This window comes from Polaribacter sp. Q13 (assembly GCF_016858305.2).
GTDB lineage: Bacteria > Bacteroidota > Bacteroidia > Flavobacteriales > Flavobacteriaceae > Polaribacter.
This window is the reverse complement of record NZ_CP074436.1, coordinates 1000418-1115760: the sequence shown is the minus strand read 5'-3', so window position 1 is coordinate 1115760 and position 115343 is coordinate 1000418. Positions and strand designations below refer to the sequence as shown.

The following is a 115343-nucleotide window of genomic DNA, read 5'->3' as shown; positions in this document are numbered from 1 at the left end:
AGATCCTTCTAGTGTTATTAAAGTCGATAGTTTGTACTATGTTTGGTATACAAGGCCACCATCAGGTATTCCTGTAGTAGGTATAAAAGCTGCGAATGATACATTAAGAGCATATCATTGGGATTTAGCTGAGGTTTGGTATGCTACTTCTCCAGATGGATATAAATGGACAGAAAAAGGTGTCGCAATTAAAAGAGGAAAAAAAGGAGAGTACGACCACAGAAGTGTTTTTACAACTGATATTTTGGTTGCAAAAGGAAAATATTACTTGTTCTATCAAGCAGCAGGAAGTCTAAAACAAGGACATAAAGGAGGAAAGGACCCCATTTTTGGAGGGGATTTTAATCCAAATGTTTTAGGAATGTCTTGGGCAGATTCTCCTGATGGACCATGGCATCGTATGGAAAAACCAGTATTATATCCAGGAAATCAGGATGATTGGGATGGTAATGTAGTTCACGACCCATCATTAATTGTACGTGGTGGGAAATATTGGCTGTATTATAAATCGTCTCCCCGAACTCCGTGGGATAACAATGAAAGAGGAAATGTATTGTCTAGAAAATATGCAGATATTAATAGAGCAGCAGTAGGTTTGGCAATAGCAGATAAACCAGAAGGACCTTATATCAAATCAAAATACAATCCTGTAATTGTTGGTGGACATGAAGTAATTGTATGGCCTTATAAAAAGGGAGTTTGTGCTATTTTAACTGAAGGACCAGAAGCCAATAGTATTCAATTTGCAGAAGATGGTATTAATTTTCATCCGGTAAAACATGGTTTAGAAAAACCTGAGGCAGGAGGAATGTATAGAGTTAGTAACTTTGTAGACACAGATAGTATTCCTGGAAAAGGTGTTACTTGGGGAATAATGCATCGACTTGGTAAATGGAATTACCTAGAACGTTTTGATTGTAATTTAAGTTTAGAGAAAGGGTTGAAGGTAGAAGAAGAGTACAATAAGATGCAAGAATGGATGCATACGGATAAAAAATGGGAAGACATTAATAACAAAAAGGATTAAATTATTTTGAAGAAGTAATTAGGCACGAACGTAATGGTGGGATATAGTTGTCATATGAATCGATGAGAGCTTTGTTCTACTGCCAACCTCATGGTGACAAGAAGCATAAATTGATTGTTTTTTTTGGAATGAATGCCTTAACTAATATTACAGCTATTGGAATAGCAAATATCTTAAGGGCGGTAATCTAAAATTTAAAAGGATTTTAAGAAAACAGGATTAAACTATAAATAATTTAACCCTGAGTTTTGTTACTTACACAGATTTTAGGATAGTGTCTCTATATAATCTCTACAGCACTAACACCGTTGCTTTTTTTAGTAATTCTAATTTGAGTAGGAATTCGTTCCTTTAAGTTTTCTACGTGAGAGATAATTCCGATTATTTTTCCTTGAGATTGCAATGTTTCTAAAGTCGATATTACGGTTTCTAATGTATTGCTGTCTAGCGTCCCAAAACCTTCATCAATAAAAAGAGAATCTATTTTTACGTTTTTGCTCGCCAAATCAGACAATCCTAAGGCCAAAGCCAAACTAATGATAAACTTTTCTCCACCACTAGAAGTATCTACCAAACGAGCTTGATCGGTTTGATAATGGTCTATCAGATTAAAATTCAGCTCTTCTTTTGGTTTGTAAGAATCTTCCATTTTTAAAGAATAACGTTTGTTTAATTTATACAAATGCACATTGGCAATATCCAATAAATGTTTTAGCGTTAAACGCTGTACATAGACGTTAAAGGCATCTTTAGAATTCCCAATAATTTTAAAAAGTTCTTTCCAAACGGTGCAAATTTCTGATTGCTTCTCTATTTTTTTATAAACTTCTTGATTACGATCACGTATTTCTTTGTCTTTTCTAAACGCTTCTACAATTTTTCCTTTTTCGGATAAGAAAGTTTTGTTTTTAGCATGTAAAGTTTCTAAAAGCAACTTACTTTCTGCTTCAGATATTTCAAAAGTTTTAGATTTTTGTAAACCTGCGATTGCTTTTGTATTAACCTCTTTAAGGGTTTTTATTTTGAGTTCATTCTCTTTTATACGTTCTTTATTAGTGGTGAATTTTAACTGATCTTCAGTTGATAATAAAGCACTTTCAACAGTTTCTTTTGAAGTAAATACGCTCTCTTTTAATTGTGATGCTAGTGATACATTTAAAACATTTAATTTTTCTTTGAGCTCTTTTTGAGTCGCAATGTGATCTACTTTTAACGTTTCTTGTTTGTTTTTTGCATCTACCAATTTTTGCAAACGAATGGTATTTAATTTGGCGTTTTCAACTACTTTGTTTTTTGAACTTTGTAAACTATTTCTTTTACTTTCTACAGAAAATTCAATAGGCAAAATAGCAGTTCGTTGTGTTTTTAATTCGTTGTATTTAACATCTGAAGCAGTACTGGTTTTTAGTGTTTCTGCTTCGGTTTTAGAAAGGGTTTCTAGTTGCTTATTATGATTTTCAATCTTGATTTCAAGTACTTTTTCTGAAGCTTTTAAAGTATCTAAATTCTTTTGTGTTCTATTAAAGACTGTAATTTTTTCTTCAATTTCTTTAATAAAGAGAGTTGTATTTTCAGTTGATGGTAATTGGTAGTTGTATTTAGAAAGTTGTGTTTTAAAATCAGCTTCTAAGTCTGTACAAGTTTTAGATAAACGATCTATTGTTTTCTGACTTTCATCAATATCAACTTTGGCATTTTTATTTTTTTCTTCTAGCGTGGCAACCGTTGTTTTTAGTGTTTGAACTGCTTGGTTTTGTGCTTCAAACTCTTTTGAAAATTTATCCTTATCAACTTGTAATTGTTGAGCGACCGCTAAATTTTTATTTAAATCTTTTAGTTGTGAGGTGAGCTGATTTAACTCAATATCAATTTGAGGAAGATTACTTAGTTCACAAGAAATAGGGATTTGTTTTACACTCGCTTCAATTGTATTTAATTCTGTAGTAAGTGTCTTTATTTGCGTTATTAAACTTTCTACGCTGGTATTTAGTTGTACCTCATTTTTATCTAAAACGTTTTTAGAGTGGGTGAGTGTTTGTAGTTTTTCCTTTCTTTTATTGAATTCTAATTCGGCTTTAGAAATATTAATGGTTATTAAATGTTCCGTAAACGGATGCTCTTTAGAACCACATAAACCACAAGGTTGTCCGTCAATTAAATACTGACGATCATCTTCATACTTGGCAACACTTTTTTCTAAATCTAAAATTTTTGATGCATCAGTAACCGCTTTTTCTTGAACTTCTATATCCTTATGTAAGCTTGCTATTTGTGTATGAATTCCTTTTAAATCAGTTGTATATTTTTTTTCACTCTCTACTAAAGTAATCTTGGTTGCTTTTGTTTTAGTATGCTGTTCTGCAAGTGTTTTAAATTGTTTCCAATGAGATTCAGTAACAAGAAGTTTGTCTTTTTTAGCTAATAAATCAGTTGAATTCTTTTGTTTGATGGCTGTGTTAATTGTAGAAATTTCTTTCTCAATTTTGGTAACCTCAGCTACTTTTTTTAGTAATAATTCACTATTTTCTTTTAACGTTTCTGTCGTTTTAGAAATGGCAGATTTCTTTTCAATAAGAGATAAAACAGTTGCATTTAGTGTTTCTTTATGTCCTTTTAAGGTGGTTAAACCGGTGGTCCAATCAGAAATTTCTAAGGCAACTTCTTTTAAAAATTTGTTTTCAGAAATAAAAGCGGCATCAATTTTAATATGAGCAACGGTATCATTTAATTCTTTGCTTAGCTTTTGCTGATCTAAAGTTAAAGTAGCTATTTGTTGCTTTAATTCGGCTATTTTTTCTTTACATTTTTGCTGAGTAGTAATTTCATTTTTTAACTCGCTATCTAATTTTGTTACGGTATCTAGTTTTGGCAACCAAGTAGAAAATTCTTTCTCAGAAGCAGCTATTTCTATAGCTTCTTTTTTTGTAATAGTTTCTAGTTGTTCAATCTGTGGTTTTAGTGTAACTAATTCCTTTTCAATTAAACTTAATTGATTTTCCTTTAAAAGAGCCTCTTTTTCAATTCTATTTAAATTCTGAATCAATTCTTTAAAAGGCGCTGCTTTTTCATTTAAAGCTAATAAATCTAATTCTGGTTTATGCTTTTCAATAAAAGAATGTAACGTTTTTGTGTTTTGGTCTAAAGTTTCGGCAGCGGCAACCAATTCTTTATATTGCACATACCAATCTGCAATAACCTGAGTGGCTTTTATTTCTTTTTCAGTTGTAAGAATGTCGGAATCTAAGACTTTGTCATGTTGTTTTAAATCGGTTTTTGCATCTTCCGATAAAATATCATCGGCGTTAATTTTAGCTTCAATTTCTCTTAGTATTTTTTCCTCTTCAGATTTTCTATCTAAAATACCTTGACCAATTTTTTTATAAATCTGTTCGCCAGTAATTTGCTCTAATAATTTTCCTTTTTCTGGTCCTTTTGCTGTTAAAAACGAAGCAAATTCTCCTTGTGCCAACATTACAGATCTTAAAAACTGATTGTAATCTAATTGAGTAGCGCTCACTACTTCGGTAATTAAATTTCGTTTTTGAGTCGCTAAAATTTTATCTGTTCTTAAGTTTTTTAAACTGACTTCTTCCTTCGGATTTTTATAGGGTTTGCCATTTTTATCAGCAATTCTAATTCCCCAAAACGCCTCATAAACGGTGGTGTCATTTTTAAAAGTAACCCGACTAAAAGCATCATGTGCACCATGACTTACAACATCTAACAAAGTACCTTTTGATCCGTTAAAACGGGGTACACTGTGATACAAGGCAATAGTGATAGCATCTAAAATTGTTGTTTTTCCTGCACCTGTAGATCCTGTAATGGCATACAAACCAACATCTCTAAATTGTTCGTTTTCAAAATCGATAACAATAGGAGTGTTTGATTTTAAGGAGTTTATGTTTTGTAATTCTATCTTTAAAATTTTCATAGAAAGCTGCCTTATTGTTTTTTAACGGATTGTAAAATTTCATTAAAAGCATCCCAAACCTCAGGTCTTTTTTCTAAATCATAATCCATTTCTGCACATTTTAGTTTAAAAACTTCTGTAGGTAATAATTCTTTGATTGATTTTGTGTTTTCTAACAACTCTTCAATTCCTTTAATTTTACGCTGATTTTTTAATCCTATTTTTAAGATTTCAAAAGGGTATTTCTCCGCTTCAGACTTTAAATCGTCTGTATTAACAGTGTTGTCTTCTTTTAAAGCAATTTCTACCCAAGGCGTTAAATTGTACGAATTAGAAGTAAGGCTAGAAAAAGAACTCATACATTCTTGTAAATTACCTATAAGCTTGTAAAATTCTCTAAAATTAGGAATTACATCATCTTTAATGTCCGTAATTTTATTATTTTCTACCGATAAAATAATCACTTTTTTGTCGTAATTAATTTCACTAAAACTTAAAACATTTGGCGATCCAGAATACCGAACTTTGTCGTTTCCGCCAATGATTTGCGGTCTGTGTAAATGCCCCAAAGCGATATAATCAAAATACGTAGGAAAATCTTCTGCACCAATATGTCCCAGCGTTCCTACATAAATATTTTGTTCACTATCAGAAATCGTTCCGCCAGTGGCAAACAAATGACCCATGGCAATTACAGGCGCATTGCTTGTGTTTATCTCTTTACACTGTGTTGCAGCAGACACATAATGGTTTATCAATGCCGTTTTGTATTTGTCTGTTAATTCATCAAAAGTTTCACCAGCCACAGCACGTCTAATATCTCCATCACGCAAATAAGGAACTGCAGCAATAATTACTTTTTCGTTATTTATTTCAATTTCAAAAACTTCATCGTTAATATCTTCCGTTGCCTTACCCACCACCTTTATAGATAATGCGCCTAAGATGTGTTTTGGCGCATTTAAAGTTCCTGGAGAATCATGGTTTCCACCTGTAATAATGATCGATTTACAAGTGGTTCCGTTTAGTTTTACTAAAAAACTGTAATACATTTCTAAACTCTGGTTAGACGGAGAACCGGTGTCAAAAACATCACCAGAAATTAAAAGTACATCAATCTTTTGGTCTATAATGTAGGTTTCAATCCAACTTAAAAATAAAGATTGTTCTTCAAACTGTGATTGTTCGTGCAAGCGATGTCCTAAATGCCAATCGGCAGTGTGCAGTATTTTCATTTTCTTAAACTTAATATTTTAGCAACTATTTTTTCTAGTTCGAGTTGTTTAAAATCAAACCAATCTTGTCTAAAATTAGATTGTTCTATTTGATGTTTAAAATTCTGAAATGGTTTTTTTCTTTGTAAAACAGCTTCCAATTCCAATTTAAAATTTTGGTCAGTTAATTGTGCTACAAAATGTTCCATTATTTTAAAAGAGTCGAAACTTTCTAAGGGTTCAATTTTTAGGAAATCGGCTTTATGTTGTTTAACTTTTTTCAAAGTTTCACCAAAAGCCTCTTTAAATTCTTCTTCGTCAAAAACTTGTGAAAAATCTGGAATAGCTATAATTTCATGCGTTTTAAAGTTATAATAGCATTCATATCCACAATCTAAATCTTGTGCAATTTCTTTAATTATGTGTTGTTTTGTTTTATCCATAAAAGCAACCGTGTTTATCTTCTTTTATAATCTCTATGATTTTCCCTATATGTGTAGATTCTGGAAACGGTTCATAAAGTTCCCATTTTCCGCTTGCTCGCATCCAATAGAGTTTCCATGTTTTTTTGGTCTTATAATGTCTAATTCTTGCAAATTCTATTTTTTGTTTTTCTTCTGGGTTTTGCCAATTTGGTCTTATTTCAAATAAACATACAACATTTGCCTTATAAAGGTATCCAATATCTACTTGTTTTCTAATTTCTAAATCTTCCGGTCTTAATGATTCTACATAACTTTTTATAGTAGCTTCGTTAATGTCTATGATTTTTGTTGGCATTTTGGGTGGTGGTTTTGCTTTTCAAACGTTGTTGTGTAAGCTTTGTTGCGTTGTTTAAGCAGTGAATTTAGTAAATAAAACAAGAACTGCGAAATTCCGCAGGAATTTCCCAAGTGAGCTAAAACCAGCAATAAAGTTTATACGGTGTTAGCAGAAGTTATTTATGTTCCACTTTTAATAATCCCCATAACAAATCCCGGTATCATAAAGAAGATCATATATGAAAAGATAACACCTAAACTTCTAATTATTAAAGATTTTTTTGAATATCCATAATCTGAAAAGAATTGTTTATAATACCAAAATGAATAAATTATTGAAAAAAGTGAAACAAGACTATAAGCTGTTATTAACCCTTTTTGACTTGTATAAAAAACAGTTAATATTGTAAAAGCCAATCCAATTATTAATTCCGCAACAGTTTTGTATGAATTTAAAACAAAATGTTCTGTTAGATTTAGTTTTGATTTTCTGAACCAAAGAAAACTAAAAATAGAATAAAAAGGGATAGTTAATAACAACGTGGATTTAGGATGTTCTTTTGTAAATTCTTCAATAACGTTCATTGACTCCTTAGTACTTTCAGGCATTAAATCCGAAAGTCTTACTTGAGAATATTCACTAACAAAATGTGAGACTGCAAGAATAATTAGTAGTAGTGTTATTACACTAAAGTACTTAACTCTCTTTCCATTTATAAACTCTCTTATACTATGACCTGGTCTTATAAATAGTTCTCTAATTGTAAAAAAAACGCCATTGTTAACGTTCCAAATTCCATTAATTAAATCGTGTTCTATAAAATGTATGAATGAATATCTATGAACACTTGTTTTTTGTCCACAATTAGCACAAAAGTTACCTTTAATGATTTCATTACAATTTTGGCAATTAGCATCCATTTTTATTTTCGATATTTTATTTCTTTCAGAATTTCTTTCTCTAAAACTTTATTGTTTTTAGAACTTTTAATTATTAGGTATCCAATTATTAAGGGGAAAAAAGTAGAGAATCCAAAACCATTATTCACAACGCTATAGATGAAAATTCCAATTGTTAAACCAATAAGAGTTGCATCAATTATTTTACTTGATTTTAGATTTTTTATTTTCTGTAAAAGTTCTTCGTCACTCCATTCTAATAAAATTTTGTGTTCCATATATCTAATTTTTTTTTAATTTCTGCTAACGTTTTTATATATGATTTGTTGCGTGTTTTAAGCAACTAATTTAGTAAATAATTACCGACCAAGAAAGTCCGCGAGGATTTTCGTAAGTGTGCTAAAACCAAGCTATAAAATATACCAGTTGTTAGCTATAGTTTTATTTGTCTTTTAATCAATCTATCGATTCGTCTTTTGTTTTCCTGTTGTAATAATGAAGGATATAAATTCATTAAAATATTCGGAATCATTATTGTTAATCCAAATAAATAGTTATTTGAAATCCCTTGGTAAAGGGCGATAGCAGTCACGAATATAAATCCGATTAAATGACCTATTTCGGCAATTGTCATTTCTTTTCGTATATCTCTTAAATCCGTTTTTTTATCTTTTAAAGCTATTTTCTGATTGAAAAATTTGAAAAAGGAATTTTTCAAAATCCACTTAAAGTATTCAATTCCAATATTTTTATTCAGAGTTTTACTCTCAATAAAATTCAGGTTTGATATTTTTTTGTAGTATTCAGTTTTCATAAGAATAATATTTAGAATCATTCCGACTATCCAAGATATGAATGATATTGATATTCCAAATGTCAGATATTTAATCATCATAATCTTTTTTTTTAATTGTAGCTAACGTTTTTATATATGATTTGTTGCGTGTTTTAAGCAACTAATTTAGTAAATAATTACCGACCAAGAAAGTCCGCGAGGACTTTCGTAAGTAAGCGAGAAGCCAGCAATAAATTATATACGGTGGTTACAAACAGTTTTATATTAGAGTTTATAAGATAGCCCAAAATATAAAATAGAACTATTCAAGTGATGTCTTTCTGTAAATCCATAAGAATATCGAATGTCAATCTGATATAATTCAGATATTCTATAACCAAAACCAATTGCTCCAGCAAATTCAAAATTTTCAGAGTTAGAGTTTTTTAAAATCAGTTGAGAATTAATTGGTCCATCTTTATAAGATATATTCCTACTAAAAGCATATCCAAATTGTGGTCCAATTTCAAAAAAATATTTATTCAGATTAAGGTTTAATAAAATTGGAATTAACACATTATATTCATCTATTATCGCTTTTGTTTCTCGATAAACTACTATGTCTTGATCTGTATAAATAGTACGTAAATCTTTAAATTCAATAGTTGCTTTACTACCAGTTTTGGAAATTAATAATTCAGGTTTTATTGAGATTATTTCATTGATTCCAATATTAGAGTACGCACCAATATAGAAACCTATTTTTCCATTATAGTCAGCAGGTATATGAGTAAATAAATTTGAATCAATATTATCAATGTAATTTGAGTAATTTATTCCACCTTTTATTCCAAAAGCGATATTTTTATTTTGAGAAAATGATATTAATGGAAAAATAGTTAATAATCCAATAAATAAAGTTTTTTTCATTGCTATATTTGTATTATATTGATATAGGTTGACCTTTTTTTAGGTTAATTTCTACCGTTCAAAAGCTTTTTTTAGCCGTTTAGAAGGCAAAAAATAATTTGAACTAGATTTGTTTTTAAATTGTTAGTTCAGTCAAATTTACATTATTTCTTCGATATGATTTGTATTTGATGTTTGGATTTAAATGTACTTCAGCTGGTTTTCTTAAATCTAGGCTATAATGCGTTCTTAAATTGTTGTATATATACACTGCTTGTTTTGTTACTTCTTGAGCAATGGCAGTGTTTTTAATGTAATTTCTAAGTCCGTATTCATATTTTAAAGTTCTATTAATTCGCTCTGCAATTGCGTTTTCATAAGGATCATATTGTTCTGTCATGCTCATCATTATGCCATTTTCTTCTGCAAAGGCTGTGTATTTCGGGTTACAGTATTGAAAACCTCTGTCAGAATGATGTATTAATTTTTTATCAGGATATTTTCTATTTTTTATAGCCATTTCCAGCGCTTCTGTACAAAGTGATGTCTTCATATGCTTATCGAGATTATACCCCATAATTTGCTTAGAATATGCATCTGTAACGATTGCTAGGTAATTGTGTCCATTGTCCGTTTTAATGTATGTTATATCGCTTACCCATAGTTGTTCTGGTCGAGTAGGAACTTGGTCTTTAATTAGGTTTTTATATTTTCTAAATTGATGATTAGAATTTGTTGTTGTTACATAGTTTTTAAGCTTAGGAACAAGTAAATTATGAAGCCTTAATACATCGTACAACTTGTCTCTACCGATTTTAATACCTTGTTTTATAAAGTCTTGTTTAAGTTCATCATATAACTTAATTCCGCCAGTTCTCATGCCAACTAGTTTTCGATATTCCTGTATCATTTCGATGACTTTTTCATCGTTTAGTCGTTTGTTTTCTTGGGTTTTGAGTCTTTTGTAGAAAGCTTGTTTACTAATCCCAAAACACTCATAGAACCATTTTCTTTTAAACGGTTTTTCTTTTTTAGTTCTATCTCTTTCGCTAATGTTTTGGGCAACGACTTTTTTGACAAATCGACTCCAGTAATGATTTCCATGTCAGCAATGATATCTTGTTGAAATTCCTTTACAAACTCCAATTCTTCAATACGTTCCTTTAGTTTTTTAATCTCATCTAATTTACTCATACCAGTATTTTGTTGGACTAAAGTACTATATTTTTTGATCCAATACCCAATTGTAGTTCTAGGAACATCATATTTTTTGGAAGCAAAGTTTGTGGAAATCTGTCCATTCTGAATTTGGTCAACGACGAATAATTTGAGTTCTAAAGTTGCTTTTTCGTACGTTTTTTTTCGCCAGGGTTGTTTTTGAGTTTTCATAAGCGACTATAATTAAATGTTTAATTTTTAGTCAACCTATTTCAGGAAAGTACATGAGTGGAATTGTACACAACGTTGTTGTATAAGCTTTGTTGCGTTGTTTAAGCAGTGAATTTAGTAAATAAAACACGAACGGCGAAATTCCGGAGGAATTTCCCAAGTGAGCCAAAACTAGCAATAAAGTTTATACGGTGTTGGGCTTAGTTTTATAAATTCTCAATATAAAATTCATAATCTTCATTAATGTCATTTTCAATAATATTCAAAAGTCTTTCTATTACTTTGAAGTCTTTTCTTTTTGGTTCAACATCTAATTCATCTTTCTCATCTTTAAAAGTTAGAAAGGCAAAGTTTTTTAGAAATAAGTTATTAAACCTATACTTATTAGAATTAACATCATAAGTAAAAAACTCTCCTCTTTTTAAAGTACATAATTCATTAATAATTTTTTCGGATTTAACTGAATTTTCTCTTATTAATTTAGAGATTGTTAAATCATCGAAGCTGAAAAAATCTTTCTTTAAGTTTAAAGCTTGTTTAATTATTTCTTTAGGCAAATTTAAAGTTGAACCATTTGAAGTTTTTACTGCTTTATCAAATGTTGAAGTTAATGTATCTGTCTTTTCTTCTAAATACTTTTCTAAGGCTAAATCTAAATGAGTAGTATCAAAGAAAATTTTCTTATTTGATGTTTGATAAACTAATTCATTAAAGCAAATGTTAAGGCATATTTGATGACAAATTGTAGGTGAACCACAAGAATATTTAATTATTTTTTCTTTTGTATCTTTTGAAAAATGAATATTTAAAAGTTTTTCACCTTTATTTATTATTTTCTCAATTTCATCATTATCCATAATCGGAACCTTTATCTCACTTACTCTTCCAGATAGTTCATTATCATATTCTACAACTTGTCTTGCTGTTGAAACTGCACCAATTGCGATTATTTTTAACTCATCATAATTTATGGACATATCCATAAAAACTTTCATTAATTGAGCGATTTTTGTTTTATTTTCTCCTATTATTTTATGAAAATCTTCTAAAACCCAACAAGAATTAGATTCTCCAAAAAAATGACCTAATCTTTGTGGTGTTAATTGAGGTGGTAATACTGATATGTTGTTCTTTGTTTTAGATTTATTTATTTCGAATAAAGAAATTGAAGATTTTAACTCGTTATATTGGAGAGTAATTTTAGGATTTATTTTTAAACCTTTTGAAGAAGAAGATTCCTCATAAAAATTATCTAATTGATCAAAGCCGTCTAAAATTACATTTTCAAATGTCATTCCTTTCATACATCGAGTTATGATATAGTTTTCATAAGTTTGATTCAATTTATTAAGAACTAAAGTAGTTTTTCCACAACCTGAATGACCAAAAACCACAATTTGTTTTCCAGGTGTATTTAGTGCGTCAACGAGTTGGTTGTTTATTTTCCTATCTCTTTCAACGAAAATTAATGTTGAAGGTTTGGATGGTGTAAATACTTGATTAGTTTTTCTTATTTTCATTTTTTTAATTAAGCCCAACTTGTTTATATCCTTACCTTAACTCCTCATATCCTAATTTTTCAGGGTAATATGAGTAGTTATTTCGTTTTTCAGTTTGAAATTCTTTCATAGCAAATGAGGGAAGAATTGTTCATGATAAAAGTACAATTTATATGAGGTGTATAGAGATTAACTTATTAACAGTAATTTGTTAATTATCAACCTAAAAAACACCTCAGTTTTATCATCCGATTTTAAGAGAAATCACATAACAGTGAAAACATAGAATGGTTCATCCTTATGTGATTTCTCCCTTTGGTCAAAATGACAAGCAGTGCGAGAAGTATTGCGTAAAATGTAAAATAAACTCACCAACTTTATCATCCGACGTAAGGAGAAAACCCATCACCGAGATAACATATACCTAAGTAACTTTATAAGGTTTCTCCCTTTAATCAAAAAGAAAAGCTTCTTTAAAGCACAAACTTGTCATAAAAATTGCTAAATTTCTAACAAAGACTGACAAAGTTGCGGTTTCAATAATACACGTTCATTTCAAATATTAAAAAGGTAGAAACCTTGTTGTGGGTTACTATAAGAGAGATAGCGCTTTATTTCTTGTTTTTAAATGTGGTTAATTAAAAAAAATGACATTAAAATTCCTGATTTTGGCTTGGTTATGGCAACGAAGCGTTTGTAAGTTTAAATTAAAATGGTTTTTGTGTAAGAATTATACAACGGCTATTTTTTCAAATTAATTATAGTATGAGTCAAGTAAAAGCGAATAACAAAGTAAAAGTACATTATACAGGTAAATTAGCAGACGGACAAATTTTTGACACGTCTGAAGGGAAAGAGCCAGTTGAATTTGTTTTAGGAGAAGGAAGATTAATTCCTGGTTTTGAACAAGGTTTAATTGACATGAAAGTGAATGAAAAGAAAACCATTACTATTGCTAAAGAAGAAGCGTATGGTGAAGTAAATGAACAATTAATTCAAGAAGTTGCTAAAGCGAATCTTCCACAAGATATGGAGCCAAAAGTTGGTATGGGATTGGTTTCTAAGTCTCCAGAAGGACAAGAAATGAACTTAATGATTGTTGAAGTAAAAGATGATAGCGTTGTGATTGATGGTAACCATCCTTTAGCAGGTAGAGATCTTGTTTTTGACCTTGAAGTAGTAGAAATTACAGCATAAAGTAATTTTTTTTAAATATATTAAAACAGCCTTTGTTTATTTAACAAAGGCTGTTTTTGTTTGTAAAATAATAATTTTTTAAAATTAAAAAACCCCAGACGAATCTGAGGTTTTATTAAATAATTGAATGTGGTTTCTTACTTAAAAGAAGCCCATTGGTTTCTTGTCATAAGAGATTAACATGTTTTTTACAACACGGTAATGATCTAAAGCCATTTTGTGGTTTTCACGTCCGAAACCAGATTCTTTAACACCACCAAAAGGTGCGTGAGCAGGGTAAGTATTGTATTGGTTTACCCAAACTCTACCTGCTTGTATAGCACGTGGTACTTGATATAATTCGTGCGCATCTCTAGACCAAACACCGGCACCTAATCCGTAAGGAGTGTCGTTCGCAATAGCAATCGCTTCTTCTGTAGTTTTAAAGGTTGTTAAGGCTACAACAGGTCCAAAAATTTCTTCTTGAAACACTCTCATTTTATTATCACCTTTTAAAACCGTTGGTTGTACGTAGTAACCTTCGGCCAATTCACCTTCATAGTTACCAGCTTCACCACCTGCTAAAACAGCAGCACCCTCTTCAATACCAATTTTAATATAATTTAGTATTTTTTCGTATTGCGCTTTAGATACCTGAGAACCAATCATGGTTTCTGGATCTAATGGGTTTCCTGGTTTTACTAGTTTTAAGCGCTCTTGCATTTTTTCTACAAAACGATCTGCAATATCTTCGTGTACTAAAATACGAGACGGAGATGTACAAATTTCACCTTGGTTTAAAGCGAACATTAATGCACCTTCTATAGCTTTGCTAAAAAACTCATCGTCTTGAGCTGCTACAGATGGAAAGAAAATGTTAGGAGATTTACCACCTAATTCCATAGTTACAGGAATAATATTTTCTGCTGCATTATGCAATACTGTACGACCTGTTGCTGTAGAACCTGTAAAAGATAATTTTGCAATACGTTTAGAGGTTGCTAAAGCTGCACCTGCTTCATTACCAAAACCAGTTACAATGTTTAAAACACCTGCTGGTAAAATATCACCAATTAATTCCATTAACATAATAACACTTGTTGGTGTTTGTTCTGCTGGTTTAACTACTGCTGTACAACCTGCTGCTAAAGCCGGCGCAATTTTCCAAGCTAACATTAACATTGGGAAGTTCCAAGGGATAATTTCCCCAACAACACCAATAGCTTCATGTAAAACGATACTTACCGTGTCTTTATCGTGTTCAGAGATACTTCCTTCATCAGCACGAATAACACCTGCAAAATAACGGAAATGATCTATACAGTAAGGAATATCTGCTGCAAGAGATTCACGAATTGGTTTCCCGTTATCAATGGTTTCTAAAGTTGCTAAATACTCTAAGTTATCTTCCATAACCTGAGCCATCTTTAATAACGCATTACTACGTTCTGTAGCAGATGTGTTACTCCATGTAGGGAAAGCTTCGTGTGCTGCATCTAAAGCAAGATTAATATCTTCTTCTGTAGAGCGTGCTGCTTGTGTAAATACTTTTCCGTCTACTGGAGATCTGTTTTCGAAATATTGACCTTTAACGGGTGCTACAAATTTACCGCCAATAAAGTTCCCGTACTTTTCTTTAAATACAGGTTTTGTTACATTTGCCATAATTATATATTTTTATTTATGTTTAATAATTTCTTACAAAATCTCTTGTTTGTAAGCATGGTGCAAATGTATGTTGGTATCTAAAGGTTTTATTTATTGATTTGGTTCAATAGCTTATGAAAAAGGTTCAATGTTGTGTTTTGGGTGAAGTAAATAAGTTGAAATTTAATTAATTAACTTAAAGTCAATAACTTATGTTTATTTTAATTAATTTGAAACATCTGTTGGACTTATTCCGAACTTGTTTTTAAAAGCTATACTAAAGTTAGACAGGTTGTTATAGCCAATATCTAGGTAAATATCAGATGGAGTTAAGGTACCTTCTTGTAAGAGTGTTTTTGCTTTTTGAAGACGTTTGTCTTGAAACCATTTTCCAGGAGGTTCGTTATAAGCGGCTGTAAAATGACGTTTAAAAGTTGATAAACTCATGTTGCACAAAAAAGCAATTTCTTCTATTTTTAAATTAGAATTTACATTGCTTTCTATGGTCTTTTTAAATGGAGATATTTCTTTAGAGATTAAAGAATGTAAATAATACTCGAATTTAGTATCATATTTGTCTAATAAATACAGCATTATTTCATCAAACTTTAGAGAGAGTAGGGCATTGCTATAGCTGTTTTTGGCAAATGTTTTAGAAGATAAAGAGCTGATAAAAGAAGCTAAGTAATCGTCGTTTTCTATCACAAAATAAGCAGATTCTTCTTTATATGGCTTTACATTGTTGGTGTATTTGCTTAAAAAATCGGTCAATTTTTTTTCAGAAAAAAAGAAAAGTTTGCAGTAATAAATAGCTTCTGTGTCTAGTAATTCTGTCCAAAGCCAATTTCCTTTTTTTAATAACAAAGACTGTTCTTTATTTACAGCAATAGCAGTATCTGCAAAATGCACTTGCTTTTTACCAACTTGTAAAAAACTAAACATATTCATCCCTAAATTAACCTTGCTTTTAACAACGTCACTGGTCATTTTAAAATCGTACACAAATAAATCTAAACTCTCTTTAGTGTTATCTATGTATATTTCTGGGATGTTTTCAATTGCCATTCAGTCTTTGTTTTTGCGGGTGAAAGATTGTAAAATTAGTATTTTTAAACAAAAAAAGGGGCATAGAAAAATACTTTTGATTGTTTTCTAATCAAAATGAACCTTTAGTTTTCTAAATAAATGGATGATATTTAATCCATTACAAACTTAAATCCTGCGGTAATTATACTAGAGCTAAACGAAGTATCTCTATCATACTGATAAAACTTTAAATCGATACTTTTTAAACCAAAATTACGAATGTGTGCTTTTGCAAAAATATCGGTGTAAGAAACCCCAAAACCAAATTGATTGGCAGTAAATTTAGAGAGATCATAATCAGATGTATAATATTCATCCGTAGAAAGTGCCGTTTGGTACGGTTTAAAATAATCTGCAGCCGTTTGGTTGTAATAGCGGTATGACGGATATAAGGTAAATTTATCTGTAATTTTTACAGGTATTTCTATACTTGCTGTGTTAGAAGAAATTCCCCAATCATCAGAATAATAACGGTAAAAAGTTCTAAGCGTAACAATTTCATTTAAATACCAATTTAAACGACCACCAACAGCTACTTTAAATCTAGTATCTGGCAAACGTTCTATATCATCTGCAAGCTGAAAATTCTCTACAAAAGAATCTGCTACATCACTAAAATAAACTCTTTGAAAGGGAGTGGATAGCAAACCATCCTGTTTTACAAAATCTAAAGCCAAAGAACCTTGTACATTTTTATGCAGTATTTGAGAAAATCCAAAACCTACGGAATACGAGTTTCTAGCGGTGCCATCTAAAGGAACAAAAGTAGGCGTGTAATTTGTATTACCAGTTATTGTATAATTGTTGATGTTAAAATCATTTTTATCTCCGTTAGCTTCTCTCAATTCTATAGGATAGAGCAACTCCCAAGAATCGATATATACATTACCATGCACACTTACTTCTGTGTTTTTCTGATTGAAAAGTTTGGTATAGCTACCGCCAAGACCAAAAGAAAAATAATCATATTCTGAAGAAATGGCTAGTTTGGTAGACCAAATATCATTTCTATCGTCTGAACTATGTGTATAGCTACCAGTTATGTTTGCCCAAAGATCACTTTTAGAAGCACCAGAAGAAGCCTGAAAAGGATCTGCGTTATCACCATCAAAAGGGTTAATATTACTAGATGATGCAGATGTGTATGCAGAGATACCGGCATCAATAGTTAGTATATCGTCATCGTTTAAAGGCATAGAAACCACAAAAGTTCCGGTTACATCGGTTAACGATTCCGAGCCAATACCACCACTTACGGCAGCGTTATCACCATCTTGAGAGTAGTAACTTGTTAAGAAATCTACTTCGGTAGTTTCTAGCACGCGTTTTTTATAGACTTTGGGTGCGTCTTGTTTAGTTTGTGAATTCACTTTTACAAAAGCAAATAAACACATAAATAGGATTATATTTTTCAATTTATTTGAGAATAATTTATTATTAAAATCCGCTTTTAAGCGGGATAATTTAAATGTTGATTTTAGCTTTGTTTTCTAAAAAAGGGTTTCCTTAATTACAACCACAGCCTCCACCAGTTTTACCTCCATTTGCACCAACGGCAGCTTCTCTGTATGCTTGTGCTGTGGCAACATTACGGTCTGCTTTTTTTTCAGAAAGCACCATATCTGGGTCGTTTATATTTACTTTCTCGTATTCTTTAAGCACCACACAACTACTAAAACTAATTGTTATCAATGCAGCGATTATACACTTTTTAATCATAATTTATCTATTTCTATATTCTTTGATGTTGTAATATTTCCTTTATCATCTATGATGATGCATTCTATTTTTGGTAATTGATTAATTCTATCTAAACCTACTTGTTTCCCCATTACAAATACAGAGGTTGCTAGTGCGTCTGCTAATTCTGCTTTGGGTGCAAAAACGGTAACACTTATAATTCCGGTAGAAGGATATCCTGTTCTTGGATCTATAATATGTGTGTATCTTTTGCCATTAAAGTTAACGTATTTTTCGTAATTTCCAGAAGTAACCACAGCACCATTATTAAGCGGGAATAAAGCAAATACTTTATTCTTATTCATTGGGTTTGTTATGGCTACTTTCCATTCTTTTCCGTCAGGTTGTTTTCCCCAAGTATTCATATCGCCAGAGGCGTTGATAATTCCAGAAATTGCACCTTTAGAAATAAGGAGTGCTTTTGCTTTATCTGCTGCATATCCTTTACCAATGGCACCAAAACCAATTTTCATTCCTTTCAGTTTTAAATAAACAGTACTATGTACTTTATCTAAAACAATGTTTTGAAACCCTACTTTTACAACCGATGTTTTTATTGTTTCTTCTGCAGGCATTTTTTTCATACTGCCGTCGAATTTCCATATTTTATCCATGGATGCATAGCTAATATCAAAAGCACCATCGGTAAGTTTTGAAATTCGGATAGCTCTTTCTATCAAATTAAAAAGTTCTGGGGCAACTTTTACAGGTTTAATACCTGCATTTTTATTGATGGAAAAAGTTTGTGAATGCGCATCCCAAGAAGAAATAAGTTTTTCAATTCTTGTAATTTCGGCAACCGCCAAATCAATGTATGCATCTCCCTGAATTTTATTGTTGGCAACAACCGTAATATCAAAACGACTTCCCATTAATTTGAGTACTCGTTTATAGGGTGTTTGTGCTGCACAAACAATAGATATTAGCAATAAAAAGGAGGTAAGTACTTTTTTCACTTTATTTTGTAAACATATTAAGTTCTTTAATGTAATTTTCTGGTGTAATTTTCTTGTAACCTGTTTCACCAAGAACCTTACCATTTGCATTGAGTACTACTACGTAAGGAAAAATACCTCTCTTGTTATACATTTCAGCCAATTTGGCATTTGCGGCAGTCTGAGCATCTGACAATGCATTTTTCTTTCGCTTCGGAAAATCTGCTTGCAGCATTACATAGTTGTCTTTTGCATATTGTTTAAAAGTAGGAGTACTCCAAATTTGGCGATCTAATTTAATACAAGGTGCACACCAATCTGAACCTTGAAAAACCAATATGATAGGTTTACTTTCTGTTGATGCAATTTGTTTTGCTTCCTTAAAATTAGTATGCCATTCTTGTGCATTTATAGTGCTTACAGTGGTAAGTATTAATACTACTATTGCTATTATTTTTTTCATGAAGTTATTTCCTTTTATTCTTTAGTGTATGAACATAAATGATGCCAAAACCTTAAAACGAATAGACGCTTTTTATGTTGTACAAAAGTGGACTTTATTTGTTTAATTTTTAAGGAATATTCTTTTTTATTTGAATCGTTTTAAATGAAAGAACCCTTCAGGTTTCTGAAAACCTGAAGGATCTATATAAAATGGTTTAAATTAATTACTACAAGTATTTTAATTATTTTTTAAACATCGCTTTTTGTAAGCCGTTATTAAATTTAATATTGGTCCAGTTTACAAGAATCCAAGGAGCATCTGTAACTTCTGCATCCCAATTAGAGGCTTTGTATTTACGTTGTGTAGGGATTAAGATTCCGTCTATATTTTCATACTTCATTTGCATTAAAAGAGGATCTGTTTTTCCAAAATCCATTACCGTAAAAAGAAACTGATCTATCAATTTAGTTTCCTTATTAATGTACACTTGGTAAATATCTTGCGGTTTATTTGGGTTTGCCTCAAAAGTTATTTTCACAACATCATACGCAGTTCCTTCAATTGTTTGCTCTTTTATATATTGATATTGTACACTAGGATCTAATAATTTTTGAATCATACAGAACCAATAAAAATTTGTAGGTCTGTTAAAAGCAACTTTTTTTAAGGCTGCCGAATCTGTTATGATTTCGCCATTATTTTTTAACCAATATTCGTTTCCGTCATAGCCTTGTTCTACTTTACCTTCTAAGTCTGTTAACGTTCTTTCGTGCTTTGTATAGGCACCGTAAGAAAACTCTCCGTCAAAAATATATTTTTCTGTAGAGATGTCTGTTTTTCCATCTGGCGTTTGGTAAGAGTAGGAGTAGACCACATCTTTTTTAGCGGCAAGCATTTGATAATTTCCCGTTTTTTGAACCGTGTTGTAAACCAATTCATGGCCTTTGTTTTTAAAGGTAATTGGAGTTTCTTTTTCTGAATTTGTTTTTTTATTTCCACAAGAAAAGAAGAAGAAACTAAAAGCGATGAAGAGGAGTTTGGTAGTTTGCATATTTGTTTAAATTGGTTAATTTGTAATTGAACTGTTGTTGTTGCTTAGAAAATTAGAAGAATCAGTTATTTGGGTTCTATTGTTATTTCAGCTTGTTTAAAGCAGCTAAAATAGCGGATGGTTCTGCTCTTTCTCTATAATCTGCATCTAAAAAAGCGTACTGAATAATTCCGTTAGTATCTATAACGTACGTAGCAGCTAAAGGCAATTCGTTGCTGGTCTCTCCGTTTACTTTACTTAAACCAAAACCTGCTTCATAAATTTCGGCAACTTCATCAGTTAGTTTAAAAACAACACCATATTCTTTTCCGATAGTATTGCCAACATCACTTAAAACATTGAACTCTAAATTGTTTTTTTCGGATGTATTTAAAGAATTATCTGGTAATTCAGGAGTTAAAGCCATAAGTGTTGCACCTGCTTGTTGAAATTCTGGTAATTTTTCTTGTAAATAATGCAATGTAATGTTGCAATACGGACACCAGCCACCTCTGTACCATGTTAAAACTACAGGTCCGTTTTTTAATTCATCGTATAAAGTTACTGATTTGTTTAAAGCATTTTTTAGTGTAAAATTAGGGGCTTTATCATCCACATTTAAAGCACTTTCAAGTATACCAGAATCTGCTACACTTGCAATTCCGTCTGCATAAATTTTATTCTTTTCCTTGGTGAATTTTGCTGCACCTTCGTTACGTTTTGCAGTTAATAATGCGTCTAATGTTCCTTTATTGTTTGTTGCTTCCATTTTTTTATTTTTAAGTAATTATTGGCAGTTTTAAACGGTTTGTTCCTCTTTCATTAATTCTGAAAGTACTTGTTTAAAAGTATCTACAGGTTGTGCACCAGTTACCGCACTTTTTCTATTAAAGACAATAGTTGGTACAGAATTGACACCCAAATTTTTCCAATAATTTTGTTTGAATCTTACTTCGTTTTGTGCATCTTCATTGTCTAATTTAGCAAGTCCTTCTTCTGCATTTAAACCAACTTCTAATAAGGCTTGTTTTAAGATGTCTCTTTTAGAAACGTCTTTACGTTCGCTAAAAAAAGAAGCTGTTAAGCGCATTTTTAATTCAGTTTGTTTGCCGAAATTTTTCGCATATTCTAATAAAACGTGTGCATCAAAGGTATTCACCATGCGCATGTCATCAAAATAATCGAATTTAAAACCAAGTTCTTCTCCAGCTTCCGTCATCATTTGTTTCGATTGATTTTGTTGCTCGGTTGTAGAACCATATTTTTCTGTAATATGTTCGTTTACATTCTGACCTTCAGCTGGCATATTAGGGTTCAACTCAAAAGGTTGCCATTCTATGTCTACTTTATCTTGAAGATCCAATTCTATAATTGCTTTTTCTAAACGTTTGTATCCGATGGTACACCACGGACAAACAACATCAGAAACGATGTCTATTTTTAATTTTTGTGTCATAATTTTATATATAAGTTATAAGTAGGTCAGTTACTTTTTTTAAGTCGGTTTCTACAATTTCTGGTTTGGGCGCTAACGGAAATAATTGTTGACCAGGTCTTGCTACAAAAGCAGCTCTTAAACCGGCACTCATTGCTCCGTATACATCCCAACCATGTGCTGCAATTAACATGCATTCTTCTGGATGTACACCCATTTTTGATGCTCCCCAAAGGTAAGTCTCCGTAAAAGGTTTAAACTTACCAGTTTCTTCAACACTTAACATTTCATCAAAATAATCAGTTAACCCTGCATTTTCAAATTGATTTTTTAAACCTTTGATAGATGAATTTGTAAACGCAACTAATTTGTAACCCGCTTTTTTTAATAGCAATAATGCTTCTTTTACTTCTGGGTGAGGAGGTAAGTTTTGCATAGCAGTTACAGTTACTTTGCGCGCATTTTCTTCGGATAATTTAATGCCATTATTAGCAGCCACCATTTGCAAAGCTGCAGCACCAATATGTCCAAAAGGTTTATAATCTCCGCTTGCGGATGTTACTAAAGAATAGTGCAACATCGTCGTAAACCATAAAGGCAGTAATTCTTCTTTTCCGCCCAGAGCATCACCAACCTGTTTTTTCATTTTGGTAAGATCTAATAGAGTTTCGTTTACATCAAAAAAAAGTACTTTCGGTTTTATGTTACGGTTGTTTTTCATCTTTAAAAAGTTATCAATTCACTAATTTGAAGTTTTCCTTGTACATTGCTGTAATTTTTTATGTCGGCAGCAAATTCAGCAGCATGCGGACCAAACGATTCTTTAAAAGAAGCAACATCATCAAACAATAAATGTGCAATTGCTACATAAGGAGCAGGTTCTCCTGGAATTCTACTTCCAATTCCTAAATCTAATTCCAACCCTTTTAACGCACTACCAACTGCTTTAGAAATCATAGGTAAATGACTTGTTTTATAGTATTCTACATCAAACTTTACATCTTTAGAGTTTGGGTACATTACAGATACTTTTATCATGTTTTTTATTTTAAATATAGTTTTTAATACTGAATAAACCTTCCGAATGAAGCGGAAGGTTTAAATTATTTTCAATTTATATTCTTAAGAATATTATACTTTTTCTTTACTCCAAGAAAAAGCTTTAAAAGCTGCATCTACCGGTGTATTAGCAATGTGGTTTGTATAGTTACTAATTACTTTCTGAGACAAACCTAAAATAATTTCTAAAACTTGTTTCTCACCATAACCAGCAGCATAAAAAGCATCCAATTCTTCTTGAGAAACATGTCCTCTATTACGCGTAATTATTAAAGTTAACGTACGTAAAGCTTCTAATTTAGGGTTTGCTAAAGGAGTTTCATTACGTAAAGCTTCTGTTATAGCATCATCTACTTTCATCATTTTTGCAATACCTGTATGTGCAGGAACACAGTAATGACATTCATGTTCTACGTTGATGGTTTGCCATACTACCGTTAATTCTTCTGCATTAAAAGAAGTATCTGTAAATAATTGGTGTAACGTTTGGTAAGCTTCAAAGATTTGTGGAGATTCAGCTAATACACCATGTAATCCAGGAATCATACCATAGGCTTTTTTAGATGTTTCTAATAATGCTTTGCTTGCTTCTGGTGCAGTTTCAATGTTGTGAATTTTTAATGTGGTCATAATTTCTATTTTAATTTATTATTTATGTTAATTTTAACTAAACTATCGTTTAGTTTTAGGGTGAAAAAATGTTTATATGTTTTTAAAGGTCATTTCTATGTAATCTTCAATTTCTTTTTTACTATTTACTCTTGCTGCTGCTGCTAAACCATGTTTGGCTAAAAGGAGAAAATTGGCTTGTTTTTCTATGGTTTCTATATCCTTTGATTCGTCTAACTTAAGTTTCTCTATGATTAACGCTTTTAAGTTATTCATAAAAGAATTCATTTCTTCTTTAATTAATGCATCTTCAGATTCTGAAAACTCATTATAGGTATTTGTTACCAAACAACCTTTTATATCGTCGCCTTTAAAATTGGAACTTACAGAATCGTAGAAAAATTGTTTAATGTCTTCAACTCCGTTGGAAGCATTTTTAAATTTATCTAAAACAGCATTTACTTTTCCTTTGTAGCATTTTAAGCTTTTTAGAAAAAGACCATGTTTGTTACCAAAACTAGAGTAGATTGAGAATTTGTTGATGCCCATTTCTTTTTCTAGCATTTGCATAGAAGTAGCCTCGTACCCTTTTTTCCAAAAAAGATTCATTGCTTTTTCAACGACTACATCTTCATTATATTCTTTTTTTCTTGCCATGATATCCTAACTACGATGCAAATCTAAACAATCGGTTAGTAATGAAAAAATATTTTGATGTTTTCTTTTGAATTTTAAGATAATATTAAGAAAAACAGTATGGTTTAGTGGGGTTAATAGAGATGTGAGACTGGTTGTAGGTTGTGTTACGAAAACATTTTTTATAATATTTTCGTAAATAATTTATTCTATACGCTGAAAATCATGCAATTATACGTATGTTTGCGTAAACAATTAACTAGCAGTTATGAAATATTTATATTTAAATTACTTAAAAAAAAGGTTATCTCCTTTGTTTAGTGAGGTTTTGTGGTGTGTTGGTCAATCTAGCGCATCCCTTTTCCGAGTAGGAGAAAGAACTTTATTGTCTGTTTTTGTATTATTTATGTTTGCGATAACATTTAATATGAAAGCACAAACAATTTTTGAAAAAGGAAATCATAAGTTTAAAACTTCTGGTTATTTAAGGACAGGTGTTGGGCGAAGTGAAGGTGGAGAAACGCAGGCACATTTTCAGATGCCAGGTGCTCAAAATAAATATAGTTTGGGAAATCAGGCCGATACTTATGGAGAGTTAGAGTTTGACTATTCGTATTATTTTGATGAAGAGAAATCGAAATCTTTAGATGTTATTTGGATGAGTTCTATTTATGAAGACTTTGGAACGGATACTCAAATGAGTTTTAATAAAGCGGAACAATTATATGTGCGTGCAAATAATTTTTTGGGAAACGGAGAAGTTATTTGGGCAGGTAAACGATTTTATGATCGTAGAGCAGAACATATGTTAGATAGACAGTGGGTAAACCCAGGACAAAGAGGTTGGGGATTTGGTATGGAAAAACTAATTCAGAAAGGAACTGATGAAGATATTAAATTCGGTATTTGGGCTTTTCAAGAGAAAGGTAAAGATGTTTCTTTTATAAATGATGAAGAAGATCACTTAAGAGCGTATACGGCAGATGTGCGTTATGTGCATTTACCAATTAGTGAAACGCTTAAAATGAATGTCTCTTTAAATTATAGTTATCGGGCAGAAAATGAAATCATGGAATATGATGCTAAACACGGTTTTGCGGTTATTTCCTGGTTAGATTATGAAAAGAAATATATTACCAATACAACGGCACTTATATTTAGACAAGGGGCTTCAATACCAATACACCACTGGTCTGGAATGTCTGAAAAAGAAAATCCAGGAAATGATAACATCGTTTTAAATGATATTGCAAGTTCTTACTTTTTAGAAATCAACAATAACTTTTTATATGATGATAAAGAAACTTTTGCTGTAAATGGTATTCTGTCTGCTGTAATGAGAGATTACGGAACAAAGCCTTATGAATACAATAGTGCTAATCCTACTAATAAAGCCTATTTGCAAGGGAGGGATAAAAAACTGTATTGGTTAACAGCGGGAGCAAGAGGAATGTATTATATGAGCGATCATTTTAAATTACACTTAGAATTGACGCATGAGTATATTAAAAATGAACAATTAAATGTTTCTGGTAATCTTGATAAAATAACGTTTACGCCAGAGCTTTCGTTAGAAAAAGGTTTTTACGCGCGCCCAGTATTGCGTCCGTTTGTTACCTACGCTTTTTGGAGCGATGATTTAAAAGGACTGATTGGTAATACGCCTAATGGCGCTCCTTTTGGTAATAATACTTCCGGATTTACTTATGGATTACAATTTGAAATCTGGTGGTAAATCAATTTAAAAAATAAAATAAACAACAATTAACTTAAAATTTATAATCATGAAAAATACATTTTCAATAATGGCAGCAGCATTATTAATTCTTTTTGGCGCGTCTGTTATGTCTGCAGCAGATAAAAAAATAATCGTAAAATCTCCTGATGGAAAAACACAGGCGCAGGTAACGGTAGGTAAATCTATCTATTACACTATTTCACAAGACGGAGTGCAGGTATTAGAGCCTTCTCAACTTTCTATGACCTTGTCTGATGGAACTATCTGGGGACTTGGTTCTAAAATAAAGAACATTAAAACAGCGAAAGTAAATGACGTAATCAATGCTCATTTTTACAAATCTAAAACGGTAAAAGATGAATACAATACTGTAACTATAACGTTTAATGATCATTGGAGTTTAGAGTTTAGAGCTTATAATGATGGTGTTGCGTATCGTTTTGCTTCAACAAAAAAAGGAAGTTATGAAGTGGTGAGTGAGCAGGCACAATATAAGTTTGCGCACGATGTAGAAACTACAGTACCGTATGTGTATTCTCCGGGAACTATGGAACATCAACTTTTTCAATCTTTTGAAAATCAATACACACGTTCTAAAATTTCTGATTTAGATAAAAATAGGTTAATGTTTTTGCCTTTAAGTATCGAATCTAAAAATCAAAAACGTATTACCATTACAGAAAGTGATTTAAGAAATTATCCAGGAATGTACTTAACCACAAGTATTGGTAAAAATACAATGAATGCTTTTTTTGCGCCTTTAAGAGATGATGTAGAAGAACACGCAGGGTATAATAATCTTCAGGTAATTGTAAAAAGTAGACATCCTTTTATTGCGAAAGTAAATGCACCACGTAGTTTTCCTTGGAGAGCGGCAATTGTAACAAGAAATGATGTGGAATTGGCAAATACAACGATGTCTTACAAATTAGCTGCTAAAAATGTAATTGGTGATACAAGTTGGATTAAACCAGGAAAAGTTGCTTGGGATTGGTGGAATAACTGGAATTTAGAAGGTGTAGATTTTAAAGCGGGTATAGATAATAGAACGTATAAATATTATATCGATTTTGCTTCAAAAAATGGCATTGAATATGTAATTTTAGATGAAGGTTGGTCGGTTAATAAAGTATACGATTTAATGCAGGTTGTTCCTGAAATTGATATCAAAGAACTAGTTGAATATGGAAAAGAACGTAATGTAGATATTATTCTTTGGGCTGGTTATTATGCTTTTGACAAAGATATGGAAGAGGTTTGTAAGCATTATAGTGAAATGGGCGTAAAAGGTTTTAAGGTCGATTTTATGAATGGTGATGATCAGGAATTGGTGTATTTTAACGAGCGTTCTGCGCAAATGTGTGCAAAATATAAATTGATTGTAGATCTTCATGGAACTTATAAACCAGCAGGTTTACAACGTACCTATCCAAATATTTTAAATTTTGAAGGAGTGCATGGTTTAGAGCAAATGAAATGGCAACCAAAAGAATGTGATCAGGTTACCTATGATGTTACGTTTCCGTTTATCAGAATGATTTCTGGACCTGTAGATTATACGCAAGGTGCTATGAATAATGCGGTAAAGGCTTTAAATACTATTACCAATGAAGTAGAAACTCAATATGCTCCTAACTTCTCAAAACCAATGAGTCAAGGTACACGTACGCATCAATTTGCAGAGTATGTAATATTCTTTTCTCCTTTAAACATGCTTTGTGATACCCCAACGAATTATGAGAAAAATCCTGTTAGTACAGAATTTATTGCTTCTATTCCAACTACGTGGGATGAAACTATTACTGTTGATGGAAAAATAGGAGAGTACATTATTACGGCTCGTAGAAAAGGAAATGACTGGTATATTGGTGGTTTAAATAACTGGGACGCTCGTGAAATAACAATCAATATAAAAGAAATTACAGGGAAATCTGGAAGTGCTACTGTGCTTAAAGATGGACCGAATGCAGATATGAATGGAATTGATTTTGTAAAAAAAACAGAGAATATAAAAGATACGTTTACAGTGCGTATGGCTCCAGGAGGAGGTTTTGTAGTGAAAATATAATAAGTTATTTTTTTTTTAGTCCCCCGATAGTTTAAAATCTATACTTGTTGTAATTCTATGCAGGTATAGATTTTTCTATGAATAAGACATTGTAATTTTAAACAATTATATTTGTTGTAATTAAGGTTTGTTTATGAATAAAAAGGTGACATTTAAGGAAGTTGCAGAATTAGCAGGGGTTTCTACTCAAACAGTCTCTAGAGTTACTAACGGAGGAAAAGGAGTGAATTTAGATACCTTAAAAAAAGTTCAGGAAGCAATTGATCAATTAGGGTATGTACCAAATAAAGGAGCGCAACTATTGGTGCGTAAAAAAGCAAAAATTTTTGGGATCATAACACTAGAAATGACCATGGAAGGTGCTTCTAGTATTGTAAACGGAATTCGATTAGAAAGTGAAAAGGCAGGCTATGCGGTATCTATTGCTGTTTCAAATTCTGAAGAGAAAAACTTAGAAAAAGCCATACGAGAGTTAAAGTCTCAACAAGTAGACGTTGTATTTGTAAATTTACCCGTGCAAAAAGATTTGGCGGAAATCTTAGTAGCGAAACATGAGCATTTACCTTTTTTGTTTATTGATGTTTCTCCTGAAGCAAACGTGAGTCAGGTTGCTGCAGATCATTACAAAGGCGCTGCGTTAATTGCAGAGTTAATGTTGAAACAAGGAAGAAAAAGATTTGCGCTTTTAAATGGACCCGCTCATTCGCACGCTGCAAATTTAAGAAAACAAGCATGGTTAGATGTTTTACAAGCCTCTGAGGTAGAAATTGTAACTGTAGAAACAGGAGATTGGAGTGCTAAAAGTGGGTATGATGAAGCCACAAAAGTACTCTTGCAGCCTCAAGAAATAGATACTTTATTAGTAGGGAATGATCAAATGGCATTGGGTGCTTTAAGGGCTTGTGCAGAGCAAAAATATGCCGTACCAGAGCAAATAGCAGTAACGGGTTTTGATGATACTATAAATAGTGCGTATTACAATCCGCCGTTAACAACCGTTCATCAAAATTTTTTAGAAATAGGGAAACAAGCTGTAAAGCAAATTTTGATACAGTTAAAAAATGAAAGTAATATTTCTAAAATGGTAATTCCAGTTCAGTTAATAGAAAGACAAAGTACGATGTCTGTAAAAGAAAATTTAAATTCTGTAAAAGAAATTAAAGATTTACTTCAAAAAATACAAACACTTTTACCGAATAGTTAGTTTTTTATCAATATGTATATTGTCTATGCTCTAGTGATTATAGATTCTTAGTAGGGTGAGGTGTATAAAAAAATCTATCACAGGTTTAGTTCTTTTTTTACGTAATTTTAATGACATCAATTTAGTTGCTGTAAAAACTGTTATTAAAGCTTAAAAAGGGCTCTCTCTATTGCATGAAAACCTAAATGTAACACAACAGCTTCAATTTCTTTAATAGCTAATAATTTTGTTGTATGCACAGTAAACTCTTTTGGAAATTTTTGTGCATCAATAAGTACATCTTTAATTCCGTCTACAAGCAATAAATCATTTTTTATTCTTTGTAAATCGTAATTATCTACTACGTTTGTTTCGAATACTTTTCCGTGATTTCCAGGAATCACATTGTTTGATAGAAGGCTCATATCTCGTGATTTTAGTTCATAATAAATTGCCGTGTTCTTTAATTGAGGTTAAAGAAATAGCACTAAGCTAAGTTACTAATTTTAAGGTAAAAATCAAAGAAAATAAGTCTATATTTTTAGAAAAAAAGAGTTGTTTGAAGCTTAATCGGTTAAAGAATTTTTGGGTATTTTAGATTCCAAATTTTCAAAATCATATAAGTTTTTATCTAGAAGGTGAGAAGGAAATACGTTTTGCAAGGCATTCATCATAATAGCATTTCTATTTGGGAATTCAGTTTCCCAATCGGCTATCATTTGTTTTACATTTTGGCGTTGTAAATTCTCTTGAGATCCACATAAGTTACAAGGAATAATAGGGAAGTCCATAAAGTTCGCATATTCTTCTATGTCACTTTCTTTACAAAAAGCCAATGGTCTTAAAACAACAATGTCACCAGCGTCATTTTTAAATTTAGGAGGCATGGTTTCCATTTTTCCTGCAAAAAAGAAGTTTAAGAAAAAGGTTTCTATAATATCATTTCTATGATGTCCTAAAGCCAATTTATTACAACCTAAGTCTTTGGCAGCTTCATATAAAGTTCCTCTTCGCAAACGAGAACATAAACTACAAGTTGTTTTACCTTCGGGCGTTTTATCCATTACAATTTTATAGGTGTTTTTTTCTATAATTTTATAATCAACCTTTAGATTACTTAAATAAGTAGGTAATACTTCCTCTGGAAAACCAGGTTGTTTCTGGTCTAAATTAACCGCTACAATATCAAAAGAAATAGGCGCTACTTTCTGAAAATACAATAACATATTCAGCATGGCATAACTATCTTTTCCGCCAGAAAGACAAACCATAATTTTATCTCCTTCAGCAATCATCGTAAATTGTTGAATAGCTTCTGCAACTGCACGCTGTAGTTTTTTTGTAACCTGTTTAATGTTTTCCATGGCTGCAAAAATAGGTATTTGTATGTAAAAGTTAAAAAGGAATTATAAATTAAAAGGAATATAAATTTTAAACAAATATTTAAAAATTGATAAATATTTTATTTTCATGATTTTTTTATCAGATTATTTGTGTAATTAGAAATAAAATTTTGATATTTGCATAGAAATAAACAAGACATGACTTTTATTCAAAACCATCATCATCATTTTTACAATTGCAGTCAAGCGATTTAAAAGTGTATTGAATAAAATCAAGATATTTATAAACCCGTTTGAGCAAATCAAACGGGTTTTTTAATTTTAAACCGTATTTGCTCAGGCATCAAACAAAAACAAAAATGAGTAATTTAAGAATTGCAGTACAAAAATCAGGAAGATTAAATGAAGATTCAATGAGAATCTTAAAAGACATTGGTATTTCTATAGACAATGGTAAAGATCAATTAAAAGCAGCTGCAAGAAATTTTCCTGTTGAGGTTTTCTATTTAAGAAACGGAGATATTCCTCAATATTTAAAAGATGGAGTAGTAGATGCAGCCATTATTGGAGAGAATGTTTTAATAGAAAAAGGAGCAGATATTGAGTTTGTAGAACGTTTAGGTTTTTCTAAATGTAAGGTTTCTATTGCAGTACCTAAAGATTCTGATGCAAATTCGTTAAAAGATTTAGACGGAAAAAGAATTGCAACTTCGTATCCAGAAACAGTAAAGAAATTTTTAAAAGAAAAAAATATTAAAGCAGACATACACGTTATTAATGGTTCTGTAGAAATTGCCCCAAATATAGGATTGGCAGACGGAATTTGTGATATTGTTTCTAGTGGAAGTACTCTATTTAAAAATGGTTTAAAAGAGGTTGAGGTTTTACTAAAATCAGAAGCTGTTTTGGCGGTTTCTTCTAAAATATCAGCAGAAAGAAGAGCTATTTTAGAGAAAATTCAATTTAGAATTCAGTCAGTTTTAAAAGGACAAAATTCTAAATATGTGTTGTTAAATGCACCTAATGATAAATTAGAAAATATTTTAAAATTATTACCAGGTATGAGAAGTCCTACCGTTTTGCCATTGGCAGAAAAAGGTTGGAGTTCTGTGCACACTGTAATTAGCAAAAACGAATTTTGGGAAATAATCGATGAGTTAAAAGCCAACGGAGCAGAAGGTATTTTAGTGTGCCCTATAGAAAAAATGGTGCTTTAATTTAGCCTTTTATCCTGCAAGGTTTTCAGAACCTTGTAGGTATATAATTTTTATTTGGGCGTTTTAACGGGCTTTTCGCACTCGCTTTTTTTCTGAAAAAGAAAAAAGAGCTCAAACAAATGCTACAATCCCTAACGCAAATTGCAAGTTTGTAAACATACTGCAAGGTTTAAAGCACTTTGTAAGTATAAATTAAAAAGTAAAATACCTACAAGGTTTTAGAAACCTTGCAGGAGAAAAATAGATCATGAATACAATAATAAATCCATCAAAAAAAGATTGGTCTCAAATTTTAGAGAGACCAACAAAAACAGTTGATGATATTGAAGGAGTCGTAAATGAGGTTTTTGCAGATATCAAAGCAAATGGAGATGCTGCAATTCATAAATACACTGCAAAGTTTGATGGTGTTTCTTTAGAAAATAATATTGTTTCTCTTAATGAAATAGAAGAAGCAATTTCATTAGTTTCTAACGAATTAAAAGACGCAATTATTCTTGCAAAAGAAAATATTACCAAGTTTCATACAGCACAAAAAACGGAAAAAGTTTTTGTAGAAACGGCAAACGGAGTACAATGTTGGCAAGAAAAAAGACCAATTCAAAAAGTTGGTTTGTATATTCCTGGCGGAACAGCACCTTTGTTTTCTACAGTTTTAATGTTGGCTATACCTGCTCAAATTGCAGGTTGTAAAGAAATTGTGTTATGTTCTCCTCCAAATAAGGAAGGAAAAATTCATCCAGCAATTTTGTTTGCTGCAAATCTTTGTGGAGTTACAAAAATTATAAAAGTTGGCGGAATTCAGGCAATTGCAGGGTATACATTTGGTACAGAAACAGTGCCGAAAGTGTACAAAATATTCGGACCAGGAAATCAGTTTGTAACAGTTGCTAAACAATTGTCTACCAAACACGGTGTTGCTATTGATATGCCAGCAGGTCCAAGTGAATTATTAGTAGTTGCAGATGATTCTGCAAATGCTAGTTACGTAGCTTCAGATTTATTAAGTCAGGCAGAACACGGTGCAGACAGTCAGGTAATTTTGGTGTCAACATCAAAAGAACTAATAAAAGAAGTTTCTTTAGAAATAGAAAAACAACTTTTAGATCTATCTAGAAAAGAAATTGCTCAAAAAGCAATTGATAATTCGAAGTCTATTTTTGTTGCCAATGATGAAATTGCGCTAGAGTTGATAAACGAATATGGCCCAGAGCACTTTATTGTATGTACAAATAATAACGATTTTTATATAGATAATATAGAAAATGCAGGTTCTGTTTTTATTGGTAATTATACGCCAGAAAGTGCAGGAGATTATGCATCTGGAACCAATCATACATTACCTACAAACGGATTTTCAAAATCATATTCTGGTGTAAATTTAGATAGTTTTACTAAAAGTATTACGTTTCAGAAAATATCTAAAGAAGGGATACAAACTATTGGTAAATCAATAGAATTAATGGCAGCTGCAGAAGGATTGGATGCGCATAAAAATGCAGTTTCAATTCGCTTAAAGGATTTAAATTAGGTTAAACCTGTGAGGTTTAGAAAAGAACACGTATGAAAACAAACTTTAACATCAACAACTTAGTTAGAGAAAACATTAAATCTCTAAAACCATATTCCTCTGCAAGAGATGAGTATAAAGATGCCAATACTACCGAAATGATTTTCTTAGACGCTAATGAAAATCCTTTCGAAAATGGTGTCAATAGGTATCCAGATCCACAACAAAATAAAGTGAAAGATTTGTTGTCAGAAATTAAAGGAATCGATAAAGAAAATATTCTTTTAGGAAATGGAAGTGATGAGGTTTTAGATCTAATTTATAGAGCATTTTGCGAGCCTAATAAAGACAATGTAATTACATTGCCTCCTACTTATGGTATGTATGCTGTGTTGGCAAACATTAATGCAATAGAAAATAGAACGGTGTTGTTAAGTGATGGTGATTTTCAACCAAAAGTGAGTCAGATTTTAAAGGAAGCAGATGCAAATAGTAAAATTTTGTTTTTGTGTTCTCCAAACAATCCTACGGGAAATAGCTTTTCTGTTGAATCGGTTAGAGAATTGCTAACTAAGTTTAATGGTTTAGTGGTTATAGATGAAGCGTATATCGATTTTTCTGAGCAAAAAAGCTGGTTAGAAAAGTTGGCGCAATTTCCTAATTTAATCATTACACAAACTTTATCTAAAGCCTTTGGTTTGGCGGGAATTCGTTTAGGAGTTTGTTATGCATCCAAAGAAATTATTAAAATTTTAAATAACATAAAGCCGCCTTATAATGTAAATGAATTAACCCAACAAAGAGCAATTGTGCGATTGCAAAAAATAGATGAAGTTGAAAATGAAATTTCGCAGTTGATAAGTGAGAGAAAAAGACTTAAAAAAGAATTGGAAGGTTGTGATAGTTATATTGAAAAGGTATATCCATCAGATGGTAATTTTTTGTTGTTAAAGGTAGATGACGCTAATAAACGTTACCAACAATTAATTGAATATGGTGTAGTAATAAGAAATAGAACAACTCAACCTTTATGTGAAAATACGTTGCGTATAAGTGTTGGGATTTGTGAAGAAAATCAAAGATTATTAAGAGCTTTAAAGGCAATAAAATAAATATAGCTGTTGGTTATTCGCTTTTAGCATTTTGCTAAAAACTTAAACCCAAAAGCGAAAAGCTACAATATGAAAAAAGTATTATTTATAGACAGAGATGGAACTTTAGTATTAGAACCGCCTGTAGATTATCAATTAGATAGTTTAGAAAAGTTAGAGTTTTATCCGAAGGTTTTTCGTTACATGGCAAGAATTGCCGAAGAATTAGATTACGAATTGGTGATGGTAACCAATCAAGATGGATTGGGTACAGACTCTTTTCCAGAAGATACTTTTTGGCCAGCACAAAATAAAGTTCTATCTGCTTTTGAAAAAGAAGGTGTTGTTTTTTCTGATGTTTGTATCGATAAAACGTTTCCACATGAAAATGCAGAAACACGCAAGCCAAGAACAGGTTTGTTAACCAAGTATTTTTCTGAGGAATATGATTTGGCAAACTCTTTTGTTTTAGGTGATCGAATTACCGACATGGAATTGGCTAAGAATTTAGGAGCAAAAGGAATCTTTTTATCTGAAGATCCAGAATTAGGTGCAGACGAAATTGAAACTTCTAAACAAAAAATTTTAGATTGTATCGCTTTAACTTCCACAGATTGGAAAACCATTTATGAGTTTTTAAAATTAGAAGATAGAGTATCCGAAATTACTAGAAATACCAATGAAACTAAGATTTACATCAAACTAAATTTAGACGGTTCTGGTAAAAATGATATTTCTACAGGAGTTAAGTTTTTCGACCACATGTTAGATCAAATTGGTCGTCATGGTGCTATGGATTTAACAGTAAAAGTGGATGGAGATTTAGAGGTTGATGAGCATCACACTATAGAAGATACCATGATTGCTTTGGGTGAGTTGTTCAACAAAGCATTAGGAAATAAATTAGGTATTGAGCGTTACGGATTCTGTTTGCCAATGGACGATTGTTTAGCGCAAGCAGCTGTTGACTTCGGTGGAAGACCTTGGTTGGTTTGGGAAGCTGATTTTAAACGTGAAATGATTGGAGATATGCCAACAGAAATGTTTTTACATTTGTTTAAATCGTTTACAGACGGTGCAAGATGTAACTTAAATATTAAGGCAGAAGGAGCAAACGAGCATCATAAAATAGAAGGAATTTTTAAAGCTTTTGCAAAAGCAATGAAAATGGCGGTTAAAAGAGATGCAAACAAGATGTTTTTACCATCAACAAAAGGTGTGTTATAAAATTGCTTTTAGCTGTTAGCCATTTGCTAATAGCCAAAAGCTAAAAGATAAAGAATGAAATTAGTCATTATAGATTACGGAGCAGGAAACATAAAAAGTATTCAGTTTGCGTTTAAACGTTTAGGAGTAGATGCTGTTTTATCAGATAATATTGATGAAATAAGAGCTGCGGATAAAGTGATTTTCCCTGGAGTTGGAGAAGCAAGTTCTGCTATGAAAATGTTGCAAGAGAGCGGATTAGACAAAGTGATTCCTTCTTTAAAACAACCTGTTTTAGGGATTTGTTTAGGAATGCAATTAATGTGCAGATCTTCGTCTGAAGGAGATACAAAAGGATTGGGGATTTTTGATGTAGTTGTAAAGAAGTTTTCTAAAGCAGTAAAAGTTCCGCAAATGGGGTGGAATGTTGTTTATGATTTAAAATCTGATTTATTTAAAGGCATTAAAGAAAAAGAATTTATGTACTTAGTGCATAGTTTTTATGCAGAAAATTGTGATGAAGCGATTGCAACAACCGATTATGAATTTGAATATGCATCTGCATTGCAAAAAGATAATTTTTACGGTACACAATTTCACCCAGAAAAGAGTGGTGTAGAAGGAAGTAAGATTTTACAAAACTTCTTAAATTTATAAAATAGAATTAATATGGCAAGAAAATTAATAAGTTCGGGTTCTCCTTTTGAGGATGTAATGGGCTATTCAAGAGCAGTAGTAGAAGGAGATTGGGTTTTTGTATCTGGAACAACAGGTTTTAATTATGAAAATATGACCATTGCAGATGATGTTGTCAATCAAACTGAGCAATGTTTTAAAAATATTAAGGCTGTTTTAGAGCAAGCGGGTTCTAGTTTAGATAAAATTGTACGAATTACTTATATTTTACCAACAGCGTCTGATTTTGAATTAACATTACCGGTTTTAAAAAAATATATGGGAAATGTGAAACCAGCAGCTACCGTTTTTTCTGCAGCTTTAATTGATGAAAAAATGAAAATTGAAATTCAAGTTACTGCTTTAAATAAATAAAAAAAAGCCTTTCGCTTTTAGCTTTTAGCTATTAGCCAAAAGGTAAAAGCCAAAAAAATGAGAATAATACCAGCAATAGATATTATAGACGGAAAATGTGTTCGTTTAACAAAAGGAGATTATAACACAAAGAAAATTTATAACGAAAATCCGTTAGAAGTTGCCAAAGAATTTGAAGCTGCGGGAATCGAATATTTGCATGTGGTAGATTTAGATGGTGCAAAAGCAAGTGAAATTATCAACTATAAAGTATTAGAGCAAATTGCTTCTAAAACGAATTTGAAAATTGATTTTGGTGGTGGTTTAAAATCTGATAAAGATTTAGAAATTGCTTTTAATTCTGGAGCGAATCAAATTACTGGAGGAAGTATTGCTGTTAAAAATGCAGAAATTTTTGAAAGTTGGATTAAAAAATATGGTTCAGAAAAAATTATTTTAGGTGCCGATTTTTATCCTGATACAACAGGAGGAAAGATTGCTACGAATGGATGGCAAGAAGAAAGTTCTTTAGAGTTGATTCCTTTTATTGCCGATTATCAAAAAAAAGGAATTCAGTATATTATTTGTACAGATATTTCTAAAGACGGCATGCTACAAGGACCAAGTTTCGATATCTATCAACAGATTTTATCCGAAGTAAAAAACGTAAAACTAATTGCTTCTGGTGGAATTTCTGCTTTTGATGAATTGCCTAAATTGGCAGAAAATGGTTGTGAAGGTGTTATTATTGGAAAAGCAATTTATGAGAATAAAATCAGCTTAAAACAGTTGGAGCAATTTATATTAAAAAAATAGCAATTAGCTTTCAGCAGTTTGCTATTTGCGAACAGCCAAAAGCCAAGAGCCAAAAGCTATAAAAAATGTTAACAAAAAGAATAATACCTTGCTTAGATATTAAAAACGGAAGAACTGTAAAAGGTGTTAATTTCGTGAATTTAATAGATGCAGGAGATCCTGTAGTTTTAGCAAAACAATATGCAGATTTAGGTGCAGACGAATTGGTTTTTTTAGATATTTCTGCAACATTAGAAGGTAGAAAAACCATGATAGAAATGGTGCATCAAGTGGCGGAACAAGTAAATATTCCGTTTACAGTTGGTGGTGGAATTTCTTCTGTAGAAAACGTAAATGAGTTGTTAAAATGGGGGGCAGATAAGGTTTCTATCAATTCATCCGCGGTAAAAAGACCTGAATTGGTTAATGAATTGGCAGAAAAATTCGGGAGTCAGTGTGTGGTGGTTGCTATTGATGCCAAACAAATTGACGGAGAATGGTTTGTGCATTTGGCAGGAGGAACCATACCAACAGATATTAAATTATTTGAATGGGCAAAAGAAGTAGAAAATCGTGGCGCAGGAGAAATTTTGTTTACGTCTATGAATCATGATGGTACAAAAGCAGGTTTTGCAAACGAAGCTTTGGCACATTTATCAGAAATATTAAACATACCTATTATTGCTTCTGGAGGAGCAGGAACAATTCAGCATTTTGCAGATACGTTTAAAGAAGGAAAAGCAGATGCTGCATTAGCTGCAAGTGTTTTTCATTTTGGAGAAATCCCTATTTTAGAGTTAAAAAAGGAGTTGAAAAAGCAAAATATACCAGTTAGAATATAAAATGTAAAGAATGTCATTCCGAAGAAGAAGGAATCTAAATCTCTGTGAAAGCTCATTTTGAAATGACAATATAGTATAAAAATAAAATTATGAATATCGATTTTAGTAAAAACAACGACGGATTAGTACCCGCAATCATTCAAGATGTAACCACAAAAAAGGTGTTGATGTTAGGGTATATGAATGAAGAAGCGTTTGCAAAAACGCAAGAAACAAAATTAGTTACTTTCTTTTCTAGAACTAAAAATAGACTTTGGACAAAAGGTGAAGAAAGCGGAAATGTATTGAATTTAGTAGATATAAAACTAGATTGCGACAATGATACTTTGTTGGTTTCTGTAAATCCGAATGGGCCAACATGTCATAAAGGAACAGATACTTGTTGGGGAGAAGAAAACAAATCTAATTATGGTTTCTTTTCTACTTTAGAAGACGTTATTACAGAAAGAGTAGCTAATAAAGACACTAAAAAATCTTATGTAGCAAGTTTATTTGCTAAAGGAATTAACAAAGTTGCTCAGAAAGTAGGAGAGGAAGCAGTGGAGACTGTTATTGAGGCAATGGACAATAACGATGAATTATTTATCTATGAGTCAGCAGATTTAATGTTCCATTATTTAATGTTGTTACAAGCAAAAGGGTTTACGTTAAAAGATATTGAAAAAGAATTAATAGGAAGACATAAATAACGCTTTTTGAAAGATTTATGGTACAGATGTGAAAACTATAGTTTTTCCATAATAAGGATTTTCTCCTGCTGTAAAAACCATTCTAGTTTCACTAAGTTCTGTTAAACCAAGAATAGTAAGTTCAGTTCTAAAATTTTCATCAAGACTTTCTCCTTTAGAAATATTGATGAAAATTTCACCTATATCTTCGTAGAAATTATAAGTTAAACGCCCGTCTTGTTCTGTAGGATTATCGTAGTAACAAGAATTATTACCAAGCGTTACCTGAGCTTCGTTTTTATCGTAGAAAAAAGTATACGTATCATCGGTATAACAGTCGTTAAATTCGCTGAGTAAATCATTTTCATAGGTTTTGTAAAAGCCCTCAACTTTCCATGTTTTAGAACCGTTTCCATGAATTTTTTGTAAATCATCTACGTTATATCTAACATCTATTTCTTTGTCGTCTTTGCTGCAGTTGTATAATAATAAACTGGTAAGAATTAAAAGTAATAAATAGATGTGTTTCATAGTGTAGGTTTTTTTGTTTAAAATTATAAGAAGCAATTAGTATGCCAAATGATTTATTTTTATTGAAATAAGAAAAGTATTATTGTTTAACTATTTATCAAATTTAAAGTGACTAAATAAATATCTTGCTTGGTCATTTTTGCTTTTAACCATGCAAAGAAACTCATCATAAAAATATCTTCTTTCTCGTTGTTTATCCAACTAAAAGAAGTTGCTACTTTCTCTTTAAATTCGGTTGTGGTAGCAATCTCTGGATTTTTATAGTAGATTTCTACTAACTTTAAATAAGTAATTACCCTTTCTTGATTAATTTCTGACAGATTCGTAAAATAGTTTCTTTTAAAGCTTTTTAACCTAGAATCTACCAAGTCTATATTTCCTAAATCTATTTGTAATAAAATTTCAATTAAGTTTTTTTTGATGGTCCAAATAATACCTGCTTTTTCAATATACCATTTATCGGTATGGTAAAATTTAGACACTAATTTTTGAGCTTTTTCTAAGGATTTATGCTGGTAATAAAAAACGATTAATGAAAGAGAGAAGTCTAATTGAGCAACAAGATCCGTGTTTTTTTTATCGATATAAGGTTCTAATAAAGCAATAGCTTGTTCTTGTTTATTTGTGTAATTTAAGTTTAGAGCATGCAGTAAATCATATTTCAGAATAAAATCACTATAATATTTTTTCTTTTCAGCATTCATATAGAAAAGCATCAGTTTTAAGTATTTTTGAGATTTATTAAACTTCTTATTTCTAAAAAGTACGTTGGCAATTAAATACAAAACCTCTAAGTGATAATTAAGTTGTTTGTCTTTGGATGTATGATTTTGAATAATTTGATAGGTTTCAATAACGAATTCTTCAATATTATAATAATCGAATTTTTGAGCAGAAGATATGCTGGTTATCTGAATAATTTGATACAAGGACTTGAACGATAAGGTATCTGAAATTGTAATATTTTGTTCTTTTAAAATAATGGATATCAATTCTTTAATGTCAATATTAGACTTGTTTTTGTGATAATTGGCTAATGATGTCCTAATTTTAGCATAGGCAATATTTAGTTGATCTTCTAAAATAAGTCGATTTTGGTTCTCTTTAAAAGTACTAATTAATTGATCTAAATTTAAGTTTGGGTTTAAATGAGCATATTGAATTTTAGTATGATAAACTTCATTTAAAATTGCAAATAATTGATACTCATTTGCAATTATGATGGTTTTGTCTAAAATTTGATACCCAACTTTTATTTGTTCTTTCTTTAGGAAGTGTCTGGCAGAAAGAATGTTTTTTATTAAAAGAATATCTATAGAGTTTTCTTCTTTCATACTTGTGTTTGCTGTAAAATCTATAAGAGATTGAAACAAACGTTTTCTAAGTGCGTGTAAAGCTACTTTATTCTGTTTACCGTATAATTTATCAGAAATTTCAGCAGAAGATGCATTGTCTTCTAGTAAAAGTGTAACCAATTGGCCGTTTTTAGCATCTTTTCTTTTGTTCTTTTTATGGAGAAAAGAAAGAAATTCTTGTTGTTGTTCCTTTGTAAAAGTACTTAATACTTCTTTTAAATTTATCATTATATCGTCAGTAAATGTCTTGTAAATATAATTAAATAATAGAATATAAATAATTTTTTATATTTTATATCGTCAGTAATTGTTTAAAATTGAATTCTCAGAACTTTAAAAGAGTCGCAAATTTGTATCATAATTATTAAACTAAATATTATGAATTATCAAACAACATCTTCTATTAATGAAGAAACTAAAAAAGTAAGTAAAAAGAATAAAGTAAAGAATGAGTTAAATCCAAAACCAACTTCTGCTTATATTGGCGCTTCGTGGGGAGTTTTAATGATTGGTCTGGTTTCTTACTGTATCGGTTTATGGAATGCTTCTATGGAATTGAATGAAAAAGGGTATTATTTTTCTATTCTTTTAATGGGTATTTATGCAGTAATTTCTTTGCAAAAAGCGGTAAGAGACAAAGCAGAAGAAATTAAAGTAAGTGAAATGTATTACGGAATAAGTTGGGTGGTAGTTATAGCGGCCATTCTTTTGTTAATTATAGGGCTTAGAAATGCAGATTTGCTTTTAAGTGAAAAAGGTTTCTACGGAATTTCATTCCTATTAAGTTTATTTGGAGCCATTACAGTACAAAAGAATACGAGAGATATCGATTTTATCAACAACAAAACAGAAGAAGAGAAAAGTTAGTTTAGTAATGGTTTTAGAGAGCCAAAACCTCACAAGTTTCGACTTGTGGGGTTTAAAATTAGTATTTTTAATAAAAATTAAAATGAAATGGATTCAAAATTTATAAAAGAACTTCCAGAATTGATACAGAATGGAGTTATTTCTAAAGAAATAGCATCAAAAATTGAAAACTATTACAATTCAAGATCAGCTTCAAAATCCTCTTCAAACAACTTATTCACCATTTTTGGTGTTTTGGGTAGTTTATTAGTAGGGTTAGGAATTATATTAATATTAGCCCATAATTGGGACGATTTTTCTAAAACGGTAAAATCTATTTTAGCTTTTTTACCACTTGTAGTTGGTCAGTTTATTGTAGGATATTCAATACTAAAAGAAAAATCTAAAACATGGTTAGAGTCTTCTGGAGTGTTTTTGTTTTTTGCAGTAGGTTCTAGTATTTCGCTAATTAGTCAAATTTATAACATTCCAGGTAATTTAAGTTCCTTTTTACTTTCTTGGATATTGTTGTGTTTGCCCTTAATTTATTTATTAAAATTTAAAGGAGTTTTTTTATTAACCTTAATTTTTGCAACGGTCTATGCTTGCAGTTTAGGGTATAGCTTTTCTAGTGAAACTAAAGTGCCATGGTTTTATATATTGCTATTTGCTTTATTGCTGCCACAATATTTTTACCATTTAAAAAACAATTTAACTACTAATTTTACAGCTATTTTAAATTGGTTGTTTCCTTTGAGTTTAATTATTGTTTTTGGAGCTTTCTTAAATACTGTTTACCGATTAGATGTAATTTTATACTCATTTTTATTAGGTTTTATTTACAATGTAGGGCAATTAAAAAGCTTTAGAAGTTTACGTGTTTCTAAGAATGGATTTTTAGTAATTGGTTCTTTAGGTTTAGTAATAACAATGCTTATGGTTAGTTTTGAAAGTTTTTGGAACATAGATTTTGAAATTTCATTTTTAGGTAATAAGGAACTGTTAATTGGGGGCTTTTTAATGTTAAGTACACTTTATATGTTGATAAAAAACAACTCATTTTCAAAATTTAATTTTAATAATATTTTTCAATTCATTCCTTTTTTAATGATTTTATTTTATGCCACTCAGTCATTAGATACTAGAATTACCGTTGCACTGGTTAATATTACAGTGCTGGTATTAGGAGTTAGTATTGTAAAAAAAGGTGTGGATAAAGCTAGTTTTGTTATTCTAAATTATGGTTTACTAATTATTACTGCATTAATTACTTGTCGTTTTTTAGATACAGAAATGACATTTATAATTAGAGGTTTATTATTTATAATTGTTGGGGCAGGTTTTTTTGTAACCAATTATTTAATGCTAAAGAAACAAAGTAAAACGCTAAAAAAATAAAAAATGAAATCAAAAAAAATAATATTTATACTTTTTTTATTGGTGGTTCTTATGCAATTAGCGGTACCAACAAAAATGATGTATGATCAAGAAGAAACTTTAAAAGCAGGCAAGTTTTATAAGTTTATAACACAGCCAATAGATCCTAATGATCCATTTAGGGGTAAGTTTATTAGAATGAATTATGAGATAAATTCGTTTAAAACAGAGGATTCTATTTGGAAAAGAAAACAAGAAGTTTATGTTTATTTTAAGGACAGTATTGGTTTTGCTAAATTAAAAACGGTTAGTAAGGTAAAACTATCGATACCGAACGATTATGTAATTGCTAAAACAAATTGGTATAATAAAAGAAGAAAGGTTGTTAGTTTTAATTTACCTTTTGATCGTTTTTATATGGAAGAATTTAAAGCGAAACCTGCTGAAGATTTAGTGAGAATGAATAGGAGAGATACGGTAAAAGAGAATACAACTTATGGGATGGTTTATATACATAATGGGAATTTTGTTCTTAAAGATGTTTTTATAAATGATATTTCTATAAAAGATTTGGTAGGTTCAGAGAAAGCAGAGTAGATTTTTTATCAATTAAAACACTTTAGAAGTAAGTACTTATAAGGTGTTTTCGTTTTTACTAAAATTAAATTTTGTTCTAGTGTGATATTCTAATTTTTTGCTTCCTATTTTTTTAGTTTGTTTAAGATGAGTACCATAAACTTCGGAATTTAAACCATCAATTTTAATTTTATTTTGCAGTGTTTAACGGCTAATAGATTTGCTTAATTAATTATTGGTGCTGATTGTATTTAAAAATTTAGTAACATGATAAAAACAATTAGAACTATTCATTTAAAATGACTTTAGGTTTTAAATATCAATTATCTTTGTTGGCTTAAATTAGCTTTAATCGAAAAGAATTCCTCGAGGCTCTGCCTCGAGGTTTCCATTGAAACTGTCATTCTCGCGAAGGCGGGAATCTAAAATACAGATTTTTTGGTTTTTGATTCTAAAATCAAAATGAAACCAGCGAAATATTTCTATGGCTCGGCCTTGAGGATCGTTGGTTTTAAAAATAATATTTATTTGAAAAAGTCAAAATTATTAATCGTTTTAGCATTTATCTCCATTTATGTAATTTGGGGATCTACTTATTTGTTTAATAAAGTAGCTGTTACAGAGCTTCCTCCATTTTTTTTAGCTTCAGTTCGTTTTTTAACAGCAGGAGCATTAATGATGTTTTTTGCAATTCTTTTAAAGCATAATTTATCCATTTCTAGAAAGCAACTTTTAAATGTGGGTATTGCATCTTTTTTCTTTTTAGTTTATGGAAACGGTGTTTTTGTTTGGGCTTTAAAATATGTAGATAGTGGCTTTGGTGCTTTATTAGCATCTACGCAACCTTTATTTGTACTGTTTTTATTACGATTGATTGATAGAAAACCATTTCAAAAGAAATCGATGATTGGTGTTGGTTTGGGTGTTTTTGGAATGTATTTATTAGTGAGTCAGCAAGAATTAACAACTTCTGAAGGAAGTTTGCTTGGAACTTTTATGATTTTAACTTGTGTGTTAAGTTGGAGTTATGGTAGTGTTTTTGTTTCTAAAGCAAATTTGCCAAAAAGTTTTATGGTAAGTACAGGCTATCAAATGTTAGTGGCAGGTACTATTTTAATGTTTATGAGTTTAAGTTTTAATGAAACATGGAGCTCTCCTCTAAGTTGGAGTACAGATGTTCAGGTTTCTATGCTAATGCTTATTGTTTTTGGTGGAGTTATTGCTTTTACAGCCTTTAATTATTTGCTAAAAGAAGTAGCTACAGAAAAAGTATCAACTTCTGCTTATGTAAATCCTGTAATAGCGTTATTTATGGGGTGGTTTTTTTTAGATGAACACCTAACAACGCAGTCTGTATTTGCTTCGGCTATTTTATTAACAGGTGTTTATTTTATCACGTCAAGAAAAAGAAAGTAGTGTAAATTAAATGATAAATTCTAATAAATATTCTTTTATCAATCCTAAAAAGTGGCCATTTTTCTACGGATATGTGGTTTTAATTTTTGGTAGTATAGGTATATTATTCAGCATACCTGGTCAAACTGTGGGCGTTTCTGTTTTTACAGATCCTGTTAAAGATGCCTTAGGTTTAACTAGAAATCAATTTAGCAATGCGTATTTAATTGGTACTTTGCTAAGTGCTTTTTTTGTAACAAAAGCAGGACGATTATTTGATAAATTCGGAGCACGTTATGTTGCTTTTTTTGCAACATCCTTTTTAGCAATCTCGTTAATTATTTTTTCATATTCAGAAGGGATTAGTGATACTCTTAAACTTTTTTTGAATATAAAATCTTGGGTAATTCCTTTTGTATTGCTAAGTTTCTTATTTTTTCTAGTACGTTTTTGCGGACAAGGAGTGCTTACTATGGCTTCTAGAAATATGGTAATGATGTGGTTTGATAAAAATCGAGGTAAAGTAAATTCTATAAGTAGTATTGCTGTTTCTTTAGGTTTTTCGAGTTCTCCAATTTTGTTTAATTATTTAATTGATGAAAACGGATGGGAGGTAAGTTGGCAAATTTTAGCAGTTAGCTTATTTGTTTTTAGTTTTTTAATACTTCAGTTTTATAGAAATAAACCAGAAGACTTTGGTTTAATTCCGGATGGTTTTCTTTCTAAAAAGAAAAGTAAAAAAAAGAAAGTTGAAATTCTAGAAGTTAATTTTACGTTGGAGGAAGCAAAGCAAACAAGAGCTTTCTGGATGTTTGGTTTGTCTTTAGCTTTTTTTAGCTTTTTTAGTACAGGTTTTACGTTTCATGTAATTTCAATTTTTAATACACAAGGCTATGATAAAACAGAAGCAATTGCTGTTTTTTTGCCAATTTCAATCATAGCTATTTCTGTTTCTACATTAGCTAATATTCTAAGTGATTATATTGAACATAAAATTTATCTTTTTATCATGATTTTTAGCGGAATTATAGCTGCTGTTGGTCTTTTATTATTAGATGACTCCATAGGAATTTATTTGTTAATTATAGGTTTAGGTGTTTGTAGTGGGCTTTTTGCAGTTGTGAATGCTGTAACTTGGCCTCGTTATTTTGGAAGAAAGTATTTAGGAGCTATAACAGGTAAAATAATGAGTTTTTTGGTTATAGCAAGTGCATTGGCTCCTAGTTTCTTTAGCTATTGTTTTACGAGTTTAGGGAGTTATCGTTATGTAAGTTATGTGTTAATTCCTTTTTTAGGTTTTTTATTTATAGGTTCTTTAACTTTAAAAAAGCCACATAAAATAACAGATAAATAAAGATTAGTTTTGGAAGTAAAAAGAGCTATAAAATACATGTTGATAAGCACCTTAGCTTTTGCCTGCATGAATTCTACTGTAAAATATTTAAAAGGTATTCATACTTTTGAAATTGTTTTTTTTAGGTCTTTAGGATCGCTTTGTTTTACGATTGTTTTTTTATTAAAATATAAAATACCAATGATTGGTAAAAATAATAAATTACTAATTTTAAGAGCGATAGCAGGTACCACTTCAATGAGTCTTTTTTTTATGTCTATAAAGTATTTATCTATTGGTACTGCCGTTTCTATAAGGTATATTGCTCCAGTTTTTTCAGCTATTTTTGCGGTGTTTTTGTTGAAGGAAAAAATTAAACCTTTACAATGGTTCTTTTTTGTAATTTCACTTGTAGGTGTTTTTGTGTTAAAAGGATTTGATCATCAATTAAATACAACGGGTTTAATTTTGGTTTTACTAGCTTCGGTACTTAGTGGGTTGGTATATGTACTTATCAGTAAAATAGGGAAGAGTGAGCATCCACTTGTAGTTGTATATTATTTTATGATGTTTGCCACTGTTTTAGGAGGCTTGCTTTCTATAAATAATTGGATAACCCCTAAAGGAATTGAATGGCTGTTTTTATTGCTTTTAGGTGTTTTTGGTTATGTAGGACAGGTTTTTATGACCAAAGCTTTTCAGACAGCTTCTACAAATATAGTGGCACCAATTAAATATTTTGAGGTTATTTATACAGCTACTTTTGGCGTTTTCTTATTTGGAGAAATTTATACTTTTTACAGTTTTTTAGGAATCGCGTTAATTATTGGTGGTTTAATTTTAAATATTTGGTACAAGTCTAAAATTGATAATTCATATAAAGACTCTAAAAAATAGCATTCGTTTTTAAATAGTTATTTATATCTTTCAGCTTAAAAATAAATCATTGCAAACAGAACTCATTTTATATATAATTCTTGCCTTGTTACTGAGTATTTCAGTAGCCTATTTTCAGTATTTTTTTAAGAATAAAAAGAAGGCAAAAATTAATCTCCTATTATTTTTTTTGAAGGCGGTTAGTCTTTTTTTATTGCTTTTATTATTGATAAACCCTACGATAAAGAAAACGAAAAATCAAAATACAAAGCCTGTGTTAGCTGTTCTTGTTGATAATTCTAAATCTATCCCCTTTTTTAAGGAAACGAAGAGTATGACAACATTTTTAGCAGAAATTAAAAATGATAAAAGCATTAACGAGAAATTTGATGTTAATAGTTTTAGTTTTGGGGGTGATGTAAAGTCTCTAGATTCGCTTTCTTTTATAGAGAACGAAACCAATGTATCTAAAGCAATAACGGCTGTAAATGAATTGTATGAGGATAAAATTGCACCAATAATCTTATTATCAGACGGAAACCAAACGATTGGTAATGATTATGAGTTTATCAATTCGAAACAAAAAATATATCCTATTGTTTTTGGTGATACTGTTCAGTATAAAGATTTAAAAATAAGTCAGTTAAATGTTAATAAATACAGTTATATAAAAAATAAATTCCCCATTGAGGTATTGTTGAATTACGAAGGAAAAGAAGATGTTACTTCACAATTTTCAATATATAAAAACGGAAAAACCATTTTTACTAAAAAAATACAATTTTCAACAAAAGAAAACTCTAAAACGATTGCTGCGAATTTAACATCAAACAAAGAGGGATTGCAATATTACACCGCATCAATTAGAAAGATAGAGGGGGAGAAAAACACAAAGAATAATACCAAAAATTTCTCTGTAGAAGTAATCGATGAACAAACAAAAGTACTTGTTTTAACATCTGTTTTACATCCTGACTTAGGAGTTTTGAAAAAATCAATAGAAAGTAATAAACAACGTTCTGTAGATGTTTTTTTAGTTGGTGATTTTAAAAATCAAACAAATGATTATCAATTAATTATATTAAATCAACCAAACAGTAAGTTTAATAAAATTATAAATGAAATTAAAACGAATAATAGCAATTATTTTTTAATTTCTGGGGTAAATACAGATTGGAGTTTTATCAATAAACAACAATTAGGTTTTTCAAAAAAAACAATCAATCAAACAGAAAATTATGGTGCATTTTTTAATGATTCTTTTTTAACGTTTTTACAAAAAGATATTGGCTTTAATCAATTTCCTCCGCTTAAAGATCAATTTGGAGAGGTTGCAATTTCTAAAGAGCATCAGACATTATTATATCAAAATATAAACGGATTAGAAACTAAACAACCTTTATTGGCAACTTTAGAAGAGAACAATCATAAATTTGGGGCGTTATTCGGAGAAGGTTTATGGAAATGGAGAGCAGCTAGTTTTTTAAACTCAAGTTCCTTTCAAGATTTTGATGCATTTATAGGAAATATAGTACAATATTTAGCATCCAATAAAAAGAGAAATCGATTAGAGGTAAATGCAGAATCTTTATATCCTGCTAATTCAACTATTGATATATCGGCATTTTATACGGATAAAAATTATTTATTTGATGCAAGGGCTGCGTTAGAAATTACAATAACTAATAAGGAAACTAAAAAGGTAATAAAAAGACCTTTTTCATTGATGCATAATTCTTATCAAACAGAAATTGAAAATCTTGCTTCTGGGAATTATAGTTATAAAGTTACTGTTATTGGTCAGAATATTAATAAATACGGTCAATTTAAAATTACAGAAACTCAAATAGAAGAACAATTTACCAATGCAAATTCTAAGAAACTCTTAAAGTTAGCAGATAAAACAAACGGAAAATTATTTTTTAAAAATGAAGTAGCTCAATTAAAATTGGCCCTTTTAGAGGATAAAACATTTTATACAACTCAGAAATCTATTGTTAAAGAACAAAATTTAATAGATTGGAAATGGATTTTATTCATTGTAATTGGTTTATTTACGGTAGAATGGTTTGTTAGAAAATATTATGGAAAAATTTAAAACTAAAAATTAATATGAGATTTCACACAAGAAAATGGGTAAAACCAGAAGATTTAAATCCGAATGGAACATTATTTGGTGGTAAGTTATTACAGTTTATTGATGAAGAAGTAGCTATTTATGCTATTATTCAATTAGAAAACACAAGAACGGTTACAAAATACATGTCTGAAATAGATTTTGTGAGTTCTGCAAAACAAGGAGATATTATTGAAATAGGTATAGATGTTTTAAAGTTTGGAAACAGTTCTATTACATTAACTTGTAGCGTTAGAAATAAATTGACTAGGAAAACAATTATTGAAGTTGAGAAGATTGTTATGGTTTCTTTGGATGAAAATGGACATCCTAAAAAGCATGGAAAGACAGAGATAGAATATGTAAAAGATAGGTTAGATTAATATTTTTTAGATGGATTTGTTTTTATTGAATTACGCCCCATTTATTAACCTTTTTCAACGAAGATATAAATTATATATATTGTGTTTCACAAAGTTAAATTGTAAATTTGTTGTTAATCAAAAACAATAAGTATGGCGAATAATCAAGTAGATATAAAGTTTCCTAAGGGAGGTGTTTTTTTTATCATATTAGCAGTAGTAGTAATTATTTTATTTTCTAAATCTACAGTGACTATTGGGCCTGGAGAAGGTGGAGTTGTCTTTGAAGCTTTAGGAGATGGTATTAATACAGAAAAAACATACGGAGAAGGTTTTCAGATTGTAGCTCCTTGGAATCGTATGATTGTAAGAAAAGTGCGTCAGCAAGCTATTTCTACAGAAATGAATGTGCTTTCTGTTAATGGGTTAGAAGTTAAAGTAAATGGTACTATTTGGTACGAACCTGAATTTTCTAATTTAGGAAAATTGATAAAAACAAAGGGAGAGGATTATGAACGTGAATTGTTAGATCCTGCAATTAATGCAGCTGCAAGAAGCGTTGTTGGGCGTTATACTCCAGAGCAATTATATTCTAGTAAAAGAGATGTTATTGAGCAAGAGATTTTAGATGAAATTCAAATCGTTTTAAAAGATCAATTTTTAGCAGTGAAAAGAGTTTTGGTTGAAGATGTTAAGTTACCAACCACTATTAGAACTGCAATTGAAACGAAGTTAAAGCAAGAGCAAGAATCTTTAGAATATGAATTTAGATTAGCAAAAGCGAAGAAAGAGGCAGAAAGACAAAAAATTGATGCAGAAGGTAAAGCTGTTGCAAATAAAATTTTAAGTGCTTCTTTAACAGATAAAATTTTACAAGAAAAAGGAATCGGTGCTACTTTAGAATTATCTAAATCACCTAACAGTAAGGTAATTGTTATAGGTTCTGGTAAAGATGGTTTACCTATTATTTTAGGAAATCAATAGTGATGTAAAAATGTAACATAAGATAGTTTATGATATTATTAAAAAATCCAGCGGAAGCTGGATTTTTTTTTATCATTTTTAAAAATCTTAAAGTTCTGTTAAAGTCAATTTTAGCATGTAACTTTTATGTCTTTTCTAAGTCTTACAGATGTAGTTTATACTTGAAAAATAAAATAGGTAGTAATAATAAGTGCATTTAAAAGGTGCTTATAAAGAAATAGAGCGTATACTTATAAATATAGTATAACTATATTTAGTTTAGTATTTAGTTAGTTTTTAATAGTTGATTAGAGCCGAAAGCAATATTGTTTTCGGCTTTTTTCAATTAAAAAACCTTGAAGCAATGCCTCAAGGTTTTCTTTAATATGACCAAGCTATTACGGTTAGGTTCTTTAATTGAATGTTTTTAATATTAATCCTTTACAGGAATTTTATCTCGCTCAATCTTTCCTTTTTTTAGTGCTTTGTAGTTTTCATAACAATCTAATACCGCTTCTATCATTTGTAAATCTGAAGCTTTTTTAATAAAATATTCAGAGTAATTACAGTCTGTTAAGAGTTCTGTAAGTTCTTGTCTGTCCATTTGCAGGTATTCCATCATTACTTCCCTGTCAAATTTACCAGATAACATTTTACGTAAATTATCTTCTTTCTTTAGTTTTTGTAATTTTTTTAATTGCTTCGGTTTTTTTCCGAAGAGATTGTATAAGAAATCAACGGGTTGAAATAAAGCATCAATAGGAGAGGAGAAGTCTTTTCCTTTAGGTTTACCAACTTCATAAGTTTGTGGTAATCCGTTAATTTTAATTCTTGTAAATCGATCTTTAGGCACTTGTTTTACATCAATTTCTAAAACACCAATTAATTGGGTAGATTTAATAACAACTTCTCTAACTTCTTCTGGTTTTTCATATAGCGCAATTAATAATTCGTTTCCTTTTAATAAATCGTTTGTAATTTTTAGCTTTATTGATGCGTATCCTAAATACGAAACTAGAATGGTGTCATTCGCTTTTGTATGTATTTCAAAAAAACCTCTATCGTTTGTAATTGTACCTTGTACGCTGTTTAAATTTAATATATGAGCAGCGCTTAAAGCTTTTTTAGTTTCGGCATGTATAATTTGCCCTTTTAAAGTTTTAACACGAATAGAGTCGTTCTGAGAGAATGTGCTTAAAGAAGCGAATAAGCACAAAATATATAATAGTCTTTGCATTCTGCAATAATAGGAATAAATGCTTTTAGAAAGGTTAATTTTTTGTAAAACCATATTGTTTTTTAAAATAGATTGCCAAATAGGTATAATATTAACTATTTATTTTCTTTTACAGTCAGTTTTTATAAAGATACTAAGAAATTAGTCAACCTAGAAGTGTTTTTAATACATAATGGAAGTTTTTGTATTTAAGTATTGCAAAAAAAAACAAGCTCTTTTCATAGAAAAGAGCTTGTTTTTTAATATTTATGTGTTTTTAATTATCTGTATCGTCTTTTTAAATTCCAGACTGTAGAAATTGTGTTACTTAAATTTTTTGCTGGAACTCCAACTTTGCTTTTTATTTTTTGATTACTTGTTTTCATAAATGATTTAATTTGCGGGTGCAAAAGTAGTTTGTTTATAAGTGTCTGAAAACAATAGGTTTAATGAGATTGTGTGGTAAATTATCTTTTACAATCATAATTTGGTGTTTTTTTTAGTAACACCTTGTTTTTAAGTAATGTATATGTTTTGTATTGAGGTTTTTACACTTTTGTAAAGCAATCTATTTAGACTTGAGGTTTTAAACTCATTAACTCTTTATAGAGTTTCTGAACCGGTAAACCTACAACATTAAAATAGCTGCCTTCTAGGTTCTCAATAGCTATAAAGCCAATCCATTCTTGAATTCCATAAGCTCCAGCTTTATCAAAAGGTTGGTAGTTTTTAATGTAGTAATTTATTTCTTCGTCAGATAGTTCTTTAAATGTAACCGTAGTTATATCATTAAATATTTTTTGAAAATGGTTGCTCTTTATACTAATTGAGGTGATTACTTCGTGTTTTTTTCCAGATAGGGCCCGTAACATATTAAAGGCATCTTCTTCATCTTTTGGTTTTCCTAAGGCTTCCTCATTTAACCAAACGATGGTATCAGAGGTAATTAACAAATCATTGTCTGCTAAATTAACAAATGCTTTCGATTTTAAATCAGCTAAGAAATCTGTTATTGCTGTTCCTTTTAATTCTGGTGGATATATTTCTTCTACTTCTTTCAATTGAATTGTAAAATTAATATCTAAGTCTTTAAAGAATTGTTGCCTTCTTGGAGATTTTGAAGCTAATATTACGTTGTGTTCTTTTAATTTTTCTCTTAACATATAAATTGTGTAATTGTTGAACTGCGTATTTGTGTAATTGTATTTAAAGTTACTTTCTAAAATTCCTTTAATTTATGAGTCTATGAATCTAAATAAAAGCATTGATACAATACCAAAAAGCATAATTATCTTCATTAAGGTACTTAGTTTAGAAAATTCTTTTTTTGTTTCTGCTATCCATAATTTATACATAAAATAGAGTAGAGGAAGTAGAATACATACAATTCCGTAAATTAAAAGTACAAACTCGTTCGTTAATGATTGAAGTACAATCAATAAAAACACCAATAAACCGGCACTAAAGAAAAAAGCGACTTTAGAAGCTCTTTTTCTTCCGAATAGAATAGGTAAAGTCTTTGCTTTTATTTTTAAATCTCCATTTATATCTTCGATATCTTTTATGATTTCTCTAATAAGATTGGTTAATATAGAGAAAACGATGTAAGTAATCATTATTAAAAGTAATCGAACGCCTGTGCCAAGGTTGCTAAATACTTCTAGAAGATTACTACTATTTGCTTTAGGTTCATTAAATAATACTGTTATAAATATCACTAAACCTAATAGTACAGAAACTATTAGATTGCCAATAAGTAGTGTTTTTTTTAAGTATTTGGAATATAAAAAAAGCGATAAAATAGTCCCTAAAAAAAAGAAACTGTATGCACTGTTTTCTGTTGTAAAAGATACATAACTCCCTAAAAGTAAACCTAAAATACTCGTAGCATAGTAAAGAATCCAGGCTTTCTTTTTAGAAATAGACGCTCCTATAATAACCTTTAAAGGCTTGTTTATTTTATCAGCATCAATATCAAAAATATCGTTAATAATATATCCGCCAGCGGTAATCAATAAAATGCTAAATGCAAGTAGTGTAAATTGATAATGCGTTAAAGTAATTCCTAAATATTTGGTGTGAATTAAAGTGTAGTTTTTTATACTAATGTGACTAAAGAAAATAGAATTTATCAACGCGTATTTGGTTAAAACCATTGTCAATAAAACCATAAAAAGGTTTTTATAACGAATTAGCTTTAAAAAGTCCATTATCCGTTAAAACTCTTTTTTATTCGTGCTAAATCTCGTTTGTTGTCCCTATCTTTAAGAACCTCACGTTTATCATGCGTTTGTTTTCCTTTGGCTAAAGCAATTTCTAACTTAGCAAAACCTCTATCATTAATAAACAAACGTAACGGAACAATAGTATTTCCTTTAGCTTCAACGTCTTTTCTTAAAGAACGTAATTCGCGTTTATTCATTAATAATCTGCGCTCACTTTTTGGTTTGTGGTTAAAGTGATGACCAAACATGTATTCTTGAATATACATATTTACAATAAACAATTCTCCACCGTCATTAAACTCACAAAAACTCTCTGTAATTCTAGCCTGACTTAGACGAATAGATTTTATTTCTGTTCCGGTTAATTGAATTCCAGCCACATATTTGTCTAGAATTTCAAATTCGAAACGAGCTTTTTTGTTCTTTATGTTTATCTTTTTCTGAACAGCCATAGACTGATTTTAATTTTAATAATTTTAACAAAGATACATTTTTACTTCGGTCAAAGAAATGTAATTTTGAAATCTATTATCCACCCAATAAAACAACAACCCATGAAATATTTACCAATTCTTTTTTTAGCTTTTTTAATTTCTTGTAAACCTTCTGAAAACAAGTTAACTGCACAGCAAGTTGTAGATAAAGCTATTATTTCATCAGGGGCAGATAAAGTAGGTAATTCCGAAATTAATTTTGAATTTAGAGACAAAAAATATATTGCAAATAGAAAACCTAATGGAAGTTTTAAGCTTACCAGAAAGTATAAAGATGAAAAATTAGGATTTATTTCTGATATTTTAAGTAATGACGGATTTAGAAGATTAGTGAATGGGGTTCCATATCAAGTAAACGATTCAATCTCTAATATTTTATCCAATTCAGTAAATTCTGTTCATTATTTTTCTGTTTTACCATTTGGTTTAAATGATAAAGCGGTTATAAAAAAGTTATTGCCATCAGCAACTGTAAAAGGAAAAGAATATTATAAAGTACAAGTTACTTTCTCTGAAAATGGAGGAGGAGAAGACTTTGAAGATGTTTTTATTTATTGGATTGGAAAACAAGATTTTTTAGTTGATTACTTGGCATATTCTTACCACACAAACGATGGAGGAAAACGTTTTAGAGCGATAAACAAAGAAGTCTTAAAAAACGGAATTCGTTTTGTGAATTATGATAATTATAAGCCTTTAAACAAAGAAATTTCTTTAACTGATATTGATAAATCTTTTGAAAAAAATGAGCTTAAAAAGTTGTCAGAAATTAATTTAGAAAATATTGAAGTACAGATTCTAAAGTAATCTAGTTAGTCTTACCGTTTTTTTTTGAAGCGATTTCCTCCTTGGAGTTTATCTTGATCGCAGTCGAAAGGCACTCGCTTTTTTTATTCAGAAAAAGAATAAAAAAGAGCTCAAACAAATGTTGTAATCAGGGCTAAGTGTGTTTGTTAACTAATTCTATTTAATCGTTTTTTCAAATTTAAAAAAGGTTATTCTACAGTTTCTAAAACACTTGTTTTTTTATCACCCAAAATGGTAACAATGTATAGATTAGCATTGTTATGATCGTCTATATCTTCATACTTTTTTTCTTCTATTATTTTGTTTACAAAAGCAGGAGTAGTATTGCTATGTCCAACCACTAAAACCGTTTTTCCTTTTGTTTCTTGTTGAAAAATAGAATCGTACATTTTATTAGGATTGTACTTTAATATTTCTAAATTTTTACTTTTAGCAGTAGGTGTTGCTGTTTGTAAGGTTCTGTTGTAATTGGTAGAATATATAGCATCAAAATGTATATTTTTAAAACGATTTGCCCATTTTTTTGCTCTTTCTAGTCCTTTATCATTCAAATAAGGGTTCTTGTTTGTTTTATCTGTTCTGTCTTTTTCTGCATGACGAATTAAATAATAGGTGGTTGTTTCATCTGAAGAACAAGAACAAAAGAGGCTAAGAGCAAAAACAAAAAGGAATAAAAACTTTTTCATAAGAGTAGATTTGAAAAACGAATATAATTAAAAAAGAAAAAGCGGTGTTTTTTAAAACACCGCTTTTTTTAAATGACCTAAAATTATTCGTTATCAATCTGAACTTGCTTCAGGTTCTTGCTTTTAAATGCCGAAATAAATTCAGTATGACAAAAATTATGCATTCTCAACCAAATCAGACTGATTTCTAAACACCAACTGATCATCAAAAGCATCAATTAAAATAATACTATCTGTAGTTATTTTGCCTGATAAAATTTCTTTAGAAAGCTGGTTCAATACCTCTTTCTGAATAACTCTTTTTACAGGTCTTGCTCCAAATTCTGGCTGATATCCTTTTTCAGACAAATATGTAATAGCTTCATCGGTTGCGTCTAACGTAATTTCTTGTTTACCAATCATTTTCTTTAAATGATCTATTTGTAATTTTACAATTTCAAATATGTTTTCCTTGTTTAAAGGGGTAAACATAATTACATCATCTATTCTGTTTAAAAACTCTGGTCTTACAGATTGTTTTAACAACGCTAAAACTTCAATTTTTGCTAACTCAGTAACAGCGTCTAAATCTGCTTTTGGATCGCTAAATTTCTCTTGAATTATATGACTTCCCATGTTAGAAGTCATAATTATAATCGTGTTTTTAAAATCAGCTACACGTCCTTTATTGTCCGTTAATCTACCTTCGTCTAAAACTTGCAACAATACATTAAAAGTATCTGGATGCGCTTTTTCAATTTCATCTAAAAGCACTACAGAATATGGTCTTCTTCTAACAGCTTCTGTTAATTGACCACCTTCATCATACCCAACATATCCCGGAGGCGCTCCTACCAATCTACTTACAGAATGTTTTTCTTGATATTCACTCATATCAATACGCGTCATGGCGTTTTCATCATCAAAAAGATATTCTGCCAAGGCTTTTGCTAACTCAGTTTTACCAACTCCGGTGGTTCCTAAAAACAAGAAACTACCAATAGGTTTGTTCGGATTTTGCAAACCAGCTCTAGAACGTCTAACAGCATCAGAAACCGCAATAATTGCTTCTTCTTGTCCAACCACTCTTTTATGTAATTGACCTTCTAATCGTAACAATTTTTCACGCTCAGACTGTATCATTTTTGTTACCGGAACACCTGTCCATTTAGCAACTACTTCTGCAATATCATCATATGTTACTTCCTCTTTTATTAAAGATTTTTCAGATTGATTTTCAGACAAAACTTTTTGGAAAACTTCTAAATCTTCTTGGGCTTTTTGCATTTTCCCGTATCTAATTTCGGCAACTTTACCGTAATCTCCATCACGTTCTGCTCTTTCCGCTTCCATTTTTAAATCTTCTATGGTAGCTTTTGCATTCTGAATATTATCTACAACCTCTTTTTCAGATTTCCACTTTGCATTCATTTCATTGCGTTCTTCTTTTAGGTTTGCTAAATCAGAACGTAAAGATTTTAACTTCGTTTCATCTTTTTCACGTTTAATGGCTTCTATTTCAATTTCTAACTGCATCACTTTTCTGTCTAAAACATCTAAGTCTTCTGGTTTAGAATTGATTTCCATACGCAATTTTGCCATGGCTTCATCCATTAAATCAATCGCTTTATCGGGTAAAAATCGATTGGTAATATAACGTTGCGATAATTCTACAGCACCAATAATCGCTTCATCTTTAATACGCACTTTATGGTGTGTTTCATATTTATCTTTAATACCTCTTAAAATAGAAATAGCACTTTCCGTATCTGGTTCATTTACTTGTACTTTTTGAAAACGTCTTTCTAATGCTTTGTCTTTTTCAAAGTATTTCTGATATTCATCCAACGTAGTTGCACCAATTGCACGCAACTCTCCACGCGCTAAAGCTGGTTTTAAAATATTTGCAGCATCCATAGCTCCTTGTCCTCCACCAGCACCCACTAACGTATGAATTTCATCAATAAAAAGTACAATATCTCCATCTGCACTTGTTACTTCTTTAATTACCGATTTTAAACGCTCTTCAAATTCACCTTTATATTTTGCTCCTGCAATTAATGCACCCATATCTAAAGAAAAAATAAGTTTTCCTTTTAGGTTTTCTGGTACATCACCATCTACAATTCGGTGTGCTAAACCTTCTGCAATCGCTGTTTTACCAGTTCCAGGTTCCCCAACTAAAATTGGATTGTTTTTGGTTCTACGAGATAATATCTGTAACAATCTACGGATTTCTTCATCTCTACCAATTACAGGATCTAACTTGCCATCTTGTGCTAATTGATTTAAGTTTTTAGCAAATTTGTTTAAAGAATTATAAGTTTCTTCTTGACTTTGAGAAGTTACGTTTTCTCCTTTTCTCAATTCATCAATGGCTGCTTGTAAATGCTTTTCTGTTACACCTTGGTCTTTTAAAACCTGTGCTATATTGCTTTTAGACTTAAAAATAGCCAGAATTAAATGCTCTATAGAAACATAATCATCTTTCATTTTTTTAGCAATAACTGCTGCTTCTGTTAAGGTTTTACTAGCTTCTCTAGAAAGCATTAATTCTGCACCAGAAACTTTAGGCAAACTTTCTAATTGCTTGTCTAAAATTTGGGTTACAATATTTATATTGATGTTCAGTTTTTTCAAAAGAAAAGGTAAAACATTTTCATCTACTTGTGTTAATGCTTTAAAAATGTGCTCATTTTCAATTTGATTATGACCAAAACCTTGCGCAATCTGTTGCGCCATTTGTATGGTCTCTTGCGATTTTGTGGTATAATTGTTAAAGTTCATTTTCTAAATTTTATTTTTTTTACTAGAGAGCAAACTCCTTAGTATGATTAAATTCTTATTTTCATTTAACAAAAAGCAATTACAATACCAATACGATATCTTTCTCAAGATGAGTCAAATTGTCGGTATTAATCGTTTGTTAACTGACTATTTGACACTTTAAAGTTTCTTATATTTGCCAAAACAAACAATAGAAAACATAGAATGGGTATATTTAGTGGTCTTTTTGGTGGAAAAGAAGATAAAACAACTTCTCAATCAAATTTAAAAATAAATTGGATTCCTTTAACTGATATAGGTCAGTTAGAAGAAATTAAAAATCAATCTAAAACAGAAGCTGTTTTAATTTTTAAACATTCTACTAGATGTGGAATTAGTAGTATGGTAATTAAGCAATTTGAAAAACTTTTTACAGAAGAACATCAAAATTTAAAAGTTTATTATTTAGATTTATTAAATTACAGAGATATTTCTGATGAAGTAGGTTATACGTTTCAAGTAATGCATCAATCTCCTCAACTAATTGTGGTTAGAAATGGTGTTTCTATAGAGAATGTATCACATTATGACATCACAATTACAAATTTATCGAGATTTATATAGCATAAACTTGCATTAAACCTTATTTAAGTCTTATTTTTGTAGCCTAAATTCATATTCCTTTGGCAGAAATAGACAGTTCAGTAAAGAAAGTAGGTAAAGAATTATACGGATATCAACAAGATGCACTTCAAGAGATTTTTAGAAGATTTAAAGATGCACCCAAAGATTACCATTTATTATATCAATTACCTACAGGAGGAGGGAAAACTGTAATTTTTTCTGAAATTGTAAGACGTTATTTAGAGACTTTTAAAAAGAAAGTTTTAGTCTTAACGCACAGAATTGAGTTGAGTAAGCAAACATCTAAGATGTTAAAAGAATTTGGTGTTTCTAACAAAATCATTAACTCTACAGCTGTTTTAGATGATCAAGACGATTTTAATTGTTTTGTAGCCATGGTGGAGACCTTAAAAAATAGGTTGAATGATGACAAGCTAGATATTTCTGATATCGGTTTGGTAATTGTGGATGAGGCGCATTACAATTCTTTTACAAAAATATTTAAATTTTTCGATGAATCTTTTATCCTTGGTGTAACAGCAACTCCTTTAAGTTCTAACATTAAGTTGCCAATGTATGAGAATTATCAAGAGTTATTTGTTGGAGAAACAATTCAGCATTTAATTGATCATGAATACTTAGCTAGCGCAAACTTATATTCTTATAATGTTGGTTTAACATCATTAGAAGTAGGAGCAAATGGAGATTATACGGTAAAATCTTCTGAAGATTTATATACCAACTCAGACATGCTTTCTAAATTGGTTTCTGCATACGAAGAAACTGCAAAAGGAAAGAAAACCTTAATATTTAATAACGGTATTAACACCTCTATACAAGTATATCACGCGTTTAAAAAAGCGGGATACCCAATTGCGCATTTAGACAATACCAATACAAGAGCAGAACGAGAGCTTATTTTAAAATGGTTTAAGAAAACTCCGGGAGCAATTATTACTTCTGTAAGTATTTTAACAACAGGTTTTGATGAGCCAACCATTGAAGCAATTATATTAAATAGAGCAACAAAATCGTTGACTTTATACTACCAAATGATTGGTCGTGGTTCTAGGGTTTTAAACAATAAGAGCACTTTTGATGTTATCGATTTAGGTAACAACTTTCATAGATTTGGTCCTTGGGGAGCAGATTTAGATTGGGAAAAAATGTTTAGAGCACCAGACTATTATTTAAATGCAATTCTTTCTGATGAAGATATAGAAAGTACTTTTAGATATGAGTTAACTGCGGATGTAAAAAAAGAATTTGAAAAATCTACAGATACTTATTTCGATATGAAAAAAGTATATATAGATACTATTAGACAAGGAGAGTCTTCTAAAAGGGTGTTAGAGAAATCTATTGTGCATCATGCAAAAATGTGTATAGAAAACAGTGAAGATGTTTTTGATGCATTAATTTTAGCAAAATTGCTAGGTGAAGAAATTGATGATAGAATTAATAGATATGCAAAATGTATTTCTAAAAGTACACACAATTTTGTAACCTGGTTAAAAGATGATTATAGAAAGAAATTAAATGCTTATTTAAGAACTAATTTCGATGAAGATTACGAAGAAATTCATGGTCATCCACCAATTGAAGAATAAAATATAAAACAAAAAAAGCTTGAATATTATTCAAGCTTTTTTTTTGCTTATTACTGAAGTAGTTTTTTTGCTTATTATGAGATTGAAAGATTAAATATACTTATTGTTTTACGGTTTTTAAAAATGATTTGGTTAATAAGTAGTAAATACTAAAATAACCATTATAAAAACCCAGATAGCTTTATAACTATCGGGGTTTTTGTATTTATGTTGTAGTCTATAATTTATAAACCAGGAGTAGTTGTTGTTGGTATTGCTCCATATGCATTACCAGTACAAGCTTCTGGAGTGTTGTGTAATATATTTCTTTGGTTAGATCCAAAACCTGTAGCATTACCGTTTACTGTAATTACATAGTTGCCGTTAGACGTACTTCCGTCAGTATTATCAGATCTTAATCCCATAGAAGGACCATAATATTCGAAACCATTAGGCATTGCTATATCCGTTGGTCTTTTAACTTTTGTGTTCCATTCTGCACAAGGAATAAATGGTAAAAACGATTGCTTTAATTTCGCATTGGTAGGCTTATATATAGCAGTTACACCTGTAAAAGTAGAGTTAGAAAACTTTCCGTTTTTTAAACTACCAATTTGATCTGTTATATAGGTTTTTAAATTACCATTAACAGCCGCATCAGATAATCTTATAGCCCATTGAGTTCCGTTAGCTCTTTTGTATTGTACACCTACAAATTTATTATTACTTCCGGTTCCTGTAATTTTACCTGCTATAAAGTTCTTAAATTGATTTCCTCCACTAGTAGTTAAAGCATACGTTTTATTTGTATCAAATACTTCTACAAAACCATGTTCTATTCTAACTGCAAAAGCACATCCTGTAGCGGTAATATTTTTTGCATTTATTTTTCCATTTTGTGTAAAGTGAGGAGAAAGCATTATAGGACATATTCCTGCAGTACATTTAATTCCGTCTGCATAAATATTACTAAGTCCATATGCTTTTCCGCCACCTTTAACAGCATCTTTCATTGTTTTATCATCCGTTTCAAATCTAAGAGTAACACCACCTATGCAGTTTAAGTTTTTAAACAAAACATTTTTTGCAGAATAACCTTGTATTAAACCATAACCAGTATGAGAAATACCTGTTTGGTTAATTTTTTCGATAACGCCATCTTCAGGAAAAGGCTCATTATCTGAATTAGACTTAATATAGTTTAATAAGATAGAGGCTAAAGAGGTTCTTCTATCTTTTATATTAAAATTAGAAATTTTAAAATTAGATACACGTCCCATTTTTATAGCTGCAATATTCTTGTTTAAATTTGCATTTGCAGATAAGTCTATGGTAAATTTACCTCCAACACCAACAATACTTACACCTGTTACTCTAGCTCCATTACCAGAAGTACCAATACTAAAAATTCGTTTAACATTATTGTTTAAAGGTTTAATTGTAGTACCTTTTTCTATTTCTAATTGTATTTTAGATTTTAAAGTTATCTCACTCCAATTATACGTTTTTTTAGGAATCTTAATAATAGCACCATTTGTTTGATTGTTGTTAATTAGGGTTTGTAATTGTGAACTTGTAGTACCTGTAAAGTTTTTTACTGGTAGCCCTGTGGGTTTGTTAAAATAGCTTGAAGAATCGTAGGTGGATCCGGAACGTCGTTCTTGCGCTATTTCTGTTTTTGTATCAGAAGATACGTTAGACTCTAATTCTTGTTCTATTTCATTAGAACAACTAAAAGCTAAAGCTACTGTTAATAATAAACTAATTTTTCTTAAGGGGGTAATCATCATTTTGAATTATTTTTAGTTAAAATTAATATTAGTTATTTTTCAATTATAAAGAATTTTACTAGTATTTCTTTAAAATTTTATACTTAAAAGGAACTAAATAAAACGAAAGAAACTTAATTAAAATAAGCTTAAGTCTTTTTATATATTAAGTTATTCACTTTTATAACCACAAATTAAATACAACATGTAACCACATTTTTATAGAATATTATCTTAAATGTATTCTATATTATCTTAAAAGTATTCTATATTGTTTTATTAGTTTTCTTTCGGATGTTAAAAACTATAGAGGATCTGTTTCTGTAGAAAAAGAATATATAAAACAATTAAATAAAAAGAGTTTACAATAAATTGATTATATACCGTGTAAAAATGTGTGTTTACAATAGTGAAAACGTTTTAAAAGCTATTTTAGTAAATGCTTATTTATGCGGAGATGATTTAGTTTTTTTTAAGTAAATTAAATTTATCCTTTTGACCATTATAAGGTGATTTTAGACAACTTTATTTTTATATTTTTTTACTATTGTATAAAAATAAAAACTATTTTTTGATGTAAACAACTCTAAGACCAATGTTTATAAGGGTGGTTTAAATGAAAAAATAATTTCTTTTTTTTTTGATTTTTGTTTTTCATATTCAAAAAAAATATACATTTGCTTAACTTATTTAAGTAAAATGTTTAGTTTTTCTTATTTCGGAAATAACGTTCTATCGGAGAATGATCGTTATATCGCATTTTGGAAATGCAACGAAAAAATTAAGGTATCTCCATTTTCAATTCTTCAAGAATTGCAGCTTTTCTCAAAGTTGCATGTGGTTTACTTGCAAATATTACAGTGATAACATCCTTTTTTTTAAGGTTATAATTTCTATTCTAAAAGATTCATTTTTTTAGTTCAGACGGATTTATCATACAATTAATTTAAAAACACAAGTGAACACAAAATACATAGATTTAATCGAGCAAACGTTCGATTTCCCACAGGAAGAATTTAAAACTGAAAATAACAAATTGTTTTGGCACGGAATTAACTTAATGGAATTAATAGAACAATATGGTTCTCCATTAAAATTTACGTATTTGCCAAAAATCTCAGAAAACATCAACAAGGCAAAGGGGTGGTTTCAAAAGAGTATTGAAAAACATGACTATAAAGGGAAATACTTTTATAGCTACTGTACCAAAAGTTCTCATTTTAAACATATTTTACATGAAGCTTTAAAAAATGATATCCACATAGAAACATCTTCTGCTTTTGATATAGATATTGTAAACAACCTTAAAAAAGAAGGGAAAATAAAAGACAATACGTATGTTATTTGTAACGGATTTAAACGCGATCAATACATTAAAAATATTGCTGGTTTAATAAATTCTGGTCATAAAAATGTAATACCTATTATAGATAATTACGAGGAGATTAATCTTTTATTAGATGAAACTGACAAACAAATAAATGTTGGTATTAGAATTGCTTCTGAGGAAGAGCCAAAGTTTGAGTTTTACACTTCTCGCTTAGGTATTGGTTACAAAAATATTGTGGCTTTTTATGAGCGAGAAATTGCTAGTAATACGCAAGTAGATTTAAAAATGTTACATTTTTTTATCAATACAGGTATTAAAGACAATGCTTATTATTGGAACGAGTTGATGAAATGTTTAAACGTTTATATCAACCTAAAAAAAGTATGCCCAACTTTAGATTGTTTAAATATTGGTGGTGGTTTTCCTATAAAAAACTCATTGGCTTTTGATTATGATTATGAATACATGATTGACGAAATTATCAATCAAATAAATGAAGTTTGTAAAGAAGCAGGTGTAGATGTACCAAATATTTTTACAGAATTTGGAAGTTTTACGGTTGGAGAATCTGGAGCTGCTATCTATCAAGTTTTATATCAGAAAAAACAAAACGACAGAGAGCGTTGGAATATGATAAACTCTTCATTTATAACAACTTTACCAGATGCATGGGCAATTAATAAACGTTTTGTGATGTTGCCTATTAACAAATGGAACAAGCAGTATGAACGGGTTTTATTAGGTGGTTTAACCTGCGATAGCGATGATTATTACAATTCTGAACAACACATAAACGGAATTTATTTACCTGTTTATGAAAAAGACAATCCGTTGTATATAGGATTTTTTAACACAGGTGCTTATCAAGAATCTATTGGTGGTTTTGGAGGTTTACAGCATTGCTTAATTCCGCATCCAAAGCATCTAATTTTAGATAGAGACGAAGAAGGAAACCTAACATCTAGAGTGTTTAAAGAACAACAAAAAAGTAGCGAATTATTATCAATTTTAGGATACTAAAAAAATAAACAACACAGCAAGAGAATAGGTCTTTTGTAAAATAAAATAAAATGAACACAAATAAAACATATGCAGGAATTTCACAAGAGTTTGGAAACCTGTCAACGTCAAAAATAGTAATTATCCCTGTTCCTTATGATGGAACTAGTACATGGCAAAAAGGAGCTGATAAAGGGCCACAAGCTTTTTTAGAAGCGTCTGAAAACATGGAATTGTATGATATAGAAACAGATTCTGAAGTGTATAAAGAAGGTGTTTATTTAGCAGATGCAGTTACAGAAAACGCTTCACCAGAAGCGATGGTTGAAGAAGTGCATCAAATTACTAAAAAGTACATCAACAGAAATAAGTTTGTAACTGTTTTTGGTGGAGAGCATTCGGTTTCTATTGGAACCATTAGAGCTTTTAACGAGTGCTTTAACAGTTTAACTGTTTTACATATTGATGCACATGCAGATTTAAGAAAAGAATATGACGGTTCTAAATGCAACCACGCTTGTGCTGTTTATGAAGCAAACCAAAACACTAATTTGGTACAAGTTGGTATTAGAAGTATGGATATTTCTGAAAAAAGAAATATGAATTTAGATAAAGTTTTCTTTGCACATGATATGGCTGTAAATGAAGATTGGGTAGAAGATGTAATAGATCAATTAACAGAAAACGTTTTTATTACGTTTGATTTAGACGCTTTAGATCCTTCGATTATGCCTTCTACTGGAACTCCAGAACCAGGTGGATTGTTTTATTATGAAACGTTAGAATTCTTAAAACAAGTTTTCGCGCAAAAGAATGTAGTTGGTTTTGATATGGTAGAATTATGTCCGAATGCCAATGAGAAATCATCAGATTTTTTAGCAGCAAAATTATTCTACAAAATGTTAAGTTATAAGTTTGCTTCTAATGATGATACTTATGATAATGAAGAAACGAAAGCAAATCCGTTTAGCAAATTATCAAAGTTTAAAGATGATGAGAACGACGATTTTTAGTCTTATAAAATGATACATAATATAGAAAATATCGAACTTCATTATTTAACTTTAACTGATTATAAACAGTTAAAACAAGCAATGATTGAAGCATATTCTAGTATGCCAGATTCTTATTGGAGAGAAAATCAAATTAAATCTTTAATAGATAAATTTCCAGAAGGGCAGGCGGTTATAAAAATTAATGGAGATTTAGCAGGTTGTGCGTTATCCATTAAATTAGATTATGATAGTTTTGATGATAATCACACCTATGAAGATATTACGGGTAATTATACCTTTGATACGCATGATGAAGATGGAGATGTTTTATACGGAATAGATGTTTTTATAAAAAAAGAGTACAGAGGTTTACGTTTAGGTAGAAGGTTGTATGATTATAGAAAAGAACTAGCTGAAAAACAAAATTTAAGAGGAATAGCGTTTGGAGGACGAATTCCTAATTATCATAAATATGCAGCTACTTTATCGCCTAAAGAATACATTGCCAAAGTAAAACGTAAAGAAATTCATGACCCAGTTTTAAACTTTCAAATTTCAAATGATTTTCACCCTTCAAAAATTTTAAAAGGATATTTAGAAGGTGATAAAAATTCTGGAGAGTTTGCTGTTTTATTAGAATGGGATAATATTTATTACGAGAAAAAGTCTAAAAAAGCAGCAACTAAGAAAAAAGTAGTGCGTTTAGGATTAATTCAGTGGCAAATGCGTTTGTATAAAGATTTGGACGAATTAATGCAGCAAGCAGAATATTTTGTAGATGCAGTTGCAGCTTACAGATCTGATTTTGCATTGTTTCCAGAGTTTTTTAATGCGCCTTTAATGGCTGATAATAACCATTTACCAGAGTCGGAAGCGATTAGAGAATTGGCAAAGTTTACACCAAAAATTGTACAAAAATTTTCTGAATTGGCAATAGCATACAATATCAATATTATTACGGGTAGTATGCCAGAAATGCGAGAAGGTTTATTATATAATGTAGGTTATATCTGTAAAAGAGATGGTTCTTTAGATCGTTATGAGAAATTGCATGTTACACCAGATGAAGCAAAAGTGTGGGGAATGCAAGGGGGTAGCGAACTAAAAACATTTGATACAGATTGTGGTAAAATAGGGGTGCTAATTTGTTATGATTCTGAGTTTCCAGAACTAAGTAGAATTTTAGCAGAAGAAGGCATGGATATTTTGTTTGTTCCGTTTTTAACGGATACTCAAAACGGATATTCTAGAGTCCGGTATTGTGCGCAAGCAAGAGCTATAGAAAACGAGTGTTATGTGGCAATTGCAGGTAGCGTAGGGAATTTACCTAAAGTAAATAATATGGATATTCAATATGCGCAATCTATGGTGTTTACACCTTGTGATTTTTCTTTTCCTGCAAACGGAATAAAAGCAGAAGCAACCACAAATACAGAAATGATTTTAATTGCGGATGTAGATCTAGATTTATTAAAGGATTTAAATAAGTTTGGTAGTGTACGGAACTTAAAAGACAGAAGAAAAGACATTTTTGAAGTTAGAAAACTTCCAAAAAAATAATTAAAAATTAACAAATATCTCGGTATATAATTTCTGAAAAATTGTATCGAGAACAATAATAATAAAATGAGCAAACCAATTACAAATTTTATAGAAAAATATTTTTTACACTTTAACGCTGCAGCTTTGGTAGATGCTGCAAAAGGGTACGAAGCACAATTAAACAAAGGGTCTAAAATGTTAGTTTCTTTAGCAGGAGCAATGAGTACTGCAGAATTAGGAAAGATTTTTGCAGAAATGATTCGTAAGGATAAAGTGCAAATTATTTCTTGTACAGGTGCTAACTTAGAGGAAGATGTGATGAATTTAGTAGCACATTCTCACTATAAACGTGTACCTAATTATAGAGATTTAACGCCTCAAGATGAGTGGGATTTATTAGAGAAAGGCTTAAACCGAGTTACAGACACTTGTATTCCGGAAGAGGAAGCTTTTAGAAGAATTCAAGAACATATTGTAAAAATTTGGAAAGAAGCAGAAGCTAACGGCGAGCGTTTTTTACCTCATGAATACATGTACAAATTATTGTTATCTGGAGTTTTAGAGCAATATTATGAGATAGATATCAAAGATTCTTGGATGTACGCAGCAGCAGAAAAAAACCTACCTATTATTTGTCCGGGTTGGGAAGATTCTACCATGGGAAATATTTTTGCATCGTATGTGTTAAAAGGAGAGTTAAAAGCAAGCACTGTAAAATCAGGAATTGAATACATGACTTTTCTTGCAGATTGGTATACAAATAATTCGGAAAACGGAATTGGTTTCTTTCAAATAGGAGGAGGGATTGCAGGAGATTTCCCTATTTGTGTAGTGCCAATGTTGTACCAAGATATGGAAAAACCAGAAACACCATTTTGGAGTTATTTCTGCCAGATTTCAGATTCTACAACTAGTTATGGTTCGTATTCTGGAGCTGTGCCAAACGAAAAAATTACTTGGGGTAAATTAGATATTGACACTCCAAAGTTTATAATAGAAAGTGATGCAACGATTGTAGCACCATTAATTTTTGCTTATTTATTAGAAATGTAGCATCGCAGATGCTTTTATTATAAAAGCTGAATTGCTTATTTATAACTTATAATAAAAAATAAAAAAATGAAAAGAGTAATCGTAGAGTACGCAAAATTAACTACGGACATATTAGATATGTTGGTAGAAAAATATCCTGACGGATATGATTATGAAGACATCATCTCGTTTAAAAATGCAAAAGGAGAAACTATAAAGGCAGTAGAAGTAAAAACAGAAGACACTGTCTATTTAGTAAAAATTAGTTCTAAACTTGAGCAAACAATGGAAGACTATGCTGAAGATGAAGATTCTTTTGATGAGGATGAAGATTTAGATGTTGATGATTTAGAAGACGAAATATAAGTAGTAGCAATAAAAAATAGCTTGGAGTTTTTCCAAGCTATTTTTATTTTTTACTTATGATTTGTTTTAGGTTAGTTGTAAAGTTAAGTCCTAATTAAGTAAATATCAATAATGGTTAGAGTAGTTTATGTAACCTTTTAAAATTATTGACAATAAAATCTGCATTTTCTAAAGATTGATCTTCTGCCATAGGGTTTTTATATCCAAAGACAAAAATGCCTGCATCATTGGCGGCTTTAACACCGTTATCAGAATCTTCGATAACTATACAATTTTCTTTAGGCGTATTTCCTAAAATGGCTGCTTTATTAAAAATTTCTGGGTTTGGTTTCGATTCGGTTAAATCTGCACCACTAATTTTAGCCGTAAAATATTGGTTTAAATCGAATCTATTAAAAACTCTATCGATATTTACCATCGCAGAAGAAGACGCTAAAATTAAGGTCAATCCTTTTTTATGACAATGTTTTATCAATTCTTCTACACCTTTTACCAAATGCAATTTTGGGTCTTTTTCGAAGAAGTTTACATATCGTTTTCTCTTATTAAGAACCAATTCTTCCGGATCTAAATCTAAGTTAAAATGTGATACTAATTTCTGAAAAGCATTAATAGTAGAAGAACCTGTTAAGGTTTTATATAAGTCATCAGAAACAGTTACTCCAATTGAATTAAAAGTTTCGTAATACGCTTTTTTATGGATTTCTTCAGAATCTATAATTACACCATCCATGTCAAAAATGACACATTTTATTTCCTTTGGTAATTTCATATATATAATTTTTCTCTATTCTTTATTTTATTATAAAAACTTCTTGTTTAATTCAGGTGTTGGTATCATGCAGCTTTCTTTTTTTCCAAACCATTTGTATCGGTTTTTGGCAATATAATCGTAGACATAATTTCTAAATCCTTCTGGCAAGAATAAAAAGATTCTACTCAGGTTCCAAATCCCACCAAAGTCACTCATGATTTTTAAAGCCGCTGTAGATTTTACTTCATAAGAAACACCAGGTTCATATAAAATAATAGAGTCAATTTTAGAAACATCAATACCTAATTGACAGATGATTTCTTTACCTTTATCAGACTGTAAGGCTGTAAATAAAAAGGTGTTTTTTGTGTCGTATTTAATTACTTTTAAAACAGAAGTATTGCACAAATTACAAACGCCATCAAATAAAATAATCTTTTTGTCTTTGGGTAAATCAATCATTCTAGTACTTCAAAAAAAGTTAAGGAACAAAGGTACTTTATCTTTTTTTCGAAACCGAAAGAAATCTACTTGGGTTTTTAAAGTAGTTTCGTTTACGAGGTAAATCCTGCGAAAGCAGAAATATTTTAGAAAAATAATTATTTTATTGTAACATTTTTTTTAATTACTCGTCTTATGTTTGTATTCGAATAAAATGAATTTTGTTTTAACATAAAATTAGTAAAGGCAGTTTATCACTTTCAATATATTAGTTTAAAATTAACCAACCAATGATTAGAATAGAAAAACTACACAAATCTTACCCAATTGGTAAAGATTCTCTACATGTTTTAAAAGGTATAGATTTACATATAAAAGAAGGCGAGTTTGTTTCTATTATGGGGTCTTCTGGTTCGGGGAAATCTACATTATTAAATATTGTTGGTTTATTAGATGAACATGATGAAGGTGATTATTACCTAAATGGACAATTAATAAAGAACTTAAACGAGAAAAAAGCAGCTATTCTTAGAAATAAATTTTTAGGGTTTGTTTTTCAATCATTTAATCTTATTTCTTACAAAACAGCTTTAGAAAATGTAGCGCTTCCTTTGTATTATAAAGGAATTGCAAGAAAAGAACGCATGCAGATTGCTTTAGAGTATTTAGATAAAGTAGGTTTAAAAGATTGGGCAAACCATTTACCAAACGAACTTTCTGGAGGGCAAAAACAACGTGTTGCCATTGCAAGAGCTTTGGTTACAAAACCAAAAGTAGTTTTAGCAGATGAGCCAACCGGAGCATTAGATTCTACAACCACAGATTCTGTAATGCAATTATTAAAAGACATTAATAATGAAGGTATGACGGTGTTTGTTATTACGCATGAAGAGGAAGTTGCAGAACAAACCAAAAGAATTGTACGTTTAAAAGACGGTCTTATTATTAGTGATGAATATACAAATGCATCTAAAACTGTTTAATTATGTTTGATTTAGATCGTTGGAGAGAAATATTTCAAAGTATCAGTAAAAACAAGTTGCGTTCTGCATTATCTGGATTTACTGTTGCATTTGCTATCTTACTTTTTACCTTACTTTTTGGTATTGGTAATGGACTTCAAAATACCTTTAAAAATGAGTTTGCTAAAGATGCAATGAACTCTATTTATATTTGGACTAATAACACTACAAAAGCATATAAAGGAAATCAAATAGGTAGAAAAATTCAGTTTAAAAATGATGATTTCACCTTTATTAAAGACAATTTTGGGGATAAAATTCAAACGATAAGTCCTAGAATTCAAAGATCTGCAGATGTTGTTTATAAAGATGAAAAAGATACTTACACGGTAAGAGGTGTGTATCCAGAATATTATGTATTAGAATCTGCAGAAGTTACAGAAGGACGTTTTTTAAATTATAGAGATATACAAGAAAAAGGTAAAGTTGTAGTAATAGGTAGAATGGTAGAAAAAGATTTATTTGGTCAATTAAGTGCTTTTGGAAAACAATTGAATATTGGAGGAATCATGTATAAAGTAATAGGTGTTTTCTCTGATCCGGGAGGAGATAGCGATGAAAGATATATTTATACGCCATTTACAACCATGCAAAAAATGTATGGCAATAATGATTATATAGATGATTTTGGTATTACCTATAATCCAGCTTTAAGTATTGATGAAGCCATTGCATTTAGTAGTAAAATGCACAGAGAATTAAAGAAAAAACATAATGTATCACCAAATGACCAAAGAGGAATTGGCTTAGATAATTACGCAACCAATAATAAAGAGGTATCTGGGATGATGTTTGGCTTAAGTATTTTAATTCTAGTAATAGGTTTAGGTACATTAATAGCAGGTGTTGTAGGTATAAGTAATATTATGGTTTACATAGTTAAAGAAAGAACTAAAGAATTAGGAATTAGAAAAGCAGTGGGTGCTACACCAAAAATGATTGTTGCTATGATTATGCAAGAAGCTGTTTTTATTACCGCAATTTCTGGTTATGTAGGTTTGTTAATAGGAATAGGTATTTTAGAAATTGCCGGACCTAGTTTAGAAAAATATTTTATTCTAAACCCAAGTGTTTCTCAACCTGTAGTTATTGGAGCAACATTAACACTAGTTTGTGCAGGTTTAATTGCAGGATATTTACCCGCCAAAAAAGCAGCAAGAATTAAACCAGTAGTAGCATTAAACTCAGATTAACTATGAGATTTTTATTTGAAAAAGATACTTGGCAAGAAATTTACGGTAGTATTCGAAAGAATAAAGGTAGAACTGCAATTACCATTTTTGGTGCATTTTGGGGAATACTTTTATTAGTAGGTTTATTAGGTGCAGCCAAGGGAATCGAAAACAGTTTTAACGGTATGTTTGGCGATTTTGCAACTAATAGTGTTTTTATGTCTGGTAGTAAAACTTCGATGCCTTTTAAAGGTTTTCAAGAAGGAAGGCAAATTAACTTAACGCTTAGCGATGTTGATAAAATTAGAACAGAAGTAGATGGTATTCAGTTTGTAGTGCCTAGAAATGCTACTGGAGGACAAGTAATACACGGTTTAAAAACAGGTAATTTTACCGTTTTTGGAGATTTTCCTTTAATAGACCAGGTTCAGAAAAAGAACTTAATAGAAGGTAGGTTTATCAACCAAAGTGACATGGATGAGAATAAAAAGATTTGTGTTATTAGTGAAGGAGTTTATAAAGAATTATACGACAAAAATGAAGAGTCTATAGGTACATACTTAAAAGTAAGTGGTATCAATTATAAAGTAGTTGGTGTTTATACAGCTGGTAGATTTGAAGGTAAAAATAACGTTCACATTCCTTTTAGTACATTTAAATTAGTTTATAATAAAGGCGATAAATTTGAATGGATGGTGGTTACTGGTAAAGATGGGGTTGATATTGTTCAGTTAGAGGCAGATGTAAAACTATTGCTTAAAAATTTACATAAAATTAACCCAGATGATAATAGAGCGTTTAGAGGCTTTAATTTAGGAGAACGAATTAAACAGGTTACAGGTTTTTTAACTGGTATGCAGTTTTTAACATGGTTTGTAGGTATAGCAACCTTAATTGCGGGTGTTTTTGCAATTGGTAATATTTTATTGATTACTGTAAAAGAACGTACAAAAGAAATAGGAATTAGAAGAGCTTTAGGAGCAACACCAAATAAGGTAAGACAACAAATTATATTAGAATCATTGTTTTTAACGTTGCTAGCTGGTTCTTTAGGAATTATTGGAGGCGGATTAATTTTAATGCTTCTAGATAATTTTGTAGACTTTCTTGTTAACCCAACCGTAGATATTCCAATTGTATTAATTGCGTATACAGTTTTAGTAGTTTTAGGAACATTAATAGGATTTATACCTGCATATATGGCAACAATTGTGAAACCAATAGACGCATTAAGAGAAGAATAAAAAAAATCAACTAACTAGAATAAATAGAAGATAAATGAAAAAAGTAATCATTTTTGGAGGAATAGCTGTTGCACTAATAGCAGTATTAATTTGGTTTGGTAAAAAGAACAGTGCGTCACCAATAGAATACAAAACAGAAAAAGCTTTTAAAGCAACAATCATTAGAAAAAGTGTTGCTACCGGTAAAGTAACCCCGTTAGAAGAAGTGGAAATAAAACCACAAATAGCAGGTATTATAGATAAAATAGTTGTTGAGGAAGGTGCTATTGTAAAGGCAGGAGACTTGTTAGCTACTGTAAGAGTTGTGCCAAATGAGCAATCTTTAACAAGTGCAAAAGGACGTATTAATTCTGTTCAAATTCAGTTAAATAATGCAAAAATACAATACAACAGAAATAAAAATTTATTTGATAAAGGCGTAATTTCTCGTCAAGAATTTGAAACCTTAGAGCTTTCTTATAATCAAGCACAAAACGATTTACGTAATGCACAAAATGATTATCAGATTATTAAAAAAGGATCTGCAGGTTCTTCTGGCGCAAATACAAATATTAGAGCAACAACTTCTGGTATGGTGGTAGAAATTCCTGTTAAAAAAGGGTATCAAGTTGTAGAAACGAATGGCTTTAGTGCAGGTACTACAATTGCTACAATTGCAGATATGACTAAAATGATTTTTGAAGGTAAAGTTGACGAATCTGAAGTTGGTAAATTAGTAAAAGGAACAAAAATAGAAATTTCTTTAGGTGCTATCGAAAACAAGAAATTTCCAGCAGTTTTAAACTTCATTGCTCCAAAAGGAACAGAAGAAGCAGGTGCTGTTCAGTTTAAAATAAAAGCAGATGTTTCTTTAGATGATGAGCATTTTATTAGAGCAGGTTATAGTGCAAATGCCGAAATTGTTTTAGAGAAAAAAGACAGTGTTTTATCTATTAAAGAGTCTTTATTACAGTTTGATAGAAAAACAGAATTACCTTACGTAGAAATTAAAAATGCAGAAGGAAAGTTTGATAAAAAAGATGTTAAGTTAGGTACTTCAGACGGTGTAAATGTAGAAATCTTAGAAGGTGTTACCAAAGATGATGATATTAAAGTTTGGAATAAAACTTCTAAAGAGGAGGATGAAAAAAACAATAATTAATAATTGTTGATATCATATTTAAAAAAAGGAACTCAATTTGAGTTCCTTTTTTTATTTTTATAAATTAAGAATATAATTAAGAACTAAAATATCAGTCCTAGCGTAGTCGAGGACTAAATATATATGAAATTAAAAAAAGAATACGATTTAATATGTGTTGGTGGTGGAATTATGAGTGCAACGTTAGCGTTGATCACAAAACTTCTAAAACCAGAAATGAATATTCTAATTTTAGAACGATTAGACAAAGTAGCGCAAGAAAGTTCTGCCGCATGGAATAATGCGGGTACGGGTCATTCAGCTTTGTGTGAATTAAATTACTGTCCGGAGAATAAAAACGGAAAAGTTTCTATTAAAAAAGCCATTGATATTTGTACGCAATACGAAATGTCTAAACAGTTTTGGTCTTATTTAACCAATCAAGGTTTTTTAGAAAATCCTGAAGATTTTATCACATCCGTAAAACATCATAGTTGGGTTTTGGGTAAAGAAAATGCCGATTATTTAGAAAGCAGATTTAATGAGATGAAAAAGCATTTTATGTTCGATTCTATTGAATTTACAAAAGAAGTTGAGACTATGAAAGAGTGGTTTCCTTTAATTGCAAATAATAGAAGAGATGATGAAATAATGGCGGCTTCTAGAATGGGTAGAGGAACAGAAATGAATTATGGTTCTTTAACTGAAAAGTTATTCGCTATTTTAAAAAATGAATTTGATACACCTGTTCACTGTAATATGGAAGTATTAGATATAGATCCAGATACCGACTTAGATTGGACGGTAGAAGTGCGGAATTTAAAAACGGAAGAGGAATATCAATTAGAAGCAGAACATGTTTTTATTGGAGCAGGAGGAGGAAGCTTATTGTTGCTTCAGAAAGTAGAAATAGACGAAAAAGAAGGATATGGAGGTTTTCCTGTCAGTGGAGAATGGTTGGTTTGTACTAATGAAGAAATTATAAAACAACACAATGCAAAGGTATACAGCAAAGCAGGAATAGGAGATCCGCCAATGTCTACACCACATTTAGATACCCGCTTTATTGATGGTAAACGTCAATTAATGTTTGGTCCTTTTGCAGGTTTTAGTCCTAAGTTTTTAAAAGAAGGTTCTAATTTAGATTTGTTTAAATCGATACAGTTCGATAATATTCCGTCTATGTTTGGTGCATTTTGGCACAATTTACCATTAACTCAATATTTAATTGAGCAGGTAATGATGAGTAAAGAAGACAGAATGGATTCGCTACGAAAGTTTGTAAAAGATGCAAATAGTGATGATTGGGAAGTTGTAAAAGCAGGACAAAGAGTTCAGATTATTAAAAAGGATGAATTTGAAGGTGGAAAATTACAATTTGGTACCGAAGTAATTTCTAGCAAAGACGGAAGTATTACCTGTTTATTAGGTGCTTCACCAGGAGCTTCTACGGCAACATCCATTATGTTAGAAGTAATCGAAAAAGCATTTCCAGAATTGGTAAATTCATCCGAAGGAAAAGAAAAACTAAAGCAAATGGTACCTTTTTATAAAACAGAAATTACAAAAGAATTGTTTGAAGAAGAGTTGGAGAAAAGTAAGGTTACTTTAAAACTCTAATTTATAGTTTTTATAGTACTAACGTCTATAGATTCTTTTATGCTTCCATCATCATTACAAAATATAATCATTCCTTGTTCCCAATCATTAAATATAGGTTTATGAATTTTATATTTATCTTCTGTTAAATTATTTAAGATAAGCTTAATCATAGATTTGTAAACAATTATTCTGTTGATTATTGTTTTTTTATCATCTTGAGTAAACGCAAAAACAGGATTGTGTTTACTTTCAACACAATCTCCAATACAAGAAAAGTGTATAATTTCACAGTCCAAAAAATCTTGACTTCCTTTTAGCTTCATAGAATTATTTAATTCTTTTATATTACCTTTTGGAAAAATGGTTGATTTTTTTAATCCATCATATGAATTATCCCATAACCTTTTAATTATTCTAAACTTACTAAACCTTGATATTCCATGGTTATTTAAGAAGAATGCTGGTAATAAATGTTCTGCGAAAATTATTTTTTGAATTTCTTTTGGAAATTCATATTTACAAACGTAATCAAAGACTAATGCTTGAATAAAGTAATTATAGAATTCCTTTTTTTTTAAAGGAGTTTCAATAAATATCTGTGCTGTTTTTGATGCTTTTAAAGAAGTGTATTTTTTTTGATGTTTTACTTTTTTTAATAATTCTTCCGGTTGAATTGATATTAAATCACAAAAATATTTTTTAGCTTCATCATTAATAAATCTAATGGCTTCGTTATATTTATAAGGCTTCTTTAAATCTAATGAAAGTATTATTTTTTTATATGGAATTGTTATACCTAAAGCTTCCATTATTGTAAATGGAGTAAGGGAGTATTTAATGTTTTCTGAAGGAATATTTTTTATTATCCTATGATTTTTAATATCATAATTAAAGTTTTCAAATACTATTTCATTTCCAGATTTTACAATTTCTCTATAAATGTTATTATCCAATAGAAAGCTATATCTCATAACTATAAAGATACCAACAAAAACGTAATCATTAAATTTTTAAATAAAAATAAATTGTATCCAAGTAACCTTTTTCAAACTTATGTAGTCTATAATATTTGAAAGCAAGTTAAAACTAAATAAAGAAGCTTAAAAATTATACCATGGAGTCTTTATGTTAAATAGGGTTTGAATCTATTGTTTAAAGCACAGAAATTAGAAGTATTTCTTTAAGGATTTGTTTAGGTTTTGATTCAAACGTTCATAATTATATTACTAGATTTAGTATTTTATGTTAATTATTAAGGATTTGATAAAAATTAAAGGCTTAAATTTCTATTAAGTAAGATTAAAATTGCAAAAGATAGCACATTTGTAAAAATAACATTTAAGGTGTTTTATGTTGAAATATAAACAAAAAAGGACCTAAATTTACTTGCTTAAAACATCTAAATTAAGCAACAATGAAAATTGGAATCCCTAAAGAAATTAAGAATAACGAGAGTAGAGTTGGTATGACACCCGCAGGTGTTTTTGAGTTGACTAAAAAAAATCATACTGTTTTTGTACAATCCACAGCAGGAGAAGGAAGTGGTTTTTTTGACGCAGATTATATTAACGTAGGTGCTACTATATTACCTACTATTGAAGACGTTTACAATCAGAGCGAAATGATTGTAAAAGTAAAAGAGCCAATTGCTTCTGAATATCCATTAATTAAAGAAGATCAAATTATTTTCACGTATTTTCATTTTGCATCATGTGAACCTTTAACAAAGGCCATGATAGAAAGTAAATCTATTTGTATTGCTTACGAAACGGTAGAAGATAGTGAGGGTACTTTGCCTTTATTAACACCTATGTCTGAGGTTGCTGGTAGAATGGCGATTCAGCAAGGTGCTAAATATTTAGAAAAACCAATTAAAGGTCGTGGTATTTTATTAGGAGGTGTACCAGGTGTTGCTCCAGGAAAAGTTTTAGTACTAGGAGCCGGAGTTGTTGGAGTACAAGCAGCAAAAATGGCAGCAGGTTTAGGAGCTCATGTTACTATTATGGATATTAATATGAAACGTTTACGTTATGTAAATGATGTGTTACCAAACCATGTTACTACAGCTTTTTCTAGTGAATACAGCATTAGACAGCTTATTAAAACACACGATTTAATAATTGGAGGCGTCTTGGTAAAAGGAGGAAAGGCTCCAAAATTAATTACTAGAGACATGCTTAAAGATATGCGTCCAGGAACAGTTATTGTAGATGTAGCAGTAGATCAAGGAGGTTGTTTTGAAACAACAAAAGCAACAACACATGAAGATCCTACTTATATTATAGATGATGTTGTGCATTATTGTGTGGCAAATATGCCAGGAGCTGTACCTTATACATCTACCATTGCTTTAACCAATGTAACATTACCATATATTAAAAATATAGCTAATAAAGGATGGGAAGAAGCTTGCGCTACAGATGCATCTTTAGAAAAAGGATTAAATATTATAAAAGGAAAAATTGTGTATAAAGAAATTAGTGAAGCATTTCATTTAGAAGCATTTGAAGTCTAAAGTTTAATTACAATATTCTTGATAAATCTCCAGTGTTGTTTTAGTGTTTCAACCTGGAGGTTTTATCATCTCTACTAATTTATAGGACGTTTGTGAAATTTGATTAATAGAATAAAATACAATTGCTTTTAAAGGTGTTTTAAAAGCAAAAAAATAGAAGAATTTATAATTCTTTGCATTAAACTTCTCTTTTTACTTTTTAAAAGTAAGAATAACTGCAATATATAACTCTAATTATAAAAAAGTTATTATATTTGCAGCCTTAAAAATAAACAATAAATATTTAATTTATGAATCATTACGAAACTGTTTTCATTTTGAATCCCGTTTTATCTGACACTCAGATAAAGGAGACAGTACAAAAATTCGAAGATTATTTAGTTTCCAAAGGAGCTGAAATGATCTCAAAAGAGAATTGGGGCCTTAAGAAATTAGCGTATCCAATCCAAAAGAAAAAAAGTGGTTTTTATCACTTATTAGAGTTTAAAATTGCTGGAGAAGAAATCTCTGCATATGAGTTAGAATTTAGAAGAGATGATAGCGTTATGCGTTACCTAACTGTTAAATTAGACAAACATGCTGCTGCTTGGGCAAAAATTAGAACTGAACGTGTTAAATCTACAAAAAAATAAGAAATGGCATCAATAGAACAACAAGCAAAAGGCGGTAAATCTGCTGACGTTAGATATTTAACGCCATTAGATATAGACACTAAAAAAGAAGCTAAATATTGTAGATTTAAGAAAAAAGATATCAAGTATATCGATTTTAAAGATGCAGACTTCTTAATGTATTTAGTAAACGAACAAGGTAAAATTTTACCAAGACGTTTAACAGGAACATCATTAAAATATCAACGTAAAGTTGCGCAAGCAATTAAAAGAGCGCGTCATTTAGCGTTAATGCCTTACGTTGGAGATATGTTAAAATAATAAAGAGGTAGAACATGGAATTGATATTAAGACAAGACGTAGAAAATTTAGGATTTAAAGACGATATCGTAGAAGTGAAAAACGGATATGGTAGAAACTTTTTAATCCCTACAAGACAAGCAGTTTTAGCTACTTCATCTGCAAAGAAAGTTTTAGCAGAGAATTTAAAACAACGTGCTTACAAAGAAGCTAAATTAATTGAAGATGCTACTACAATAGCAGAAGCAGTTAAAGGATATGAAATTAAAATTGCATCTAAAGTTGGTTCAGGAGACAAATTATTTGGTTCTGTAAACAACATCGATTTAGCTGCAGCTCTTGCAAAAGCAGGAACAGACTTAGATAAGAAATTTATTAAAGTTGTTGGTGGTTCTGTAAAAAGATTAGGTAAATATGAAGCTTCTGTAAGATTACATAGAGCAGTAGTTGCTGAAATTATTTTTGAAGTTATTGCTGAATAAGTAACAATTGTTAAATAATTGTTAAGAACTAAAAGTCTACTCTAAGGAGTAGACTTTTTTTTTGTGCTATTTTTGGTTTTATAAACTTAAAACCAGAAAAATGACAAAAAAACTACTTTTATTATTATCATTTCTAATTTGGGGTTTAACACCTGTAAATGCACAGGTTACAACATCTAAAATTAAAGGAATTGTAACAGATGTTGCAGGAGAACCTTTGTTTGGTGCAACAATTTCTGTTTTGCACACTCCTACCGGAACTTTAACTGGTACTACAGCTCAAGAAAATGGTAGATTTACTGTTTTAAACTTAAGAGTAGGCGGACCTTATAAGATTACATTTAGTTATTTAGGATTTAAAACTCAAGAAGTAAATGGTGTTTTTTTATCATTAGGTAAAACGACCAATGTTAATGGTAAGTTAGCTGAAGAAGGAGAGTCTTTAGAGGAAATAGTTATTTCATCATCTAAAAATTCTACTTTTAATAGTGATAGAACAGGTGCACAAACAAGTGTATCTGCAACACAATTAAAAACATTACCAACAATTTCTAGGTCAGCAGCAGACTTTACAAGATTAGAACCTTCTGCAAGTGGAAATTCTTTTGGAGGTAAAAATGATCAGTTTAATAACTTTTCTTTAGACGGTGCTATTTTTACAAACCCTTTCGGGTTAGATTCTCCAACACCAGGAGGTCAAACAGGAGCACAACCAATATCTTTAGATGCAATTGAGCAAATTTCTGTTTCTATTGCTCCTTATGATGTTACTCAATCTGGTTTTACAGGAGCTTCTGTAAATGCAGTTACAAAGAGTGGAACAAACGAATTTAAAGGAACAGTTTACGGTTTCTTTAGAAATGAAGATTTAACAGGAGGTAAGGTTAAAGGAGAAGATGTTGTAAAACCAGATTTAAGTCAAAAACAATTTGGATTTAGTATTGGAGGCCCTATTATCAAAAATAAATTATTTTTCTTTGCAAATTACGAGAAAGATGATAGAACAGATTTAGGTACAGCAGGTTGGATACCTAATAACAACGATGGAACATTAGCTATTAATGAGTCTAGCGTTTTAGAATCAGACTTAGTAACAGTGCAAAATTCACTTTCTGGATTAGGTTATGACACGGGGAGATATCAAGGATTTAATTATGGATCTAAATCTTCTAAAGGTATTTTTAAATTAGATTTAAATATAAATCAAGATCATAGATTATCTTTAATTTATAACTTTTTAAATGCTTCTAAAGAAAATTCTGCACATCCTACAGCTTTAGGAACTAGAGGTCCTAATTTTCAAACATTACAATTCGAAAATTCAGGTTATGAAATTAACAATAATATAAATTCTTTTCAATTAGAATTAAATTCAACTTTTTCTGATAAAATTACAAATAAGTTTCAGACGGGTTATACTCATTTTGATGATTATAGAACGCCTTTATCAAGTCCAATTCCAGCTATTACAATTCAAGATGGTAATGGAAGTAACTATATAATTACTGGTCACGAACCTTTTTCGATTAATAATACTTTAGATCAAAAAGTATTTCAAATTTCAAATAATACAAACTTCTTATTAGAAAATCATACAATTACTGCAGGTGTATCTTTTGAAAAATTTCAGTTTGATAACTCATTTAATTTAGGAGCTTATGGATATGATGAAAATGGTGATTTTGTTCAAGAAGTTGGAGCTTTTGCTGCTTATGGTAGTTTAGCTGCTTTTATGACAGATGTTAATGATGGAACTTTAGCTTCTGCAATAGCAAATGCAGAATCACTAAATACTACAAATAATAGTTTACCTACAGGAGATGGATGGGCTTTAGCTGAAACAAATGTTGGTCAGTTTGCTCTTTATGTACAAGATGAATGGAATGTAAATGACAATTTTAAATTAACGTACGGTATTCGTTTTGATAAACCTTTGTATTTTGATACTCAAGATAAAATTGATGAAAACATAGCTAGAAAACCATTTACGTTTGACCCAAGTATCGATTATTTTAATCCTAATACAAATCAAACAACTAAAATAGACTCTAGAACATTACCAGATAATGGTTTCTTATTCTCACCAAGATTTGGTTTCAATTGGGATGCTAGTGGAGATGGAACAACACAAGTTAGAGGTGGAAGCGGTATTTTTACAGGACGTTTTCCTTTTGTATGGTTAGGTAATCAAGTACAAGGTTTAGATAGTTTCTTTTATCAAGTTGTAGATCCAGATTTTAAATGGCCACAAGTTTGGAGAACAAATATTGGTGTAGATCATAGATTTGATAACGGAATAATTGCTACTACAGATATTTCGTATACAAAAGATATTAATGGAGCTCATGTACAAAACTGGGGATTAAGAAATCCTTCTGGAACTTTAAATGCGCCAGGAGATGATAGACCAACTTATTTAGATGGAGATAAAGGAAACAATGCCTATGTATTTACAAATTCTAATAAAGGAAGAGTTTGGAATGCCTCTTTAAAATTACAAAAATCTTTTGATAATGGGTTATATGCAAGTGTAGCTTATAATTATTTAGATGCTAAAGATGTAAACTCAATAGAAGCAGAAATTACTGGAGATGCTTTTGATTTTAATCCAAATTTAGGAGACGCAAATCAAGATGTATTATCATATTCTAAATACGGAGATACACACAGATTTATTGGTGTAGCTTCTAAGAAGTTTAACTTCTTCGGAGAAAATGCTCCAACAACTTTTTCTACTTTCTTTGAATATGCAAGAGGTGGAAGATTTAATTATACATATGCTGGTAATATAAATGGAGATTCTTCTTTTCAGAACAATGATTTATTATATGTACCAACTGTATCAGAATTAAGTCAAATGCAATTTACAGGAATAGGACAAGCAGATGCTTTTGAAGCTTACATCAATCAAGATGATTATTTAAGTGATAGACGAGGAGAGTACGTAGAACGTTATGGGGCATTATCTCCATGGAGGTCTCGTTGGGATTTTAAAATGTTACAAGACATTAACTTTAAAGTATCAGAAAGTAAAGAACACACAGTTCAAATTAGTTTAGATATTTTAAATATAGGTAACTTACTAAATTCAGATTGGGGAGTTGTACAAGAACCAAGAGATTTACAACCATTAGCTGTAACTGTAGATGCTACCAATACACCAATTTATACTTTTAATACAGACTTAACAGAAACATTTACACCCGTTTCAGATTTAAGATCTCGTTGGCAAGCACAAATTGGTTTACGTTATATTTTCTAAATCAGTTTTAAAATTAGATATTTGAACCGCCCATAATTGGGCGGTTTTTTTTACCATTAATTATGAAATATAGACAACTTACCAAAGAACAATTCGAAAGTTTACATGAAGATTTTGCTCGTTTTTTAGCAACACAAAGTATCGATGTAAAAGAATGGAATCAAATTAAAGAAGAAACACCAGAAGTGGCAGAAGAAGAAATGAATGTTTTTTCTGATGTGGTTTGGGACGATGTTCTAACAAAAACAAACTACGTAGAACATTTCTCTAAAACCTCTGTAAACCTATTTAAGTGCGATGCAGAAGAAATTCATAGAATTGCGATAAAAATAACTTGGGATATTAATTTACTTGAACAAAAAGGTTTCGAATGGTTAATGCAAAACCCGATGGATAATTCTGTAGAGATTTTTAAAGGCACAAAACCTTATAATAAAGACGAAAGAAATACCGAAATTTTCGACTTAATAGAAAAAGGAAGTGTTATTTCTAAAGGAGAAATCTTTGAGTATTTTAGTCAGTTAGTTTCTTAATTTTTTTAGAAGCTACTTCCTGCTTTCACTACTCGCTTTTTTCGTGCCTCAAAAGAGCTCAAACAAACCGTTCAATCAGGGCTAACTGCCTTGTTAACTCTATGTTTTACTAAAAGTAAATAGCATATATAAGATCAAATAAAAAATCTGTCAGTTTTTAAAAACTGACAGATTTTTTATTTAAATACTATTCTTCACTCATAGCCTTTCGAGTCTGTTTAATGGTAAGCGTACTTCCATCATGGCTCCATCCAGGAGCTGCAAAAGCATACATGAATTTATGATACCAGTTCTTAGATTTTTTCATATCACTCCAAATATCTTTATACTCATGTGTTAAAATTACTAATGGATTGTATGAATTAGGAGGTGCTGTTACTCCATATTTTATTTCAATGGTTTCATCAAGCTCTTTCCATGTTCCAAAAATTCTATCAAATACATTTAAAAAACCACCATGATTTTTATCCATATATTCCATATTTTGGGCATGATGCACTTGGTGCATTGTATGTGTATTAAATATTTTTTCAAAGAAACCTAATTTGGGTATATAAACAGTATGCAACTGAAATTGCCATAAAGCTTCAATACCCAAACATACGACCAGCATTTCTGGAGGAAACCCAATAGCGGTAATCCACATATAAAAAAAAGGTTTATAAAAAATTGTAAACCAACCATTTCTTACCGCAGTACCTAAATTAAAATTATCAGAAGAGTGATGTACAATATGCGCAGCCCAAAGAAAACGAACATTATGGTTCTGTCTATGAAACCAATAATAACTAAAATCATCTAAAAGTTGACAAATTATCCAAATATACCAAGCATAACCAAAAGATTCATACCCCATAATATTTGTACGAATTCCTTCAACCAAAGGGTTAAAAAGATCGTACACAAAATTAAACAGCACTATGGCAGCAATCGTTTTTGTTAAAGGAGCTAAAATAGCAGAGCCAATACCCATTGTAAGGCTTGCAGCTAAATCTTTCCATTTATAAAGTTTTTTGTTTTCTTCTTTTTTATGATGTTTGCTATACGCTAATTCTACTAAAATTAGTCCTAAAAAACAAGGAACACCATATACTAGAGGGTTTGTAAAATCCATTTATTATTTTAATATTTCGATAAAATTAGGTAAAAATAAGTGAATACCTTAACAACTATAACGTTAGGTTTTTTTTAAAATTATAAAATTTAAAAAAATGTAAATTATTGATTAATAATCTGTAAAACTAATTTTTTATCAATAAATATAATTGTAATTTTTTTTCTATTTATTACGAGTAATCTAAAAGGTTATTTGTATTTAAGTCTTCTAAATATTCGTAAATTTGTTTGTTATAATATTCTTAGTTTAAAATAATCTAAAGATTAATTATGAATTACACACATTTACTACAAGTAATTAAAGATAATACCAAGAGATTTACAACTAAAGAAGCTATTTTTTATAAAGATGAAGCCTCACAAAGTTGGAAAGGAATTACCTGGGATTCTTTTTACTTTCAAATTCAACAAGTTTCAAAAGCATTAATCAACTTTGGAATAAAAGAACAAAATAATATTGGTGTTTTTGCTCAAAATATGACCGAATGGATTATATCCGATTTGGGAATTATGGGAGTAAGAGCTGTAACCATTCCTATTTATGCAACCAATTCTACAAAAGAAGTGGAATACGTTGTAAACGATGCAGAAATTAGTGTTTTGTTTGTTGGGGATCAAGAAGAATTTGATAAAGTTGAACACATTTCGGAAAATAATAAATATCTGAAATTAATAGTTGCTTTAACTAAAACAGTTGATTTAAGAAATCATAAAAATGCTGTTTATTTTACTGATTTTATAAATGCAGAATTTCCAAAAAGCATTGATACTGAATTAGAAAAACGCCATTTTGACTCTAAATTAGATGATTTAGCAAGTATTATTTACACCTCTGGAACAACAGGAGAACCGAAAGGAGTGATGTTAGATCACAACAACTTTGGTTCCTCATTAAAAGCGCATGATGAAGAGATTGATGTGGATGAAAATGATGTTTCATTAAGTTTTTTACCGTTAAGCCATATTTACGAACGTAGTTGGGTGTTTTTCTGTTTGCACAAAGGAATTCAGGTGTATTTTAACCAAGATCCAAAGAAAATTGCAGATGTTCTAAAAGAGGTGAAACCAACTTTAATGTGTACGGTTCCTAGAATTTTTGAGAAAATTTTTACAGCCATTCAAGAAAAGAGAAAAGAAGCTTCACCAACTAAAATGAAATTAGCAAGTTGGGCATTGGGAGTTGGGAATAAATACCACAATAAGTACAAACGTCTTGAGAAAAAAGTGCCTTTATCACTAAAGTTAAAGTATAAAGTTGCAGACAAATTAGTATTGAGCAAATTACGAGATGTCTTTGGCGGAAATATAAAATTTATGCCTTGTGGAGGCGCTCCTTTAGGTCCAGATTTGGTTTCGTTTTTCCATTCGTTTGCATTAAATATAAAATGCGGGTATGGTTTAACAGAAACAACAGCTACAGTTACGTTGTTTGGTGATCACTATTTCGAATTTAATTCTGCAGGAAAACCAATTTCAGGAACAGAAATTAAAATAGGTCATAATAATGAAATTTTAGTAAAAGGACCTGGGGTTATGAAAGGCTATTATAAAAAACCAGAAGCAACAGCAGAAGTTTTTGAAAATGGTTGGTTTAAAACTGGTGATGCAGGAAAAATAGACAAATTAGGTAATTTAGTGATTACCGATAGAATTAAAGATTTAATGAAAACTTCTGGAGGAAAATATATTGCTCCTCAAAAACTTGAAATGGCCTTGGTAAGTGATTCTTTTATAGAGCAAATAGCAGTAATAGGAGATCAACAAAAATATGTTACGGCGTTAGCGGTGCCTAGTTTCGAGAATATTAAAAAATACGCAGAAGAACATAAAATTAGTTTTAAAGACATAGAAGATTTGATTAATAATAATCAGATTAAAGCCATGTTTGAAAAACGTTTTGAGGAATTACAAAAAGAGTTTTCAAAATTTGAGAAAATAAAGAAATTTACCCTATTGCCTAAAGAGTTTAGTTTAGAAGCAGGAGAAATAACAGCTACTTTAAAACTAAAACGTAAAGTAATTCAAAAAAAATATAAAGAACTGATTGATAAAATGTATGCAGATTAAGATATATATTTTACTTGTTCTTAGTGTAAAGAGTATGTGAAATTTCTCAATCGCTTAAAAAAGTTCATTTCGAAATGATAACTCGTTAAAATTTTAAGCACTTATAATTTTTAGTACCAATTCTTTAGTCAACGGTTTTCCGTTGGCTATTTTTTTGATGTTTTCAAAGGTGAAAACGAAATCGCAACCATTTTTATAATTAGAACAACCGTAAGCAGTTTTTCCTTTTAAAATAGTTCCTTTTTTACATTTTGGACAGATAATTTTATCAGAACTCTTCTCAACGGAGCTAGAATTAGCAACTTTTTGTTTTGGTTCTAATTTTAAACTAAAATCATCATCAAATCTAATTAATCCTTCTACAGAACCATTGTTGGTCTTAAAACCTTTTAAATTGGTTGTACATCCTTTATCAATCAATCTAATTAATTGGTTTTCAGAAACCTTTTTTCCATAGATTTCAAAAGGAATTTTTAAATCGCAATTATTTTTATATTCAGAGCACCCAAAAGCAGAGGAGCCTTTTAAAATGTGTCCTTTTTTACATTTCGGACACGTTTTACCTGCAACCTGTTTTTTGGAAGATTTTGTTTTTGAACTAGCAGATTGCTTCTTTTCGCTCACAACGACAGAAGAGTTAGATGAAATTCGTTTTTTAGAAGTATTAGAACGGACCTCATAGACCAATTCATCTACCATTTTCTTCATATTATTTATAAAAGTTCCGGCATTAAATTCTCCTCGTTCAATTTCTTTTAAACGTTTTTCCCAACGCCCAGTTAATTCGGCAGATTTTAATAATTCGTTATCAATAATATTAATTAAATCGATTCCCGTTTGTGTAGGCAAAACCAATTTTTTCTTACGCTCAATATATTTTCTTCGGAACAAAGTTTCAATAATACTTGCTCTTGTAGACGGTCTACCAATTCCGTTTTCTTTCATGAGCTCTCGCATTTCATCATCATCAACTTGCTTTCCGGCAGTTTCCATGGCGCGTAATAAACTTGCTTCAGTAAAGTTTCTTGGTGGTTTTGTTTCTTTTTCTAAAAACGAAGGTTCGTGAGGTCCTTTCTCTCCTTTTACAAAAGAAGGCAAAGTTGTTTTCTCATTCATTTCTTTTTTAATCTTGCTTTCTTCAGTTTCAAAAGCAACACGCCATCCTTTAGTTAAAATTTCTTTACCTGTAGTTTTAAAAGGAACGTCAGCCGCTTTACCAATTACAGAAGTGTTAGAAACATCAGAATCTGGATAAAAAACACCAATAAATCTACGTGTAATAATATCGTACACTTGTTGCTGATTGTATTGTAAATTCCCCTGAATTCCGGTAGGAATAATAGCGTGGTGATCCGTTACTTTTTTATCATCAAAAACACGTTTTGATTTTTTGATCTTTTTACCTAAAAGCGGTTCTGTAAGCTCGCTGTAATTAGTTAATTTCGATAAAATTCCTGCAATTTTAGGATACACATCATTTGGTAAAAAAGTAGTATCAACTCTTGGATACGTAACCACTTTCATCTCATATAACTTCTGAACCATTTTTAGTGTTTCATCTGCAGAAAAACCAAATTTATTATTACAATATACTTGTAAACCCGTTAAATCAAACAATTTAGGAGCGTATTCTTTTCCTTTTTTCTTGGTAACAGAAACAATTTCAAAATCAGATTCTTTAACTTTATTAGCAAGAACTTGTCCGTCTTCTTGTTTTAAAAATCGACCATCTTCATAATTAAACAGTGTATTTCTATAGGTTGTTTGTAATTCCCAATACGGTTGTGGTTTAAAGTTTTCAATTTCAAAATAACGATTTACCAACATGGCTAGGGTAGGAGTTTGTACTCTACCTACCGATAAAACCTGTTTAAATCCGCCAAATTTTACGGTGTATAAACGAGTTGCATTTAAACCTAAAAGCCAATCTCCGATTGCTCTAGAATATCCTGCGTAATATAAATTGTCGTATTGTTCTGCTGGTTTTAAGTTGTTAAAACCTTCTTTAATAGCTTCTTCTGTTAAGGAGGAAATCCATAAACGGAGAACTTTTCCTTTATAGCCACATTGGTTAATTACCCAACGCTGAATCAATTCTCCTTCTGTTCCCGCATCCCCACAATTAATGATAACGTCTGCTTTTTCGAATAAAGATTTTACAATATTGAATTGTTTTTTTATTCCTGCATCTCCAGTAACTTTGGTATCAAAACGTTCTGGAAGCATGGGTAAGTTGTTTAAATCCCAACTTTTCCAATGCGGTTTGTAATCTTTAGGTTCTAAAAGGGTACATAAATGCCCGAATGTATACGTTACTGCATAACCGTTTCCTTCGTAATAACCATCACGTTTTGTGTTGGCTCCCAGAATACTAGCTATTTCTCTTGCTACAGATGGCTTTTCGGCAATACAGACTTTCATTGATTATTTTTGTGAGGTCGAAATTAAGGAAAAAAAGAAATATATCAAGTTTTTAAAATTGATGAAAGTTAAAATTTATAAACAATTCAATATTTTTTTTATGAATTTAATTGAAACTAAAAAGACCTCACAGGATTTTAAAACCTGTGAGGTCTAAAATTGGAATTTGTATATGGTTACTTAAGTGTTTTTATGTATCGCATTTGATTTATTCCTTATAAATTTAAGCTAAAAATTATTTGGGAAGTTTTACAAATCTTTATTTAACTTATTAGGATTTTGTCTGGTGTCAAAAATAGTAATGATTTCTATTTCTTGTTGATTTTGAAGAACTCTATAATAAAAAGTGGTTTGTTTTGTAACAACACATTTGTAAAGACCTTTATATTCAAATGATTCTAAGCAACTATAGGGATGTAATTTTATTTGTTGAATTTTTAAATCAAACTTTTTAATAAAATTGTTTTTGCTTTGTAAGCTCCAGGTTTCAAGTAGATAATTTGTTATTCTAATATATTTAAGTCTTGCTAGTTTGGAATAAAAAACTTGCATTAAGAGACTTCATTTAAAACAGACTCATAAGAAACTCTTTTACCTTCGTCTAATTCTTTAATACCTTGTTCAATTTCTTCTTTTTCTGAAAGACTTAAATCATTCCAAAAATCATTGTTTTGCGAAAGTGATTTTTCAAGTTTAGATATTGTTTCTTCATTCTCTAAATTGATGAAATCAGTAATAAATGCTAGTTTTCTTTTTTGTAGAGAAGGTTTTAAATTGTCATAATCTATATTATTTTCATTAACGGTATTTATATCAAAATTAGATTCATCAATTATATTTCTTATTTTTAAAAGAGTTTCCGGATTTTCAATATCTAAAATTTCTTTTATCAATGCTATTTTTGTTGTTTGAATATCCATTTTGTTTTCTTTTTATAAAGATAATAAATTATTAATTGACTTGATTAAAGTCAATTGAATTTGATTTCTAACTAGATCAACCTCTAAAAATTTAAAATTATTTGTTTTAGAAAAGCAAGAATTGTATTTATATTTTTTGCAAAAAATATTTTTTAAAAAAAACTTTTTTACTTTCTAAAACATGAAGGAACTGCATTTTATTTCAATTTTGAAAGCTCTTTTTTAGCATCCTCCCAAGAGACTTTTTTCTTTTTATTTGATTCGTTAACTTCTTGTTGTATCTCATTCTTTTGAGAATCCGTTAAATTATCCCAAAGATCATTATTTTCTGTTTTATTGCTCATTTTATAAATATAAGAAATTATTATTTTATTTTACTTTACTAAAGCCAATTGAATACGTTTTCTAACCACATCAACTTCTAGTACTTTTACGATAATTTGTTGTTGTAAATTAACAATGGCATTTACATCTTTTACAAAAGTATCCGATAAATTAGAAACGTGAATTAAGCCACTTTCTTTGATTCCAACATCAACAAAACAACCAAAATTGGTAATGTTATTTACAATTCCTGGTAATATTTGTCCGATTCTTAAATCTGCAATCGTTTTAATGTTTTTATCAAAAGAAAATACTTTTGCCTTTTCTCTTGGGTCTACACCTGGTTTTTCTAATTCTTTAACAATGTCTTCTAAAGTAGGCAAACCAATAGTATCTGTAATATATTTTTTTAGGTCGATTTTTTGAATCAGTTCTTTATTACCAATAAATTCGGATACTTTTTTCTGATTGTCTTTCGCTATTTTATCAACCAATGCATAACTTTCTGGATGCACACCAGAATCATCTAACGGATTTTTTCCATTTTTAATACGTAAAAAACCAGCAGCTTGTTCGTAGGCTTTTCCTCCTAATCGAGGCACTTTTTTAATAACATTTCTAGAAGTAAAAGAACCATTTTCGTTTCTGTAATTCACGATGTTTTCTGCTAGTTTTGGACCAATTCCAGAAACATAACTCAATAAAGATTCACTTGCGGTATTGATGTTTACGCCAATAGTGTTTACACAACTTTCTACAGTGGTGTCTAAAGATTTTTTCAACTTCGTTTGATCTACATCGTGCTGGTATTGGCCAACTCCAATTGATTTTGCATCAATCTTTACCAATTCTGCCAAAGGGTCTTGTAAACGTCTTCCGATTGAAACAGAACCACGAACGGTAACATCAAAATTTGGGAATTCGTCTCTTGCAATTTTAGATGCCGAATAAATAGACGCGCCAGCTTCACTGACCACAAAAACATCAACATTATTTTTAAATTCAATTTTCTTAACCAATTGCTCGGTTTCTCTTGAAGCAGTTCCGTTACCAATTGCAACGGCTTCAATTTTATGCGCTTCTACTAAAGAACTTATTTTTTTAATAGCTTCTATAGATTGATTTTGTGGCGCATGCGGATAAATGTTTTCGTTATGTTCTAATTCTCCTTGTTCATTTAAACACACAACTTTACAACCAGATTTAAAACCAGGATCGATAGCTAAAATTTTTTTTTCGCCCAAAGGAGCACCTAAAAGTAGTTGTTTTAGGTTTTTAGAAAAGACGGTAATGGCATCTTCATCTGCTTTTTCTTTAGCAATTGATAGTCTTTCGTTAGATAAAGAAGGATACAATAAACGTTTAAAAGCATCTTTTATAGCGAGTTCAATTTGAGGAGTACAATCGTTTTGAGAATTGATAATTCGGTTTTCTATTCTTTCAAGAATTCTTTCGTTGTCAATTTCTATTTTAACACGAATAAAACCTTCGCTTTCTGCTCTTAAAATTGCTAATAATCTGTGAGATGGAATTTTACTTAAAGATTCGCTCCAATCAAAATAGTCTTTAAATTTCTGCGCTTTCTCACTTGTGCTGAGCTTAGTCGAAGTATCGTCCTTTTTACTCTTTATAACTTTCGATGAAATTGTAGCATGTCTTTCTAATTCTCGTCTAATTGTACCACGAATATCAGTACGTTCATTTATCCATTCTGCAATAATATAACGAGCGCCTTCTAGCGCATCTTCAATGGTTTCAACTTCGTTGGATGTGTATTTAGAAGCTGTATGTTCCAAATCATTTACACGCTGACTCATCATCATTTTTGCCAATGGTTCTAGACCTTGTAAGCGTGCAGTTTCTGCTTTGGTTTTTCGTTTTTTCTTAAAGGGTAAATACAAATCTTCTAATTCAATTAAATCTTTAGAAGTGTTTACTTTTTGTGCTAATTCATCAGATAAAACTCCTTGCTCTTCTAATGCTTTTAAAATAGTTTTTTTACGTTTTTCTAACGCTTCAAAAAGCTCTTTAAACTTTACAATATCACCAATTTCTACTTCATCTAAATTACCTGTAATTTCCTTTCTATATCTACTGATAAAAGGAATTGTAGCGTCTTCATTTAATAGTGAAATGGTGTTTTCTACAGATTTAGGAGAAAGTTGTGTTTGCTGAATTATATATTGAAGTAACTGCATTTTTTTATTTGAATTTTATCAGAAAAAAGAAACCTCATAAAAATGAATTTATGAGGTTGTAAATATAGTTTTATTTTGTGTTTTTCTTATATAATTTTGTTGTCTTAAAAAAAGAAGTAGCCAACAGAAACTTGAAACACACCGTTTCTGTTTTTATTTGAAAAACCATCTACATCATTAATGTTAGAGAGACCAACATTATAACGCGCACTAAAATTAAGTCCGTTATCTAGTTTATATCCTAATCCTAAATTAACACCAAAATCTAAGGTATTAAATGAACTTTTAACATCTAAATCATTTTCATTATTATTGGCTGAAAGTAAGAATCCTACTTGTGGTCCCGCTTCAAAACTTAATCCTTTTGTAATATAATATTTCCCCATTAATGGGATGTTTAAATAATTTAAAGCAATTACATCATCCGTACCTGGACCTGTACTATAACCTTGGCCAGAAAATAATACTTCAGGTTGAAAGGAAAATTTTTCTGTAAAAGGTATTTCTGCCATCAAACCAAAATTAAAAGAGGTGACAGTGCCTAAATCTTTGGTGTTATCTCCATTAACGGAAGCAAAATTTAATCCTGCTTTAGCACCAAATTCAATGTCTTGTGCATTCATGTTTGCAAAACCTAAAAAGGTTAATACAGCTACTAGTAATACTTTTTTCATAATTAAAAATTTAATTTGTTTGATACAAATAAATAACTTTTTCTAGAAAAAAATATTTTTTTAATTTATGTTTAACCTTTTTAACTTACTTTATCAAAACAGCTTGTTAATTAATTGATTTTTTGGTTATTTTAACAGAAAAACTTTTTATACAGTTTCTATTTCTTTGTTAAAAAAAATCACTTAAAGTAACAGTTTGTTCTTACTTTTATCGTAAAAATTACTGTTACATTGAGTGAAATTATTTTCAAGAATTTTGTATCGAGAAGTTTTAATTTTGTACGTTTATTTTAAGAGATCACTTTCTCAAAGGCTAATCTTTTTGCTTTGTAATTGGTATAAATAATTCCGCAATAGCTGTAACCCAATTTTTTGAGTAAAGATTGCATTCCGAGATTATCTTCATGTGTATCAATCTTTAAACTTTGAATGTTATTCTTTTTTAATTGTTGATGAAATTCATCAAATAAAAATGTTGCTAAACCAAACTTTCTGAATTCTTTTTTAATAGCCATTCTATGGATAACTCCGTAAGTTTTAGTTTCATCAACCAACCAATTTCCATCAATAACTTTGTAGGTTGGCTCTGGATTTGTTGTGAACATGGAAGTTGCCATGACAGTATTTTTATCATTTACAACAACGTAACTTTCTTTATTATTGATGTCATTTTCTACTTGTGTAGTATTCGGATATCCGTTTTGCCATTGATCAATATTTAAGGAAGCCAAATAGTTTTTAGCATCATCAATAATCATCATGATTTCTGAAACATCTTCAATTTTGGAAAGTCGAATTTTCATAAAAAAAATAGTATACTATTTTGTCGGGTCGAACTGAGTCGAGAGCTCGTTATATAATAACTATTAGTTCTCGACTGGGCTCGAACAGACAATTATATCATTTTAAAATCTAAAAGCAATTCACCATTTACAGAACATTGTAGTTGATCTCCTTTGAAAATTTCTCCTTTTCCTAAAGCAGGTGTTCCCGTAAAAATTAAATCGCCAGGTTGTAAGGTCATATATTTAGAAATAAACACAATAATATCAGCAAAATCGTTAATCATAAATGCCGTATTACTTTTTTGTTTTTCTTCTCCATTTATTTTTAAATCGAAATCTATATTGCCTAAATTATAATTAGAAACTGGTTTAAAACTAGAAATAGGAGCAGCCCCATCAAAACCTTTTGCAAATTCCCAAGGATATTTACTTTCTCTAGCGTCTTTTAAAATATCGGTTGCCGTATAATCGATACCAACAGCAATTTCAGAAATGTAAGAGTTTGCATCTTCTTTTGTAATATTTTTTCCTTCTTTACCTATTTTAACTACTAATTCTACTTCGTAAATTAATTGGTTGGTAATGGCACTTGGGTAAGCAACATCACAATTAACAGCCAAACTAGATTCGGGTTTTGAAAAGATAAACTTTTTGCCTTTCTTTTTATCTTCAATGTCTTTTATGTCAGTAACATAGTTACTTCCGATTCCTAATATTTTCATTTTAAATTTTATTTTATTTGTGTAAGTAAATATAAAAAAAAATCCACCAAAAAACAGAAGTTTAAAGGTGGATTTAGTACTATTTATAATTTGATATTATGCTTCTATTTTTTGATTTTTAGAAGCTTTACTTTCTTTAGGAAAATCAATAATTTCCTGATTGTTTAAAATATCCTCTATGGTTTGTCTTTTTCTAATTACGTAATCTTTTCCTTTGTGCACCATAACTTCTGCAGGTAAATAGCGAGAGTTGTAGTTAGATGCCATAGAAAAACAATATGCACCCGCATTGTGGAAGCATAAAATATCTTCTTCAGAAATTTCTGAAATTCTTCGGTTAGAGGCAAATGTATCTGTTTCACAAATATAACCAACTACAGAATAATAACGATCTCTTCCTTTAGGATTAGAAATGTTAGTAATATGATGATAAGAATCGTACATCATTGGTCTTACCAAATGATTAAAACCAGAATCTACATGTGCAAAAACAGTAGAAGTTGTTTGTTTTACAACATTTACTTTTGCTAAAAATACGCCAGCTTCAGAAACTAAGAATTTTCCAGGTTCAAACATTAACGTAATGTCTTTGCCATACTCTTTACAAAACCCATTAAAACGTTCGGAAAGTTGTATTCCTAATTGTTCTATATCTGTAGAAATATCTCCTACTTTATAAGGTACTTTAAATCCGCTTCCAAAATCGATAAAATCGATATTTTCGAATTGCTTAGCAACATCAAATAAAATATCCGATGCACGTAAAAAAGTATCAATGTCTAAAATATCAGAACCCGTATGCATGTGAATTCCATTGATATTCATTCCTGTATTTTCCACCACACGTTTAATGTGAGGAACTTGGTGAATTGAAATACCAAATTTAGAATCGATATGACCTACGGAAATTTTAGAATTTCCACCAGCCATAATATGTGGGTTAATACGCACACAAACAGGAATATTTGGATGTTTTTGTCCAAATTGTTCCAAAATATTAAGGTTGTCAATATTAATTTGAACACCTAACTTAGCAACTGCCTCAATTTCATCTAAAGAAACTCCATTTGGAGTATAAATAATATCATGAGGTTCAATTCCGGTTGTTAAACACAATTGTACTTCTTGAAAAGAAACTGTATCTAAACCAGATCCTAAATTTTTAAAAAACTTTAAAATATTAATGTTAGAAAGTGCTTTTACAGCATAATTTAACTTTAAGTTTTTAACGCTACTAAAAGCATTTGTTAATCTATTGTACTGCGATTCAATTTTATCTGTATCGTAAACATATAAAGGACTTCCGTATTTATTTGCTAATTCTATTAATTGTGTGTTTTCCACTTTGTATAATTTTAATTCAGACTTCAAAAGTAATAAAAATGTTGTCTTAAAAACTACTTGTTTAAAAATATAACATATTGTTTTTTTTTGTGATTTTTATACGAAATCAGTTACATGATATTACTTTTAAATTTGTAAATTTATTACTTGCTTATTCTTAATTTTCTTGGAAAAAAACAGGTAAAATTCAAAAAAAATAATCGTTAAAATCATGTTAATAACTAATTAATAAAGCTATTTCTTTTTTGCTATATTAATACTATTTTAGCAAGGCTTCAAACCTAACAACAGTAAGACATTTCATGAGTCAAGAAACAAAATATACAGAAGATAATATCAGGTCTTTAGATTGGAAAGAGCATATAAGAATGCGTCCGGGAATGTACATTGGTAAATTAGGAGATGGTTCTTCTGCAGATGACGGAATTTACATTCTTGTAAAAGAAGTTTTAGACAATTCTATTGACGAATATGTTATGGGAGCGGGTAAAACCATTGAGATTTCTATACATGGTAGTAAAGTTATTGTTAGAGATTATGGTCGTGGAATTCCTTTAGGGAAGGTCGTTGACGTGGTTTCTAAAATGAATACTGGAGGTAAATACGACTCTAAAGCGTTTAAAAAATCTGTAGGTTTAAATGGTGTTGGTACAAAGGCAGTAAATGCCCTTTCATCTTTTTTTAGAGTAGAATCTTCTAGAGATGGTAAATCTGCTTCTGCAGAATTTAGCCAAGGAAACTTAGAAAATCAAGATTTTTTAGAAGAATCATCTCGTAGAAAGGGAACTAAAGTTTCTTTTATTCCGGATGAAGAAATTTTTAAGAAGTACAAATTCAGAAATGAGTATGTAGCTAAAATGTTAAAATATTATGTGTATTTAAATCCAGGTTTAACCATAATTTTTAACGGCGAAAAATTTATTTCAGAAAACGGACTGAAAGATTTATTGGAAGATAATAACAATGTAGATGATATGTTGTATCCCATAATTCACTTAAAAGGAGATGATATAGAAGTTGCCATTACACATAGTAAAACGCAATATTCAGAAGAATATCATTCTTTTGTGAATGGGCAACATACTACACAAGGAGGTACGCATCAATCTGCGTTTAGAGAAGCTATTGTAAAAACCATTAGAGAGTTTTACGGAAAAGCTTTTGAAGCTTCAGATATTAGAAAATCTATTATTTCTGCAATAGCCATTAAAGTGATGGAGCCTGTTTTTGAAAGTCAGACGAAAACAAAATTAGGTTCTACAGATATGGGAGGTGAGTTACCAACCGTAAGAACTTATATTAATGATTTCTTAAAAACGAAGTTAGATAATTACTTACACAGAAATACGGATGTTGCTGATGCGTTACATAGAAAAATTGTTCAGGCAGAGAAAGAACGAAAAGAACTTTCTGGAATTCGGAAATTAGCAAAAGACAGAGCTAAGAAATCTAGTTTACACAACAAAAAATTACGTGATTGTAGAATACATTTAGGAGATACAAAAAAAGAAGCATATTTAGAGTCTACACTTTTTATAACAGAGGGAGATTCTGCATCTGGTTCTATTACTAAATCTAGAAACGTAAATACACAAGCAGTTTTTAGTTTAAAAGGAAAACCTTTAAATTCTTACGGATTAAGTAAGAAAATTGTATACGAAAATGAAGAATTTAATCTTTTACAGGCCGCTTTAAATATAGAAGATGGTTTAGAAGATTTACGATATAACAATATTGTAATTGCTACCGATGCCGATGTAGATGGTATGCACATTCGTTTGTTATTGATTACCTTTTTCTTGCAATTTTTCCCTGAGTTGATAAAAGAAGGACATTTATATATTTTAGAAACTCCGTTGTTTAGAGTCCGAAATAAAAAACAAACGTTCTATTGTTATTCTGATGAAGAAAAAAGAGATGCTATTGCGCAATTAAGAGGAAAACCAGAAATAACTCGATTTAAAGGTTTGGGTGAGATTTCTCCAAACGAATTTGTTCATTTTATAGGAAACGACATTCGTTTAGATCCTGTAATGTTAGATAAAGAAATGTCTATTGAGCAAATGCTAGAGTTTTATATGGGGAAAAATACCCCAGATAGACAGAAGTTTATTATCGAGAATTTAAAAGTTGAGTTGGATACTATTGAGGATGAAGAGAGTTTATCATAATAAGCCTATCCTAAATACTTTCCATTTAGACTCCGCTCAATGCAGGCTCTAGGAAAGGACTTTGATTAGTTTATGATGCTGGTATTAGGGATTGATATAATTTGGCTAAAGCCTTTGTATTGATGTAATTAAATTTCTATGGATAAATCCATAGGCAATTCAATAGGTAGAAAAAGAGTTAATTATGATTTTCAATTGTCACAGGCTTTAGCCTGTGTTAAATAAATAAAAGTAATAATGGCTTTAGCCAAACTATAGGAGTTAATGTGACCTCAATAAAGAAAAAATTAAAATTTGAGATCACAATTTATGACCTCCAATCTAAAAAGTAACTTGAGGAACCAATTTGACGTCTCAAGATTAAAATATGAAAAAAGAAGAAGTGAGTATAATTCCGGATGAAATTATATCTAACAAAATTTATTAGATTCGTAATCAAAAGGTAATGTTAGATAGAGATTTAGCGGATTTATATCAAGTGGAAACGAAAAGATTAAAAGAAGCGGTAAGACGAAATATAAATCGTTTTCCTGATGATTTTATGTTTGAAATGACTAAAAAAGAGCTTGAAAATTGGAGGACGCAAATTGCGACCTCCAATTCTGATAAGATGGGTTTGCGTTATGCTCCAATGGTTTTCACAGAACAAGGAGTTGCCATGTTATCTAGTGTTTTAAAAAGCGATAGAGCAATTACTGTAAATATTAAAATTATTAGAATATTTACTAAAATGCGTAATTTATTAAGTGATCATTTAAGTCTACGATTGGAAATTGAAGACATTAAAAAGAAAATGAATAATCACGATAAAAATATAGAATTGGTGTTTTCTTATTTAGATGAATTGGTGGATAAAAAAGAGGATGAAAAAGAAAGAACCAAAATAGGATTTAAAAAAGAAGATAATTAAAATAGTTGGCAAGTACGCTGCGTTAGGGATTGAAGCGACATCCTTTTTGCTTTTTTGCAAAAAGATACAGCGTAAAGCCCGACCTTTAGGTAACACCCAAAATAATAAACAGTTAAACGATTAAACAATTAAACGTTTAAAAAGAATGAGTGAAGAAATTAACGAGAACGAACACGAAGAAGAATTAACTACTCCAGAAAATGGATCTGAATCTTTAGAGAATCAGTCTGAATCTGTAGAAACCATTACCAAAGTTACAGGAATGTACAAGGAGTGGTTTTTAGATTATGCTAGTTATGTAATTTTAGAAAGAGCGGTTCCGTCGTTAGAAGACGGATTGAAACCGGTGCAGCGTAGAATTATGCATTCTATGAAAGATTTAGACGATGGACGTTACAATAAAGTAGCTAATATTGTTGGGCATACCATGCAATATCACCCGCATGGTGATGCTTCTATTGCAGATGCTATGGTGCAAATTGGTCAGAAAGAATTGCTGATTGATATGCAAGGAAACTGGGGGAATATTTTAACAGGAGACCGTGCGGCGGCTTCTCGTTATATTGAGGCACGTTTGTCTAAATTTGCTTTAGACGTTGTTTTTAATCCGAAAACGACAGAGTGGAAAATGTCTTATGACGGACGTAGAAGAGAGCCAATAGATTTACCTGTAAAGTTTCCGTTATTGTTAGCGCAAGGAGCAGAGGGAATTGCGGTTGGTTTGTCTACAAAAATATTACCTCATAATTTTATTGAATTAATAGATGCTTCTATAAAGTATTTAAAAGGGAGAAGTTTTAAAATTGTTCCAGACTTTTTAACTGGAGGAATTGCAGACTTTTCACACTATAATGATGGAAAGCGTGGAGGAAAAGTACGTGTTCGTGCTAAAATTCATCAACTAGATAAAAAAACGTTGGTTATTACAGAAATTCCGTTTTCTACAACCACCACTACTTTAATTGATAGTATTTTAAAAGCCAATGATAAAGGTAAAATTAAGATAAAGAAGATTGAAGATAATACCGCAGCAGAAGTAGAAATTTTGGTGCATTTACCACCAAATGTATCCCCAGATAAATCTATTGATGCGTTATATGCTTTTACTAATTGTGAGAGTTCAATATCACCTTTGGCGTGTACTATTGAAGATAATAAACCCGTTTTTGTTGGGGTTTCTGAAATGCTAAAACATTCTACCGATTTAACGGTAGATTTATTAAAGAAAGAATTAGAAATTCAGTTAAACGAATTAGAAGAGCAGTGGCATTTTTCTTCTTTAGAGCGTATTTTTATTGAGAACAGAATTTACCGAGATATTGAAGAGGAAGAAACTTGGGATGGTGTAATTGAAGCTATTGACAAGGGATTAAAACCGTATATAAAACATTTAAAACGGGCAATTACTGTAGATGATATTACGCGTTTAACAGAGATTAGAATTAAGAAAATATCAAAATTTGATATTGACAAGGCAAAACAATTTATAGAAGGTTTAGAGGAAAAAATAGCTGTAGTTAAAGATCATTTAGCAAACCTTATAGAATTTGCAATTACTTATTTTAAGCGTTTAAAAGACACTTACGGAAAAGGAAAAGAGCGTAAAACAGAAATTAGAATTTTTGATGATATTGTAGCCTCGAAAGTAGCTATGAATAATGCCAAATTATATGTAAATAGAGCAGAAGGTTTTATTGGTACTTCTTTAAAAAGAGACGAATTTGTAACCGATTGTTCTGATATAGATGATGTTATTATTTTTAGAAAAGATGGAGTAATGATGGTTTCTAAAATAGATTCTAAAACCTTTGTAGGTAAAGATATTATATATGTTGCTATCTTTAAAAAGAAGGATAAAAGAACGGTATATAATTTTATGTATAGAGATGGTGCAAGAGGTCCGTCTTACATGAAACGTTTTAATGTGATGTCTGTTACTAGAGACAAAGAATATGATTTAACAAACGGAAATAAAGGTTCTATTGTTTATTATTTTACGGCCAATTTAAATGGAGAAGCGGAAGTGGTAACCATTAATTTACGTTCCGTTGGGAGTGTAAAAAAATTGAAATGGGATATAGATTTTGCAGATTTAGCTGTAAAAGGAAGAGCTGTAAGAGGAAATTTAATTACTAAACATTCTATTAAATCTGTAGATTTTAAATCTGAAGGGGTTTCTACTTTAAAACCTCGTAAAATTTGGTTTGATGATACTGTGCAACGTTTAAATGTTGATGAAAGAGGAGAATTGTTAGGTGAATTTAGAGCAGAAGATAAATTATTGATTATTACACAAAGTGGAAAAGCTAAAGCGGTAAAACCTAATTTAACGATGCATTTTGAAGATGATATGATTGTTTTAGAAAAATGGAAACCAAACAAGCCAATTTCTGCCATTTATTATGATGGTGAAAAAGAACGTTATTATGTAAAACGTTTTTTAATAGAAACAACAGAAAAAGAAGAAGAGTTTATTTCTGATCACGTAAAAAGTCAGTTAGAAATTGTAGCAACAGATTATAGACCTGTGGCCGAGGTGATTTATTCTAAAAGGAGTTTAGAAAATGAAGAAGTTAATTTTGAGGAATTTATTGCCGTAAAAGGAATTAAAGCTCAAGGAAATCAATTATCCATAGATAAAATAAAACAAGTTAATTTATTGGAGGCTTTGCCTTTTGAAGAACCTATAGAAGAAACGCCCGAAGAAATAGAGGTGGTTGATGAAGAAGTTGTAGAAAACGAATTGCCAATTGATATACCTATACCGGAAACTAAAAAACCTATTTTAGAAGAACTTTCTGCAGAGGAAAAAGCAAAAATAGCTTTACAGAAATCGATAGCAAGAAAAAAGGCAGAACAGAAGAAAATAGATGATGAAAACCAGACGAAGTTGTTTTAAATTATGTAGTAAGTAATTTGACGCAACCAAATGAAAAAAACTGCATCTATTAATTGAACCATATAAAATTATAATATAATGATTAAAAAAATGACAATTTTACTATTACTTGGATTTATGATATCTTGCTCAAGTAATGACGATGACAATAGTGAAAATTTTGAAATAAACGGTGAATTCAATCATACAATTACAGGTTGTGATAATACAGATAACCTTGAAATTAACTGCGTAGAATTCATCAAATTTATTGACGAAACAAATGTTAGTCTTTTGATTGACGGAAGTGATATTGTTTATATTGGAAATTATGAAATAATTGACGACAAAATTAATATTGAAACAACAGATAATTTAAATATTAATATTTCGTTTATTATTCAAGATGGAATAACCTTAAAACGAATTGAAAATAATGACATTTGGGTTAAATCGGAATAAAAACTACTTACAACACCGTGTATAATTTATTGCTGGTAATCGCTTACTTACGAAAGTCCTTTGGGACTTTCGTGGTTCGTGTTTTATTTACTAAATTCACTACTTAAACACGCAACAAACCATACACAACAACGAAGGGTTAAAAGTTACTTTTATAGAATAAATTAATAAGAATGAAGAAAATAGGATTAATTGGAGGAATTACTCCAGAATCTACCATTTTATATTATCGAATTTTAAATGAATTGAATGCTAAAAATTTAGGTAAGGCTCATTCTGCAGAAGTAATTATTAGTTCTTTTGATTTTGGCAAAATAGAGAAACTTCTCAAAGAGAATCGGTGGGATTTGTTAGAGCTGTTAATGGCTGAAACTGGTAAAAGTCTAGAAAAAGCTGGAGCATCTTGTATTATTATCTGTGCAAATACTATGCATTTGTGTATAGAAGCCGTTAAAAAAGTGGTTTCTATTCCTGTTATTCATATTGCCGAAGCAACTTCAAAAAAAATAATTGAAAAGAAAATAAAAAAGGTTGTTTTATTAGGGACAAAATATACCATGGAGAAAGATTTTTTTATTAATTTTTTAACTTCTTTTGGTATAGAAACGATCATTCCTAATGTAGCAGAAAGAGATATTATACATAATGTAATATATGAAGAACTTGCTATTGGAGTTCTCAATCCAGTCTCAAAAGAAAAGTATTTGAAAATTATAAATAGATTGATTAAGAATGGTGCAGAAGGTGTTATTTTAGGTTGTACAGAAATCCCATTATTAATTAGTCAAGAGGATGTTACTATACCTGTTTTTAATACTACTAAAATTCATGCTACTGCAGCTTTTAACTTTTCAACTAAACATAAGCAACAACAACAGCAACAGCAACAATAATCGGCAGTATTTTACATGAAGTTTACTTTACTATTACTATTTTTTGTGGGAAATATCTTTTCGCAATCGGAGGTTTATTATTACAAAGATTCAAACAATAATTTTACTTATAAAAATATTGATAAAGAAGAATTTAAACTATTAAAAAAACAGATTTTAGAACCAAATTCTAAGGCCACTTATTGGTTTAAAGTACCTGCAAGTTCAACTTATTTAAACTATATTTTTCGAATAAATAGCATAAGAGCTAATAATGTTCATGCGTATCAGAATTTAAAAGAAGTTAAGAAATTAAGTAATCAAAGATATGTATCCTTTAAATTTTCAAGAAAATATCCAATATATATAAAAACGAATTCTAATTTTAGTTCTTATTATCCTGTAGTGCTGCAAAAAGAGGAAGCTTCTTTATTTCGAGAAAAATTACTGCTAATACTTAATGGTTTTTATTACGGTGCTGCATTTTTAGTAATACTTTTTAGTATTAGTTATTTTTACTTTTTTAAAGATATTGCTTTTTTATATCATGCTTTTTTACTTATCTGTATCTCTTTTAGTTTTGTAGTATTTGATGGATCATTAAATTTATTTAATGTGGATGCAAAAAATATAGAACTTTTAATCTTATTAGATTACATTTTACTGAGCTTTAGTTCATTAAAATTTGGGAATAGTTTTTTGATGTTAGATAAAAATTTTCCTACCGTTAAAAAGTATACTTTTTTTTTATTTTTTAATATTGTGTTATTTGTAATCTTATTTTATTTTTTAAAAATTAATGTACTTTATACCATACTAAGCATTTTAACACTACTATTTTTATTTCTTTATTGGTTTTTAGGTGTTTTACTTTTTAAAAGAAATAAGCATACTAAACTCTTTGTATTTTCATATGTATTCTTATTGTTTAGTGGTTTTGATTTTTTTGTTTTAAAAAACTTGGGAATTTCATTGTTTGAAAGTAACCCCACCAATTTAAAAATAGGGGGCTTTGTGCAAATTATTGTATTATCATTTGGGGTATTGTATAGAGAGAAAGATTTAAGAAAATATAATTTTTATATGAAGAATGAAATTATAAGATATTCTAAAGAATTAAAAAAACTTATAAAACCAGAAGAGGAAGTTCCTTTAACAGAAAGTTTAGAAAACTTAAGTATTAGAGAAAGAGAAATTTTTGATTTAATTGTAACGGGGAAATCAAATAAAGAAATAGCAAATGAAGTAAACATCTCTGTAAATACCGTAAAGTTTCATGTGAAAAATATTTACGGAAAATTAGAGATAAAAAATAGAAAAGAAGCCTTAATCATTGAAAACAGTATAAAAAAACAGATTTTATAAAGTAAGCTACCTAAAAACTACCCTAAAACTACCCATTAAATAGGGTAAAATAATTGAAATTTAAGTTAATTTTGAGGTATATAAAGTCCCCCACTAATTAGAAAGAAAGACCTTCTGTAGAAATATTGAAGGTTTTTTTTTATTTCATTTTTTCAAAAAACGTCATTTCATAATTAGGTAACAAATCTGGATTTGTAATTTTTATAATATCTTTTAAAACTAAATCGGGTCTTGTAGCTGCTAACTCAAAATAAATGATGCCACCCGTTTTTCCTTTTTTAGTTGTAGATGTATAAATCTCATCATTTTTAAAGGCATTGAATTCAGTATAAATTTGATTGCTTTGTAATAGCTGTTCTTTTGCAGAAAAATAACCAGGAGATATCCAATAATCAGCATTTTGTCCTTTATCAAAAATACTTTCAAAACTTAAAGATAAACTTCCTTTTCCCTTAGTATTTTTCCATAAGTAGTTAAGATTTGCATCTTTAAAAAATTGAGCAACAAAACTTTCTCCGGCAGGTAAATTCCAAATATCCTTACTCATGATAGCACCTGATAAAATAGTAGGCTTTTTAGTTGATTTTATAGCGATATTTTTTGCTTCCAAATAATTTGTTTCAATTACTTTAAAAATACTGTCAGCCTGTTTTTCTTTATTAAAAAGAACGCCAAAAAATTTAATCCATTCGGCTCTTCCTAACGGTGTTTCTTCTAACCAATCTCCATTATAAATTACATTTATACCAGCTCTTTTAACGGTTGTCAAACTTTTATCCGCAGAAGAAACACTATAACCAACAACCAATTCAGGTTGCAGGTCTAGCAAAATTTCTGTGTTTAAAGAACTTTCTTTACCAATTTCAGTTATTTTACCAGCATCAATTAACTGTCTTGTTTTTTCTGATGAAACATATTTAGTATACGGAAAACCAATAATTGAAGTTTCTTCATTTAACAACTCAACCATAGGAATATGAGTTGTAGATGTAACGACAATCTTGTGAATAGGAGTATAGATGGTGTTTTTTAAAGAGGAACTATTTCCGGATTTGTTTTTAATAATATATTCAGAAACTTCTTTAGATTTTTGATAAGCAGATTTTATAATTAACTTTTTAAGACCATGATCATCAATAATATCAAACCCTTTCGCATATTTAATACTACTTTCGGATTGTGAGTTTTTATGAACGTTAACGATTTCTTTTTTACAAGAAATCGTTAACGTTAAAAAGAATAAAACAAGAATAAAATTTAAATTTTTCATTAAGAATATACTTGATTTTCTTGTTCTTGGACTCTAATAAAAGTAGTTCTTTTCGTCAATTCTTTTAATCTGCTTGCACCAACATAGGTACATGTAGATCTTATTCCGCCTAAAATATCTATAATGGTATCATCTACATTTCCTCTATAAGGAACGTCAACTGTTTTTCCTTCAGAAGCTCTATAGTTTGCAACACCACCAACATGTTTATTCATAGCAGTTGTAGAACTCATTCCGTAAAAAGCTTTGAATTTTTTACCATTTTTTTCTATCAATTCACCACCACTTTCTTCATGACCAGCAAGCATACCACCTAACATTACAAAATCTGCACTACCTCCAAAAGCTTTAGATAAATCGCCAGGAATTTTACAACCTCCATCAGAAATAATTTGACCGCCCATTCCGTGAGCAGCATCTGCACATTCTATAATAGCAGATAATTGTGGATAACCAACTCCGGTTTTTACGCGCGTTGTACAAACAGAACCAGGACCAATGCCAACTTTTATAATATCAGCGCCAGCCAACAATAATTCTTCTACCATTTCACCTGTAACTACATTCCCTGCAATAATTACTTTTTTAGGGTGATTTTTACGCATTTTCTGTACAAAATTCACAAAATGTTCAGAATAACCGTTGGCAACATCCACACAAATAAAATTAATTTGAGGAAATTCAGATAAAATCTGCTTCACTTTTTCTGAATCTTCTTTTCCAGTTCCTGTACTAACTGCAATATTATTTAATGTTTTTTTATCCGCTTTTGCGGCAAAATTTCTCCACTCTTCAATAGTGTAATGTTTATGAATTGCGGTAAAAAGACCATGTTTTGCAAGCGCTTTTGCCATTTCAAAAGTACCTACGGTATCCATATTTGCAGCCATAATTGGTATTCCTGTCCAAACAACATCACTATGTAAAAAAGTAAATGTTCTTTCTAAACTTACTTGCGAACGCGATTTTAGTGTAGAACGTTTAGGACGAATCATAACATCTTTAAAACCTAATTTTAATTCATTTTCTATTCTCATCTCTATCAAAATTGTTAAGTGATAAAGGTATTAAATTTGAAAATGGTTTTATTAGATTATTGATGGAAATCAGTTTAAATCGAATAAAAATGAAATGTAATTTTATTATAAATTAATAACTCTTACTAACAAAAGGTATTTCTTTAAAACCAGTTACTTTATTGATTAGAATAGTTGCTGTAAAAAAATAGTTACAAAGTAAATTTGCGAATTTTGGTAAAATATCTGCAACTTCTTTGTTTTCATTATTGTGTATCATTACCATTAATCTAACGGCCTTCTTTGAAAGTGAAGAACACTGATTCAAAATACCTACAGGAGATTTTCCTCCGGGTAAAACAAAACCAGAAATAGCATCTTCTACTACTAACTTCATCTTTCTATAATGATCTAATAATTGTTGATGATCTTTTTCTGTAATAGCCAATTTACCTCTTATAGAACCATTAAGATGATAGCAAAGAGGCAATAACCAGTTCAATTCTTTTTCTAATTTTTTTAATTCTTTGCTATTAGGGTAATTTAAGATTAAAACAGAGAGTTCGTTAATAGCCCAAGCTACTGAACGAGTTAGTTGATCTGTTTCTATTTCGTAATCGCAAAGAGAAGAATCTTCATATATAAAAGGATAACAAAGCTCATCTATGTTAGATTTTGGATGTAATTTTTTCATTAAAATTATTGTTTTTATAGAAACTTAATTTAGTTCATTTTTGCGAAGAAAGTTAAGCTATAATTTGGTAACAAATTTGGGTGCGTAATTTTTATAATGTCTTTTAAAAGTAAATCTGGTCTTACAGGAGCTTTTTCAAAGTAAATAAGTCCGCCCGTTATTCCTTTATTAGTGGCATAGGTATACACGTTTTTATTCTTAAAAGTATTAAAAGAATTGTAAGATTGATTAGATCTTAACATTTCTTCTCTGCTTTCAAATAAACCACAACCAATCCAAAAATCGGCATCTTTTCCCTTGTCTAATACGCTTTCTATACTTAAAGGTAAGCTACCATTTCCTTTGGTGTTTTTCCATATATAATTTGTGTTGGCATCTTTAAAATAAGTAGCAATAAAACTTTTACCAGCTGGCATATACCATGTGTCTTTAAATAAATTACCAGAAATAATAGTGGGAATAGTTTTTGATTTTAAAGCTATTTTTTTTACAGCTAAATAATTAGACTCAATGACGTTAAAAATACTGTCTGCTTCTTTTTCTTTGTTGAATAAAACACCAAAAAACTTAATCCATTCTGCGCGACCTAAAGGAGTGTCTTCTAACCAATCTCCATTATAAATAACGGGAATTCCGTTTCTCATAATTGTTTTATATGTTTTGTTATTCCCATTTAAGCCAAAACCAATTACAAGATTTGGAGCTAATTCTAGTAGTTTTTCTGTGTTCATAGATCGTTCACTACCTAACTCAACAACCTTACCTTCAGCAATACGTTTTCTAGTTTTTTCTGAAGAAATAAACTTTGTTTGAGGAAATCCGGTTAAAAATTTTTCTGCTCCAATTTGTTCTAACATTGATATATGGGTAGTACTAGTTACCACGATGTTTTTAATAGGAATTTTTAATTCATTTTTACTAAGATCCGTTTTATCGCCAAGTAGGTAGGTAAATTCTACTTTAGAGTTTTGATACGGTTTTTTTATGACTAATTTTTTCTGATTATCTATTGTAATTATATCAAAACCTTTAGCATACTTTATGTTACTTTTTAGCGTTGTTTTTACTGTTGCTTGATTTGCTTTTTTTTGACAAGAAAAGAAGAGACTACTTATAATTAAGAAAGCTAAAAGATGTTTCATTTTAATAATTTATTTCTAAAACTTGTGCGTATTGTAATTTTAAATCAAAAGATTTTTCTAAAGGGATTTTATTGATAAAAGAATGCAAACTTCTCATAACACCTGCATGCGTTATAATAACAACCTTTTTGTGTTTTTGCTGGCTTATTTCTAAAAGAAAATTTGTAGTTCTAGCATGTAAATCTAAATATGATTCACCCTTTGTTACAGCAACCTTTACAAAGTCATTCATCCAAATATCTAATTCAGTTTTATTGATATCGTTCCAGTTTTGTAGTTCCCAATCTCCAAAATTTAACTCTTTTAAACGATCATCAAAAAGAACTTTATTTGAAAGTTTTTCGGCTAGCTTTTTACACCTTTTAAGTGGACTACTATAATAAACAGTTTCAGCATCATAAGTAGAAACTTTCTTTAAAATAGGTTTAATTTCCTCTAAAAAAGTATCAGTAACATCAATATCAGCTTGTCCGTAGCAAATTCCTTTTGCTATTTTGGGAGCTGTATGTCTAATTAATATAATCTCCATAAAACAAGTATAAAAAGATAAAAAACAACTTCTGCAACTTGTTGCAAAGCACCCGCACAATCTCCTGTTTGTCCGCCAATCCATTTCTTAAAAAAACGGGCTACATACCAATACGTTATTAATAAAGGTATAAGACATAGAAATACTCTGTAATTTTGGAAAAAGAAAAGTGGTAAAACTCCAAAAAAGCAAGAAATCACTAAAGATTTTGTACTCATTTGTGTTGTTGTCGGCTTTATTTTAGAAGTTTCAATATCTCTTACATACGGATGCGTGTAGAGTAGGATGGTAGCTATAAAACGACTAATAGCATGACCAGAAATAATAAGTAATGGAATATTTATAGCAGATGAACTAAGCGCTTGTATTGCTGAAAATTTTAATAAAAGAATTGAAAATAATCCAATAACTCCAAAAGTTCCTAATCTGGAATCTTTCATGATTAGTAAGATTTTTTCTTTGGTCCAGCCACCTCCAAAACCATCGCAAGAATCGGCAAAACCGTCTTCATGAAAAGCTCCAGTTGCCCAAATAGAAGAAATCATACTTAAAATAATAGAGATTTCTGGAGTAAAAAGAAACGTTGCCAAATAGTAAACCAAAGCAGCAATAGATCCTACTAAAATACCCACTAAAGAAAAGTAACGGTTACTTTTATTTAGCATTTCAGAGGAATGTCCTACCCACTTTGGGCAAGGTATTCTCGTAAAAAATAATATGGCAGTTAAAAAATAATGAATTTCTTTTTTCATAGCTTTAAGCTTCGCTTACATTGGCACTTTCAAAAGTGGCCATTTCGTTTAAAAATAGCACTGAAGATTGAATAATAGGCAGTGCAACCGCAGCTCCTGTTCCTTCTCCTAAACGTAAACCTAAATTTAAAACAGGTTTTACCTTTAAGAAATTTAATATTTTTTGATGACCTTGTTCTCCAGAAGAATGTGTAAAAATACAGTAATCTAATACATTTTTATCAATTGCATGAGCTGCCAACAAGGCAGAAGTTACAATAAAGCCGTCTATTAAAATAGTCATTTTTAAAGCAGCAGCTTCTAAAATTGCACCTGCAATCATTACAATTTCGAAACCTCCAAAAGTGGCGAGTGCATCAGTTGGTGCGTCTATATTTATGATGTGTTTTTGGTATACTTTTTTTAAAATTGTCTTTTTTTGTTGAAGACCTTCATCATTTAAACCTGTTCCTTTTCCAACACAATCTTCAATACCAATCGCTGTAAAATAACTCATTAAAAGTGCTGCAGAAGAAGTGTTTCCAATTCCCATTTCTCCAAAACCAATGGTATTACAGTTTTTTTGAAAAGATGTGTTTACTATTTCTTTTCCTTTTTCTAAAGCTAAATTACATTGTGCCATTGTCATGGCTTTTTCTATAGAGAAGTCTTTTGTTCCTTTTGCTGTTTTAGCAGAAATTAATGCATCACTTTTATCAAAATCGGCATTTACACCAGCATCTATAATTTTTAAATTGATCTTATTTTGTTTACAAAAAACGTTAATTGCAGCACCTCCATTTAAAAAGTTAAACACCATTTGCTGCGTTACTTCTTGTGGATATGGACTAACACCTTTTGATTTTGAAATACCATGATCTCCTGCAAATACAATAATAGTTGGTTCTGTAATTTTTGGAGTTAGTGTATTTTGAATGCTTCCTATTTTAATAGCAATCGTTTCTAACAAACCTAAAGAACCTATAGGTTTTGTTTTAAAATCTATTTTTTTTTGGAGGGCTGTTTGCATTTCTTTAGAAAGTGCTGTAATTTTTGAAGTCATATGTTATTTTAATTTTAGTGGTAATCCAGAGACCATAAAAGTCGCTTTGTTCGCTTTTTTTGCAATAAATTGATTTACCCAACCTTGTAGTTCTGTGAATTTTCTTCCAGATTCTGTTGTAGCATGCAGTCCCATGCCAATTTCGTTAGAAATAATAATGATATTAGCTTCTATTTTTGTGAGTTTTTCTATTTCTTGTTTGGCTAATTTTAAACATTCTTGCGTGTCATAATTGGTGTCAACATAAAAATTAGTAAGCCATAAAGTAACGCAGTCTATTACAACGGTTGTGTTTTTCGAAATAACGGAGCTAATGTTTTTTTCTTCTTCAATGGTGGTCCATCGTTCATCTCTATCAGAAATATGCCTTTCTACTCTTCGTTTAAAATCGTCATCCCAAATTCTAGAAGTTGCCAAATAAAAAGGTGTTTTAGAAATGTCTTCCGCCATTTTTTGAGCGTAACTACTTTTACCAGATCTTTCTCCTCCAGAAATATAATGAATCATAATTTTAAAATATATAAACACAAAGGTTGTAAACATTTTTTTAAAAAGGAAAGAATATCTAATGGAATTATCTTTAAATACTAACAACTAACTTTTCTTAAAAAGGCAAGTTGCCTTGTTATAAATTATATGTACTAATATTTATTACCTCTTTTTATAAGAGTACAGTTTTTTTAGAATGCTTTGCTAAATAGAATAGATTGTTTAGCTAAACTGTTATTTCCTAGCGTTTTTAGATAGCTAAAGAATTAGCTTATAAATGACAAAATATTAGTTTTTAATACTTAAAAATATTCTACATTTGACAAAAATTAGGGTTTTGTTCTTTTTGGGAACAAATTAAAAGGGAATTCGGTTTAACACCGAAGCTGTTCCCGCAACTGTAAGTTTATGCTGAATTTATTTCAGTACCTTATTTAAGGATGTTATTAAGTCTTTTACCACTGACAGACGTATGTTGGGAAGGTATAGTAACATAAAAACAAGCCAGGAGACCTGCCTAGATTTAAAAGATTATAACAATTAAAACTTTCGGGATAAAGGTTTATGTACTAATTCTATTTTGTACACAAATTTACCTGATTTATTTAGATTCCTTGTTCTGCAAGGAATGAAACATTATGGTTTTCTTGCAAAAGAAGAAGACTTAAATTAAATCATTAAAAATGAAAAGACAATTATTAATTGTTGGTGTTTTGGCATGTAGTTTTGCTAGCACAAATCTTTTTGCACAGCAAAAAGAAAAAGTAGAGGCTTTAGATGAAGTTGTTGTTACGGCAACAAAATTCAATCTAAAAAAAGAGAATACTGGTAAGGTAATTCAGAAAATTACTCAAAAAGAATTGCAACAAAATGCTGGTAAAAATGTTATTGAAATCCTAAATAATGTTGTTGGTATTGATGTTAGAGGTGTAAATTCTAATGCATCAGAACCAAGAAGTATTAATATTAGAGGAGGAAGAAATAGGCAAGTTTTAGTTTTAATTGATGGTGTGCCAGTTACAGATCAATCTGCAATTAATCAGCAATTCGATTTACGTTTATTAGCCGTTAGTCAAATAGAATCTATTGAAATTTTAAAAGGAGCATCATCTACATTATACGGTTCTGGAGCAGCTACTGCAGTTATTAATGTTGTTTTAAAGAAAGCTTCAGAAGATAAAATTTCTGGTTCTTTTGAAACAAGTGTTGGTACAAATAATACCGCAAATATTAAAGGAAGTGGATTGTCTGACAATAATCAGAATGTAAGTTTAAACGGTACTTTAGGAAAACTTAATTTCTTAGGTTCTTTTAGTATTACTGGAACAGACGGAATGTCTGCTGCAAAAAGTAAAACAAATGCTGTTTATGAAAATGATAGTTTTTATAGCAAAAATGCGTTGTTAAAATTAGGTTATGCAGTAAATGATAAGTTTTCTATTGAGACTTTCTTAAATTATGATAATTTTGATTATGATTTTGACGCAGGGGCTTTTTCTGATAGTGATGTAAATATTGGAGATCAAGAGCAGTTTAGAGTTGGTGTAAAACCAAAATACACTTATAATAAAGGAGAAGTTTACTTATTAGCCTCTGCAAATGTGGTAGAAAGAAATTTAGAGCAATTCAATTCTTTTGCGGGTGCTTTAGACAACTACGAATTTGTTGGTAGAAGTGTAAATTTAGATTTAGTAAATAGATATGATTTTAAGGATGGTAAAATTCAATTAATTACAGGTTTAAATTACCAAATTCATAGTAATAATACAATTACTCCTTTTGCAGAAATTGAAAAAGGAATTGCAAATTTTAATACTGTAGATCCTTATGCAAGTGTAGTGTATATAACAGATTTTGGTTTAAGTGCCAATGTAGGTGGACGATTAAATATTCATAATGTATATGGTAATCATGCAGTTTATGACGGGAATCTTGCGTACTCAGTTTTAAAGAATGAAAATGCTTCTATAAAATTATTAACTTCTTATAGTACTGCTTTTATTACACCAAGTTTGTATCAATTATATGATGGTTTTTCGGGTAATTTAGATTTAAAACCAGAATCTAATGAAACTTTTGAAGCAGGTTTTGATGTAAATTATAAAGATTGGCTTCAGTTTAATGTAGTTTATTTTAATAGAAAAGAAGAAGATGCAATCATTTATGATAATGCTACTTACAAATATGGTAATGGTTCTTCTGATGCAAATGGTTTGGAAATAAATACAAATATTACACCTCTTAAATTTTTAACTGTTAACGCTTCTTATACGTATGTAGATAAAGATAAAACAGAAGATTTTAACGATTATATTCCTGCAAATAAATTTGTAGCTGGTTTAGATGTAAATGCTTTTACAAATACATTCTTTAATATTACATATAAAAATGTAGGTGATAGAAGTATTTTTGATAGGTATGGTTCTTTTGGAACTGCTGGAGAAGATGTTATTTTAGAAAGTTACCAAGTATTAGATTTTGCTGCTAATTATAAATTATTAGAAGATACTGTAACTTTATTTGGTGGAGTTTCAAATATTTTAAATGAAGATTACGATGATATTTTAGGATTTTCTACACGTGGTAGAAACTTTAAATTAGGAGTAAGACTTCAGTTTTAATAAAGGGAAATTTGCTGTTTTCGAAAAGAGGAAGAAGACCATCTATTTTAGATGGTCTTTTTTTTTACAATAATTTTTTTACTTCATTCTTAATAAAACTAATGGCAGTGTCGGTCGGTGGTAAGGTTTTAGAGTAATCTACAATCACCTTTTCACGCAATTCATTAGCTGTTTTTGCAGTTTCTGCTACTTGTCTTAATTTATTAATAATCGTATTTTTTGTAGCCACAACTGCTGTCCAGGTATCATCTGTAATATACATTTGCTGCACTAAATTGTGTTCAAATTCTTGGTCTATATTTGCTATCAATAATTGTAAATAATCTTGCGTATCTTCTGTTATTGGTTTAATTCTAACCAACATCTTTACAGGGTTTATACGTTCACAAAACAACAACATACGTTCGTAAGCTTGTAATTTTATGGGTAAAGCTTCTTTTTTTCTTTGTGATAAAAGTGCTACTTTATCATCAGAAT

General features: G+C 30.2%; 107 protein-coding genes and 1 riboswitch (2 of these 108 running past the window's edge). Of the genes, 50 read left to right on the top strand and 57 right to left on the bottom strand.

Annotated elements, in window-relative coordinates:
• Nucleotides 1–1027: the 3' portion of a family 43 glycosylhydrolase gene (locus JOP69_RS04610; protein ID WP_203392264.1), read on the top strand. It extends 221 nt beyond the left edge of the window; the window shows 1027 of its 1248 coding nt (coding positions 222–1248); its start codon lies beyond the left edge, outside the window; the stop codon is at nucleotides 1025–1027.
• A gap of 280 nt (nucleotides 1028–1307) precedes the next feature.
• Here the strand turns inward: JOP69_RS04610 and JOP69_RS04605 are convergent, their stop codons facing one another.
• The 11 genes from JOP69_RS04605 to JOP69_RS04555 all read right to left on the bottom strand — a co-directional run bounded on the left by JOP69_RS04605 (nucleotide 1308) and on the right by JOP69_RS04555 (nucleotide 12408).
• The gene (locus JOP69_RS04605; RefSeq protein WP_203392265.1) at nucleotides 1308–4961 is read right to left on the bottom strand and encodes an AAA family ATPase; all 3654 of its coding nucleotides are present in this window, start codon (nucleotides 4959–4961) and stop codon (nucleotides 1308–1310) included.
• A gap of 11 nt (nucleotides 4962–4972) precedes the next feature.
• A complete protein-coding gene (sbcD, locus tag JOP69_RS04600; RefSeq protein ID WP_203392266.1) occupies nucleotides 4973–6175 on the bottom strand; it encodes an exonuclease subunit SbcD in 1203 nt (400 codons plus the stop codon).
• Nucleotides 6172–6597 (bottom strand): UPF0158 family protein, encoded by a 426-nt coding sequence (locus JOP69_RS04595; RefSeq protein WP_203392267.1) that lies wholly within the window; start codon nucleotides 6595–6597, stop codon nucleotides 6172–6174. Before JOP69_RS04595 ends, sbcD begins: the two co-directional genes overlap by 4 nt.
• Nucleotides 6590–6934 (bottom strand): DUF3024 domain-containing protein, encoded by a 345-nt coding sequence (locus JOP69_RS04590; RefSeq protein WP_203392268.1) that lies wholly within the window; start codon nucleotides 6932–6934, stop codon nucleotides 6590–6592. The genes JOP69_RS04595 and JOP69_RS04590 overlap by 8 nt, the downstream gene beginning before the upstream one ends.
• A 161-nt stretch (nucleotides 6935–7095) precedes the next feature.
• Complete coding sequence (locus JOP69_RS04585) at nucleotides 7096–7836, bottom strand: DUF3667 domain-containing protein (RefSeq protein WP_203392269.1); 741 nt, start codon at nucleotides 7834–7836, stop codon at nucleotides 7096–7098.
• Nucleotides 7837–7838: 2 nt separating this feature from the next.
• On the bottom strand, nucleotides 7839–8093 hold the full coding sequence (locus JOP69_RS04580; protein WP_203392270.1) for a hypothetical protein: 255 nt from the start codon (nucleotides 8091–8093) through the stop codon (nucleotides 7839–7841).
• A gap of 155 nt (nucleotides 8094–8248) precedes the next feature.
• Nucleotides 8249–8629 carry a hypothetical protein gene (locus tag JOP69_RS04575; RefSeq protein ID WP_252191190.1) on the bottom strand — a complete coding sequence of 127 codons (381 nt, stop codon included), beginning with the start codon at nucleotides 8627–8629 and terminating at the stop codon, nucleotides 8249–8251.
• A 246-nt stretch (nucleotides 8630–8875) separates the two neighbouring features.
• Nucleotides 8876–9520, bottom strand: coding sequence for a porin family protein (locus JOP69_RS04570; protein WP_203392271.1), 645 nt, complete (start codon nucleotides 9518–9520; stop codon nucleotides 8876–8878).
• Nucleotides 9521–9635: 115 nt separating this feature from the next.
• Nucleotides 9636–10484 (bottom strand): IS3 family transposase, encoded by an 849-nt coding sequence (locus JOP69_RS04565; RefSeq protein ID WP_252191223.1) that lies wholly within the window; start codon nucleotides 10482–10484, stop codon nucleotides 9636–9638.
• On the bottom strand, nucleotides 10430–10888 hold the full coding sequence (locus JOP69_RS04560) for a helix-turn-helix domain-containing protein (protein ID WP_025566198.1): 459 nt from the start codon (nucleotides 10886–10888) through the stop codon (nucleotides 10430–10432). The genes JOP69_RS04565 and JOP69_RS04560 overlap by 55 nt, the downstream gene beginning before the upstream one ends.
• 206 nt (nucleotides 10889–11094) lie before the next feature.
• On the bottom strand, nucleotides 11095–12408 hold the full coding sequence (locus tag JOP69_RS04555; protein ID WP_203392272.1) for an ATP-binding protein: 1314 nt from the start codon (nucleotides 12406–12408) through the stop codon (nucleotides 11095–11097).
• Between the two features lie 744 nt (nucleotides 12409–13152).
• Between JOP69_RS04555 and JOP69_RS04550 the strand changes: the two genes are divergently transcribed.
• Nucleotides 13153–13584 carry a peptidylprolyl isomerase gene (locus tag JOP69_RS04550; protein ID WP_203392273.1) on the top strand — a complete coding sequence of 144 codons (432 nt, stop codon included), beginning with the start codon at nucleotides 13153–13155 and terminating at the stop codon, nucleotides 13582–13584.
• 141 nt (nucleotides 13585–13725) lie between these two features.
• Here the strand turns inward: JOP69_RS04550 and JOP69_RS04545 are convergent, their stop codons facing one another.
• The 13 genes from JOP69_RS04545 to JOP69_RS04485 form a co-directional block, all read right to left on the bottom strand.
• Complete coding sequence (locus JOP69_RS04545) at nucleotides 13726–15228, bottom strand: aldehyde dehydrogenase family protein (protein WP_203392274.1); 1503 nt, start codon at nucleotides 15226–15228, stop codon at nucleotides 13726–13728.
• 207 nt (nucleotides 15229–15435) lie between these two features.
• Entirely contained in the window at nucleotides 15436–16275 is an 840-nt protein-coding gene (locus JOP69_RS04540) for an AraC family transcriptional regulator (RefSeq protein ID WP_203392275.1), read from the bottom strand.
• Nucleotides 16276–16406: 131 nt separating this feature from the next.
• Nucleotides 16407–17690, bottom strand: a complete 1284-nt coding sequence (locus JOP69_RS04535; RefSeq protein WP_203392523.1) for a DUF3570 domain-containing protein — start codon at nucleotides 17688–17690, stop codon at nucleotides 16407–16409.
• A 112-nt stretch (nucleotides 17691–17802) separates the two neighbouring features.
• A complete protein-coding gene (locus JOP69_RS04530; protein ID WP_203392276.1) occupies nucleotides 17803–18015 on the bottom strand; it encodes a DUF4266 domain-containing protein in 213 nt (70 codons plus the stop codon).
• Nucleotides 18012–18992, bottom strand: coding sequence for an FAD:protein FMN transferase (locus tag JOP69_RS04525; protein WP_252191189.1), 981 nt, complete (start codon nucleotides 18990–18992; stop codon nucleotides 18012–18014). The genes JOP69_RS04530 and JOP69_RS04525 overlap by 4 nt, the downstream gene beginning before the upstream one ends.
• Before the next feature lies 1 nt (nucleotide 18993).
• Nucleotides 18994–19434 (bottom strand): thioredoxin family protein, encoded by a 441-nt coding sequence (locus JOP69_RS04520; RefSeq protein ID WP_203392278.1) that lies wholly within the window; start codon nucleotides 19432–19434, stop codon nucleotides 18994–18996.
• A gap of 223 nt (nucleotides 19435–19657) precedes the next feature.
• Complete coding sequence (locus JOP69_RS04515; protein WP_203392279.1) at nucleotides 19658–20467, bottom strand: DUF6503 family protein; 810 nt, start codon at nucleotides 20465–20467, stop codon at nucleotides 19658–19660.
• An 82-nt stretch (nucleotides 20468–20549) separates the two neighbouring features.
• Entirely contained in the window at nucleotides 20550–21215 is a 666-nt protein-coding gene (locus JOP69_RS04510; RefSeq protein ID WP_203392280.1) for a peroxiredoxin-like family protein, read from the bottom strand.
• Nucleotides 21216–21245: 30 nt separating this feature from the next.
• Nucleotides 21246–21902 carry a DsbA family oxidoreductase gene (locus JOP69_RS04505; RefSeq protein WP_203392281.1) on the bottom strand — a complete coding sequence of 219 codons (657 nt, stop codon included), beginning with the start codon at nucleotides 21900–21902 and terminating at the stop codon, nucleotides 21246–21248.
• 4 nt (nucleotides 21903–21906) lie between these two features.
• The gene (locus JOP69_RS04500) at nucleotides 21907–22602 is read right to left on the bottom strand and encodes a haloacid dehalogenase type II (RefSeq protein WP_203392282.1); all 696 of its coding nucleotides are present in this window, start codon (nucleotides 22600–22602) and stop codon (nucleotides 21907–21909) included.
• Nucleotides 22603–22604: 2 nt separating this feature from the next.
• Nucleotides 22605–22919, bottom strand: coding sequence for an EthD family reductase (locus JOP69_RS04495; protein ID WP_203392283.1), 315 nt, complete (start codon nucleotides 22917–22919; stop codon nucleotides 22605–22607).
• 93 nt (nucleotides 22920–23012) lie between these two features.
• On the bottom strand, nucleotides 23013–23570 hold the full coding sequence (locus tag JOP69_RS04490; RefSeq protein WP_203392284.1) for a carboxymuconolactone decarboxylase family protein: 558 nt from the start codon (nucleotides 23568–23570) through the stop codon (nucleotides 23013–23015).
• A gap of 72 nt (nucleotides 23571–23642) precedes the next feature.
• The gene (locus JOP69_RS04485) at nucleotides 23643–24206 is read right to left on the bottom strand and encodes a TetR/AcrR family transcriptional regulator (protein WP_203392285.1); all 564 of its coding nucleotides are present in this window, start codon (nucleotides 24204–24206) and stop codon (nucleotides 23643–23645) included.
• A gap of 247 nt (nucleotides 24207–24453) precedes the next feature.
• On the opposite strand from JOP69_RS04485, the gene JOP69_RS04480 reads away from it, so the two are divergent.
• From JOP69_RS04480 to JOP69_RS04470, 3 genes are all read left to right on the top strand, one after another.
• Nucleotides 24454–25920 (top strand): carbohydrate porin, encoded by a 1467-nt coding sequence (locus JOP69_RS04480; RefSeq protein WP_203392286.1) that lies wholly within the window; start codon nucleotides 24454–24456, stop codon nucleotides 25918–25920.
• Nucleotides 25921–25969: 49 nt separating this feature from the next.
• Complete coding sequence (locus JOP69_RS04475; protein ID WP_203392287.1) at nucleotides 25970–27991, top strand: glycoside hydrolase family 97 protein; 2022 nt, start codon at nucleotides 25970–25972, stop codon at nucleotides 27989–27991.
• Between the two features lie 133 nt (nucleotides 27992–28124).
• A complete protein-coding gene (locus JOP69_RS04470) occupies nucleotides 28125–29195 on the top strand; it encodes a LacI family DNA-binding transcriptional regulator (protein ID WP_203392288.1) in 1071 nt (356 codons plus the stop codon).
• A gap of 143 nt (nucleotides 29196–29338) precedes the next feature.
• On the opposite strand, the gene JOP69_RS04465 is transcribed toward JOP69_RS04470, so the two are convergent.
• Nucleotides 29339–29599, bottom strand: a complete 261-nt coding sequence (locus JOP69_RS04465; RefSeq protein WP_203392289.1) for a heavy-metal-associated domain-containing protein — start codon at nucleotides 29597–29599, stop codon at nucleotides 29339–29341.
• A 141-nt stretch (nucleotides 29600–29740) separates the two neighbouring features.
• Nucleotides 29741–30538 (bottom strand): tRNA 2-thiocytidine(32) synthetase TtcA, encoded by a 798-nt coding sequence (gene ttcA / locus JOP69_RS04460; protein WP_203392290.1) that lies wholly within the window; start codon nucleotides 30536–30538, stop codon nucleotides 29741–29743.
• 338 nt (nucleotides 30539–30876) lie between these two features.
• On the opposite strand from ttcA, the gene hisG reads away from it, so the two are divergent.
• The 9 genes from hisG (at nucleotide 30877) to hisIE (ending at nucleotide 38896) form a co-directional block, all read left to right on the top strand.
• On the top strand, nucleotides 30877–31734 hold the full coding sequence (gene hisG, locus JOP69_RS04455) for an ATP phosphoribosyltransferase (protein ID WP_203392291.1): 858 nt from the start codon (nucleotides 30877–30879) through the stop codon (nucleotides 31732–31734).
• Nucleotides 31735–31981: 247 nt separating this feature from the next.
• Nucleotides 31982–33265 (top strand): histidinol dehydrogenase, encoded by a 1284-nt coding sequence (gene hisD, locus JOP69_RS04450; protein ID WP_203392292.1) that lies wholly within the window; start codon nucleotides 31982–31984, stop codon nucleotides 33263–33265.
• 32 nt (nucleotides 33266–33297) lie between these two features.
• Nucleotides 33298–34356, top strand: a complete 1059-nt coding sequence (gene hisC, locus JOP69_RS04445) for a histidinol-phosphate transaminase (protein ID WP_203392293.1) — start codon at nucleotides 33298–33300, stop codon at nucleotides 34354–34356.
• 69 nt (nucleotides 34357–34425) lie between these two features.
• Nucleotides 34426–35562 (top strand): bifunctional histidinol-phosphatase/imidazoleglycerol-phosphate dehydratase HisB, encoded by a 1137-nt coding sequence (hisB, locus tag JOP69_RS04440; protein ID WP_203392294.1) that lies wholly within the window; start codon nucleotides 34426–34428, stop codon nucleotides 35560–35562.
• A gap of 54 nt (nucleotides 35563–35616) precedes the next feature.
• Nucleotides 35617–36198, top strand: coding sequence for an imidazole glycerol phosphate synthase subunit HisH (hisH, locus tag JOP69_RS04435; RefSeq protein ID WP_203392295.1), 582 nt, complete (start codon nucleotides 35617–35619; stop codon nucleotides 36196–36198).
• Nucleotides 36199–36210: 12 nt separating this feature from the next.
• Entirely contained in the window at nucleotides 36211–36591 is a 381-nt protein-coding gene (locus JOP69_RS04430; RefSeq protein WP_203392296.1) for a RidA family protein, read from the top strand.
• A gap of 57 nt (nucleotides 36592–36648) precedes the next feature.
• Nucleotides 36649–37386: a 1-(5-phosphoribosyl)-5-[(5-phosphoribosylamino)methylideneamino]imidazole-4-carboxamide isomerase gene (gene hisA / locus JOP69_RS04425; RefSeq protein WP_203392297.1), complete on the top strand. Its 738-nt coding sequence runs from the start codon at nucleotides 36649–36651 to the stop codon at nucleotides 37384–37386.
• Between the two features lie 65 nt (nucleotides 37387–37451).
• Nucleotides 37452–38207, top strand: a complete 756-nt coding sequence (gene hisF / locus JOP69_RS04420) for an imidazole glycerol phosphate synthase subunit HisF (RefSeq protein ID WP_203392298.1) — start codon at nucleotides 37452–37454, stop codon at nucleotides 38205–38207.
• Nucleotides 38208–38296: 89 nt separating this feature from the next.
• Nucleotides 38297–38896: a bifunctional phosphoribosyl-AMP cyclohydrolase/phosphoribosyl-ATP diphosphatase HisIE gene (hisIE, locus tag JOP69_RS04415; RefSeq protein ID WP_203392299.1), complete on the top strand. Its 600-nt coding sequence runs from the start codon at nucleotides 38297–38299 to the stop codon at nucleotides 38894–38896.
• Nucleotides 38897–38911: 15 nt separating this feature from the next.
• Here hisIE and JOP69_RS04410 read toward each other — a convergent pair whose 3' ends face one another.
• Together JOP69_RS04410 and JOP69_RS04405 are read right to left on the bottom strand one after the other, a co-directional pair.
• Nucleotides 38912–39406, bottom strand: a complete 495-nt coding sequence (locus JOP69_RS04410; protein WP_203392300.1) for a hypothetical protein — start codon at nucleotides 39404–39406, stop codon at nucleotides 38912–38914.
• Between the two features lie 86 nt (nucleotides 39407–39492).
• Nucleotides 39493–40989: a hypothetical protein gene (locus JOP69_RS04405; protein ID WP_203392301.1), complete on the bottom strand. Its 1497-nt coding sequence runs from the start codon at nucleotides 40987–40989 to the stop codon at nucleotides 39493–39495.
• 150 nt (nucleotides 40990–41139) lie between these two features.
• Here JOP69_RS04405 and yiaA point away from each other — a divergent pair, with 150 nt between their 5' ends.
• The 9 genes from yiaA to JOP69_RS04360 all read left to right on the top strand — a co-directional run bounded on the left by yiaA (nucleotide 41140) and on the right by JOP69_RS04360 (nucleotide 50626).
• Complete coding sequence (yiaA, locus tag JOP69_RS04400) at nucleotides 41140–41628, top strand: inner membrane protein YiaA (RefSeq protein ID WP_203392302.1); 489 nt, start codon at nucleotides 41140–41142, stop codon at nucleotides 41626–41628.
• A gap of 87 nt (nucleotides 41629–41715) precedes the next feature.
• Complete coding sequence (locus tag JOP69_RS04395; RefSeq protein ID WP_203392303.1) at nucleotides 41716–43005, top strand: DUF2157 domain-containing protein; 1290 nt, start codon at nucleotides 41716–41718, stop codon at nucleotides 43003–43005.
• A gap of 3 nt (nucleotides 43006–43008) precedes the next feature.
• Nucleotides 43009–43581, top strand: a complete 573-nt coding sequence (locus JOP69_RS04390) for a GDYXXLXY domain-containing protein (RefSeq protein WP_203392304.1) — start codon at nucleotides 43009–43011, stop codon at nucleotides 43579–43581.
• A gap of 501 nt (nucleotides 43582–44082) precedes the next feature.
• On the top strand, nucleotides 44083–44976 hold the full coding sequence (locus JOP69_RS04385; protein WP_252191222.1) for an EamA family transporter: 894 nt from the start codon (nucleotides 44083–44085) through the stop codon (nucleotides 44974–44976).
• A 10-nt stretch (nucleotides 44977–44986) separates the two neighbouring features.
• On the top strand, nucleotides 44987–46309 hold the full coding sequence (locus JOP69_RS04380; protein WP_203392306.1) for a nitrate/nitrite transporter: 1323 nt from the start codon (nucleotides 44987–44989) through the stop codon (nucleotides 46307–46309).
• Between the two features lie 9 nt (nucleotides 46310–46318).
• Complete coding sequence (locus tag JOP69_RS04375; RefSeq protein WP_252191187.1) at nucleotides 46319–47185, top strand: DMT family transporter; 867 nt, start codon at nucleotides 46319–46321, stop codon at nucleotides 47183–47185.
• Nucleotides 47186–47498: 313 nt separating this feature from the next.
• Nucleotides 47499–49262, top strand: a complete 1764-nt coding sequence (locus JOP69_RS04370) for a VWA domain-containing protein (protein WP_252191186.1) — start codon at nucleotides 47499–47501, stop codon at nucleotides 49260–49262.
• Between the two features lie 14 nt (nucleotides 49263–49276).
• Nucleotides 49277–49663, top strand: coding sequence for an acyl-CoA thioesterase (locus JOP69_RS04365; protein ID WP_203392307.1), 387 nt, complete (start codon nucleotides 49277–49279; stop codon nucleotides 49661–49663).
• 132 nt (nucleotides 49664–49795) lie between these two features.
• A complete protein-coding gene (locus tag JOP69_RS04360; protein ID WP_203392308.1) occupies nucleotides 49796–50626 on the top strand; it encodes a prohibitin family protein in 831 nt (276 codons plus the stop codon).
• 412 nt (nucleotides 50627–51038) lie between these two features.
• On the opposite strand, the gene JOP69_RS04355 is transcribed toward JOP69_RS04360, so the two are convergent.
• The 4 genes from JOP69_RS04355 to smpB all read right to left on the bottom strand — a co-directional run bounded on the left by JOP69_RS04355 (nucleotide 51039) and on the right by smpB (nucleotide 54498).
• Nucleotides 51039–51842, bottom strand: coding sequence for a carboxypeptidase-like regulatory domain-containing protein (locus JOP69_RS04355; protein ID WP_203392309.1), 804 nt, complete (start codon nucleotides 51840–51842; stop codon nucleotides 51039–51041).
• A gap of 551 nt (nucleotides 51843–52393) precedes the next feature.
• Nucleotides 52394–52984, bottom strand: a complete 591-nt coding sequence (locus JOP69_RS04350; RefSeq protein WP_203392310.1) for a Maf-like protein — start codon at nucleotides 52982–52984, stop codon at nucleotides 52394–52396.
• Between the two features lie 72 nt (nucleotides 52985–53056).
• Nucleotides 53057–53992, bottom strand: a complete 936-nt coding sequence (locus tag JOP69_RS04345) for a geranylgeranylglycerol-phosphate geranylgeranyltransferase (RefSeq protein ID WP_203392311.1) — start codon at nucleotides 53990–53992, stop codon at nucleotides 53057–53059.
• Between the two features lie 38 nt (nucleotides 53993–54030).
• On the bottom strand, nucleotides 54031–54498 hold the full coding sequence (gene smpB, locus JOP69_RS04340; protein ID WP_203392312.1) for an SsrA-binding protein SmpB: 468 nt from the start codon (nucleotides 54496–54498) through the stop codon (nucleotides 54031–54033).
• Nucleotides 54499–54600: 102 nt separating this feature from the next.
• On the opposite strand from smpB, the gene JOP69_RS04335 reads away from it, so the two are divergent.
• Nucleotides 54601–55347 (top strand): DUF6503 family protein, encoded by a 747-nt coding sequence (locus tag JOP69_RS04335; protein WP_203392313.1) that lies wholly within the window; start codon nucleotides 54601–54603, stop codon nucleotides 55345–55347.
• A 188-nt stretch (nucleotides 55348–55535) separates the two neighbouring features.
• Here the strand turns inward: JOP69_RS04335 and JOP69_RS04330 are convergent, their stop codons facing one another.
• Both JOP69_RS04330 and clpB read right to left on the bottom strand, forming a co-directional pair.
• Nucleotides 55536–56033 (bottom strand): histidine phosphatase family protein, encoded by a 498-nt coding sequence (locus JOP69_RS04330; protein WP_203392314.1) that lies wholly within the window; start codon nucleotides 56031–56033, stop codon nucleotides 55536–55538.
• Nucleotides 56034–56189: 156 nt separating this feature from the next.
• A complete protein-coding gene (clpB, locus tag JOP69_RS04325; protein WP_203392315.1) occupies nucleotides 56190–58799 on the bottom strand; it encodes an ATP-dependent chaperone ClpB in 2610 nt (869 codons plus the stop codon).
• Between the two features lie 204 nt (nucleotides 58800–59003).
• Here clpB and ytxJ point away from each other — a divergent pair, with 204 nt between their 5' ends.
• Together ytxJ and JOP69_RS04315 are read left to right on the top strand one after the other, a co-directional pair.
• A complete protein-coding gene (ytxJ, locus tag JOP69_RS04320; RefSeq protein WP_203392316.1) occupies nucleotides 59004–59402 on the top strand; it encodes a bacillithiol system redox-active protein YtxJ in 399 nt (132 codons plus the stop codon).
• Nucleotides 59403–59461: 59 nt separating this feature from the next.
• Nucleotides 59462–61012 carry a DEAD/DEAH box helicase gene (locus JOP69_RS04315; protein WP_203392317.1) on the top strand — a complete coding sequence of 517 codons (1551 nt, stop codon included), beginning with the start codon at nucleotides 59462–59464 and terminating at the stop codon, nucleotides 61010–61012.
• 224 nt (nucleotides 61013–61236) lie between these two features.
• Here JOP69_RS04315 and JOP69_RS04310 read toward each other — a convergent pair whose 3' ends face one another.
• Nucleotides 61237–62781 carry an Iota-carrageenase gene (locus tag JOP69_RS04310; protein ID WP_203392318.1) on the bottom strand — a complete coding sequence of 515 codons (1545 nt, stop codon included), beginning with the start codon at nucleotides 62779–62781 and terminating at the stop codon, nucleotides 61237–61239.
• Nucleotides 62782–63718: 937 nt separating this feature from the next.
• On the opposite strand from JOP69_RS04310, the gene JOP69_RS04305 reads away from it, so the two are divergent.
• From JOP69_RS04305 to JOP69_RS04285, 5 genes are all read left to right on the top strand, one after another.
• On the top strand, nucleotides 63719–65110 hold the full coding sequence (locus JOP69_RS04305) for an arginine decarboxylase (protein ID WP_203392319.1): 1392 nt from the start codon (nucleotides 63719–63721) through the stop codon (nucleotides 65108–65110).
• 50 nt (nucleotides 65111–65160) lie between these two features.
• Complete coding sequence (gene speB, locus JOP69_RS04300; protein WP_203392320.1) at nucleotides 65161–66102, top strand: agmatinase; 942 nt, start codon at nucleotides 65161–65163, stop codon at nucleotides 66100–66102.
• 9 nt (nucleotides 66103–66111) lie between these two features.
• Nucleotides 66112–67644 carry a bifunctional GNAT family N-acetyltransferase/carbon-nitrogen hydrolase family protein gene (locus JOP69_RS04295; protein ID WP_203392321.1) on the top strand — a complete coding sequence of 511 codons (1533 nt, stop codon included), beginning with the start codon at nucleotides 66112–66114 and terminating at the stop codon, nucleotides 67642–67644.
• A 66-nt stretch (nucleotides 67645–67710) separates the two neighbouring features.
• Nucleotides 67711–68679 (top strand): deoxyhypusine synthase family protein, encoded by a 969-nt coding sequence (locus tag JOP69_RS04290; protein WP_203392322.1) that lies wholly within the window; start codon nucleotides 67711–67713, stop codon nucleotides 68677–68679.
• Between the two features lie 66 nt (nucleotides 68680–68745).
• The gene (locus JOP69_RS04285) at nucleotides 68746–69024 is read left to right on the top strand and encodes a hypothetical protein (RefSeq protein ID WP_203392323.1); all 279 of its coding nucleotides are present in this window, start codon (nucleotides 68746–68748) and stop codon (nucleotides 69022–69024) included.
• Between the two features lie 115 nt (nucleotides 69025–69139).
• Here the strand turns inward: JOP69_RS04285 and JOP69_RS04280 are convergent, their stop codons facing one another.
• Together JOP69_RS04280 and JOP69_RS04275 are read right to left on the bottom strand one after the other, a co-directional pair.
• Entirely contained in the window at nucleotides 69140–69796 is a 657-nt protein-coding gene (locus JOP69_RS04280) for an HAD family phosphatase (RefSeq protein ID WP_203392324.1), read from the bottom strand.
• A gap of 30 nt (nucleotides 69797–69826) precedes the next feature.
• Nucleotides 69827–70240, bottom strand: a complete 414-nt coding sequence (locus tag JOP69_RS04275) for a thiol-disulfide oxidoreductase DCC family protein (RefSeq protein ID WP_203392325.1) — start codon at nucleotides 70238–70240, stop codon at nucleotides 69827–69829.
• Between the two features lie 269 nt (nucleotides 70241–70509).
• Here JOP69_RS04275 and JOP69_RS04270 point away from each other — a divergent pair, with 269 nt between their 5' ends.
• The 5 genes from JOP69_RS04270 (at nucleotide 70510) to mqo (ending at nucleotide 76397) form a co-directional block, all read left to right on the top strand.
• On the top strand, nucleotides 70510–71202 hold the full coding sequence (locus JOP69_RS04270; RefSeq protein WP_203392326.1) for an ABC transporter ATP-binding protein: 693 nt from the start codon (nucleotides 70510–70512) through the stop codon (nucleotides 71200–71202).
• Between the two features lie 2 nt (nucleotides 71203–71204).
• Complete coding sequence (locus JOP69_RS04265; RefSeq protein ID WP_203392327.1) at nucleotides 71205–72434, top strand: ABC transporter permease; 1230 nt, start codon at nucleotides 71205–71207, stop codon at nucleotides 72432–72434.
• Nucleotides 72435–72436: 2 nt separating this feature from the next.
• Nucleotides 72437–73657, top strand: a complete 1221-nt coding sequence (locus tag JOP69_RS04260) for an ABC transporter permease (RefSeq protein ID WP_203392328.1) — start codon at nucleotides 72437–72439, stop codon at nucleotides 73655–73657.
• Nucleotides 73658–73691: 34 nt separating this feature from the next.
• The gene (locus tag JOP69_RS04255; RefSeq protein WP_203392329.1) at nucleotides 73692–74798 is read left to right on the top strand and encodes an efflux RND transporter periplasmic adaptor subunit; all 1107 of its coding nucleotides are present in this window, start codon (nucleotides 73692–73694) and stop codon (nucleotides 74796–74798) included.
• A 123-nt stretch (nucleotides 74799–74921) separates the two neighbouring features.
• Nucleotides 74922–76397: a malate dehydrogenase (quinone) gene (mqo, locus tag JOP69_RS04250; RefSeq protein ID WP_203392330.1), complete on the top strand. Its 1476-nt coding sequence runs from the start codon at nucleotides 74922–74924 to the stop codon at nucleotides 76395–76397.
• Here the strand turns inward: mqo and JOP69_RS04245 are convergent.
• Nucleotides 76394–77332 (bottom strand): hypothetical protein, encoded by a 939-nt coding sequence (locus JOP69_RS04245; protein ID WP_203392331.1) that lies wholly within the window; start codon nucleotides 77330–77332, stop codon nucleotides 76394–76396. The two genes, mqo and JOP69_RS04245, sit on opposite strands and share 4 nt — an antisense overlap.
• A 461-nt stretch (nucleotides 77333–77793) precedes the next feature.
• On the opposite strand from JOP69_RS04245, the gene ald reads away from it, so the two are divergent.
• The 6 genes from ald to JOP69_RS04215 all read left to right on the top strand — a co-directional run bounded on the left by ald (nucleotide 77794) and on the right by JOP69_RS04215 (nucleotide 84082).
• Nucleotides 77794–78894: an alanine dehydrogenase gene (gene ald / locus JOP69_RS04240; RefSeq protein ID WP_203392332.1), complete on the top strand. Its 1101-nt coding sequence runs from the start codon at nucleotides 77794–77796 to the stop codon at nucleotides 78892–78894.
• Between the two features lie 290 nt (nucleotides 78895–79184).
• Nucleotides 79185–79526, top strand: coding sequence for a 30S ribosomal protein S6 (gene rpsF / locus JOP69_RS04235; protein WP_068452449.1), 342 nt, complete (start codon nucleotides 79185–79187; stop codon nucleotides 79524–79526).
• Between the two features lie 3 nt (nucleotides 79527–79529).
• Entirely contained in the window at nucleotides 79530–79826 is a 297-nt protein-coding gene (gene rpsR / locus JOP69_RS04230) for a 30S ribosomal protein S18 (protein WP_068452452.1), read from the top strand.
• Nucleotides 79827–79840: 14 nt separating this feature from the next.
• On the top strand, nucleotides 79841–80287 hold the full coding sequence (gene rplI / locus JOP69_RS04225; protein WP_203392333.1) for a 50S ribosomal protein L9: 447 nt from the start codon (nucleotides 79841–79843) through the stop codon (nucleotides 80285–80287).
• A 100-nt stretch (nucleotides 80288–80387) separates the two neighbouring features.
• On the top strand, nucleotides 80388–83549 hold the full coding sequence (locus JOP69_RS04220) for a carboxypeptidase regulatory-like domain-containing protein (RefSeq protein ID WP_203392334.1): 3162 nt from the start codon (nucleotides 80388–80390) through the stop codon (nucleotides 83547–83549).
• 62 nt (nucleotides 83550–83611) lie between these two features.
• Nucleotides 83612–84082 (top strand): DUF6495 family protein, encoded by a 471-nt coding sequence (locus JOP69_RS04215; RefSeq protein WP_203392335.1) that lies wholly within the window; start codon nucleotides 83612–83614, stop codon nucleotides 84080–84082.
• 187 nt (nucleotides 84083–84269) lie between these two features.
• On the opposite strand, the gene JOP69_RS04210 is transcribed toward JOP69_RS04215, so the two are convergent.
• A complete protein-coding gene (locus JOP69_RS04210) occupies nucleotides 84270–85196 on the bottom strand; it encodes a sterol desaturase family protein (protein ID WP_203392336.1) in 927 nt (308 codons plus the stop codon).
• A 272-nt stretch (nucleotides 85197–85468) separates the two neighbouring features.
• On the opposite strand from JOP69_RS04210, the gene JOP69_RS04205 reads away from it, so the two are divergent.
• Nucleotides 85469–87265 carry a long-chain fatty acid--CoA ligase gene (locus JOP69_RS04205; protein ID WP_203392337.1) on the top strand — a complete coding sequence of 599 codons (1797 nt, stop codon included), beginning with the start codon at nucleotides 85469–85471 and terminating at the stop codon, nucleotides 87263–87265.
• 93 nt (nucleotides 87266–87358) lie between these two features.
• Here the strand turns inward: JOP69_RS04205 and JOP69_RS04200 are convergent, their stop codons facing one another.
• The 9 genes from JOP69_RS04200 to lysA all read right to left on the bottom strand — a co-directional run bounded on the left by JOP69_RS04200 (nucleotide 87359) and on the right by lysA (nucleotide 96653).
• Nucleotides 87359–89686: a type IA DNA topoisomerase gene (locus JOP69_RS04200; protein WP_203392338.1), complete on the bottom strand. Its 2328-nt coding sequence runs from the start codon at nucleotides 89684–89686 to the stop codon at nucleotides 87359–87361.
• A 249-nt stretch (nucleotides 89687–89935) separates the two neighbouring features.
• Nucleotides 89936–90238: a type II toxin-antitoxin system RelE/ParE family toxin gene (locus JOP69_RS04195; protein ID WP_203392339.1), complete on the bottom strand. Its 303-nt coding sequence runs from the start codon at nucleotides 90236–90238 to the stop codon at nucleotides 89936–89938.
• Nucleotides 90238–90606, bottom strand: coding sequence for a hypothetical protein (locus tag JOP69_RS04190; RefSeq protein WP_203392340.1), 369 nt, complete (start codon nucleotides 90604–90606; stop codon nucleotides 90238–90240). The genes JOP69_RS04195 and JOP69_RS04190 overlap by 1 nt, the downstream gene beginning before the upstream one ends.
• Before the next feature lie 197 nt (nucleotides 90607–90803).
• Nucleotides 90804–90950 (bottom strand): hypothetical protein, encoded by a 147-nt coding sequence (locus JOP69_RS04185; protein ID WP_203392341.1) that lies wholly within the window; start codon nucleotides 90948–90950, stop codon nucleotides 90804–90806.
• A 30-nt stretch (nucleotides 90951–90980) separates the two neighbouring features.
• The gene (locus tag JOP69_RS04180; RefSeq protein ID WP_203392342.1) at nucleotides 90981–93128 is read right to left on the bottom strand and encodes a Tex family protein; all 2148 of its coding nucleotides are present in this window, start codon (nucleotides 93126–93128) and stop codon (nucleotides 90981–90983) included.
• Between the two features lie 104 nt (nucleotides 93129–93232).
• A complete protein-coding gene (locus JOP69_RS04175; RefSeq protein WP_203392343.1) occupies nucleotides 93233–93802 on the bottom strand; it encodes a porin family protein in 570 nt (189 codons plus the stop codon).
• A gap of 290 nt (nucleotides 93803–94092) precedes the next feature.
• Nucleotides 94093–94605, bottom strand: a complete 513-nt coding sequence (locus JOP69_RS04170) for a GNAT family N-acetyltransferase (protein WP_203392344.1) — start codon at nucleotides 94603–94605, stop codon at nucleotides 94093–94095.
• Between the two features lie 92 nt (nucleotides 94606–94697).
• Nucleotides 94698–95309 (bottom strand): fumarylacetoacetate hydrolase family protein, encoded by a 612-nt coding sequence (locus JOP69_RS04165; RefSeq protein ID WP_203392345.1) that lies wholly within the window; start codon nucleotides 95307–95309, stop codon nucleotides 94698–94700.
• A 96-nt stretch (nucleotides 95310–95405) separates the two neighbouring features.
• Entirely contained in the window at nucleotides 95406–96653 is a 1248-nt protein-coding gene (lysA, locus tag JOP69_RS04160) for a diaminopimelate decarboxylase (protein WP_203392346.1), read from the bottom strand.
• Nucleotides 96654–96955: 302 nt separating this feature from the next.
• Between lysA and JOP69_RS04155 the strand changes: the two genes are divergently transcribed.
• The 6 genes from JOP69_RS04155 (at nucleotide 96956) to JOP69_RS04130 (ending at nucleotide 105311) form a co-directional block, all read left to right on the top strand.
• Entirely contained in the window at nucleotides 96956–98824 is a 1869-nt protein-coding gene (locus JOP69_RS04155; protein WP_203392347.1) for a DNA topoisomerase IV subunit B, read from the top strand.
• Between the two features lie 427 nt (nucleotides 98825–99251).
• Entirely contained in the window at nucleotides 99252–99734 is a 483-nt protein-coding gene (locus tag JOP69_RS04150; RefSeq protein ID WP_302850204.1) for an ORF6N domain-containing protein, read from the top strand.
• Nucleotides 99735–99879: 145 nt separating this feature from the next.
• Nucleotides 99880–102633: a DNA gyrase/topoisomerase IV subunit A gene (locus JOP69_RS04145; RefSeq protein ID WP_203392348.1), complete on the top strand. Its 2754-nt coding sequence runs from the start codon at nucleotides 99880–99882 to the stop codon at nucleotides 102631–102633.
• A gap of 117 nt (nucleotides 102634–102750) precedes the next feature.
• Nucleotides 102751–103074 carry a hypothetical protein gene (locus JOP69_RS04140; protein ID WP_203392349.1) on the top strand — a complete coding sequence of 108 codons (324 nt, stop codon included), beginning with the start codon at nucleotides 102751–102753 and terminating at the stop codon, nucleotides 103072–103074.
• Between the two features lie 173 nt (nucleotides 103075–103247).
• A complete protein-coding gene (locus JOP69_RS04135) occupies nucleotides 103248–103967 on the top strand; it encodes an aspartate/glutamate racemase family protein (protein ID WP_203392350.1) in 720 nt (239 codons plus the stop codon).
• A 15-nt stretch (nucleotides 103968–103982) separates the two neighbouring features.
• Nucleotides 103983–105311 carry a LuxR C-terminal-related transcriptional regulator gene (locus JOP69_RS04130; protein ID WP_203392351.1) on the top strand — a complete coding sequence of 443 codons (1329 nt, stop codon included), beginning with the start codon at nucleotides 103983–103985 and terminating at the stop codon, nucleotides 105309–105311.
• A 139-nt stretch (nucleotides 105312–105450) separates the two neighbouring features.
• Here JOP69_RS04130 and JOP69_RS04125 read toward each other — a convergent pair whose 3' ends face one another.
• From JOP69_RS04125 to JOP69_RS04090, 8 genes are all read right to left on the bottom strand, one after another.
• Nucleotides 105451–106581 (bottom strand): ABC transporter substrate-binding protein, encoded by a 1131-nt coding sequence (locus tag JOP69_RS04125; RefSeq protein ID WP_203392352.1) that lies wholly within the window; start codon nucleotides 106579–106581, stop codon nucleotides 105451–105453.
• Complete coding sequence (locus JOP69_RS04120; protein ID WP_203392353.1) at nucleotides 106581–107618, bottom strand: GMP reductase; 1038 nt, start codon at nucleotides 107616–107618, stop codon at nucleotides 106581–106583. The genes JOP69_RS04125 and JOP69_RS04120 overlap by 1 nt, the downstream gene beginning before the upstream one ends.
• A gap of 112 nt (nucleotides 107619–107730) precedes the next feature.
• Nucleotides 107731–108291 (bottom strand): hypothetical protein, encoded by a 561-nt coding sequence (locus JOP69_RS04115; RefSeq protein WP_203392354.1) that lies wholly within the window; start codon nucleotides 108289–108291, stop codon nucleotides 107731–107733.
• 29 nt (nucleotides 108292–108320) lie between these two features.
• A complete protein-coding gene (locus JOP69_RS04110) occupies nucleotides 108321–109433 on the bottom strand; it encodes an ABC transporter substrate-binding protein (RefSeq protein WP_203392355.1) in 1113 nt (370 codons plus the stop codon).
• A 1-nt stretch (nucleotide 109434) separates the two neighbouring features.
• Nucleotides 109435–109962, bottom strand: coding sequence for an alpha-ribazole phosphatase (gene cobC / locus JOP69_RS04105; RefSeq protein WP_203392356.1), 528 nt, complete (start codon nucleotides 109960–109962; stop codon nucleotides 109435–109437).
• A complete protein-coding gene (locus JOP69_RS04100) occupies nucleotides 109947–110714 on the bottom strand; it encodes an adenosylcobinamide-GDP ribazoletransferase (RefSeq protein WP_203392357.1) in 768 nt (255 codons plus the stop codon). The genes cobC and JOP69_RS04100 overlap by 16 nt, the downstream gene beginning before the upstream one ends.
• A 4-nt stretch (nucleotides 110715–110718) precedes the next feature.
• Nucleotides 110719–111756 (bottom strand): nicotinate-nucleotide--dimethylbenzimidazole phosphoribosyltransferase, encoded by a 1038-nt coding sequence (gene cobT, locus JOP69_RS04095; RefSeq protein WP_203392358.1) that lies wholly within the window; start codon nucleotides 111754–111756, stop codon nucleotides 110719–110721.
• A 3-nt stretch (nucleotides 111757–111759) separates the two neighbouring features.
• Entirely contained in the window at nucleotides 111760–112263 is a 504-nt protein-coding gene (locus tag JOP69_RS04090; protein ID WP_203392359.1) for a bifunctional adenosylcobinamide kinase/adenosylcobinamide-phosphate guanylyltransferase, read from the bottom strand.
• A gap of 297 nt (nucleotides 112264–112560) precedes the next feature.
• Nucleotides 112561–112781, top strand: a riboswitch (cobalamin riboswitch).
• Nucleotides 112782–112928: 147 nt separating this feature from the next.
• Between JOP69_RS04090 and JOP69_RS04085 the strand changes: the two genes are divergently transcribed.
• On the top strand, nucleotides 112929–114866 hold the full coding sequence (locus tag JOP69_RS04085) for a TonB-dependent siderophore receptor (protein WP_203392360.1): 1938 nt from the start codon (nucleotides 112929–112931) through the stop codon (nucleotides 114864–114866).
• A gap of 64 nt (nucleotides 114867–114930) precedes the next feature.
• On the opposite strand, the gene JOP69_RS04080 is transcribed toward JOP69_RS04085, so the two are convergent.
• A protein-coding gene (locus tag JOP69_RS04080) for a hypothetical protein (RefSeq protein ID WP_203392361.1) crosses the window boundary here: on the bottom strand, nucleotides 114931–115343 show its 3' portion. 100 nt of this gene lie beyond the right edge of the window; 413 of the gene's 513 nt are visible here — the last part of the coding sequence; its start codon lies beyond the right edge, outside the window; the stop codon is at nucleotides 114931–114933.

Coding starts and splice junctions, on each gene's coding strand:
- JOP69_RS04335 (WP_203392313.1), top strand. CDS start 54,601: ATGAAATATTTACCAATTCTTTTTTTAGCTTTTTTAATTTCTTGTAAA.
- JOP69_RS04175 (WP_203392343.1), bottom strand. CDS start 93,802: ATGAAAAAAGTATTACTAGTAGCTGTATTAACCTTTTTAGGTTTTGCA.
- JOP69_RS04260 (WP_203392328.1), top strand. CDS start 72,437: ATGAGATTTTTATTTGAAAAAGATACTTGGCAAGAAATTTACGGTAGT.
- JOP69_RS04270 (WP_203392326.1), top strand. CDS start 70,510: ATGATTAGAATAGAAAAACTACACAAATCTTACCCAATTGGTAAAGAT.
- JOP69_RS04110 (WP_203392355.1), bottom strand. CDS start 109,433: ATGAAACATCTTTTAGCTTTCTTAATTATAAGTAGTCTCTTCTTTTCT.
- JOP69_RS04185 (WP_203392341.1), bottom strand. CDS start 90,950: ATGAGCAATAAAACAGAAAATAATGATCTTTGGGATAATTTAACGGAT.
- ttcA (WP_203392290.1), bottom strand. CDS start 30,538: ATGGAAAACATTAAACAGGTTACAAAAAAACTACAGCGTGCAGTTGCA.
- JOP69_RS04170 (WP_203392344.1), bottom strand. CDS start 94,605: ATGAAAATTCGACTTTCCAAAATTGAAGATGTTTCAGAAATCATGATG.
- JOP69_RS04590 (WP_203392268.1), bottom strand. CDS start 6,934: ATGCCAACAAAAATCATAGACATTAACGAAGCTACTATAAAAAGTTAT.
- JOP69_RS04295 (WP_203392321.1), top strand. CDS start 66,112: ATGATACATAATATAGAAAATATCGAACTTCATTATTTAACTTTAACT.
- JOP69_RS04215 (WP_203392335.1), top strand. CDS start 83,612: ATGAAATATAGACAACTTACCAAAGAACAATTCGAAAGTTTACATGAA.
- ytxJ (WP_203392316.1), top strand. CDS start 59,004: ATGGGTATATTTAGTGGTCTTTTTGGTGGAAAAGAAGATAAAACAACT.
- JOP69_RS04180 (WP_203392342.1), bottom strand. CDS start 93,128: ATGCAGTTACTTCAATATATAATTCAGCAAACACAACTTTCTCCTAAA.
- JOP69_RS04560 (WP_025566198.1), bottom strand. CDS start 10,888: ATGAAAACTCAAAAACAACCCTGGCGAAAAAAAACGTACGAAAAAGCA.
- JOP69_RS04605 (WP_203392265.1), bottom strand. CDS start 4,961: ATGAAAATTTTAAAGATAGAATTACAAAACATAAACTCCTTAAAATCA.
- JOP69_RS04220 (WP_203392334.1), top strand. CDS start 80,388: ATGACAAAAAAACTACTTTTATTATTATCATTTCTAATTTGGGGTTTA.
- rplI (WP_203392333.1), top strand. CDS start 79,841: ATGGAATTGATATTAAGACAAGACGTAGAAAATTTAGGATTTAAAGAC.
- JOP69_RS04550 (WP_203392273.1), top strand. CDS start 13,153: ATGAGTCAAGTAAAAGCGAATAACAAAGTAAAAGTACATTATACAGGT.
- JOP69_RS04200 (WP_203392338.1), bottom strand. CDS start 89,686: ATGAAAGTCTGTATTGCCGAAAAGCCATCTGTAGCAAGAGAAATAGCT.
- JOP69_RS04365 (WP_203392307.1), top strand. CDS start 49,277: ATGAGATTTCACACAAGAAAATGGGTAAAACCAGAAGATTTAAATCCG.
- cobC (WP_203392356.1), bottom strand. CDS start 109,962: ATGGAGATTATATTAATTAGACATACAGCTCCCAAAATAGCAAAAGGA.
- JOP69_RS04390 (WP_203392304.1), top strand. CDS start 43,009: ATGAAATCAAAAAAAATAATATTTATACTTTTTTTATTGGTGGTTCTT.
- JOP69_RS04515 (WP_203392279.1), bottom strand. CDS start 20,467: ATGCAAACTACCAAACTCCTCTTCATCGCTTTTAGTTTCTTCTTCTTT.
- sbcD (WP_203392266.1), bottom strand. CDS start 6,175: ATGAAAATACTGCACACTGCCGATTGGCATTTAGGACATCGCTTGCAC.
- JOP69_RS04585 (WP_203392269.1), bottom strand. CDS start 7,836: ATGGATGCTAATTGCCAAAATTGTAATGAAATCATTAAAGGTAACTTT.
- ald (WP_203392332.1), top strand. CDS start 77,794: ATGAAAATTGGAATCCCTAAAGAAATTAAGAATAACGAGAGTAGAGTT.
- JOP69_RS04100 (WP_203392357.1), bottom strand. CDS start 110,714: ATGAAAAAAGAAATTCATTATTTTTTAACTGCCATATTATTTTTTACG.
- JOP69_RS04530 (WP_203392276.1), bottom strand. CDS start 18,015: ATGATTAAAAAGTGTATAATCGCTGCATTGATAACAATTAGTTTTAGT.
- JOP69_RS04540 (WP_203392275.1), bottom strand. CDS start 16,275: ATGGCAATTGAAAACATCCCAGAAATATACATAGATAACACTAAAGAG.
- JOP69_RS04145 (WP_203392348.1), top strand. CDS start 99,880: ATGAGTGAAGAAATTAACGAGAACGAACACGAAGAAGAATTAACTACT.
- JOP69_RS04395 (WP_203392303.1), top strand. CDS start 41,716: ATGGATTCAAAATTTATAAAAGAACTTCCAGAATTGATACAGAATGGA.
- JOP69_RS04430 (WP_203392296.1), top strand. CDS start 36,211: ATGGCAAGAAAATTAATAAGTTCGGGTTCTCCTTTTGAGGATGTAATG.
- JOP69_RS04360 (WP_203392308.1), top strand. CDS start 49,796: ATGGCGAATAATCAAGTAGATATAAAGTTTCCTAAGGGAGGTGTTTTT.
- clpB (WP_203392315.1), bottom strand. CDS start 58,799: ATGAACTTTAACAATTATACCACAAAATCGCAAGAGACCATACAAATG.
- JOP69_RS04405 (WP_203392301.1), bottom strand. CDS start 40,989: ATGATAAATTTAAAAGAAGTATTAAGTACTTTTACAAAGGAACAACAA.
- hisC (WP_203392293.1), top strand. CDS start 33,298: ATGAAAACAAACTTTAACATCAACAACTTAGTTAGAGAAAACATTAAA.
- JOP69_RS04310 (WP_203392318.1), bottom strand. CDS start 62,781: ATGATGATTACCCCCTTAAGAAAAATTAGTTTATTATTAACAGTAGCT.
- JOP69_RS04575 (WP_252191190.1), bottom strand. CDS start 8,629: ATGAAAACTGAATACTACAAAAAAATATCAAACCTGAATTTTATTGAG.
- JOP69_RS04280 (WP_203392324.1), bottom strand. CDS start 69,796: ATGAAATTACCAAAGGAAATAAAATGTGTCATTTTTGACATGGATGGT.
- JOP69_RS04555 (WP_203392272.1), bottom strand. CDS start 12,408: ATGAAAATAAGAAAAACTAATCAAGTATTTACACCATCCAAACCTTCA.
- JOP69_RS04370 (WP_252191186.1), top strand. CDS start 47,499: ATGACAACATTTTTAGCAGAAATTAAAAATGATAAAAGCATTAACGAG.
- JOP69_RS04570 (WP_203392271.1), bottom strand. CDS start 9,520: ATGAAAAAAACTTTATTTATTGGATTATTAACTATTTTTCCATTAATA.
- JOP69_RS04545 (WP_203392274.1), bottom strand. CDS start 15,228: ATGGCAAATGTAACAAAACCTGTATTTAAAGAAAAGTACGGGAACTTT.
- JOP69_RS04135 (WP_203392350.1), top strand. CDS start 103,248: ATGAAGAAAATAGGATTAATTGGAGGAATTACTCCAGAATCTACCATT.
- JOP69_RS04285 (WP_203392323.1), top strand. CDS start 68,746: ATGAAAAGAGTAATCGTAGAGTACGCAAAATTAACTACGGACATATTA.
- JOP69_RS04190 (WP_203392340.1), bottom strand. CDS start 90,606: ATGGATATTCAAACAACAAAAATAGCATTGATAAAAGAAATTTTAGAT.
- hisG (WP_203392291.1), top strand. CDS start 30,877: ATGAGTAATTTAAGAATTGCAGTACAAAAATCAGGAAGATTAAATGAA.
- hisH (WP_203392295.1), top strand. CDS start 35,617: ATGAAATTAGTCATTATAGATTACGGAGCAGGAAACATAAAAAGTATT.
- yiaA (WP_203392302.1), top strand. CDS start 41,140: ATGAATTATCAAACAACATCTTCTATTAATGAAGAAACTAAAAAAGTA.
- JOP69_RS04290 (WP_203392322.1), top strand. CDS start 67,711: ATGAGCAAACCAATTACAAATTTTATAGAAAAATATTTTTTACACTTT.
- JOP69_RS04165 (WP_203392345.1), bottom strand. CDS start 95,309: ATGAAAATATTAGGAATCGGAAGTAACTATGTTACTGACATAAAAGAC.
- mqo (WP_203392330.1), top strand. CDS start 74,922: ATGAAATTAAAAAAAGAATACGATTTAATATGTGTTGGTGGTGGAATT.
- JOP69_RS04125 (WP_203392352.1), bottom strand. CDS start 106,581: ATGAAAAATTTAAATTTTATTCTTGTTTTATTCTTTTTAACGTTAACG.
- JOP69_RS04085 (WP_203392360.1), top strand. CDS start 112,929: ATGAAAAGACAATTATTAATTGTTGGTGTTTTGGCATGTAGTTTTGCT.
- rpsR (WP_068452452.1), top strand. CDS start 79,530: ATGGCATCAATAGAACAACAAGCAAAAGGCGGTAAATCTGCTGACGTT.
- cobT (WP_203392358.1), bottom strand. CDS start 111,756: ATGACTTCAAAAATTACAGCACTTTCTAAAGAAATGCAAACAGCCCTC.
- JOP69_RS04535 (WP_203392523.1), bottom strand. CDS start 17,690: ATGTGTTTATTTGCTTTTGTAAAAGTGAATTCACAAACTAAACAAGAC.
- JOP69_RS04275 (WP_203392325.1), bottom strand. CDS start 70,240: ATGATTGATTTACCCAAAGACAAAAAGATTATTTTATTTGATGGCGTT.
- hisIE (WP_203392299.1), top strand. CDS start 38,297: ATGAATATCGATTTTAGTAAAAACAACGACGGATTAGTACCCGCAATC.
- JOP69_RS04355 (WP_203392309.1), bottom strand. CDS start 51,842: ATGCAAAGACTATTATATATTTTGTGCTTATTCGCTTCTTTAAGCACA.
- JOP69_RS04595 (WP_203392267.1), bottom strand. CDS start 6,597: ATGGATAAAACAAAACAACACATAATTAAAGAAATTGCACAAGATTTA.
- JOP69_RS04255 (WP_203392329.1), top strand. CDS start 73,692: ATGAAAAAAGTAATCATTTTTGGAGGAATAGCTGTTGCACTAATAGCA.
- smpB (WP_203392312.1), bottom strand. CDS start 54,498: ATGGCTGTTCAGAAAAAGATAAACATAAAGAACAAAAAAGCTCGTTTC.
- JOP69_RS04500 (WP_203392282.1), bottom strand. CDS start 22,602: ATGAAAAACAACCGTAACATAAAACCGAAAGTACTTTTTTTTGATGTA.
- JOP69_RS04130 (WP_203392351.1), top strand. CDS start 103,983: ATGAAGTTTACTTTACTATTACTATTTTTTGTGGGAAATATCTTTTCG.
- JOP69_RS04410 (WP_203392300.1), bottom strand. CDS start 39,406: ATGAAACACATCTATTTATTACTTTTAATTCTTACCAGTTTATTATTA.
- JOP69_RS04195 (WP_203392339.1), bottom strand. CDS start 90,238: ATGCAAGTTTTTTATTCCAAACTAGCAAGACTTAAATATATTAGAATA.
- JOP69_RS04210 (WP_203392336.1), bottom strand. CDS start 85,196: ATGGATTTTACAAACCCTCTAGTATATGGTGTTCCTTGTTTTTTAGGA.
- JOP69_RS04350 (WP_203392310.1), bottom strand. CDS start 52,984: ATGTTAAGAGAAAAATTAAAAGAACACAACGTAATATTAGCTTCAAAA.
- JOP69_RS04345 (WP_203392311.1), bottom strand. CDS start 53,992: ATGGTTTTATTGACAATGGTTTTAACCAAATACGCGTTGATAAATTCT.
- JOP69_RS04505 (WP_203392281.1), bottom strand. CDS start 21,902: ATGACACAAAAATTAAAAATAGACATCGTTTCTGATGTTGTTTGTCCG.
- hisA (WP_203392297.1), top strand. CDS start 36,649: ATGAGAATAATACCAGCAATAGATATTATAGACGGAAAATGTGTTCGT.
- JOP69_RS04495 (WP_203392283.1), bottom strand. CDS start 22,919: ATGATAAAAGTATCTGTAATGTACCCAAACTCTAAAGATGTAAAGTTT.
- JOP69_RS04380 (WP_203392306.1), top strand. CDS start 44,987: ATGATAAATTCTAATAAATATTCTTTTATCAATCCTAAAAAGTGGCCA.
- JOP69_RS04120 (WP_203392353.1), bottom strand. CDS start 107,618: ATGAGAATAGAAAATGAATTAAAATTAGGTTTTAAAGATGTTATGATT.
- JOP69_RS04090 (WP_203392359.1), bottom strand. CDS start 112,263: ATGATTCATTATATTTCTGGAGGAGAAAGATCTGGTAAAAGTAGTTAC.
- hisD (WP_203392292.1), top strand. CDS start 31,982: ATGAATACAATAATAAATCCATCAAAAAAAGATTGGTCTCAAATTTTA.
- JOP69_RS04330 (WP_203392314.1), bottom strand. CDS start 56,033: ATGAAAAAGTTTTTATTCCTTTTTGTTTTTGCTCTTAGCCTCTTTTGT.
- JOP69_RS04265 (WP_203392327.1), top strand. CDS start 71,205: ATGTTTGATTTAGATCGTTGGAGAGAAATATTTCAAAGTATCAGTAAA.
- JOP69_RS04470 (WP_203392288.1), top strand. CDS start 28,125: ATGAATAAAAAGGTGACATTTAAGGAAGTTGCAGAATTAGCAGGGGTT.
- JOP69_RS04520 (WP_203392278.1), bottom strand. CDS start 19,434: ATGAAAAAAATAATAGCAATAGTAGTATTAATACTTACCACTGTAAGC.
- JOP69_RS04510 (WP_203392280.1), bottom strand. CDS start 21,215: ATGGAAGCAACAAACAATAAAGGAACATTAGACGCATTATTAACTGCA.
- JOP69_RS04480 (WP_203392286.1), top strand. CDS start 24,454: ATGAAATATTTATATTTAAATTACTTAAAAAAAAGGTTATCTCCTTTG.
- hisF (WP_203392298.1), top strand. CDS start 37,452: ATGTTAACAAAAAGAATAATACCTTGCTTAGATATTAAAAACGGAAGA.
- JOP69_RS04475 (WP_203392287.1), top strand. CDS start 25,970: ATGAAAAATACATTTTCAATAATGGCAGCAGCATTATTAATTCTTTTT.
- JOP69_RS04465 (WP_203392289.1), bottom strand. CDS start 29,599: ATGAGCCTTCTATCAAACAATGTGATTCCTGGAAATCACGGAAAAGTA.
- JOP69_RS04485 (WP_203392285.1), bottom strand. CDS start 24,206: ATGGCAAGAAAAAAAGAATATAATGAAGATGTAGTCGTTGAAAAAGCA.
- JOP69_RS04490 (WP_203392284.1), bottom strand. CDS start 23,570: ATGACCACATTAAAAATTCACAACATTGAAACTGCACCAGAAGCAAGC.
- JOP69_RS04580 (WP_203392270.1), bottom strand. CDS start 8,093: ATGGAACACAAAATTTTATTAGAATGGAGTGACGAAGAACTTTTACAG.
- rpsF (WP_068452449.1), top strand. CDS start 79,185: ATGAATCATTACGAAACTGTTTTCATTTTGAATCCCGTTTTATCTGAC.
- JOP69_RS04155 (WP_203392347.1), top strand. CDS start 96,956: ATGAGTCAAGAAACAAAATATACAGAAGATAATATCAGGTCTTTAGAT.
- JOP69_RS04115 (WP_203392354.1), bottom strand. CDS start 108,291: ATGAAAAAATTACATCCAAAATCTAACATAGATGAGCTTTGTTATCCT.
- JOP69_RS04140 (WP_203392349.1), top strand. CDS start 102,751: ATGATATCTTGCTCAAGTAATGACGATGACAATAGTGAAAATTTTGAA.
- JOP69_RS04205 (WP_203392337.1), top strand. CDS start 85,469: ATGAATTACACACATTTACTACAAGTAATTAAAGATAATACCAAGAGA.
- hisB (WP_203392294.1), top strand. CDS start 34,426: ATGAAAAAAGTATTATTTATAGACAGAGATGGAACTTTAGTATTAGAA.
- speB (WP_203392320.1), top strand. CDS start 65,161: ATGAACACAAATAAAACATATGCAGGAATTTCACAAGAGTTTGGAAAC.